Raw genomic sequence first — 115,343 nt, 5'->3', positions numbered from 1 at the left:
CCGGTGGTGTCGTCCCCCGCCGAGCGGAGAGCGACCGTGCGGTCCGCGGAGATGTGCAGCGGCGGGTGGTCGGTGGCGGTGACGGTCCCAGGAGTCTGCTGGGGCAGAACCAGCGCGGATCCCCCGGCATCCCGCTCCGTACGGACTCCGCCCACGGTCACCGGGCCGACGGTCCGGGGTCCGGGCTCGGTGAACAGCACTCCGGTGCCGCTGTCGTCGATGACCCGGTAGGCGCGGGAGACCAGGGGGCGGGGGCGCAGGGCGTCGGTACGGCGTTCCCACTGCGACTGGTCGGCCAGCCGGTCGAACTCCGCGTCACCGTCGCTGGTGGAGCCGCTGTCGCTACCGGCGTCGCTGCCACGGCCGTCGTCGCTGTCGCTGTCGTCGCTGTCGTCGCGGGCACCGGGCAGGCCGGGCTCCCGCGGCGGCGGAGGCGTGGTCCAGTCCGGCCCGGTCTCCCCGGCCCGCCGGTGCACGACGAGGTGGGCGGCTCCGGTGGTGGGGTGGGTGGCGACCTCGGCCGGGCCCAGCGGGTACCAGACCGGGCGGGCCGTCGTACCGGCGACCAGGTCGGCGACCTGAGCCGCGAACGCCGAGGGCAGGGCGAGGACGATGTCCGCGCCGGCCGGCCGCCGGGAGTCGTACGAGATGATCCGGGCCATCTCCTCGGCCTCGCGGACCACGAAGGTGCGCCACGGCGTGACGATCTCGACGCCGCCGCCCTCCGCCTCCTCGGCCACGAACAGGTAAGGGTTGCGCCAGGCCGCGTTCTGCCCGGCCGCGCGCCCGGACCGCTCGGCGAGGTAGGACTCCGGAGCGGGCAGACCCTGGCCCGACATGGTGAAGTCCCGCCCCGCCGGGGTCCGGTCCGCCGTGCGCAGCAGGGTCTCCTCGGCGAGGGCGTCGCGCCGGGTCTCGATCTGCCGGTCGACGAAGTACAGGGCGAGGTCCTCGGCGCTCGCCAGGTCGTCCGAGGACGCCTCCAGCACCAGCGCCCCCAGGTCCAGGACGTCCTGGTTGTTCACCCGGGCCCGGGTCGGCAGGTGCAGGACGTGCCGGACGAGGTCGGCCAGACCGTCGCGGGTCGTACGGCCGCCCGCCGCCTCCTCGACCAACTCGTAGAGGGCCTGGGAGCTCTCCTGGAGCCGGGCGCGAGGAGCCCTGCTCCATTGCGGGCCGAACACCGCGGTCAGCCATTCGGGGTCGGCCCAGATCGGGGTGCTGTCCTCGTCCTGCCCGTCGCTGTCGGCCTCGGTGTCGGGACCGGTGCTGTGGTGCGGCTGCGGCTCCGCGCCGGACAGCGTGCTCAGTTCGTACGCCTCTTCCTCGCCCGGCAGCCCGGGGCCCTCGCCGGTGACGGTCGTCTCCGGCTTCTTCGGAGGCGGCGCCGGGCTCCGCAGCAGCAGCGGTACGAAGTCCCCGCCCCGGCGCCGGAGCCGGAGGACGGGCGCATCGGCCGAGGGGCCCGCGTAGGTGTGGACGGTCCCGTTCTCCTCGATCAGGGTGACCGTGGCGCCGGTCGCCTTCGCCGCCCACTCGGCCACCGCGCGGTCGGCGTCCGGGCCCCAGGGGGCGTTGGCCAGGTGGCGGCGCAGCCGGCCGTCGAGGGCGTCCCGGCTCAGGGCCGGGGTGTTCTTCCGCTCGACGGGCGCCGGGGGCGAGAACAGCGTGTCGCGTTCGGCCCGTTCGCCGGGAAGGCCGTTCAGCCGCATCAGCTGGGCGGGCGAGGCTCCGGCGCGGGTCCGGAGCCGGGCCGCCGCCTGTGGGTCGCGGCCGGGCTGCTCGGCCGCGTGGCGCAGGGCCGTGGAGAGCGCGCCGAAGAAGCCGTTGCCCCGGCCCGCCGGGGTGCCCTGGGTGTAGGTCGCGCCGTCGGGGGCGGTGAGGACGCCGTCGCGGGCCAGGCGGTAGCGCGGGCCGGTGGCGTCGGCGGGCGGCAGCCAGGGCGGGGTGGGGTGGCTGCGGTGGGCGGGCGGCTCAGGGGTGGTCTCCGTGCTGCCCGAAGACGTGACCGTGGTCGGCGGGGCGGGCAGCGCCGTGGTGGCAGGGGGCACCGTGCCGGGGGTCAGCGCGGCGGAGAAGAAGCCGTCCGCGGCGAAGAGGACCGGGCCCGAGGCCGGATCGGTCGTCGCCGGGTCGGCGCCGCGCGGGAGGAACGTCTGCGGCCGCCCCTCCCCCGTCACCACCGTCACCGGGGCGCCCAGGATCCGGGCCGCGAGGGCGGGCAGCACGTCGGCGCCGCCGTGGTCGGCCGCCCGGCGCTCGGGCGGGGCCGAACCGCCGGCGCCCGGGTTCGCCGTGGGCTCGGCGGTGAACGGGCGGTACAGGGCAGCCGTGGCCAGCGCCACCCGTTGCTCCGGGGTCGGCCAGACGGTCTGCGGGAGCCGGCCGAACGCGTCGAACTCCGCCTGCTGAGCAGGGGTCAGATCGATTTCGGCGTAGTCCAGTTCGACCTGGGTGAAGGTGTCCGCGGCGTCCAGGGCCAGGCCGTCGAGCAGATCCTCGTTGCCGTCGTCGCCCAGCGCCCAGGCGAGCCGGTCGCGCACGGCGCCGACGGCCTCGGCGGTGACCGCCGGGTCACCGGGGGCCGCCGCGAACCGGTCGGCGAGGCCCGCGTCGAGCAGGAAGGGCAGCTTGCCCTGGTCCTGGGCCGTCGCGAGCAGCGCGTGGAAGAACGAGGCCCCGTCGTGCGGCACTTCGTGGACCTCGCGCACCGTGCGCCCGTCCGGCGAGGTGAGGGTACGCGGGAGGGAGCCGGTGGCGTCGGTGACCTGGTACGGCTCCGGTGCCTCGGAGCGCCAGTCGGGCGCGGTGTACTGCTGCGGCACGTCCTTCACCGGCACCGAGCCGGAACCCTGGTGGTGGGCGGTGAGACGGGCGGCGGCCAGGTGGAGGCGGTGGTGGTCCCGCGCGGCGGCGTCCAGGCGCTGCTGCCAGCGGCGTACGTCTTCGCGGGCCGTCTGCCAGGCGGTGACGGCCGGGGAGGCGGAGAGTGCCGGGGACGGTGTCGTGGCTCCGGCGCCGTCGCCGAGCGCGGTCTGCTCCTCGGGGCTCAGGTCGAGCCAGGTCTCCCGGGTCTTCGCGCGCGCGTCGTAGTAGTTCTTCTCGGCGGTGGCGAGGTCGGCCGCCGCCTTGGCCTGGTCGTCCCAGGCCGTGCGGGCCTCGTCGGGGAAGGTCGTGTCGTCCAGGAGGCCGTAGTCGCGGGCGATGTCCTCGCGGAGCCAGACCAGGGCGGTGGTCTCGGCCTCGACGGCGCGCGGGCCGCGCTGGGGCTTGCCGAGAGCCTGCATCGGGCGGCTGTCGGTGACCCGGTGGTCGACCTCGGCCACCGAGAGCCAGCTGACGGGGACCGCGAAGAGCATGCTGCGGTCGGTGACGACCTTGACGTGGGTGCCGAGGGTGGTGTCGGTGGCGCTTCTGAGGGCGGTCGCGTCGTTGGCACCGCCGATCGGGACCGTGGCGCCGGGGTTGGTCACGCCCGCGTTGCTGTTGCCCGCCAGCGGCGACGTGCTGACCGCGCCCTCGACGTTGTCGGTGATGCCCGCCTCCAGCGCGTCGCCGGTCTTGCGCCGCTGCATGGCCTCCATACGGGGCTTGTTCTCCACGGCGAGCAGCCGGGCGCCGGTGCGGTGCATCTTGGCGTAGAGGCGGGAGTCGGCGGTGTGGGACTGGCCGAGGAGACGGGCGGAGGACTGGGTGGGCAGCGGCGAGCCGTCGGGGCCGAGCGCCTCCCGGAAGCCCGCCGTCAGGCCGACCTGGGAGGTGGCCTCCTGCTGGGCCTGGGCCGGGGCGGTGCCGAGGGCGGTGAGCGGGGTGTGACGGGCCATCCGTACGCGTTCGGTGAGCGAGGTGCCCGTATGGCGCTTGCCGAGGTCCGTGTCACCGGGGAAGCCGTCGGCGCGGGCGGTGGCGAGGGTGAGGGCGTCCTGCACATTGGCGGAGCCGAGGATGTCGACGGCGAGGATGCCGGAGCCGATGACGTCGTCGAAGGGCAGGATGTCCGGGTCCGCCTCGCCGCTCTCCCCGTCCGTGGTCCGCCACCGGGCGACACCTTCGGCTCGTGCCTGATCAGCCGTCAGAACCTTGACCGAGCGCTCGGGTTCGGGAACGTCCTGTTCGGTGAGCGCGCCGTCGGTGCCGTCCCCGTCCGGGGTGAGCAGGCTCGCCGGCAGGATCTCGTTGAGGGAGCCGACGGGGGCGGTTGCGGTGGGGCCGAGCAGCTTCCCGGAGCCGTCCACCAGGGTGGCCGTCAGGGTGTACGTGGTCACGATCTCGGCGTGCGCCTGGGTGGTGGCGATGTTGGGCATCGCGGTGCTGCCCACCGCCTCGGTCACGTTGCTCGACCGCTGCTTGGCCGCCGTGCCCTGGAGCGCCGGGTTGGCGACCAGCACGCCGCTGCCGGCCGCGCGTTCGCTCGCGCTGAGCGTCACGTCGGCGCCGCGGTCCTGGGACCGGCCCTCGACGTCGTCGCGGGCGGTGGTGCGGTAGTCCTCCAGCTCGTAGCCGGTGCGCAGCCGCTGCACGGTGGTGGTGACCGGCGTCAGGGTCAGCTTGAGCTGCCCGGGGCTGCCGCCGACCGGCAGGTGGTGCGGGCTGGTCCAGGTGCGGTAGCGGACCGGCAGGGCCATGCCGTCGGTGGTCAGCTCGTGCACATGGGAGCGGAGGAAGTCCGGCGAGAGGCGCTGGAGCACCTGCTCCCGGTCGTGCGAGGGCACGCCCATCCGCTCCAGCTGCCCCATCAGCTGCTGCGCCGCCCGGCTCGCGTCGAGCTGGCCGCTGGGGTGGGAGGGGAAGTGGCGGCGGCGGAGGAAGGGGGGCAGTTTGTAGCCGCCGCCGAGGTTGGCCGGTGTGGTGGTGCCGAGACCGTCGGGGGCGAGGCCGGCCTCGATCGCGTCCTGCATCGGCAGGTGGAACATCACCGCGTCGCGGACGCGCTGGAGCGCGGCGGCCGCCCGGCGCGGGGCGAGGCCGCGCCCGAGCCGCTCGGAGATCCGCCCGGCGGCGGAGCTGATCCCGCCCCCGGCCCGGGTGCCGACCGCCCCCATCGCGGCCGTCCAGCGGTCCCGTACGGCCACGGTCTCGGTGGCGTCGGCGACCACCAGGTACATCCGCCCGGCGTAGCTGAGGGTGGTGTTGCGGCCCCGGGTGAGGGTCTGGGAGATGCTGCGGCCCTTGCCCCAGGCGTACTGGAGGGCGTTCGAGTACGCGCCCACCACGGCCGGTTGGCCCGGCGCCTGCTGCAGCGGCGTGACGGCGCCCTGGAGTCCGAGCGTGGTCCGCGTCCCGGTGCCGGACGTCCCGGCGACACGGTGCTCGTTGCCGATCGTCGCTTCGAGGCTGCCCGGCTTCGGGTCGCTCTTGACGCGTACGTTGTCGAGTTCGCCCCGGACCGCCGCCTTGAGGTAGTGGGTCGAGAAGGGGCCCGCACCGGTGAGCCCGGTGATACGGGAGCCGAACGGGCCGAGGTACTGGCCCAGTTGCCCGGCCACGCCGAGGTTGGCCATGGCCCGGCGCAGGGCGGTGCGGATCGGGGTGCCGGGCGCGCTGACGTGCCAGGAGGTGCCGGTGGCGCGGTCGGCGGTGTCCTGGACGAGCCGCTGGCGCTGCTCGCCGCCCTCGGTGCTGAGGACCACGTGCGGGGCGCTGAGCAGCTTGTCGACGAGCTGCCGGTCGGATGCGCTGGTCCGGGGCAACGGCCTCGTGCCGTCGAGGAGCTGGTCCGCCTCGGTGGCGGCGAGAGGACGCGGCACGGGGGCGGCTGCGGGCGCCGGGGCGGGGCCGGTGGCCGGAGGGTCGGCGGGGGCGTGGCGGTCGGAGCCGTGGGCGGCGGGAACGGCGAGCTCCACCCGGCCCACGGTCTCGGTCCCCCGGGTGAACAGCGGCCGCTCCGTGACCTTGCTGACGAAGACGCCCGCGCCGAGCAGCCCCACCGTGGCGAGCCGGGTCCAGCCGCGCGGCCTGCGGTGGCCCTCGAAGGTGGCGCCCAACTCCACCTGGTAGCTGTAGAGATCGGCGCCGTTCTGGAAGGTGAGCTGGTCGTGGGCGACCGCGACGGTGTTCTTGGTGGCGCGGCTCCGCGTCTGCGCGTAGCGGGCGCCCAGGGAGACGTTGCCGGCCTGGCGGGGCAGCCCGGCTTCGGGGTCCTTGTCGTGGTCGCGCGGCGAGATGCCCAGCTCGACGCCGGCGGAGAGCGTGGTGGACTCCTGCTGCCCCTGGCCGGAGATCTCCGTGCCGATCACGGCGTTGCGCAGCGAGCGTTCGCTCAGGGTGGTCTCGAACTGCCGGTCGGTGAGGCGGGCGCGCAGGATGAGCGTGTGGTGGCCCCGGCGGACCTTGCCGTCCTCGGTGAGGGTGACCGGCACTCCGGTGGTGGTGAGGTCGTCCAGGCTCTGCGCGAGGCTCGGCCGGTTCAGCGCCTCGCGCACCTGGCGCTCGTTGTGCAGGGCGGTCCGCATGCGCCCGTCCCCGTACCAGAGCTTGGCCAGATGGGGGTGGCGCAGCATGAACGGCGGGACGAAGAGCGACGGGTAGGCGCGGGTGAGGGTGTCCAGGACCGTGTCGGTGAAGGCCTTCAGGGGGTCCTGAGGAGCCGGGGCAGGGGCGGGCGCGGGGGTGGCGGCCGTCGCCGGAGTGGCGGCCGTCGCCGGGGCGGGGGCTGTCGTCGTGGCGGGCGGGGCAGGCGGGGCGGGCACCCGCCGGTCCGGTACGAAGCCCTCGGCGCGGACCTGGCCGCCCAGGTGCACCGGGTCCTGCCGGGTCAGGTACCACGGCACCGGCGGCTCGGCGTCCGGGTTCGGGCCGGCCGCTCCGGGCGTGCGGCTGTCCCAGCCCGCGAGGCGGCGGGCGTCCTGGGTGGAGTACCAGTCGAGGCTGACCACCCGGACCGGCCGCGCGGCGGAGGCCGGCTGGCCGGCCTTGCGCACCATCAAGGTGCGCTCCACCCGGTACAGCGCCATCGGGTGGTTGCGGACGCGGCCGGTCACCTTGCGGGCGGCGTCGGAGCCGAGGTAGTGGCCCCGCCCGGCGCTGAGGTCGGTGCGGACCAACGGGCCGCCCTGGAGGCGTACGTCGGTCTCGGGGCCGACGAGGGTGTAGTTCGGCCCGGCGGTGACCTGGACGCCGAGGCGGGTGTCGCGGACGTGGGCGCGCTGGTTCTGGTACGTGGTCTGGGCGAGGTCGCGGACCTCCGCCTTGACCGACTCCGTGACCAGGGTGGCCCGGTGCGGGATCGACCGCTCGACGATCAGGTGGCCCAACGGGTGCTGGCCACTGCCCCGGGTCAGCTCGGGTCCGCTGACGGGTCCGGTGAACCGCCCGAAGAGGCCGAGCAGCCGCCCGGGCCGTACGTACGAGATCAGTGTGCGGTGGGCCGAACTGCCGGGCCGGGCACCGGAGATGGCGAGCGCCACGTCCTCCGGCGGGTCCGTCAGGTGCAGCGCGGTCGTGTCGGTGATCCGGGGTTCGGTCCCGTCCGGGAAGGTGAGCGTCTCCGGCGCCCTCTTCGGCCCCTTGAAGGGCACGGTGAGGTCGTCCGGCAGCCGCCAGCTCAGCCCGTCCCGCATGGCGAAGGCGGCGGAGTGCACCTGGCTGCGCTGCCAACGGGGAGCGGTGGCGGGCGGGGTGCCGGGCCCGGGAGCCGTCGGCGCGGGCGCCTTCGGGGCCTCGGTGACCCGCTCCACGCGCACCCGGTAGTGGACGTCGTCCAGATGCAGGTGGGACCCCTCCCAGGCCCGGTACTCGCTCTGGTGGTACGCCTGGGTGCCCTGCGTGTAGTCGGTCTTCCGGGTCCAGCCCAGCGAGACACCGATCTTCAGCATCCAGTTGAGCGGCGGTCCCATGCCGAGCGCGGCGGCGACCCGGCGGCCGACACCGACACTGCGCCCGCCGCCCGTACCGGCCTGGCCGCGCCGCATGGTGTCCAGCCGTACGGTCGCGCCGCCGACCTCGCCGAAACGCTCCCAGCGGTGGTACGGGACGGCCTCGACGACCATCTCGTGGCCGACGCCGGATTTCTCCCGGCCCACGAAGCGCGCGCCGCGCGGGGCGGTGAACGCGCCGGGCTGGTCCTTCAGCAGGCGCAGCAGCTCCGCCTCGTCGAACTGGGACCGGAGCTTCCTGGGCAGCTGGTCGAAGACCTCCTTGGCCACCTGCTCGGGTGAACGCAGGGTGAGGACACCCAGGCCGTTGAGGAGCCCGGTCCTGGGGGTGCGGCCGGGCCGGGCTCCCGGGCCGGCGGAGCCGTCGTCCGGGTCGGCGTCGGGGCTGATCAGCACGGTGGGCAGTCGGCTGCCGTCGTCGAAGGTGACGGTGCGCGGGGCGGGACCCGGCGGCCGGGCGTCCTCGCCGGTCAGCAGCCGGGCCGGGCGGTGCCGCTCCAGCTGGGTCTCCAGCGGTACGGGGTCGCCCCGGTCCGGGGTCTCCTCGGCCGGAGTGTAGAGGTCGGGGGCGCCGCCCATGCTCCGCAGCCACTCGCCGAAGACGTCGGTGCCGGCCGGGGTCCCGGTGGCCGGGGCAGTGGTCGTCGGGGCGGGGGCGGGCAGGGCGGTGGCCGGGACGAGGGCGTCGTAGTGGTCGGCGCCGTTGTAGGCCACGTGCAGAGTGCCGCTCCGGCCGCCGGTGTTGAGCGAGGTGACGGAGGTGCCCGTCGCCGCCGACGCGTCGGGGCGGACGAGCCGCAGCTCGATGTCGAGGGTGTGCGCCAGCGCGAGCGGCAGGGCGTCGGCGAAGGGCGAGGACCACAGGGCCGGGAGTTCGGCCGCCGCGAGGATCAGCCCGTCGGTGCCGAGCCTCCGCGCGTCGGCGGGGGTGGGCGCCACGTCGGCGAGGTGCGGGTAGCCGCCTTCCTTCAGGATCTGCCGCCACCGGCGTCCGTCGCCGTTCGTGACGACCACCTGCTCGATCCGGTCCCAGCGCTGCCTGATGCGCTCCCGCGCCTCCGCGTCCCGTACCCCGGCCAGGGCGGTCATCCGCAGGTCGTCGACGACGGCGAGCACCGGGTCCGGGGTGGCCTCGACGTCCGGGGCCAGCAGTTCGGAGCCGGTGAGCCGGTCGCGGAGCAGGCCGCGGAGGCCGACGACGTTCCGCGCGGCCCAGGCGGGGGGAACGTCGTGGCTGCGCGCGGTGTTGAGGAGCGACCGGAAGAGGCAGTCCCCGTCGGCCCGCGCGGGCATCCTGCGGAAGGCCCGGCCGTCCGCGTGGACGGTGTCCGCGAGGCCGGGTGTCCCGGTGTCCTTGCCGGACAGCTGCATGTCCTCGGCGATGCTCTCCGGGCGGTCGGGCGGCGGCGAGGCAGGGCGGGGCTCGGGGTGGACGAGGACGGCGTGGTCGTTGCCGGGGCTGAAGCGGAGCAGCGGCTCGCCGGACGCGCCCTCGTGGGAGCTGACGATCTTGTCGAAGACCGACTTGTCGAAGGGCGTCGGCGGATTCCAGAACATGTGCGCGCCGTGCGCCACGGCCATGTCCTTGGCCCGCATCTCGTCGATCAGCGCGTCGTGGTACACGGGCGAGATCCGGGAACCGTCCGGCGAGGACACGTCGAACAGGTCGTGGTCGCCGGTGATCGGGCGGCGGCCGCCCGCGTCGTCGACACCGAACACGATCCCCTGGTGCACGGTGAACGTGCCTTCGGCCTCGTACTCGGCCATCTTTCCGGCCAGTTCGTGGAACTCCGTGGACCGCTGGTTGAACCGTGAGACCACCCGGTCCCACGCGTCCACCGGGACCGAACCCTGATCCGGCAGCACCGGCCGGAAGTACCCGACCAGTCCGACGGTGGCGGGATCGGCCCCCAGCAGGACATCGGCCTCGTCGACCGTCTTCGCCTTGATCTCCTGCGGCTTGGGCATCGCCCCCGCGTCCAGCCACTTCGGCGCCGACGGATTCGTCGGCCGCACGTCCACGACCACGTTCCGGTCCCGCGCCACATCACGGAACTTGGTGAAGTTCTTCTCCGGGATGCCGTACGTGTGCCGGGCCGTGTAGGAGTCGACCTGTCCGGGCTTGAGCTTCTGCGTCCAGGTGAGGACGGCGTGGTCGCTGTTGGGGGTGAAGCGGAGCAGCGGTTCGCCGGATGGGCCCTGGTGGGAGCCGACGATCTTGTCGAAGACCGACTTGTCGAACGTGGTCGGCGGATTCCAGAACATGTGCGCGCCGTGCACGACGGCCATGTCCTTGGCCCGCATCTCGTCGATCAGCGCGTCGTGGTCGGGATGCGAGAGCCGTGAGCCGTCCGGGGACGAGACGTCGTACACATCATGGTCACCCGTGATCGGGCGCCGGTCACCGGCGTCGTCAACACCGTGGACGACGCCGTCCTGGACGAGGAAGCGGCCTTCGGCCTCGTACTGGGCCATCTTTCCGGCCAGTTCACGGAACTCGGTGGACCGCTGGTTGAACCGTGAGACCACCCGGTCCCAGGCACCGTGCGGAACGGAGCCCTCGGCCGGCAGCACCGGCTGGAAATAGCCCACCAGGCCGATCGTGTCCGCATCCGCCCCCAGCAGGACATCGACCTCGTTGACGGTCTTCGCCTTGATTTCCTGCGGCTTGGGCATCGCCCCCGCGTCCAGCCACTTCGGCGCCGACGGATTCGTCGGCCGCACGTCCACCACGACGTTCCGCTCCCGCGCCAGGTCACGGAACTTGGTGAAGTTCTTCTCCGGGATGCCGTACGTGTGCCGGGCCGTGTAGGCATTGACGGTGCGGGAGTTGACCGGGAGCGTCGGCGGAGGCGGGCCGGCTTCGGGCCCCGAGGCGTCCTGCGGGCCGGGCGCGGCCGTGGGCTCCGGGTGGTGCAGGCGGCGGGCCAGTTCGGCGGTGTCGGCGGGGCCGAGGCCCAGTTCGGACAGCGGCAGCGGGGCGTTCGACAGGGACCAGGTGATCTGCGCGGAGCGTGCGTAGGAGAGGCCGAGCACGTCCGGCTGCGAGACCAGGGTGTCCGGCGCCAGTTCGGGCGGCGGGGGCGGCAGCAGCACGTCGAGCGTGGTCTCGGGAGTCGCGCCGGCCCGCAGTCCGGCTGCGGCTTCCAGGAAGGCGGTGTACTGCCGCGGGGTGGGACCGGTGGCCGGGTCGACGTTCGTCCCGTTGGTGGCGGTGTGCCAGTCGGTGACCATCCGGTCGAGCAGGTCCGGGGTCATCCGGCCGTCGCCGTACCGCGCGGCGGTGCCCGGATCGCGCCAGCGCAGACCGTCCACGTAGGCGAGCGCCGCCAGCAACTCCCTTTTGCCCGGCTGCTGTTCGGCGTCAGGTCCGAGGACCTCGCGCAGGGTGCGGAGCTGCTGGAGGGTGCGGGCGCGGGCGAAGGCGTCAGCCGGGTCCGGGCCCGTGTGCAGTCCGGCGTCGCGGGCCAGGTCGTCCAGTTCGGTTCCGGCGGGCTCGGGGATGAACAGCCGCCACCGGCCGGGCCCGTCCGGACCTTCGCCGAGGACGGCGCGGACGTTGCCGTCCCGGTCCTTGGCCGTGCCCGCCTCGGTGGTCGGCGCGTACACCGGGCGCCCGGTCCGGTTCGCCACGTGCTGGGCGACCGGGAGGCCCGCGATCTTCGGCTGCTGCCCGGTCTCGCAGGAGAACAGCACCAGCGGCCGGTCCCGGTCCCCGTCCTGGGCCCAGGACTTGAGCACCTCGCCGAGCTGGACACCACTGACCTTGACCGTGGGGTACGCGGGGTTGTCCGTCCCGAGGGTGACGGTACGGGGCGTGCCGTGGCCCACGAAGTAGTCGGCGCCCCGCTCGGTGCCCGAGCCCGGGAGCGAGGCCGGCGGGCCGGTGAAGACCGTGCGGGGAGCGGGCGGGGCCTCGGAGGTTCCCGGGGACGGCGGCTCGGCCGTGGTGGTGCGCACCCCGCGGAAGGTGTCCTGGCCGAGCAGCGCCTCACGGCCCGCGCTCCGCCCCGTACCGTCCTCGGCCGGGCTCTGCGAGATGGTCACCGTCCGCACGGCCACGCCGGGTTGCGGAGCGGTCGTCGTCTGCGGCACGAAGCGCCGGAGCTCGCTGAAGGGCACCGTCTTCCGGTCGAGCGTGGTGACGGAGGGTCCGGTGGTGGGGGGCGGCGGCGTGCTGCTGTCGCCGTCGGAGCTGCTGGTGGCGATCGGGGTGGCCGGGGCGTCGCCGGTGTCCATGACGCTGTCCCGCCGTGACTCCAGGTTCACGTCGGCGGCGGTCTCCCCCTGAGACGGGCGCGGCCTCCCGGTGTCCAGGGCGCCGTTGCGGATCAGGGAGTCGACCATCTGCGGTACGGAGCGGCCGCCCTGGAACAGGCTGTACATGTTGTCCGGCACGACCGGGCGCAGGCCCTGCTCCAGGAGGAGTTTCGGCAGCAGGATCTGCACGTTGGACCGGAGGTTGCCGTCCTGGAACGGGTGGACGACGTGCAGCGCCCGGATGGTGCGGACGATGGAGGCGAGCTTGGCCGTGTCGTCGGCGTCGGGGTCCGACACCCGGGCGTAGTGCTGCTGGAACAGCGTGTCGACGAGGGCGGGGGCCGCGTTCTTGCCGTAGTTGGTCGCCAGCGAAGGGTTGTTGTGCATGAACCGGGTCAGGATGGTGACCGGCCGGGGCTTGGGCAGGGGCGTGGACCAGTCACGGCTGGTCGTGTCGTAGACCAGCAGCTGCTCGCCGATGCGCTCGTCGAAGATGTCGTCGGCCAGGCTCTCGCCCCGCAGCGGGAACTGCGTGGCGCCGCCGCCGGACCAGCCGATCGTCCGGCCGAGGTGGCCGGTGGCCAGGCCGTGCATCGTCCGGTACGAGGTCGAGTCCATGGGCGTGGCGACGGTGGCGGGGTCGCCGAGGAACTGCGTGTACGCCGACACCATCCCCTGCTGGAACCCCGGTGAGCGGTCGTGGTCGTAGTAGGACCCGGGGTCGTCCGGGAAGGCTTCGAGCGCGGCTTGGTGGTTCTTGGGGTCGATGTAGAAGGTCCACCACCGGTCCTCCGGCAGGAAGTCCCGCAGTGTTGGCGGTGGTTGGTCCTGTGCCGGGTCTGCGGGGCGGATGGTGATCTGCCCGGGCGGCGGCGTCGGGTCCGCGTCGCCACGGCCGGACTCCAGGTGCAGGTCGGTGGCCGTCTCGGTCCAGGGGCGGGCGTCGGTGGCGAGCTTGGAGGCTGCGGGTGGGGCGGTGGGGGTGATCGTGGGGGCCGAGGAGGACGGGATGACCGTCGGCTTGATGTCCGGGGCGGCCTCGGGGGCGGTGTCGGTGAGCGGAGCCTTGACGTCCGGTCCGGGCGTGGAGCTGGTGGTGATCACCGACGGCTTGGCTTCGGGGACCGGCAGGTCACCGGTGGTGGGGGAAGGCTCGCCCGACAGCACCTTGGCCGAGGACGGGTCGATGTCCCGGTACTCGGACTCGGTGCGGGGAGGCGCGGTGGTGGCGTCGGTGTCGGGGTCCGCCGGACCGGACTCGGTGTCGGTGGACGTCTCCGGCGTCCGCGGTGCTCCCGTCGTCTCCTGCGCCTGCTCGCTCGACGGGGTCTCGACCGTCGCGGCGGTGTCGCCGGATGGGACGCCCTGCGCGACGGAACGCGGCGGCGAGGCCGCCGGCGCGGGGGCCGGATTGGCCGACGTGGCGGTCGAGGCGGCGGGCGGCGGAGCGGCCGGCATGGCGGGCGGCACACCCAGGGCATCGGCGAGCGGCAGCAGCACGTTCGCGCCCGGGAAGGCCGTGTTCGCCCCGCCGTCGGGCATCGCGGCGGACCCGGGTCCGGTGAGCGGGCGGACCTCCACCGGCGCCTCGGGGCCTTCGCGGGTCAGCTCGACCGCCTCGCGCACCGGCTGCCCCGTCGCGTCGGAGCCGGTCGGCGGACCGAGCACCACGGCCCGGTCGACCCCGGCGCCGTCCAGCAGCTCGGCCGCCTCCGGCGATCCGGCGACCGGCGGCGGCCCTTCGGAGACGACGACGGTCAGCGGGGACTCAACCGTGCCGGGGCCGTCGATGGTGGTCGAGGTGTCGCCCTCGGCTCCGCGCGTCCCGGGGCCGCCACCGACCTCTCCGGGAGCGCGCGTATCGCCGTACGAACCGCTGGTGTTCACCTCGGGAGGGGCGGTGGTGCGGCCGTCCGGGCCAGGCTGGTCGCGCCGGCCGGGCTGCTCGGCGGGGCCGGAGGAGGTCTCCGTACCCGGTGATTCCCCAATGTCCACGCCACCGGACATTCCGGTGCCGCTGCCGGCCGATCCTCCTGGCCTCTCCCCCAGGACCGGCGTGTCCACCGTCACCGGCGTGCCGAAGCTCTCCAGGGCCCGGCGTACCTCGTCGGTGTCCACCTGACCGGCCGTGCTGTTGCCGGAGGGCACCACCCGCACCTCGGGCAGCTGCGAGAGCCGCTCGTGCACCCCGTCGCGTACGCCGATCTCGGCGGGGCCCGGCGGCTGGGAGCCCCGGAGCGCGGCGAGGTCCCGCAGAGCCTGCTCGCGTACCTCGGCGGGGCCCTGGTGGACCTGCTGCCACAGCGCGTTCTCCGCCGCGGTCACCGGCAGCGGGCCCGGCGTGTACGGGGGCGGATCGGCGGAGACGTAAGGCGGCGGGTCCTGCGACACATAGGGCGGCGGCGACTGGCTGCCGGTGAAGTCACCCTGACTCGTGGTCTGTTGGACGGTCGGTGGCGGCGAGGAGACACCGGGGCCGGGGCCGCCCGTGCGGTCCGTGCGGGAGGGGCCCTCGGTGCGGTCCGAGCCACCCGTCTCCGAGCCGTTGCCGTTGCCACTGGAAATGGTCGGCGGTGGCTGGTTGCGCAACTTGTCGATGGCGTGGCGGAGTTCGGCGCCGCTGTTGAGTGCGGCACTCATGAGGGTGGACTCGACCCGGCTGCTCACACCCGCGCCGACGAACGTGGTCCAGCTGGAGGACCAGTCCCCCTCGAAAGCTCCCTTGATCAGGATCTCCGCGACCACCTCGCCGGCTCCCGCGGCGATGAAGTCCGCCGTGCCCTTGAGGGCGTAGTGCGCGGTCAGCGCGCCCGGCCGGTCGAGGTTGAGGCGCAGGATCTGGCTGTTGCGCCACAGCTCGGGGTTGTTCCGGAAGGAGAGCGGACCGTCTCGGAAGGTGACGGGCACCGGGCCGGGCGAAGGGGTGGGGCCAGGAGTGTTGCCGTACGGATTCGGGTCGGGGCGATCCTTCGGGAGGTCGGGAAGGTCGGGGTCCGGCTTGGGGTTGGGGGTGGGGCCGCCTGTCTTGATGTCGACGTTCGGGGTGTCCCGCAGGTTGGGAGGGTTCTTGAAGTCGAGATCCGGGCCGCCCTTGAGGAAGTTGCCGTCGAAGCTCTTGACGATGTCCTTGGCGAACTTCTCGAAGACGCTGGTGAAGAACCCCGCCGCCGCACCGAACGCGGCGGCCTTGCCGATGTCGCCCCAGTCGATGGAGTCCGGGCGACGGCCGTCCGGGGCGAAGTTCATCATCGCCAGCCGCACGGCGAAGGTGGTGAACGCCTCGGCGAACGCCTCGGTCAGCGAGGGCGCCAGGTGCAGCCGCTGGAGCAGATGGCTGAGCGTGGTGAGGATGAAGAAGCGGCTGCGCAGCTTCGCCATCATGATCTGACTGGCCGAGGCGCCACCGGTGAAGAAGGACATCGCCAGGTAGATGGCGATCTCGATGAGCAGCCGGATGATCTCGGCGATGACCTGCCACTTGGACTCCATGATGTCCATGGAGGTCTTGCGGCGGCCCTCGGCGATCTTGTCGAGCTGGTCGGAGAAGTCGCGCAGGTAGTTCTTGCCGCCGTCGTCGATGAGCATGCCCATCGCCTTGGCGTACGACGAGGCGAGGTCGTCCGGCATGGACTCGCCGATGTCGTGGATCGACTTGTCGATCAGTGAGGAGAGCCGGTCCAGTTTGCGCCCGAGGCCGGAGTAGGGCCGTCGGCTCTCGAAGGCGAGGTCCTCGTCGGCGTCCATGAGCTTCTCCCCGGTGAGGATGAAGATCATGGCGTTGACCTCGGGCGATACCTGGATGCTCACCGACGGCCGTCCCGGGGGCCGTGCGGGCAGGACGGAGCGGCCGCTCCCGGTCGTGTACGGGAGCGGCCCGCGGTGCGGAGGTCAGCGCCGGCCATGCCCGCCCGGGCCGTCGAATCCGTCCGCTTCGAGGCGGCTGTTGCCGTGCTCGATCTCGTCGAGGTTGCGGTCGCGGGTGTCCTTCATCATCCGGACGTTGCCGATCGTGGCGTCGGTGATGCCCACCAGCGCGTCCCGGATGGAGAGCATGGTGTCCTTGGTGGTCTGCCGCTCCTTCTGCTCCTGCGGCTTGGCCTTCTCGGAGAACTCGCTGTTGGTGCCGGGCCAGCTGACCGTGGGCGCCAGTTCGTCGAGGAACTCCTCGGTCATGGTCCGGGTGAGCGTGCCGATCTCCTCCAACTGCCGCGCCAGGGCCTCGATGCGCTCGGGGTCGACGTAGTAGCGCTGTCCCATCCCGTCAGTCCTCTCCCTCGTCGCCGAGCGCGTCCCGCCAGGCGGGGGTGGCCGGGCCCCGGTCGGTGTCCTCGTCGTCCTCGCGCAGCACCTCCGGGCCGAAGATGCGCTCCCAGTCCAGTTCGAAGCCCTTCAACTCCGGGACGTCGCTGCTGGGCTCGGCGAAGGGGGCCATCGCCTTCATCACGTGCCGGTTCATCTTCAGCCGGGCCGCGCTCGCCGCTTCCAGCACGCTGGCGGCCAGCTCCTGCGGGGACATGTCGCGGTACTTGTTCTCCAGGAACTCGATCCCGGTCAGCTCACCCTGCGGGCCCGCGGTGGCGCGCACCGCGCGGTCGGAGGAGAGCACGGAGAACGACGCCGACCGCAGCTCACGCTCGGTGCGCGCCACCGCCTCCTGGGCCGCCTGCAGTTCGGCCATGGCCTTCTCCAGGCGCTTCTCCATCGGTTCGGTCACTGCCCGCTCCCCTCCTTCTGCCTCGGTCCTCACGTACGGACGTCTGTACGGGCGTGGTGCCCGGCCCGCTCATCCTGCCTGGTGACAGGCGTCCGAGCGAACGTCACCTGCCGATGACGGCCGGGGTGCCGCCCTCCTCCGTGCCCCACACGTCCGCGTCCTCCTCCAGATAGTCGGCGGAAGTGGCGGGCCTGCGGCTGCCCTGCTCCGGCTCCTCCTCCGAGGAACCACCGCCGGTGGTCGCCACCCGGGAGGCGGGGGTGAGGAAGGTGTCGCTGTCCTCCTGGCGGTTCCACGGGCTGCGCTTACGGCGGTTGCGGCGCTCGCTCTCCTCGGCGGCATCGACCAGGACGGCCCGTACGCGCTCGCCGTTGCCCTTCTCGCCGCCCCCGCCCATACCGCCCATACCGCCGCCCATCGGCATGCCGGGGGTGCCGGGCATGCCCGGGGCACCGGGGGCTCCCGGGCCCCCGCCGGTGCCGGAGCCGGGGGTGGTCGCGTTGTTCGTGGCGCTGTCGGAGAGCGGGGACACCTGGCCGAGGGTCTCCGAGGACGGGAGGTTCGCACCGGGGAGGCCGCTGCCGCCACCGCCCGCTCCGGCCTGGGCGCTCAGCCCCAGCTCCGAGAGGGAGACATCGCGGGTGGTTCCGTCGCCTCCTCCTCCACCGCCACCACCGGAGCTGCCGCTGCTGCCGTTGGCGAGGTCCTTGAGCCCGTCGAGATCGAGGTCCCGGTTCCCGTTCAAGCCGTCCAGGTCCCGGCTCCCGTTGAGGTCGCCGAGGTTGCCGAGGTCGCGGTCCCGGTCGAGGTCCCGTTCGAGGTCCCGCAGGTCGTCGAGGAAGTCCGGCCTGTTGTTGTCGCTCCCACGCGAGTTGAGCTCGTCGAGGGTGACCGTCTCGGTCCTGCCCTGAGGATCGGTGACGGTGGCGATGCCGGTGTCCGGGTCGATGGAGTGGCTGGAGCCGTCCGGGAAGGAGTTGAGGAACCGGCCGTTGTCCAGCGAGGAGACCGAGCCGTCCGGGTTGGTGACCTCGGCCCCGTGGGTGAGGTCGGTGGTGGTCTTCGAACCGTCCGGGGCGATGCTGGTGAGCTGCCCGGTGTCCGGGTCGAAGACGGACTTGGCGCCGTCCGGGAACGTGGTGGCGAAGTCGCCGTTCTCCAGCCCGGTGAGACTGCCGGTCGAGGACTTCAGACCCGTGTCGCCGGTGTTGAGGTTCCCCAGGTCACCCAGGTCGTTGATGGTCTCCCGGTCACCGAGGTCGCCCAGGTCCCCACGTGACTCGGTCGGCAGGTCGGCGTTGATGTTGCCCAGGTCGCCGAGGTTCCCCAGGTCGCCGATGTTGTTCCGGCCGTTGAGGCCGCCGAGATTGCCCAGGTTCTCCGTGGTGACGGTGCCGTCGGGTGCCGTGGAGGTGGCCTGGCCGGTCGCCGGGTCGATCTCCTGCTTCGAACCGTCGGGGAACGTCGTCGTCAGCTTGCCGTCGTCGCCGAGGGAGGTGACCGAACCGTCCGGGTTGGTCACCCGGGCGCCGTCGCCCAGATCCTGCGTGGTGACGCTGCCGTCCGGGTGGGTGGTCGTGAGGATCCCGGTGTCCTTGTCGAAGGAGGTGCTGCTGCCGTCCGGGAAGTCCGTGGTGAGGCCGGAGCCGTCGAGCTGGGTCTTGCCGCCGGTCGGGGTGTCGAGGGAGCCGCCCGCGCCGCTGTTGAGGTCGCCGAGACTGCCCAGGTTCTCGGAGATCGCCTGGTTGGCCGCGTCGTTGGGGTTCCGGGTGGAGCCGGGGCCGCCGTTGAGCCCGCCGAGGTTGCCGAGGTTCGAGGTCACCGGCATCGGGCCGCCGGGGTTGTTCGCGTCGCCCGGGTTGTTCACGTCTCCGAGGTTGCCGAGCTTCTCGGTGACCGCGTTGTTCACATCGTCGAGGCTGGGCGTGTCGGAGTCGCCGGCTCCGGGGCTGTTGATGCCGCCGAGGTCACCGATGCTCTCGGTCACCGGGATGTCCGACTTGAGGTTCAGCAGGTCGTCAAGGTTGCCGAGGTTCTCACCGCCGCCACCGGGGCCGTTGATGTTGCCGAGGCTCTCCTCCATCTGCTTGGCCTGCTCCTCGGCCTCGCGCTTGGCCTCCTCCTGCTCCTGCCGCTGCTCCTCGCGGAGCTCCTCCTGGTACCTCCGGTCCTCCTCGCGCTGCTCCTCCTGCTCCTTGCGCAGCTCGTCCTGGAGCTTCTTGTCCTCCTCGCGCTGGAGGCGCTGCTCCTCGCGCAGCTCGTCCTGGTACCTCCGGTCCTCCTCGCGCTGCTCCTCCTGCTCCTTGCGCAGTTCCTCCTGGAGCTTCTTGTCCTCCTCGCGCTGGAGGCGCTGCTCCTCGCGCAGCTCGTCCTGGTAGCGGCGGTTCTCCTCGTTCTCCTCGTTGATCTTGTCCTTCTCCTCCTCCAGCTTCTTCTTCTCGTACTCCTCGCTCGCCGTACTGGTCGACTTGGGCTCGGGCACGTTCTCGGAGAAGTCCTTGGAGAGGTCCAGGAACTGGTTGTTGAGCCGCGACTGCACGATGCGGGCGTTCTTGACGAGCATGTCGTCCACGGCCCGGCTCCAGATGTCCACCGCCTTGTCGCCGACCTTCGCCCAGTTGGCGATGTCGGTGAGGTCGCCGTAGTCGGGGTGGACCTGCGAGAACCCGGCCTGCGGGCTGTGCCTGACGGTCGAGCCGTAGCGGGTCGTGGTGGACGTGATGTCCGTCTTGGCCACGTTCTCCCGGTCCACCCACTGGGCCAGGTCGTCCAGGACGTAGCGCAGCACCCGGTGCGGGTCGTAGTAGTCGGACTGGGCCCAGGCGAGCCAGTAACCGAGCAGGTCCCGGGCGGCCTGCTCCAGGTGGGAGCGGCCCAGGGAGAGCGCCCGGGAGTAGACGGTGCTGCCGGTGCCGGTGGCGTCCCCGCTGCCCGCCGTCTCGTTGAAGGTCTCCACGTAGGCGTCGTAGTTCTCGCGGATCTTCTTGATGAGGCTGCGGAAGACCTCCGCGGCCTCACCCTTCCAGCTCGCGTCGTCCCGGCCGAAGCGGTCCTCCCAGTCCTTCAGCACCGGGGCGTGGTACTTGAAGAACTGGGCCGCGTAGTCGAAGGACTCGCCGGCCCTGGTGAAGGAATTCAGGTCGACGGCGTCGCCCTCCTTGGCGACCTGACCGCTGAAGCGGCCGTTGGCGCTGTTGCCGTCCAGCAGGGACATGAGCGCCGCCCGGGGCCCGTTCATGTAACGGGCCAGCGGGATGGTGCTGAACTTGTCCTTGTTGTAGTCCGTGAACTCGTTGCCCTCGCGGACGTTCACGTTGTTGACGTCGGTGGAGTCGGTGCCGGCGAAGATGATCTCGTCGCCGGACTTCACCCGCCCCTCGAAGACGATGCGCGCCTGCATGATGGAGCGCTTCTTCCCGCTGTCGAAGAACCAGATGTCGTAGTCCTGGCCCTTGTTCTGCAGGAAGCCGGAGTCCTTGACGAGGAGGCTGAGGCTGCGCTCCTTGATGTCCATGCGGAAGAGCTTGCCGCCGTGGTCGGAGCGGAGGGTGTCGAAGATCTCGCTGCGCTTGGGCACGGGGTAACCGGTGATGTGGTGGACGAGGTCGGCCCAGTTGTCGGACGATGCCGCGTCCGTGTCCTCGTACTTGTCGACGTTCTCCACGGATGATTCGTCGTACCGGTCGGCCACCGCGCGCCCTCTCTCGTCTCTCGCCGTCCGTCCCGTGCGCGGGGGCGGCTAGTTCTCTTCTGTGCCCGAGGAACCGCTGGTCAGCGTGTCGACCTCTTCGAACGTCTGGAGCAGCGTCTGGGCGTCGATCGCGTCCAGGTTCTTGTTCTTGGTCTTGTTCGCCTCTTCGATGGTGTCGGTGAGAGCTTCCTTGAGCTCCTTGAAGAGTTCCATCTGGTCACCGAGCAGCTTGTCCAGGGAGGTCGCGACCGACTTCACGCTCTCGACCAGCGTCGGACCGGAGATCATCTTCTCCCGGCCGATCAGTCCGATGCGCAGGATCTGCGACTCCTGGTCGAGGTTGTCGGGCGTGGTGTAGCCGCCGATCAGCTCGCTGAGGGGGCGGATGCGGGCCTCGCCTGTGCCCTCGCCCTCCTCCTTGTGCTTCTTGGCTTTGGTGTAGACCGGGTGGACCTCGTTGTCGCGGAAGTTCTCCATCTGCTTGAGGTCGAAATGCTTGACGTCGGCGTGCTCACCGGCCATGGGACGTCCTCCTGCGATCGGGCCCGGATCGGGTCACTGGAACGGAGCTGGGGGAAGCCGGGGCCGCCGCCACCGCCTACGGCGCGGAGGCGGCCCGCGACCGGAAGGCTAACGAGCCCGCACGCCACCCCAGTTGTCGGCGCTCCTGCGCTCGTCGCGGGAGTGGTTGTCGTGGATGCTCTGGACCAGCTCACCGCTGTCGCCGAGGAGCAGGGCCATGTTCTTGGTCGCCTGGTCCCACTCGGCCTGGACACCGCGGTACATCGCCTGGTCGTCACCCTCCCAGGAGGTGACGAGCGGCTTCAGCTCGTCCTCCAGGTTGTTGAGGGTGGTGATGATCTGCTGGGTCTGCTGCTTCAGCTCCTCGATCGCGTTGCGGACCGTGGAGTACTGCACATCGATGATGCCGTCGGCCATGACATCTCCTCTCGGGTGGGGGGCGGATCAGCGCAGTGCTTCGAAGACGCCTTGGCTGGTCTTGCTGTTGAGCACCTCGGTCAGGTCCTGGTTCTCCTTCGCCAGCCGGTCGGCCGACGTCACGTTCTCCTGGAGCGCGTCCACCATCTTGCTGATCTGGACGACGACCTTCTGGGCCTCGCCGTTCCAGCTGCGGAACAGCTTCAGCAGGGCCTGGCCCTCGTCGCCGCCGACACCCGAACGAGCGGCGATCTCCGCGACGTTGTTCTGGATCTTCTCGACCGCGGCCCGGGCCGACTCCAGAGAGGAGACACCTCCCAAGCCCTTGGCATAGTCCGCCCGCCTCTGGCCACTGTCAGCCATGTCGCGCTCCCTTCGTTGAGTGACTCACATCGCACCGTTGCCCGCTGAGGCTAAAGAGAACTCGCCGCGCGGCGCAACGTATGTAGGGAAGATTTGAGCATGAATCTGCCCGTCAGAATCCTTGCACACCAACGAAGTTGTCCGAAGGTTTCGGTGAAATGAACGCGCCTCGCATGCGGTTGGCTGTTGCGGTCCATACGGACGGGAAACGGGCAGCCAAACAATTCGAACGGTCATCGCGGCAGCCCACTCTCTGAGCTTTTCCTGAGGTTTCTCTCCGGCGAGTTATGTTGGAAGCCTCACATTCCCGCCCCCTTTTTCCTTTCTTCGGCACCGTATGAGGGGGTATGCCTGGATCACGGCCGGAAGTCGACTGTGTCGCCCTTGCCGGAAGGGCACTTGGGGGCCGTGACCCTGGGCTCCGCGGCGCCCGAGGCGGCGGCCGGGTCCAGGTCCGCGCCGGTCGGCAGCGCCGCGAGGAGCGGTGCCGGCACCGAGGCGATGTCCCCTTCCCCGTACCCGAGCGCGCCCAGGGAGCCCTTGGCCGGGACGCGGTACTTCACCCCGTTCTCCGCCACCAGGTAGGTCGTCCCCGCGTGTGCCGCACCGCTGGCGTGCAGGGCCCGCACCAGGGCGCCGCGTCCGGGGCGTACGACGGTGGCGTCCGTCCGGGCGCAGGCGTCGGCCACCGGCTGGGCGGCCCCCTGCGAGACCGCGACGGGGGCGAGCCCGGTGAGCGGCACCAGCACCGACCGGATCCGGGCGCCGCCGTTCCCGCCGTCCACCTGGGCGCAGAGCGCGGTGCCCCGAGGCGCGGGCTGCGGGACCGGCGGCGTGCGGGGCAGCTCCGCGGCGGCTCCGGCGGGGGCCGTCTCCTTCGCCCGGTGCGTACGGAGTGCGTCGGCGCCGACCTCGCGGGCCTCGGGCGAGCGCCCCTCGTAGGCGTCCTTCTGGGTGGCCGGGTCGCCCAGCACGAGGGCGGCCTCCAGCCGGGACAGCGGCACCAGGCCGTCCTTGCGCAGCAGGTGGTACGTGGAGCCGCCGCCGGGCACGCTCACCTCGAAGAGCTGGCCGATCCGGCTCGGTTCGCCGCCGAGCACCGGGCCTTTCTCGCCGCGCCCCGGGGCCGCCGGCGGCTTCAGCGCGGGGCCCGGGGCGAGGGCGTCGAGGAAGGCGGCGGAGACGGGCATGGCCCGCTCGGAGCCGAAACCGAGGGCGTTGCGGGCGTCGGAGGGGCCGTCCAGGGGCAGTCGGCTGCCCCGCCACACCAGGTACTCGGTGCGGTCCGGGCCGCTCACCAGCACCCCCCGGTCGGCGCCGATGTCCTGGGTCTCCAGCGGCGCCCCGGCGACCAGGGTGGTGGCCCCCGCCCGGTCGACGCCGATGCCCGTGAGGCCGCCCGCGGTGCTGGGCAGCGCCCCGTCCGGGCCGGTCACGCACATGTGCCAGGCCCCGGCGTCCAACTGGGCGGGGCCCGGCAGGGTGTCGGGGGCGCCGGGGATGCCGGCCGGGGACCCGATGGGCACGTCCCGCAGCGAGGCGGTGGAGACGTCCACGGCCTTGAGCTGCGCGCCTCCGATCAGCCGGGCCGAGGCGTAGTTGCGCACCGGGTGGAGTACGCCGTCGGTGCCGGTCCACAGATAGCGGGCGCCGGTCTCCCGGTTGACCACCAGGTTCTCGCCCTTGCGCCAGGTCTCGTTGCCGCCGGGTCGCAGCAGGCCGTAGACGGTGGCGCCGGCGCCGATCAGGACGGTCACCAGCAGGCCGAAGACCACTCCCCGGGTGGTTCGGCCCAGCGGGCTCTCCGGGGCGTCCGGGTCGGCCGTCAGCAGGCCCGAACTGAGCCTGCCCATCATGAAACCGTGGGCCTGCACCTGGTCGCGCTTGGACTGCACAGCCTCTCCTCAACTCTTCTTCGATGGGCCGGCGTACGGGGTGTTCCGGCCGGGTGGGCCGTACGGGGAGCAGCTCAGCCGAACAGGCCGCGCAGCCAGCCGAAGAGGCCCGCCACCCACAGGGTGAACGGCAGCAGGGCGACCGCGAGGCCGGTATGGGCCAGCTCCGCCGCCCGGCCCCAGTAGGGCAGCATCCGGCGGCCGGGCACGATCCACGACGCGGTCACCAGGGCGGCCGCCACGGCGAGCAGCACCGCGAAGACGACCACCCTTCCGTCGGCGTCGCTGTCCACCGCCCAGGCGCGGGCGAGCAGCAGGAGCCCCCAGATCCCGGGCACCGCCAGGGTGAGCCGCTGGCCGATGTGGACCAGGCCCCGGGAGTGCAGGAGCAGCAGCAGGGCCAGCGCGAGCGCGGTGAGCGTCTCGGGGAGGTCCGGGGTGTGGGCGAGGACGGCCAGGGCGGCGGCGGCGATGGTGCCGGTGGCGGCGAAGAGCGCGGTGACCCAGCGCCCGGCCAGTTCGGTGCGCTCGGCGACCTCGTCGCCCGCGTACGGGTCGATGCCTTCCTGGAGCTGTCCGGCGGAGGACGGCAGGGAGGGCATCCGCATTCCGGCCAGTTTGAAGGCGAACGGGGCGACCGCCCCGGCGGCCAGCGCGACGATCGTGGCGACCAGCGCCACGGCGGCGGGCACGTCCAGGCCGGTGTAGCCCATCAGGGCGCCGGAGATCGCGGTGGCGACCGCGACCACCGCGGTGGCCAGCAGAGCCGGCGCGCCGACGGCGGTGGCGGCGAGCGCGAGGACCGCGCCGCCCGCCGCCGCGGCACCGGCGGCGAGGAGCCGGGCACCGACGACCCGGGCCGCGTCCGGTCCGGTCACGTCACCGCCGGGCAGCACCCAGCCGACCAGGGCGAAGCAGGGGGCGACCAGCAGGCCCAGCGCGGTCGCGGAGAGGCGGTCACCGACCGCGCGGCTGGCGGAGCCGGCCCCCGCGAGGAGCAGCACTCCGGCCACGGCCGCGCAGGCGGCCCGGATGGCGGTGGAGTCGGCCACTCCGGGCCAGAAGACCAGCACCAGGGCGGCCGTCACGGTCGCCACGGCGGTGCCCACCAGCAGGCCCCGGGCGGCACCGGCGTGCCAGGTGTGCAGCCGGCGGCCCACCGTCTCGGCGATCCCGTCGACCAGGTCGTCCAGCCGCGCCTCGGGCAACGCCTCGGTGTGCGGGCGCAGATGGAGCACGGCTCCGTCGGCGAGACCGGCCTGGGCCAGGGTGGTCTCCTCGTCGAGCGGGGCGTCGCCGAGCCGCTGGAGCACCCAGCCGGCGTGGTCGAGCCCGGCCTCCTCCGCCTCCTCACCGACGTACCGCAGGAGGGTGGGGAGCAGGTCGGCGACCGGCACGTCGGCGGGCACGGCCAGATCGATGGTGACGCTCGGCGCACGTACGGTCAGGCGGCACGATTCGGCCACCGCACTGTCGGTCATCAGCAGAACTCTCGTCTTCCGTGCGGGCTTTGAGGAAGCTTCCCCGGGGAGAAGTAATGTGCGAACAGTACGGATAAGTCCGCTTGGCTGTGAACCGGGGTGCCGGGAGGGGGAATTGCGCCCGCACACCCGGCGCCCGCCACTCCCGCGTGGACAGGGCGCGTTCCGTGAATGCAGACTACTGCCTGCGGCCACCGGCCGTACTGCGGGCCGGGGTGAGCAATCCGGCAAACGGGCGGCCATCAAGGAAGTTGGCCGTCCCCGCTATCCGCTCGAAACATTCACGCGGCGTTCATCGGGGCACCCGCGCCCGATGAATCCGACGGGTGCGGCCTTTCCTCCTCGCGGCGGGGCCGGTATTCGGGGCGGACCCTCCGCGAGGAGGAAAGGCCGCAAGCCAGTGACCGGAGGTTCTCTTCCTTGAGTGTCGTGCTGTTTCGCCGCCCGGCCCGCAGGCGCGGGCCGGAGATGCCCGAGGGGCAGTTGACCCTCCAGGAGCCCCCGGTCCTCGCCGAGACGGTGCCCGACACCTCGGCGGTGTGGACCTATCTGCCGATGGCCCTGATGTCGGTGTCGATGATGCTGATGTTCCTGCGCCCCGGCGGCGGGAACGGCGTCTTCATGTATCTGGCGATGGGCGTCATGGCGCTCTCGGCCGGTGCCATGCTGCTGGGTCAGCTCATGCGCCGCTCCAGCGAGCGCAAGCAGCGCCTGAAGGGTGAGCGCCGTGACTACCTGCGCTACCTGGCGCAGACCCGCAAGCGGGTGCGGACCACGATCGCGGAGCAGCAGCGGGCGCTCGCCTGGCGCCATCCGGAGCCCGCCTCGCTCCGCTCGCTGGCCCGCACCTCCCGGCTGTGGGAGCGCCGCCCGGCCGACGAGGACTTCGGCGAGGTCCGGCTCGCGGTCGGCGAGCAGCAGCTCGCCCTCACCCTGAACCCGGTCTCCACCCGCCCGGTGGAGGACCTCGAACCGCTCTGCGCGCACGCGCTGCGTCGCTTCATCCGCGCCTACTCCACCATCCCCGAGCAGCCGCTGGGCCTCTACCTGCGCTCCTCGGCGCGGATCCTGCTGCGCCCGGAGGAGGCGCCGGACGAGGAGACACCTGGTGCGAAGACCCTGGAGCACGATGCCGTACGGGCCCTGGCGCGGGCCATGCTCGGCCAGCTCGCGGTGTTCCACGCGCCGGAGGAGCTGTGGATCGCGTTCTGTGTCAGCGACGAGCGGCGGCCCGACTGGGAGTGGGTCAAGTGGCTTCCGCACGTGCTGGATCCGCACGAGGAGGACGGGGCGGGCCAGGCGCGCCGGATCACCGCCGACCTCACCGAACTGGACGATCTGCTCGGCGCCGAGTTCGCCGAGCGGCCCGGCTTCGACCCGGACGCCCGCCCCGGCCGCGACGAGCCGTACACGGTGATCGTGCTGGACGGCGTCAGCGTGCCGGAGGGCCACCGCTGGGAGGGCCACGGCTACCGCAACGCCCTGATCCTGGACGTGTCCGGGGCGCTGCGCTGGCGGCCCGGCCGCAACACGCTGCGGCTGACCGTCGGGCCGGACCAGGTGAGCCTGGTGCGCACCGACCGCAGCCGCAAGGAGCGCTCGGTGGAGCTCGGCCGGCCCGACCGCCTCGGGCCGCTCGGCGCGGAGTCGCTGGCCCGGCTGCTGACCCCGCGGCGGATGAGCCTCGGCAGCGACATCGCGCAACCGCTCGACACCGACGTCGAGCTGACCACCCTGCTCGGCATCCCCGACCTCCACCGGCACGATCCGCAGACCCTCTTCGACCGGCACACCGGCTCCGGCCGGCTGCGGGTGCCGATCGCGGTCGGCGTGGACGGCCGCCCGGTCGAGCTGGACATCAAGGAGTCCGCGCAGGGCGGCATGGGCCCGCACGGCATGCTCATCGGCGCCACCGGCTCCGGCAAGAGCGAGCTGCTGCGCACCCTGGTCCTCGGCCTCGCGCTCACCAACTCCTCCGAGACCCTCAACTTCGTCCTGGTCGACTTCAAGGGCGGCGCCACCTTCCTCGGTCTGGAGGAACTCCCCCACACTTCCGCCGTCATCACCAACCTGGCCGACGAAGTCGCCCTGGTGGAGCGCATGCAGGACGCACTCCACGGTGAACTCATCCGCCGCCAGGAGCTTCTCCGGTCGGCGGGCAACTACACGTCGGCCCTGGAGTACGAGCGGGCCCGCGCCTCCGGGGCGGACCTCGCGCCGCTGCCGAGCCTCTTCGTGGTGGTCGACGAGTTCAGCGAACTGCTCTCCACGCACCGGGAGTTCATGGAGCTGTTCGTGATGATCGGGCGCCTCGGCCGCTCGCTCGGCGTGCATCTGCTGCTCGCCTCGCAGCGGCTGGACGAGGGCCGGATGCACCAGCTGGAGAGCCACCTCTCGTACCGCATAGGGCTGCGCACCTTCTCCGCGATGGAGAGCCGCGGGGTGCTCGGCGTACCGGATGCCTACGAGCTTCCGGCCGCGCCCGGCAGCGGCTATCTGAAGTCCGGGGTGGAGGCGCTGACCCGGTTCCGGGCCGCGTACTCCTCGGGGACGTACCGACGTCGTACGGGGGCCGTCGTGCAGGCCCGGGTGGCCAGCCAGGTGGTGCCGTGGACCAGCGGCTGGGTGGTGCCGCGCACGCTGGAGGCGGCGCCCGAGCCGGAGCCGGAGACGGAGGAGGCCGAGGACGAGGAGGCGCTGCTGGAGGTGGCGCTGGAGCGGCTCCAGGGCTCCGGTCCCGCCGCGCACCAGGTGTGGCTGCCGCCGCTGGACGAGCCGTCACCGCTGGACAGCCTGCTGCCCGGCATCGAGCCGGACAAGGTACGCGGCCTGACCGCCGCGCGGTGGCCGGGCACCGGGAAGCTGCGGGTCCCGGTCGGGCTGGTGGACAAGCCGTTCGAGCAGCGCCGCGACCCGCTGATCGTGGACCTGTCCGGGGCGGGCGGCCATGTCGCCGTCGCGGGCGGTTCGCAGAGCGGCAAGTCGACGCTCGCCCGGACGCTCATCGCGGCCCTGGCGCTGACCCACACCCCGGCCGAAGTCCAGTTCTACTGCCTGGACTTCGGCGGCGGCGGCCTCTCCCAGCTCGCCGCGCTCCCGCACGTCGGCGGCGTCGCCGCGCGGCTCAACCCGGAGCGGGTGCACCGGGCGGTCGCCGAGGTGATGACGCTCCTCGCCCGCCGCGAGCAGTTCTTCGTGGACCACACGCTCGACTCCATGCAGTCCTACCGGCGCCGCCGGGCGGCCGGGGAGTTCCCCGACGAGCCGTTCGGCGATGTGTTCCTGGTCGTCGACGGCTGGTCCACGGTCCGCCAGGACTACGACGACCTCATCCCGAAGTTCAACGAACTCGCCGCCCGGGGTCTCAACTACGGCATCCACCTGATCATCACCACCACCCGCTGGGTGGAGCTGTCCGCGCAGGTCCGCGACCAGGCCGCGACCCGGCTGGAGCTGCGCATGGGTGACCCGATGGACTCCGAGATCGACACCCGTAAGGCCCGTACGGTGCCGCGTACCGGCGGCCGGGGCATCACCTCCGACAGCAAGATGCACTTCCTCGCCGGCCTGCCCCGGCTGGACGGCAGCGGCTCCCTGGAGGACCTCGGTGAGGGCGTCGCCCACCTGGTCGCGGAGATCGGCCGGCACTGGTCCGGTCCGTCCGCCCCGCAGGTGCGGATGCTCCCCCACCGCCTCCCGGTCTCCGAACTGCCCGCGCCCGAGGCCACCGAGGGCGGCGGCATGCGCCTGGCTCTCGGGCTCGACCAGGACGCGCTGGAGCCGGTCTGGCACGACTTCAGCCGCACACCGCACCTGATCGCGGTCGGTGACACCGAGAGCGGCAAGACCAACCTGCTGCGGCTGATCACCCAGGGCATCACCGCGCGTTACGCCCCCGAGGAGGCGAAGATCATCGCGGTGGACTACCGCCGTACGCTGGTCGACGCCATTCCCGAGGAGTACCGCATCGGCCACGTCATCTCGCTGGACAACCTCAACGAGACCATCGAGGGCGCGGCCCGCGCGATGAAGACCCGCCTCCCCGGCGCCGACATCTCACCGGCCCGGATGCGCGCCTGCGACTGGTGGACCGGTCCCCGCCTCTTCATCCTGGTCGACGACTACGACATGGTCTCCGGCAACTCCTTCCAGAGCCCCTTCGAGCCGCTCTTCGAGAACCTGACGCTCGGCTTCGAGATGGGCCTGCACCTGGTCGTCGCCCGGAGCGCGATGGGCGCGGGACGCGGACTGAGCGACGGCCTGATCCGCCGCCTGGACGAGGCCAACAACCCGGCCGTCCTGCTCTCCTGCCCGCCCACGGAGGGCCGCCTCTTCGGCAACGCGAAGCCGCTCAACCTGCCGCCGGGCCGGGCCCTGCACATCCAGCGCCGCAAGCCACGACTGGTGCAGACGGCGCTGGTGGAGTAGCGCGGAGAAAGTTACGCGGACGAGGCGCCCTCCCCCGCCGGGAGGGCGCCTCCCTCGTTCAGTCCCTGGTCAGCCCTTGGCCGGGCCGGTACCCGCCGGGCGCCAGCCCCGGGCACGGGCCCGGCTGAGCGCGAAACCGGCCCAGAGGAGGGAGAGGACGCCGGCCGACCCGAGGAGCACGAAGAGAGTGGCCCGCCCGGTGGCCCGGTCGGTGTCGGAGGTGTCGCGTACGGCCACGGGCTCGGCGGCCCGCTCCGGACCGGCGGCGGGCGCTCCGGCGGCGCCGAGCACCGTGGTGACGGCGGCGTAGGCGTCCAGCTGCGGGATGTCGGCCGGGTACGCGGTGGCGGTCAGCCGACGGGTGACCGCGTCGGCCGGGTCGTCGGGGTGGGCGGCGCGGACGGCAGCGGCGGCCCCGGCCGCGTACGCGGTCGCCACGGCGACGCCGCCCCCGAGGTAGTGGCCCTTCCCACGCGGCCCGCCGGAGACCACTCCGGCGCCGGGGGCGGCCAGGTCGACGGCCGCTGTGGGCAGCGCGCCGTCCGGGCGGGCGCCGGCGGGCAGCATGTCGGCGACGGCGAGGACACCGGGTTCGCCGGCGGGCCAGTAGGTACGGGAGGGAATGTCGTCGCCCGAGACCCGGGTCGGCGGCTCCGGGGTGGCGGCGGCGATCACCACCGCGCCGGCCTCGCGGGCCTCGGCGACGGCTCGGGTGAGCTCGGTGTCCTTGCGCGGGAGGGCCACCGCGACCGCGATGACGTCGGCCTTCGCCGTGGTCGCGGCCCGCACCGCCGCCGTGACGAGCGCCTCGTCCGGCTGCCCGCGCCGGTCGGTGCCGCGCAGGGCCAGGACCTTCGCGTCCGGGGCGACCCCGGCCAGCCTCGGGGTGGGCCCGCCGGACCCGGCGATCAGCCCGGCCAGGAACGTACCGTGTCCGACGCAGTCGTCGGCCGCCTCGCCCTCGGCGGTGACGCGGCCCTTGAGCCCGGCCGCCTCGGGGTCGACCCCGGTGGAGATCAGCGCGACGGTGACGCCCGCGCCGGTGGAGTGCCGGTGGAGCCGGTCCAGGTCGAGGCGCTGGCGGGACCAGTCCTGCTTCTTGGCCTCCTCCTTGGAGGCGGGCGTGCAGGCGACGGCGTCGGCCCGGGGATCGAGCGCGGTGGGCATTCCGGGCAGCTCCTGGCCCTTCTCCCCGTCCTTGTCGCCTTCCTTCCCGCCGTCCTTCTCGCCGTCGGCGGCGGGGAAGGCGATGGGCGTACGGGGATGGGGCGCGGCCTGGGCGGGTACGGCCAGGGGCAGCACCAGGGCGGCGGTGAGCCCGGCACCGTACAGCAGGCGGGTCGTCCCTCGCACCGGCGGCCTCACTGCGGGACCGCCTTCGTCGCGGCGGCCGTGACGTCGGCCGGGAGCAGGATACGGAGGTCGTCCAGGGTGGGCGCGGCCAGTGAACTGAGCCTGCCCGCCTGGCGGGTGACCATCGACTCGACCACCTGGCGGGCCAGGCGCGCGTTGCCGAAGGAGCGGTCGCGGGGCAGCGCGTCGAAGTGCTCCTTGAGCAGCGGCCCGGTGCCGGGACCGCACTCGTACCCCATGGCGGCCGCCTGGGCGCGCACGATGGTGACCAGCTCCTCGGAGGAGTAGTCGGCGAAGGCGATCCGGCGCGGGAAGCGGGAGGAGAGGCCGGGGTTGGAGGCGAGGAAGCGTTCCATCTCGTCGGTGTAGCCGGCCACGATGACGACGACCTCGTCGCGGTGGTCCTCCATGAGCTTCAGCAGGGTGTCCACCGCCTCCTGGCCGAAGTCGGCGCCGCCGCCGCGCGGGGTGAGGGTGTACGCCTCGTCGATGAACAGCACGCCGCCACGGGCCTTCTCGAAGACCTCACGGGTCAACTGGGCGGTGTGGCCGATGTACCGGCCGACCAGGTCGGCGCGGGCCGCCTCGATCAGCTGACCGCGTTCCAGGACCCCGAGCTGGGTGAGCACCTCCCCGTAGAGGCGGGCGACGGTGGTCTTGCCGGTGCCGGGCGGGCCCGTGAAGACCAGGTGGTTGCTGAGCGAGGGGACGGGGAGGCCGGCGGCGGCGCGGTGGCGGGCGGTGGTGATGAGGTTGACCAGGTCGGCGACCTCGCGCTTCACCTCGGCCAGGCCGATCATGTCGCCGAGGCGGGTGAGCGGGTCGTCGGCCGGTGCGGCGGGCCCGGTGGCCGTCGCGGCGGCGGTGGCGGAGACGTCGTCGGGCAGGAGCAGCCGCAGATCGTGCTCGGTGACCTGCGGCTGGGCGGAGAGGCGGACGGCCTGCCGGTCCACCATCTCCTCGAACACCCCGCGCGCGGCACGGCCGTTGCCGAATCCGGCGTCGCGGTCCATCGCCCCGAAGTGCGCGGCGAGCGCCTCCGCCGTGCCGTCACCCAGCTCGTACTGGTGCTGGGCGCACATGCTCTCCATGATCGCGACCAGGTCCGGGACCGAGTAGTTCTCGAACTCCACGGTCCGCGAGAAGCGGGACGCCAGACCGGGGTTGGAGCTGAGGAAGGAGTCCATCTCACGGGAGTAGCCGGCCGCGACGACCACCACGTCGTCGCGGTGGTCCTCCATGAGCTTGAGCAGCGTGTCCACGGCCTCGCGGCCGAAGTCGGCCCCGCCGCTGCCGCTGTCGGCGGTGAGGGTGTAGGCCTCGTCGATGAAGAGCACGCCGCCTAGGGCCCGTTGGAAGGTCTCGGAGGTCTTGATGGCGGTGCCGCCGACGACCTGGGCGACCAGGTCGGCGCGGGAGACCTCCACCAGGTGGCCGCTGCGCAGCGAACCCAGCTCGGCGAGGATCGCGCCGTAGAGGCGGGCGACGGTGGTCTTGCCGGTGCCGGGCGGGCCCGCGAAGACCAGGTGGCGGCTCATCGGCGGTGCGGGCATGCCGAGTTGTTCGCGGCGCTGGGCGAGCTGGGTCAGGTTGACCAGGGTACGGACCTGCTGCTTGACGTTCTCCAGGCCGATCAGCGCGTTGAGGGCGCCGAGCGGGCCGTCCGCGCGGTCCGGCGGAGGCGCGTCGGCGGCACCGGACCCGGCCGGGTCGGTGTTCTCCGCGCTGCCGCTGCCCCAGGCATCCCGCTTGCCGTTGGAGACGCTGTTCAGGCCGTCCACGGCGAGCCGTTCGCCGGGGGCCGTCTGCACCAGGCCGCCGCCCTCGTTCTCGCGGGCGGTGCAGTTGACGAGCGAGACGGGTGCGGTGGACTCGACGCGGAACCCGTCCTGGGCACCGCCGTTGGCCTCGCAGCCGCTGAGCGAGGCGAGCGCGCCTTCGCGCAGCAGGAAGCCGTGGCCCTTGGGGGCGTGGACGGTGGTGCGGTTGGCGGTCAGCTCACCGCCGGAGGCGACGACCACGCCCTCCTCGCCGGAGATCTCGACGCGGAAGTCGCGGACGGTGACGTTGCCGCCGTCCTCCACGATCAGGCCGCTGGTGGCGGTGTCGGAGACCCCGCCACCGGCCAGGTAGAGGGTGGAGCCGGAGGCCACCCGGACACCGGCGCCCTGCGGCCGGACGATCTCGCAGTCCTCGACGCGGCCGCGGGCGTCCCGGGTGGCCGCGATGCCGTCGCCGGTGGGCTCGACCAGGCGGGCCCGGCGCAGCAGCGGGTTGGCGCCGCCCTGCAGCGCGACGGCGGGCGAGGAGCCGATGACCTCCAGGCGGTCCAGCTCGGGCGCCGCGTCCTCCTCCAGGAGCAGGCCGGCCCCTTCGCAGTCGCGGACGGTCAGCCCGGTCAGCGCCGGCGAGGAGGCCCCGGCCACGCGCAGCGCCGCGCCCTGCGCCCCGTCGACCCAGCAGTCCTCGAAGGTGCCGCGCGCCCGGTCGGTGACGACGACGCCGTGGCCGCGTACGCGCGAGACACGGCAGCGGCGCAGGACCGGGTCGGTGCCGCCGGCCAGCGCGATCCCGTTGCCGGAGGCGCCGGTGACGCGGACGTCCTCCAGGGTGGTGCGGCCCGAACTGCTCAGGTGGACACCGGTGCTGGTGTCGTGCACGACGGTCCGCACGACGGAGACGGCGGAGTTCTCCTCCAGCGCGATGGAGGGCTTGTCGGTGGAGGAGATGTCGCAGTCCTCGACGGTGCCCCGGGTCTCGCCGTTGGCGAGCAGACCGTTGCCGCGGGCGCCGCGTACCGTGCAGTCGCGGATCCGCGCCTCGCCCTGCTCGGCGAGGACCAGGCCGCTGGTGCCGAGGTGTTCGAGCGTGCAGGACTCGACGGTGGTGGGCGTGGTGGAGGTGACGACGATGCCCGCGCCCTGCGGGTTGCTCACCCGGCAGTCCCGCAGCGCGAGGGAGCCGGTGCCGCCGGCCAACATGGCGGTCCAGGCCGCGCCGACGATCTCACACCCGTCGAACGCGGCCTGCCCGCGCCGCACATCGACGGCGGGCAGCTCGGAGTCCCCGCCGCGCAAGGTGAGTTCGGAGAGCATCACGGCGTCGGCGCGCAGCGCGATCACGCTGCCCGAACGCGGCCGGATCTCCACCGTGCCACGGCCTTCGGCGGCGGTGAGGGTGACCCGGGTGTGGATCACCAGGTTCTCCGCGTACGTTCCGGGCCGGACGCTGATGAGCGCACCGGTACGGGCGGCGGCGAGCGCCTCACCGATCGTCGCGAAGCGGCCCCCGGGGCCGACCGACAGTACCTGGCGCGACACGCACCAACCTCCTTGCTACGGCGGCGCCCTCGGTGGACGCCCCTCTTCTCCGGGGACACGGTCCCAGCGGCCCGGCGATGCCATCATGCCCCGTCACGGGCGGACGGCTGCCGGGGGGCGGGCTCCCGGCGGCCGGATACCCGGGTCAGGAGCTCCACTTCTGGTTGGGGTTGCCCGTGCACTCCCACAGGATCAGATACGTGGACGGGCCCCGGCTCTTGCTGTGGTTCGGGATGTCGACGCACATGCCGACGACCGTGTTGACCAGGTCGTGGGCGGGGTTCAGGTCGAACTTCTGGGCGGCGGACCCGTTGCACCAGGCGAGCTGGATGGGGGTGCCGTTGCGGAAGACCGCGCCTGCCACGTCCAGGCACTTGTCCCGGGCGCGGATGGTGCCGTCGGAGCCGATGCGCCATTTCTGGGCGTCGGCGCCGTTGCAGTCCCACATGAAGAGCCGCTGGCCGTCGTTGAAGTTGTGGCCGGGGACGTCGACGCAGCGGCCGGAGAGGTGGCTGCGGAAGGAGAAGGGGCCCCGGAAGGTGACGGCGGGCTGGGCCTTGGCGGGCTGGTTCTTGGCCTTGGGCTGAGCCTTGGGCTCCGCTTTGGGCTGCGCCTTGGGTTCCGCCTTGGGTGGATTAGCCTTCTTCGGCGGGTCGTCGGGAGAGGCGCCCTTCTTCTCGGCCTCGCTCTCGCCGCTGCCGGTCGGTGGCGCGGCGGGGGGAGCGACCTGCCGTACGGGCTGATCGGCCTTCGCCGCCTTGCCGGCGTCCTTGTCCTCGGCCGGGGAGCTGGTCTCGGGTGCGGTGACGGCGAACTCTCCGGGCGCTTCCGGTCCGCTCCCGTCGAGCACGGTCCCGGCCGCCGCCGTGGACGGCTGCTCGGGCCCCTTGTCGTCGTTCCCGGCGAGTACGAGGAAGGGCACGGACACGAGGAGCGCCCCCGCCACCGCGGCCCCGGCGAGCATGGCCTTACCGGGCCGCCCGACGGGCCCGGCCTCCTCCTGCGGCTTGCCGATGGCGGTGGCGGTCATGGTCCGTACGAGGGCGGGGAGCCGGCTCTGAGCGGCGGCGGAGGCACCGGGATCGGGATCGGTGTCGGCCTCGGGAGCGGCGGCGCGGGGTTCGGAGCCCTGGCCCTCGGGAGCGGCGGCCGCTTCGGGCTTGACCGGCGCGGGAGCGGAGCCGGGCTCAGCGGTCGCATCGGGCTGAGCTGTCTCGCCGGGCGCGGCTGCCGCACCGGGCGCGACGGAAGAAGCGGGAGCAACGGGACCCGCGCCGGCAGAAGAGCGCTCGGCTGCTGCCCCCTCGCTCTCGGCTCCGGACTCCGCGCGAGCCTCTGGGGCGGCGGGGGCCTGCTGGGAGGCGGAGGCCTCCTGGGACGAACGCGTCATGGGGTGCTCCCTGTGGTGTGGGGCCAGGGTTCGGTGGAGCTGGGGCCGTCCGCCGCGCTCATGGCGCCGGGAAGGCTGTCGGCCGGAACGAGCAGCGGAGCGGCGGCCCCGGCGTTGACCATCAACAGGGCGCCGGAGGCGCTCACCGCCCTGGCCAGCTCCGTGGCGGGCAGGCTGTCATGGTGAAGTGCCGAGGACATGAACGCATGAGTGGGCGATGTGAACAGAAGTGCCACCGGCACCCCGTCCCGCCCGGCGGCCATCAGCGGCCCGCCGTCCGGCCCGCGCACCACGGAGACGTCCGCCCCGGCGAGTTCCGCGAGGGCTTCCCCGACCGTGCCGTAGCCGGTGGCAGCCCGCTGGGCCGCCGCGTCCACGGGATCGGTGGGCTCCGGCCACCCGAGGACCCGGGCCGAGGGCCGGTACGCCGCATTGGGGCGGTACTCCCACACGCCTCCGTCCGCGTCCGACCGCCACTCGCCCAGCACGGCCCACTCCGGCGGCGTCCGGTCGGCGTCCCACTCCGGATCGACGACTCCGACCCAGTGCCCAGGCGCCCGGCGGGCGGCTTCCCGTACGGCTTCGGGCACCATCGGGGCATCAGGAACGGCCAACAGGTCGTCCTGCCCGCCCTCTTGTCGCTCTTCGGCCCGTATCTCCACCTGAACTCTTGACTCCGTACACATTGCTCGAGCGCCGAACGGCCTGCCTGAACCGCCGACAGTGATCAGATCGGGAAGCCAACAGAATGTCATACGACTCCTGCTGACGGGGTCTCGCCGCAGCTCCGTATCGGTCGCCGACATGCCCGTTTGCTGCCCGAACAGGGAACGTTCCGGGACCAGTGAGGCGCGGAAGGACAAAGCGACGGGGACGTTCTCGGGGAGACACCGCTCACCTTCCGCGCGACGGGCTACGTTGAGCACGCCACCGAGGAGGAGTCACCGCATGCCCCCCGAGCACACCGACACCGCGGCAGCCAAAGCCCAAGCGGAGAAGGCCGCCACCACACCGACCGAGGAGACGAAGACCTCGGCGACCAGCCCCGAGGCGGCCCAGACACCGGCTCCCACACCGGAGTCGGAGACATCGCCTCCGACCTCCGAGGCGGAGGCCTCGCCACCCACCGCCGAGGCGGAGCCCGCCACCACGCCCGGCGAGACCACCACGGCGGCGCAGACGGCCGAGGAACCCGAGTCACGCACAGCGGGCCTGGCCGTGGCGACGGCCATCGGCACGACGCCGGCCGCCAAGACCCTCACCGCCACCGACAAGGGACGCCCTCGCACGCCGATCCTGGCGGGAGCCGCGTTCGTGGGCGCCGCGCTGGTGGCGATACCCGTGCTCCTGATGGGCAGCGCGAACGACGAGGAGCCCCGTAACACCGGCACAGCGCCGGTGGCCGGAAGCGCCGACACGGTCCTCAATCCGGAACCGGCCCCGGCGGCCCTGGACGACTACGTGGCGGTGAAGCCCACGCCGTCCCCGACGGTACAGAAGAAGATCGCCCCACCGCCGGCCCCGGTCGCCCCCGCACCCGCCGCGCCCGCACCGCAGCCCAGCAAGAGCCCGCCACCCGAGAAGAAGTCCGAACCCACCCCCACCCCGAAGCCCAAGCCGAAACCCAAGCCCAAGGCGGCGCCCCAGCCCAACTGGGGCACCCAGACGGTCTCCGCGACCAGCTCGATCGGCGTCGGTCAGTCCTGGGCCACCAACCGCATCCGTATGACGATGCAGCAGGACGGCAACCTGGTCGTCTACAACGAGCAGAACAAGCCCATCTGGGCCGCGATGACCTTCGGCGAGAACCATCGCGCGATCTTCCAGCCCGACGGCAACCTGGTCATCCACAACGGCGAGGACCGCGCCATCTGGGCCTCCAAGACCCACGACTTCGGCGGCGCGCAGATGGTACTGCGCCCCGACGCCAAGGTGGTCATCGTGCACAACGGCCGGGTGGTCTGGTCGACCTGACCGCTGTGGACGCAATACCGCGGTCCACGCACCGCACCTGATCCGGTACCGCTGACGCCTCCCGGAGAGGGGCGGATCGGCCCGGCCGTCACCGCCGCGCTGCGGTGGCACCGGCCGGGCGTCCTCGCTACGGCACGGGCTGCTGCTGCGTGACGCAGTGGATGCCGCCGCCCCCCGCGCCGAGGCGGTCGATGTCCAGCTGCTCGACGGCGCGGCCGGGGTAGAGGCGGGTCAGGGTGGCCTTCGCGGCCGCGTCGGCGCGGGAGTCGCCGAAGTGGGCGCAGATGACGGCACCGTTGCACAGGTAGTAGTTGGCGTACGAGGCGAGGAAGTCCGGGTTGCCGGAGCGGATCCGGTCGTAGTCCGGGCCCTGGAGCCGGGTCACCTCCATCCGCCCGCCCGCGGCGGTCGTCGACCCGGTGAGGATGCGGTGCTGCAGGCGCGCGTCCTTGGCGTAGGCGTCGTCGTCCGTCGCGAGGGGCATCTGGACGAGGGCTTCGCCGGGGGCGAGGAAGCGTGAGGTGGCGTCGACGTGGTTGTCGGTGATGTCCTGCCCGTAGACGCCGTCGAACCAGATGACCTTGGACGCGCCGTACGCCTCGCACATCTCGGCCGTCAGCGTGCGCTCCGGCATTCCGGGGTTGCGGTTGCGGTTGCGGTTGAGCAGGCTGCTGCGGGTCGCCATCAGGGTCCCCGCGCCGTCCTGTTCGATGGCGCCGCCCTCGCCGACGAACTCGGCGTAGGTGAAAGGCACTCCGGTGTACGCGGCGATCCGTTCGGCGACCAGGGCGTCCTTGGCGTGGGCCTGCTTCCGGCCCCAGCCGTTGAAGTTGAGGCCCACCGCGTCCAGGCCGCCGGCTCCGTCGGTGCGGAACACCGGGCCGGTGTCCCGCATCCAGCAGTCGTCGACGGGGATGGAGGTGATGACGGTGACCGATGTGCCGCACTGGGAGCGCGCCTTGGCCGCGCTGGCGGAGTTGGCCAGCATGATGACCGGCTCGTACCGGGCGATCGTACGGGCGATCAGCGCGATGTCGGCCTGGATGCCGGCGAGTGCTCCCCGGCCCCAGATCGCCGTGCTGTCGGGCCAGGCCATCCACGTACGGGTGTGGCGGACGTCCTCGATGGGGACGCGGTAGGTGCCGGCGGCGGGCCGGCGGACCGGTGCGGCGCCCGCGCTGCCCTGGACGGCCGCCAGGGCAGCGCCGGCGGCGGTGAGCCCGGCGGCCGCCAGGAATCTGCGCCTGTTCGGCCGGGGTCCTGAGGAGGTGCGGGGGGTGCTGCTGCTCATGTGATGCCTCCTGTTGTCTGCCCGCGAAGAGGTACGGGCCTTACGGGGAGCACCCGGTGACGTGGGGTCACAGGGCGCGTCGGGCGGCGGCGATCTGGTCCGGGTCCCAGCCGGGGTGCGGCACGGAGTCCAGGAGCAGACGTGTGTAGGGGTGCCGGGGGGCGGCGAGGACGTCGGCGGTGGCACCGGCCTCGATGACCCGGCCGTGGCGCATGACGATGAGGTCGTCGGTGACGCAGCGGACGACGCCGAGGTCGTGGGTGATGAAGAGGTAGCCGACAGCGGTCTGTTCGCGGATGTCGGCGAGCAGGTTGAGGATCTGCGCCTGGACGGACACGTCGAGAGCGGCGACGGCCTCGTCCAGGACCAGGACGGCCGGCTCGACGGCGAGGGCGCGGGCGATCGCGACGCGCTGGCGCTGGCCGCCGGAGAGCTGTCCGGGCCGGGCGTCGGCGGCGCGGGTGGCGAGGCCCACCTGGCCGAGGAGTTCGCGCACCCGGCGCGGGTGGTCCCGGCCGGGGAAGTGCAGGCGCAGGGTCTCGTGGAGGACCGCGGCGACGGACGTCCTCGGGTCGAGCGAGAGGTAGGGGTCCTGGAAGACCATCTGCACCTCGCGGGCGCGGGCCAGGCGCCGGGCCCGCCCCCGTACGGTCGCGGGCCGCGTCCGGCCGCCCGCGACGACCTCGCCGGAGTCGGCCTGTTCGAGGCCCACGACGATCCGGGCGGTGGTGGTCTTCCCGGAGCCGGACTCGCCGACGATGCCGAGGGACCCGCCGCGCGGCAGGGTGAAGGAGACGCCGTCCACGGCGCGTACGGCTCCGTAGGTACGGGTGAGGCCGACGGCCTGGAGGGCGGGTTTCGGTGTCGCGGACCGGCGGGCGTGCTCGGGCGTCACCGCCCGGCCGGCGGGGCCGGCCATCGGCGCCGGCTCTCCTTCCGAAACGTCAGGCATCCGCGGTTCTCCTTCCGAGGCGGTCGCTGTGGTGGCAGGCGGCCTGCTGTCCGGGCCGGTCCGGGACCGGCCGGGGCTCCGGTTCCCGCTGGTCGCAGAGTTCCGTGGCGAGCGGGCAGCGCGGGGCGAAGAGGCAGCCGGTCACCTCCGTACGCAGGTCCGGGGGCTGCCCCTCGATGGCGGGGAGCCGCCCGGAGGGGGCGTCCAGACGAGGCGTGGAGGCGAGGAGCGCCGCGGTGTAGGGGTGGTGGGGGCGGGTGAACAGGGCGTGGGCGGGGCCGCTCTCGACGATCCGGCCCGCGTACATGACGTACACGCGGTCGCTGAGCGCGGCGGCCAGGCCGAGGTCGTGCGTCACGAACAGCAGGCCGGTGCCGAAGCGCTGCTGGAGCCGGCCGAGGAGGGCGACGACCTCGGCCTGGGTGGTGACGTCGAGGGCGGTGGTCGGCTCGTCCGCGAGCAGGAGCGCGGGGTCGCCCATGAGGGACGCGGCGATCATGACGCGCTGGAGCATGCCGCCGGAGACCTGTCCCGGGTACTTACCGAGCACGGAGGCGTCGACGCCCACCGCTCGCAGGAGTTCGGTCGCGCGGGCGGTCGCGGCGGTCCTGCTCGTCGTCCCGGTCAGGACGGAGCCCTCGGTGAGGAAGTCGCCGATGCGGCGCAGCGGGTTGATGGCCGCTCTCGGGTCCTGGAAGATCATCGCGACGGTGCCGGTGCGCAGGGCCCGTACCTGCTCGGCGCTCATGGTGAGGACGTCGTCCCCGGCGACGGCGACCGTGCCCTCGGCGAGGGCCCCGGGCGGGAGCAGGGAGAGGGCGCTGCATGAGGTGAGGGTCTTCCCGGAGCCCGACTCGCCGACGAGCGCGACGGTCTCGCCCGCGGCGACGGTCAGATCGACGCCGTCGAGGACGCGCCGCGCGGTTCCGGGGAGCGTGATCCGCAGCCCTTGGATGTCGAGTACGTTCGGCGGTGTCATGGGGTCCTCCTGGCGACCCGGTCGGCCCAGCGTTCGCCGACGACGTTGAAGGCGACGACGGTCAGCACGATGAGGACGCACGGGACCACCGCGGACAGCGGGTATCCGTGCTGGATGGCCGTCTGTCCGTCGAAGACCATGCGGCCCCAGTCGGGGGTGAGCGGAGGGACGCCGAGCCCGAGGAAGGAGAGGCCGGCGAGGTCCATGAGCGCGTAGCCGAAGTTGATGGTGGCCTGGGCGAGGACGACCGGGGCGATGTTGGGCAGGATGTGGCGCAGGCAGATGGCGAACGGGGAGTGGCCCTGCACCTGGTAGGCGCTGACGTAGGGGCGCGTACGTTCGGCCAGGACGAGGGAGCGGGTGAGCCGGCTCACGTACGGCAGGTAGGCCACCGCGAGGGCGATGACGGGGGCGAGCAGGCCCTCCCCGTGGACGGAGATGACGATGATCGCCAGCAGCATGCCGGGGAACGCGAAGACGAGTTCCGTACTGCGGGAGAGTACGGAGTCGAGCCAGCCGCCCCGCCAGGCGGCGGCCATGCCGACGGCGACGCCGAGGACGGTGGAGAAGGCGACGACGCCGAGCGGGCCCAGCAGGGAGGCGCGGGCTCCGACGAGGAGCCGGGAGAGGGTGTCGCGGCCCGCGGAGTCGGCACCCAGGGGATGGTCGGCGGTGGTTCCGGCGAGGGCTTGGGAGAGACCGACCGCGTTCGGGTCGTAGGGGGCCAGCCAGGGCGCGAACAGCGCGGCGAGGACGATGAGAGCGACGAAGGCCAGGCAGAACGCGTGGAGCGGGGCCCCGGCCGAGCGGGCCTTGATCCGGGCGAGGCCGGGTCTGCGGGTGAGGACGGCGGTCATGCGGCGGCCCCCCTCGTACCGAGGGTGATCCGAGGGTCGACCACCGGGAGCAGCAGGTCGACGAGGAGGTTCACCGCCATGAACAGGGCCACGATGATCAGGGAGATGGCCTGTACGGTGGGGAAGTCCTTGGTGCTGGTGGCGAGTTCGAGGAGCTGGCCGATCCCGCCGACGCTGAACGCGCTCTCCACGAGGATCGTGCAGACGAGCAAGGTCGAGACGATCAGACCGCCGGTGGTGAGCACGGTGCCGAGGGCGTTGCGCATCACATGGCGGCGGATCACGTGCCGTTCGGGCACTCCGCGGCTGCGGGCGACGGTGACGTGTTCGCTGCCGAGGGCATCGAGCATGGCCGAGCGGGTGACCCGGGCGAGCATGCCGATCAGGTAGAGCGCGAGGGCGACGGCGGGGAGGGCGAGGTGCCACAGGGTGTCGAGGAGGCCGTCGCCGGAGCCGCTGCTGGGGAACCAGCCGAGTCGGACGGCGAACAGCCCCTGGAGCAGGACGGCCGCGACGAACGACGGTGTGCCGACGGCGATCGTGGTGCTGATCAGGACGGCCGCGTCGGTGGCACCGCCCCGTACGGCCGCGATCCGGCCGAGGAACAGGCCGGCGGCGACGACCACGGTCAGCGCCATGGCGATCAGCAGCAGGGTGGTGGGCAGGCGGTCCGCGAGGAGGCCGGAGACGTCCGTACGGTAGGTGAAGGAGCGCCCGAAGTCGCCCTGGACCATGTCGCCGAGCCAGCGGAGGTAGCGGACGGCGAAGGGGGCGTCCAGGTGGTACTGCGCGTTGATCGCGGCGACGGCTTCCGGTGAGGCGGACCGGCCGGAGAGCAGGAAGCTCGCCGGGGAGCCGGGGGCCAGGTACATGGCGCCGAACACGACGAACGAGGCGATGAGCAGGGTGGCGGCCATCTCCGCCACGCGCCGCGCGGCGAATCTCAGGAGGTTCATGGCGCGGCCCCGACATCGGCGGCCCACGGGTGGTAGAGGTAGGCGATGGTGGTGGGGGCGCCGGTGATCCTCTTGTTGAGGAACACGGAGGTCGGCCACTCCGCGACCGGGATCCACAGCAGGCGGTCGGCGGCGTGCCGCTGGAGCTTCGCCACGATCCCGGCGCGCCGCCCGGGGTGATAGGCGGCGGTGGCCTGTTCGACGCCCCGGTCGTAGCTCTTGTCGCTGTATCCGGCGAAGTTGAGGTAGGCGCCGGTCTTGAAGTTGGCCAGCAGGTCCAGCGGATCGGTGATGGAGTGGTAGTAGGTGAGCGGGAACATGTCGATGCCCTCGCGCGCGCCCGGATCGGTGAACAGTGCGGTGAAGGCGTTGGGCGCGATGGACTTGAGCCGGATGTCGAGGCCGATCTGGGTGCCTGCCGCCTGGACCGCGGTGGCCAGGAGCGAGACGTCCTGGCCTATGGAGCTGGTCGCGACGGTGAGCTTGGCGCCGGTGGCGCCGGCCTCCTCGATCAGCTTCCGGGCCTTGGTGAGGTCGGGTTCCGTCGGCGGCAGGCCGTCGAAGGCGGCGTTCCGCGTGCGCTCCGGCGCACCGGCCCAGGCGGCGCGCGCGGTGAGCGAGCCGGTGGCTCTGCCCGCGTTCCCGAGCCCGGCCTTCACGAACCCGGTGCGGTCCAGCGCCAGCGAGAGCGCGCGGCGGACGCGGAGGTCGCCGAGCGGGCCGTCGAGGTCGGTGATGCTGACGTTGACCGTGCTGAGGCCCTCGCCGAAGTAGAGGGTGCCCGCGCCGCTCTCCCGGAGCCGGGCGTAGCTCTCGGTGGGGATCAGGTAGCCGCCGTCGACCTCGCCGCTGAGCAGGGCGTTGGTCCGGGCGGACGGATCGGTCAGGAAGCGGAAGACGACTTCGGCGGCCTTCGCCGGGGCGCCCCGGTAGCCGTCGAACCTCGCGAGTTCGATGGACCGGCCCTTGTGCCAGGCGCGGAGCTGATACGGCCCGGTGCAGGCGAGGCCGCCGGTGGTCCCGTACTCCCGTCCCGCCTTCTCGACGCCCGCCCGTGAGGCCACGACGCCCGCGGCCGTCGCCATGTACTGCGGGAACTGGGAGTCGGGCCGCTTCAGCTTGACGGTGACCTGGAGCGGGCCGGTCCTGGTGACGGAGGTGACGTTCTGGAACATCTGGGCCCACGCCGCGGCGTTGTCCGGGTCGCGCTGGCGGCCGAGGCTGAACACCACGTCGTCGGCGGTCATCGTCCGGCCGTCGTGGAACCGGACGCCCGCGCGGAGGTCGTAGACCCAGGTGGTGGGGTCGGGGTTGGACGCCTTGCGGGCCAGGCCCGGTTCGACGGTGAGGCCCGGGGTCCAGCGCATCAGGCTCTCGCAGACGTTGGACAGGATCGTGTTCTGCGGGTAGTCGAAGGCCACGGTGTAGTCCAGCGTCGGCGGCTCCGCGTACACGGCCCAGGAGAACGAGTCGATCGCGCCGGCCGGCCGGGGAGTGCCGGCCGACAGGGCGAAGGAGCCGCCGGAACCCGCTCCACCGGTCGGCGGCCCGGCGCAGGCCGCGAGCACCGCGAGGCCGGTCAGGGCGCCCGTCACCGCGGTGAACCGGCCGCGCGGGCGGCATACGCCGGTGCCGGACCGGGAACGGCCGCGCGGAGGGCGTCCGCCGGTGCCCGGCCGGGGTGGCATCGTCATCGTGGCTCTCTTTCCGTACGGCACGGCGGAGGGACGGGGACCTGCCCCTCCGCCGGCCGGCTGGGGGGACGGGGTCATGCGGTGCGGGGCGCGGCGGGGATCTGCTGGGTGATGCAGTGGACGCCGCCACCGCCGTACGCGATCGCCGGAGCCCGCACGCCGACGACCTTGCGGCCGGGGTAGGCGGCGGCGATCGTCGCCAGGGCCGCCTCGTCCTGCGGGGCTCCGGCCACGGGGACGACGACGCCGCCGTTGGCGAGGTAGAAGTTCAGGTACGACACCTCGACCTGGCCGCCGGCGATGTGGGCGAAGGAGGTCTGCGGGATGTCGATGATCTTCAGCGACCGCCCTTGGGCGTCGCTCGTGGCCTCCAGCACCGCCCGGTTGGCCCGCATGCGGGCGTGATCGGGGTGTGCGGGGTCCTCGGGGAGCGAGACGACGACCGTGCCGGGGGCCGCGAAGGCGCACACGCCGTCGACGTGGCCGTCGGTCTCGGTGTCGAGCAGTCCTCCGTACGGAAGCCAGATCACCTTGGTGACGCCGAGCCGGGCCTTCAGTTCGGTCTCGATGTCCTCCCGGCTCATGCCGGGGTTCCGGTTCGGGTGGAGCAGGCACTGCTCGGTGGTGATCAGCGTCCCCTCGCCGTCCACGGTGATCGCTCCGCCTTCGAGGACCATGGCGGAGGGGATGCGCTCGACCGCCAGGCGTTCGAGGAGCAGGGCGCTGACGCGGTCGTCGGAGTCGAAGGGCGCGTGCTTGCCTCCCCAGGCGTTGAACCGGAAGTCCACGCCGGCGCGGCGGCCGCTTCCGTCGAGGACGAAGAGCGGGGCGCTGTCGCGGAACCACGAGTCGTCGAGGGGCAGTTCGATGACGGTGACGTCGTCACCGCACCAGGAACGGGCGTCCTCGCCGCTGCCGGGGGGAGCGACCATGGTGACGGGCTCGAACTCGGCGACCGCCCGGGCGACCTCCGCGTACTCGCCCTTCGCCGGCGGGAGGACCTCGCCCCAGAGGTCGGCTCGGGTGGGCCAGGCCATCAGGCACCCTTCGTGCTCGGACCACTCGGCGGGCATACGGAACGACGAGGTCATGACGGAACTCATTTCTGTAGTGCTCAGCGCAGCCGTTTCGACTGAAAGTTCAGTCAGTTGAGAAGCTATGAGTACGGGCCGGAAAGGACCCGGAGGAGATGGAGCGGGAAAAGGCTGAAGGTCAGAGGAAGTAGAGGCGGTTGAGGGAGACGTTCTGGGCAGGCTCCGAACGCAGGGGCCGCCCGTCCAGGCTGACCAGGCCGTCCCGCGCGTCCACCTGCACCTCTCCCGTACGGCTGTTGGCGACCATGTCCGCCGGGCCGATGCCGCGCGTGCCGCGCACGGCCGCCCGCCGACGGCGCGTCATGAGCGGATCGCGCGGCCCGCCGAACGATTCCGCTTCGGCGGCGGCGCGGCTCACGAAGGCGACCGAGAGATCCGCGGGCGCGGCTCCGTGCGCGCCGAACAGCGGTCCGAGGACGAGCGGTTCGCAGGCGTCCGTGGCGGCGTTGGGGTCGCCGGTGACTCCGTAGGCGGGGAAGCCGTTCTTCAGGACCAGCTGCGGTTTCGCGCCGAAGAAGGGCGGGCGCCAGAGCACGATGTCGGCCATCTTGCCGACCTCGATGGAGCCGATCTCGTGGGCGAGCCCGTGGGCGATGGCCGGGTTGATGGTCAGCTTGGCGATGTAGCGGAGCACCCGGGCGTTGTCGTCGTGCGGGCCGTCACCGTCCATCGGGCCGAGTTCGGCCTTCATCTTGCCCGCCATGGCGAAGGTGCGCCGGATGGTCTCCCCGGCCCGGCCCATGCCCTGCGCGTCGGAGGAGGTGATGGCGATGGCGCCGAGGTCGTGCAGGACGTCCTCCGCACCCATGGTCCCGGCCCGGATCCGGTCACGGGCCAGGGCCGCGTCACCGGGCAGGTCCGTCTTGAGCGCGTGGACGGAGACGATCATGCCGTAGTGCTCGTCGATCGCGTCCCGCCCGAACGGCAGCGTCGGGTTGGTGGAGGAGCCGATGACGTTCGGCACGCCGGCCATCTTGAGGACGTTCGGTACGTGTCCGCCGCCGCAGCCCTCGATGTGGAAGGCGTGGATCGTCCGGCCGTCCAGGACGCTGAGGGTGTCCTCCACGGTGAGGCACTCGTTGAGGCCGTCGCTGTGCAGGGCGACCTGGACGTCGTGTTCGTCGGCGACGCGCAGGGCGGTGTCCAGCGCGCGGGTGTGGGCGCCCATGTCCTCATGGACCTTGAAGCCGCAGGCCCCGCCCTCGGCCAGTGCCTCCACCAGCGGGGCGGGGTCGGAGGACGAACCACGGGCCAGGAAGCCGATGTTGACGGGCCAGGCGTCGAAGGCGTTGAAGGCGTGCCCCAGCGCCCAGGGCGAGTTGACGCCGACGCCCCAGGCCGGGCCGATCTCCTGACCGATGATCGTGGTCACGCCGGACGCCAGGGACGCCTCCATGATCCGCGGCGAGAGCAGGTGCACATGGGTGTCGACACCACCAGCGGTCGCGATCAGCCCCTCCCCCGAAACGATGGTCGTACCGGTGCCGACGACGACGTCCACGCCGTCGAGCGTGTCCGGGTTCCCGGCGCGGCCGATCGCGTGGATACGGCCGCGCCGGATGCCGATGGACACCTTGCGTACGCCTTGGACGGCGTCGACGACCAGGACGTTGCTGATCACCACGTCACAGGTCTCGGAGACGGCGGCGGCCTTGAGGTGCAGGCCGTCGCGCGCGGTCTTCCCGAATCCGGCGAGGAACTCGTCGCCCGGCCGCTGGCTGTCGGACTCCACGCGCACCACGAGCCCGGAGTCGCCGAGCCTCACCCGGTCGCCGGCCCGGGGGCCGTGGACGGCGGCGTACTCGCGCGGGTCGATGTGCCGGCTGCCGGGCGCACAGTGGTCGCCGTGCCGGGAAGACCTGCTCATGCGCCCGCCCCTGACGATCCGTGCGGTGCGGGCGGCGCGGCTTGCGGGGGTGGTCCTTGCGGTACGGGCGGCCCTTGCGGTGCGGGCGCGCCGAGGTATCCGCGGGCGGAGGCGCGGCGCAGGGCCTCCTTCTTGGAGCCGGGGGCGTCGAGGGGACCGTCGACCAGGCCGGCGAAGCCGATGGCCGTCCGCGCGCCGCCGATCGGGACGAGGCCGACCTCGGTGGCACACCCCGGGTCGAACCGGGCCGAGGAGCCGGCCGGGGCGGCCAGCCGCATGCCGTAGGCGGCGGCCCGGTCGAAGCTGAGCCGCGGGTTCGCCTCGAAGAAGTGGAAGTGGGACGTCACGCTGATCGGCACGGAAGCGGTGTTGCGTACGGTGAGCAGCAGATCCGGCTCGCGGGCGGCCTCGGCCGGACCGGGCAGGACGGCTCCCGGGGCCAGGCCGCCCAGATGGCCCCCGCCGAACGGGTCGCTGACGACGGCGAGCCGTGAGCCGTCCTCGAAGACGGCTTCGACATGGATCTCGGTGACCACGTCGGCGACCCCGGGCAGCAGGTCGTCGGGGGCCAGGGCGGAACGGCCGCGTTCCAGCGCCTCGGCCAGCCGGTGCCCGTCACGGGCCGCCTCGCAGACCGTGTCGGCGATCAGCGCGGTCGCCTCGGGGACGTTGAGGCGGAGCCCTCGCGCCCGGCGGGCGCGGGCCAGCTCCGCCGCGGTGAACAGCAGCAGCCGGTCCCGCTCCGTGGGTGTCAGCGGCATGACCGCCCCTGACTGGCGGCGTGGGCCCGCACCCGGATCACAGCTATGAGAAGCACGCTCTTCCTCCGAAACGTCGTTCAAGGTGGCTGAGGGGAGGAGATCCGTCGGACCCTCAGGGGCATCACTGTGGCACTGCCTGAAAATTCAGTCAAGAGTTGGAGTGTGCAAACAATGTGCCGGTGAACAGCCGAGGAAGAAGAGGAGGAAGAGGTCCGCTACCGCGGTTCCAGGCCGGACAGCTCCGCTTCGATGCCGCCCGCCATGAGGGTCCTGGCGTGGTCGACCGCGAGCCCGCCGCTGAGCCAGCGCATGCTCAGCCCCTCCAGCAGCGCGGTGAGCCGTTCGGCGGCGGCCGCGAGCTTCGCGGCGGGAGCCATCGGCCGCACCTGGCCCAGTAGGGCGGCCACTTCCTGCACCCACACCAGGGTCGCCCGGGCGAGATCCTCACGGAGAGCCGGATCGAAGACGGCGCTCGCCCGCAGCTCTCCCCACGCCGCGCTGTTCTCCCGGACCTCGGCGGTGTCCTGCAGTTCCAGCAGCAGGATCTGTTCGAGCTCCTCGCGCGGTCCGAGACGCGGTGCGTCGGGGCCCCGGGCCGTGGTGTAGCGCTCCGCCCGGTCGTTGATGAACTCCAGGGTGTGGCGGAGGATCCCGGTCCGGTCCTTGAAGTGGTAGTAGATCAGCCCGGTGGAGACGCCTGCCTCGGCGGCGAGTTCCTCCACGCGCAGGCCACGGACGCCGCGCCGGGCGATCACCCGTGCGGCCGCTTCGAGAATCCGGGTATTACGGGACGCCATGGCGACCAACCTACCGGGCCGGCCCCCACCTCCCGCACCCGGCCGCCGCCCTGCCGAAGGGCCTGCGGGAGGTCGGCCTCCACGGTCCGCACCGGTGGAAGGAGCCGCCAGGAGAAGCCGAGGGAAGAAGCCGAGGGACCCCACCCCGGACGGCGGGGTCACCCCGCCCTGGTGTAGCGGCTCAGCACCACCGTGACCGGCCCGTCCTCCGCCTCCGCGTGGACGAGCCGGACGACCGCGATCTCCCGCCGGTCGGGGCTGCGCACGCAGAACGGGCGCTCATCGGCGAGCTCCTCGAAGAGCAGGTCGGTCACCGGCTCCGTCGCGAGCCCCCGCTCGCAGTCCGCCGGGCTGAGGACGTACCCGGCCGCGACGAAGGCGTCGGCGTCCTCCGGCGGCACGAACGCACTCCCGCCCCACGCCAGATACCAGGACGAGCTGTCGGCCGGAACCACTTCCCCGGCCCGGAGATCGAACTCGTAGCTCTCGTCGGGTGCGGTCAGCTCGGCCTCCGCGTAGGCCGGTGCGTACGGGGCGGGGGCCGGCTCCACCGACGCGGCGGCGGAGGTCGGCGGATCCGGTACGGGGGCCGGCGGGTCCGGCCGCCGGGGAGCGTCCGGGCCGTGCGCACCGGCCGCACCGCCCTTGACCGGACGGTCCGAGAAGTGCGGCACCGCGGCGGCCGCGGCCAGGACGAGAGCACCGGCCACCGCCACCACCACGACAGCCCTCCCCCGTCGCCGCTCACGGCCACGCCGCCGGCCGGGAGCGGCACCGGTGCTCCGGCCGCCTCCACCGTGTTCGGCCCCATCTCCCGTACCGCCGGGAAAGCCGCGGTCGCGCGCCGGGTCCGTGCCGGGGGCGGTCTGCGCCCGGGTGGGCGTGGGCCGGGCCCGGGTGGGCGCCAGGTGCACCGGGTCGAGCGCCGCGTAGCCGCCGGTCAGGGCAGCGGCCTCGCCACCAACCGGCCCGTACTCACCACCCTCACCACCCGGCCCGATCTCGCCGCGCAGCCCGGCAGGGAGCCAGCCGTGGGTGAATTCGAGCGAGGGGGCCACGCCCGGGTGCGCGTGCACGGCCGCGATGATGTCGTCCGGTGCCGGGCGGAGTTCCGGCTGCTTGGCCAGGCAGCGCCCCAGCAGTCCGCGCAGGTCGTACGGCACGTGGGAGAGGTCGGGCGGCTCGTGCACCACCCGGTACAGCGTGGCCGGCTCGGGCCCAGGTCCGAAGGGCGGCACACCTCCGGCCACGTACGCGGCGAGTGCGCCGAGCGCGAAGACGTCGGCGGCGGGGGTGACGGGCAGGCCCAGGGCCTGTTCCGGTGCCATGTACGCGGCGGTCCCGATGCGCAGCCCGGTACCGGTGAGGCCGGTGGCGTCGGCCGCGCGGGCGATCCCGAAGTCGATGACGCGCGGACCGTCCCCGGCGATCAGGACGTTGGCGGGCTTGAGATCCCGGTGGACGACCCCCGCGCGGTGGATGGCCTGGAGCGCCTCGGCGATCCCGGCGACCAGCAGCAGCACCGTACGCGGCGGGAGCGGACCGTGGCGCTGGACCGCCTGGGCGAGGGAGGGTCCGGGAACGTAGGCGGTGGCGAGCCACGGCACCGGATCGTCCACCCCGGAATCGACCACCTGGGCGGTGAACAGTCCGTGGATACGCCGGGCGCTGGCGACCTCGTCGGCGAACCGCAGCCGGAATCCGGGGTCCGCCGCGAAGTCCTCCCGCACCGCCTTGAGCGCGATGGGCCGCCCGCCCCTGGTGTGGGCGAGGTACACCACGCCCATGCCCCCGGAGCCCAGCCGGGCGTGGAGGCGGTAGCCGCCGATCTCCCGCGGATCGCCGGCCGACAGCGGCGCGTGAAAGGGGTGTGCCCCGGGGGACGGAGTGGACATGCGCTGACTCTTTCGGCGGTATGGAAGGGGCGGACGGGACGGGCCCGAGGCGTCCGGCGGGAGCCCTGGGCGCACCTGACCGGTGGGACGATCGTGCACTTGACTAAAGTTTCAGTCAACATGCCGTCGATGCCCTTCCGGCATTCCGGGAGGGCGCCCCATGAGGAGGAGGACGCGGTGAGCGACCGCAGAACGGCCATTCTCGAAGCAGCGGCCACCGTCATCGCACGCCGTGGCGTACGGGGGCTGCGGGTGGAGGAGCTGGCGGCGGAGGCGGGCGTCTCCAAGGCCCTGATCTACTACCACTTCGAGGACCGCACCGGCCTGCTCCGGCGCACCCTGGCCTTCGTCAACAACCGCGCCGAGCGGTACACCGCCGAGCAGGCGGCAGCGGGGCGGCCGGCCACCGAGGCGCCGGCCGGGCCGCTCCGCCGACTGGAACAGGCGCTCCTGCTGGAGCTCCAGGACCTCCCCCACGTACGGGAGAACAGCACGGCCTGGGGCGAGCTCCGGGCCAGCGCCGTGTTCGACCCCGAGCTGCGCGGCGAACTGGCCCTGGCGAGCGTGATCTGGGTCCGGGAGGTGGCCGACCAACTCGGCGAGGTCCGGCCGACGGCACCGGAATCCGCGCTCACCGCCTCGGCCGAACGGCTGACCGCACTGCTGGAGGGGCTCAGCGCCCGGTGGCTCAGCGGCATCCTCACCCTGGCGGACGCCCGCACCAGGATGCGCGAGGCGATCGGGGTGGAGGTGGCCCATCTCGCTCAGCTTGACTGAATTTTCAGTCAGTGTCAGAGTACGGTCAGTGCCGGACCGACGCCAGGTACGGCCCCGGCGCTCAGAACCGGCCCCCCGCCGGCTTGAGCGCAGACCGCAGACCGCAGACGGGCAGGACGACCGGCCGAGCGGCCGCAGACCGCCGCGCCGTATCCCGCGCCCGCGGCTAGCCTTTTCGACATCCACGATCGGAGCCCATCGTGTCTCACCGTCCCCCCACCCGTCGTACGGTCCTCCGCACCCTCTCCGGGCTGGGCGCGCTCGCCTTCGGGGCCGTGGCCTGCGGCCCGGACGACTCCGCCTCCGGGGCCGTCGGCACCGGCTCCGACCGCGTCCCCGAGGGGGAACGCCGCTTCGGGGCGGAGTGGGACAGCCACGCGCGCACCTTCATGTCGTGGCCCGCCCTGGAGTCGGTGTGGGAGGAGGACCTCCCGTACGTACGCGAGGACATCGCCCGTATCGCCCGGGCCATCGCCGAGTACGAGTACGTCGTCATGATGGCCAGGCCCGACCAGCAGAAGGCGGCCCAGCGGGCCTGCGGCTCACAGGTCGAGGTCATCCCTCTCGCGGTGGACGACATGTGGGCGCGCGATACGGTCCCGGTCTTCGTCGAGGAGGCCGGAGAGGTCATCGGGGTCGACTTCAACTTCAACGGCTGGGGCGAGAAGCAGGAGCACACGAACGACGCCCGCGTCGGCCGCACCCTCCTGTCGAAGTACGGGATTCCGCGGGTCGAGGCCCCTCTCATCGCCGAAGGCGGCTCCTTCGAGACCGACGGCGAGGGCACCCTGCTCATCACCGAGAGCTCGATCGTCAACGAGAACCGCAACCCGGGCATGAGCCGGGACGACATCGAGGCCGACCTCGTCGAGACCCTGGGCGTCGAGAAGGTGGTGTGGCTGAAGGGCGTACGCGGCCAGGACATCACCGACGCGCATGTGGACAGCCTCGTCCGCTTCACGGCGCCGGGCGTGGTGCTGCTGGACCAGGCGTTCCCCGGCACTCCCCCGGACTCCTGGTCGCGCGCGGCGGACCAGGCCAGGGAGGTGCTGAGCAAGGCGACCGACGCCCGGGGCCGGCGCTTCGACGTGATCGACCTGCCGCAGCCCGACCTGGACAGGATCACCGGCGAGGGCGACGACTTCGTGTCGACCTACGCCAACTTCTACGTGGCCAACGACTCGGTCTTCATGCCCCGGTTCGGCGACCGGAAGGCCGACGACCGGGCCCGGGGAATTCTCCAGGAGCAGTTCCCCGACCGCGACATCGTGCCGGTCGTGATCGACACCGTCGCCTCCGGAGGCGGTGGCATCCACTGCGCCACACACGACCAGCCCGGCAAGCCGGTCAGCTGACCCCATCCACGGCACGGAACGCTCGCGCCCACGTCGAGACGCCTGCCTCTCGCCCACGGCAAAGCGGTGCACACCGTCGCCCTTGGGGCGGCAGTCGCGCGGGATCCTCCAGTCCTCCATTCGGGTGAACACGCGCTCGACGCGGGCCCGGACTCGCCTGTGGGATTGGTTGTTCTCCCGCTTCCACTCCGGAAGTCCGCTCTGCCCCATCGGCCGGCGGTGCGGCAGGAGGGTTCCGGCTTTCGCGGCACCGTCGAGCACCTGGACCGGGGACCGCTGACCACCGACGAGATCGCCGCCCGGCTGGCCGCCGATATCCCCGACGGGGCGTACGTCAGCCTCGGCATCGGCAAGCCCACGCGGGTCGCCGACCATCTGCCTGCGCACCGGGTGTTGTCCTGCACACCGAGAACGGCATGCTGGGCATGGGACCGGCCGCGCAGGGGGACGACATCGACCCCGACCTCACGAACGCGGGAAAGATCCCCGTCACGGAACTGCCCGGAGCCTCCTACTTCCACCACGCGGACTCCTTCGCCATGATGCGCGGCGGGCATCTGGACGTCTGCGTCCTCGGCGCGTTCCAGGTGTCCGAGCACGGTGATCTCGCCAACTGGCACACCGGCGCACCCGACGCCATCCCCGCCGTCGGCGGAGCGATGGACCTGGCCACCGGCGCCAAGGAGGCCTTCGTCATGATGAACCTCTTCACGAAGGAGGGCGCACCCAAGATCGTCGACCGCTGCACCTACCCCCTGACCGGTGCGGCCTGTGTCACCCGCGTCTACTCGGAACACGCTCTCCTGCTCACCGGGCCGCACGGCGTCACCGCGGTGGAGACCTACGGCATCGGGACCGCGGAACTCGGCGAACGGCTGGGGCTGTCGGCGTCGATGACGACCTGGTGATTGGTGGAGTACCGGTAGTTCTTGGACCGCTCGGTCACCGTGTGGTCGCGGGTGGGACCAGAGTTCCATCCGCGATGAGCACGGTGTCCTTGTGGAACCGTCTGCGGGGCTTGAGCGCGAGCCGGGGGCCGACGTGGCCGACGATGCGGCCGGCCGCGGACTTCGAGACGCCGAAGAGCGGTGCGAGCCGGCGCAGTGTCAGGTTGGTGCGCCAGTACGCGGCCACCAGGAGCAACCGGTCCTCCAGCGGAATCCCCCACGGCCGGCCGCGCCGAGCGATGTCGGCACCTTCGCGCCGCAGCGCACGCACCACCCGGTTGAACTGGCGCGGAGCCACACCGGTGAACGGGACTGTCCAGGACGGCTCCGAGGCCGTGATCACACCAGGCACAACAGAGATCATTTACATCGGCATCAGCCGGGGCAATCTCAGCCGAGGAAGTCCTTCCAGAGCGGGACGGATACCTGCGGATTCCAGGGCGCGTCCTCGTCGATCTCGCCGAACTCACGGTCGATGTAGTCAGCCAGATCGTGGCCGTAGCAGATGATGTCGGTTCCCCACACCGATAGAACCGGATGTTCCGGAGTGTCACGACCTGCGGGTATGAAGCGGTGCGCGTAGACGGGAACGAGTCGTGGCGCTCGTGCAAGTACCGCTCGAGCTACCTCCAGAGCCTCTTCCTTGGAGGCGGGACGTACTCCCAGGACCGGATGCCAGCTGCCATGAACGACATCGCCCAGCACTTCTCGGACCGGCCACTCCAGCCGATGGCGCAGGTCGTCTTCATCAGCGTGACGCCAGTCGGGCCAGGGCTGCTGCCACGTCGCGCCTTCCTCGGGAGGTGAAGCGACCGGCAGCCCTGCCGCTAGAAAAGCACGATGCTCCGGGGAAAAGTCGAGCTCATAGGTCGCCCCGATCCGGCTGAACTCTTCCTCTGTGAGACCTGGAGCTATCTCACAGCAGTCCGCCTCCGCCAACCGCCGCGCGGCCTCCGCACCCAACCGAGCGCCATCAAAGTCGATCACTCCGGCACCGTACACACGCTGCGTGCACGGCATCACATCTTTTCGAGCCTCGACTCGGGCCTCAGGTCATTACGGGACAGCCCTTAAGCGAGTCATGGAAAAGCCCAGGTCAGACACCCATTTTTCAACTCGCCATCCTGCGTGGGAGATCTGGAGACCAATATTCCGGTGAGGTGTTCGGCATGCCCTGGAGTGCACAGGTCCATCTGCAAGCGCTGGGGGTGTCTTGTCGATCATGTGTCGAGCCGGATGAGTGTGCTGGCGAGGGTGACGGCGGCGAGATAGCGGTCGGAGCGTCTGTCGTAGCGGGCGGCGAGGCAGCGCCATTGTTCGAGGCGGTGGAAGCAGCGTTCGACGACGTTGCGTCGCCGCCAGGAGACTCGCGACTTCGGAATCTCCGCCGACCGGTTGTGCCTGGAGATCCAGCACATCTGCGGCGCCGACGAAGCCCTGCGGTACACGGTCACCGTCGACTACAGCGGCCAACTCCAGGTCACCCGGCACTTGCCCACTCCGGAGGAAATCGCGAGCCGCGAGTATCCGTCCCTGAGAAGATCGTCAGGCGAGCCGCTGGCCTCAGATGCCGGGCCAGCGTTCCTGCCGGGTGATCCATTCCCGGCGTGCGTAGACGCGAACCGCGTCGCGGTCGCTGTCGGTGCAGCCGTCCTCCAGCGGGGCCGGGATGTCACCGGTCGTGCTGGTCCCGTACCGCAGGTCGTGGCGGGCGAGTTCATCGGCCACATCCGAGGCGTCGGTGCGCAACTCCACGTCCCTCGGGGTGGGGATGGCGGCCTCCTGGTAGGGGCGGGGCAGGTAGCTGCCGTGCCCTTGGCACAGGGCCAAGGCGTCCAGGACGACCGCCGCCTCCAGGAGGTCGTCGCGGCACTCCCTCGCAATGCTGACAACCTGGGCATCGACCACGTCCTGGCGGCCGGCGTTGTGTGCGGCCGCGAGGCCCTGGCGGTCCATCACATACATGTACAGTACAGCTGGAATGAGGTGCCCGATACGCGCCAGGTGCTCCCCGTAGACGGCCCGCGCCGCCTCACTGGCCGTCCACCCGGGCCGGAGCTCAGCGGGTGTGGGCTGCTGACTGCTCATATCTGCTCGCTCTCCGATCCGGGGCTCAGGCGTCTTTCCACGCCTTGAGGCACTCCTGCTGCTCCTCCCACGAACCGCTGTCGTAAGGAGCTGCCAGGCGGCGCTCTCGCCTCGCGCAGCCACAACTCGCCCGACATGGCCGGTCTCGAAGCCGCGCAGGCAATCCGTGCTGATCACCTCACCGATGACTCAGCAACGTCTTCACCCTCTCCCTCGCGGACGCCTCCGCCATTCCTGATCATCGCAGTTGGTGATCGCGCCACGCCGTATGCCCGCGGGAGTTGGCCGGATCAGCCACACCCGGCCGGGAAACCACCAGCGACGTGCGCCCGGATGCGCGTGTCCAGATGGGCGAGAGCGTGGATGTAGGGGACGCGGGTGTCGGGATGCGCCAGGGCATAGGCGTGTTCGTCGGGGCCCCGCAGTCTGGGCTCCCATGCGGCCGGAGCGAGCGGATACAGCCGGCCCTCGGAGGCGGCGGACGGCCGGCAGGCGAGTAACTCGATGGTGGCGGCCGCCACATCGTGCCGGATGCCGACAGCACGTACCGGTAGCCACCGGCGACGCAGGTCGTGGATCTGGAGCGTTTCGACCTGGTCCGATCCGACCCCATAGGCCCTCCCGCACAGATTGCGCTGCGGGAGGCCGGGCCGCCTACGGCTTGGGCGGCCCGGCACCGGATCACGGAGCGACCACCGAGGGCAGCGGCAGGAAGCCTGTGCCGTGGAAGTACGTCAGGTAGCGGTTCAGGACCTCGTCGGTCAGCTGGGGCAGGTGCACCCCCAGGTCGGCCGCCGCCTTGGCCGTCCGGGTGGAGTCGAAGCGCCGATGCCCGGTCGTCGGTTGCCGGGCCTGGTCCTGGCCGCCGAGGAAGAGCTGCGCCGCGTTGTCGTGCTGTGCTGCCACCCGGGCCTGCCAGTCGGCCGCGGTGACGGTACGCAGCTCGTGGCCGAGACGAGCGGCCGTCTCGAAGACACGGTCCAGGGCCGGCGCGTCCGGATTGGTGAAGTGCCAGGTCTCCGCGCCCGTCCGGCCGGAGGTGGAGAAGGCCACGATCGCCGCGCTGACGTAGTCCACGGGCACCCAGTCGGTGGACCCGGGCGGCAGGTCGGGTATCGCCTTGGCCTGGAGGCAGCCCTTGATGAGCTGCCACAGCAGGTCGCGGTCCTGGCAGGCCCCCGTGGCGGTGTCCCCGCTGATACGGCCGGGCCGGTGGACGGTCACCGGCAAGCCGCGCTCGCGGGCCAGAGCGATGAGGCCCTCCGCGACCCACTTGCTCTGCGCGTACCCGTCGGGGAGTGCGGACGCGGGACCCGTCGGGGTGGTCTCCGTGACGGCGGCCGGGCCGGCGTCCGGTGTGGGGGCGTAGACGCTGGTCGTGGAGATGTAGTGCATGCCGGGTGAGTTGGATTCGGCGAGCAGGCGCAGCAGTTCCTCGGTGCCGGCCACGTTGGGGGCGCGCAGATCGCCGTAGGTGGCGGCGAAGTTGACGCGGGCGCCGTTGTGCAGGACCGGGCCGAGCCGGCGGGCCAGGGCGGACCGGACATCGGGGGAGAGTCCGAGGCCGGGGGTTGCCAGGTCGCCGGGGACGGGGCGGATCAGTTCCGCGTACCGGGGGTGCCAGAGGCCGTAGTGCTCCAGGTTGGCCCGCAGCCGGTGCGCCGCCCTGCGCTCGTCCTCGGCTCGTACGAGGCAGTCGACCGGACCGCCGGTGGCCTCGATCAGGTCGCGCAGGAGGAAGGCGCCGAGGAAGCCGGAGGCTCCGGTGAGCAGAGGCCGTTGGGACGGGCGGAGAGGCCGGCTGCGGGTGGGTGCGGGCAGCGGGGTCGCACTGCCCGCCGGGATGTCCCGGTCGGCGCCCCTGATGTCCGCGGCCAGGTGGACCTCGGCGGCGAGGTCGGGGGTGGCGGTGTGCTCCGCGTCCCGCTCGCCCGCGCTGCGTCCCAGGAGGTGGTCCATGCCCTCCACGGTGGGCGCCGCGAACAGATCCCGCAGAGAGGGGCGTCGGCCGCACCGCTCCCCGATCCGCTGGGCGAGGGTGACGGCGAGCAGCGAGTGGCCGCCCAGGGCGAAGAAGTCGTCCGAGACCCCGACCCGGGGCACACCGAGCGTCTCGGCGAACACCTCGCACAGCGCGCGTTCCCGGTCGGTGCGGGGCGGACGGCTCCCGGTCGGCGCGGTCACCTCGGGTGCGGGCAGGGCGCGCCGGTCGGTCTTGCCGTTGGGGGTGATGGGCAGGGCGGCGAGCCGTACGAAGGCGGCGGGGATCATATGGCTGGGCAGGGTGGCGGCGAGGTGGGCGCGCAGCTCCGCCTCTTCCGGGGCCGCCGCCCCGTCCGCGGGCACGGTGTACGCCACCAGCCGCCGGTCGCCCGGCCGGTCCTCGCGGACGACGGCGCAGGCCGCCCCCAGGCCGGGGAGGGCGGTGAGGGCGGCCTCGATCTCGCCGAGCTCGATGCGGAAGCCGCGCAGTTTGACCTGGTCGTCGACGCGGGAGACGTAGACGAGCTCCCCCTCGGCCGTCCAGCGCACCAGGTCGCCGGTGCGGTACATGCGGCCTCCCGTGCGGTCGGACGGGTCGGCGACGAACCGCGTCGCGGTCAGGGCGGCGCGGCCGTGGTAGCCGCGGGCCACTCCCGCACCGGAGACGTACAGCTCGCCGACGACGCCGGGCGGCACGGGCGCCAGCCGGTCGTCCAGGACGTGGACGCGGGTGCCGTCGACGGGGACGCCGATGGGTACGGTGCGGTCGGGGGCGAGGGGCCCCTCCGCGTACTGGAATGTGCTCATGGTGGCGCAGACGGTGGTCTCCGTGGGGCCGTAGGCGTTCACAAGGAACCGGTCCCGCGCCCAGGAGCGCACCAGGGCCGGTGTGCAGGCCTCACCGGCGAGGACGATCGTGGTGCCGGTGGGCAGGGAGCCGGGCGGCATCACGGCGAGAGCGGCGGGCGGCAGGGTCAGGTGGGTGATGCCGCGCTCGCGGACCAGGGCGGCGAGGGCCGGGCCGGGGTGCAGGGCGTCGCGTTCGTCGATCTCCAGGCAGGCCCCGGAGAGCAACCCCATGCAGAGCTCCCAGAACGCCGCGTCGAAGCTGACGGAGGCCATGTGCAGGACCCGGCTGCCCGGGGCGACGCGCAGCCGCTCGCTCTGGCTCCTGGCCATGGCTCCGGCGCCCTGGTGGGTGACCACGACGCCCTTGGGGCGGCCGGTGGAGCCGGAGGTGTAGATGACGTACGCCGGATGCGCCGGGCGCGGGGACCGGGCAGGGGCGGTGGGGGCGGCGCTGTCCGCGAGGCCGTCGAGGTGCAGGTGCGGCACCGGCGAGGCGGGGAGACCGCGGTGGATGGCGGGGGTGGTGAGGAGCAGGCGCGGCCGGGCGTCGTCAAGCATGTAGGACAGGCGCTGGGCCGGGTAGTCGGGGTCGAGCGGCACGTAGGCCGCTCCGCTCCGGAGGATGGCGAGGAGGGCCACGACGAGTTCGTGGGTGCGGGGCAGGGCGACCGCCACCCGGTCCTCGGGACCGATGCCCCGGGCGGTGAGGTGGCGGGCGAGGGCGTCGGCGCGGGCGTCGAGTTCGGCGTAGGTGAGGGTGGTCTCCGCGTCGCGGACCGCCGGGGCGTCGGGGGTTCGCCGGACCCACTGGTCGAAGAGTTCGGGGACCGTGGAGCCGGGGGTGTCCTGGCCGGGGCCGGTTCCCCAGGTGGTCAGCCGGGTGCGCTCGGCGGTGGTGAGCACGTCGTAGTCGCGCAGCGGGCGGTCGGGGTCGGCGGAGACGGCGCCGAGCAGCAGGGTGAGCCGTTCGGCGAGGTCGCGGACCGTGGCGGGATCGAAGAGTTCCGTCGCGTAGTCGACCGCTCCCCGCATCCCGCTCGGGGTGTCGCTGCCCTCGTCGGGTGTCTCGGTGAAGGTGAACGACAGGTCGAACTTGGCCACCCCGGGGTCGGCCGCCACCCCGGTGACGGTGAGGCCGGGCAGGTCGAGGGGGGCGGCGGGGGTGTGGTTCTGGAGGATGAGCATGGTCTGGAAGAGCGGGTGGTGGTTCTGCGAGCGCGTGGGGTTGAGCAGCTCGACCAGGCGCTCGAAGGGGACGTCCTGGTTGGCGTAGGCGGAGAGGTCGAACTCCTTCACCCGGTCCAGGAGTTCGAGGAAGGTCGGGTCGCCGGTCAGGTCCGTGCGCAGCACGAGCGTGTTGACGAAGAAGCCGACGAGGTCGGAGGCGGCCTCGTCGGTGCGTCCGGCGACGGCCGTGCCCAGCGGGATGTCGTCGCCGGCGCCGTGCCGGGAGAGGACGAGCGACAGGGCGGCCTGGAGCACCATGAAGACGCTGCATCCGGTGGCCCGGGCGAGGTGGGTGATCTGTCGGGCGGTGGTGGGATCGAGGGTGAAGTCGTGGGTGGCGCCGGTGTGCCGGGGTACGGCGGGTCGTGGCCGGTCCCACGGCAGCTCGATCATTTCCGGCAGCCCGCCCAGCGCGCCCCTCCAGTGGGCGAGTTGGCGGGAGACGACGCTTTCGGGGTCGTGTTCGTCGCCGAGGAGACCGCGCTGCCAGAGGGTGTGGTCGGCGTAGTCGACGGGGAGTTCGCTCCAGGCCGGCGGTTCGGCGCGGACGCGGGCCCGGTAGGCGGTGGAGAGGTCTCGGGTGAGGGGTGCCAGGGACGAGCCGTCGGCGGCGATGTGGTGGACCACCAGGACCAGGATGTGGGCGTCGTCGGCCAGGCGCAGCAGGGTCGCCCGGAGGGGAAGGTCCCGCTCGATGTCGATCGGTTCGGTCGCGGCGGCCTTGATCCGGTCGGCGGCCTCGTTCGCCTCGACGGCTTCGAGGACGAACGGCAGGCGGACGTCTTCGGGCGCGGTGATGTGCTGGCGCGGTCCCCGGCCGTCCTCGGGGAACGAGGTGCGCAGGGCGGCGTGGCGGGTGATGACGTCGGACAGGGCTCGGCGCAGGGCCTCGGTGTCGAGCGGGCCGTCGATGCGGGCGGCGAAGGGGATGTTGTAGGTGGCGGAAGGCCCTTCGAGCCGGTGGAGGAACCACAGACGCTGCTGGGCGTACGAGAGCGGGAGCGCGGTGGGGCGCTGTTGCGGGACGAGGGCGGGGCGCGCCGGGCGGTCCGCCTCCTCCAGGGCGGCGGCGAGCGTGGCGACGGTGGGGTTCTCGAAGAGGGTACGGATCTCGGTCTCGGTGTTCAGGGCGGTGCGCACGCGGCCGACGAGGCGGGTGGCGAGCAGGGAGTGGCCGCCCTGGGCGAAGAAGTTGTCGTCGGCGAGGACGCGGTCCACGCCGAGCACGTCGGCGAAGAGCCCGGCGAGGATCTCCTCGCGGGCGCCGCGCGGCGCCCGGCCCCCCGTGCCGCGCGAGGTGGTGGGCGCGGGCAGGGCCGCCCGGTCGAGTTTGCCGTTGGGGGTCATCGGCAGGGCGTCGAGCGGCTGGATGGCGGCCGGCACCGAGAAGGCGGGCAGGTGGCGGCCGAGGTGCGCGGTGAGCCGGTCCGGGTCGGGGGTGTGCCCGGGTGCGGGGACGACGTAGGCGGTGAGGGTGCGGTCGCCGGGCAGGTCCTCGCGGACCAGGACGCACGCGGCGCGCACGGAGGGGTCGGTGAGGAGGGCCGCCTCGATCTCCGCGGGTTCGATGCGGTGGCCGCGGAGTTTGATCTGCTGGTCGGCCCGGGCCACGTAGTGCAGGGTCCCGTCGGCGCTCCGGCGCACGAGGTCGCCGGTGCGGTACATGCGCTCCCCGCTCCCGGCGAACGGGTCGGCGACGAACCGGGTGGCGGTGAGGCCGGGGCGTCCCAGGTAGCCGCGCGCGACCCCGGCCCCCGCGACGTACAGCTCCCCCTCGGCGCCGGGCGGTACGGGCCGCATGCCGGCGTCCAGGACATAGGCGCGCATGCCGTCGAGCGGTCGGCCGATCGGGGGCACACCCTCGGACGGGCGCTCGGGGCGGACGCGGTGGAGGGTGGCGAAGGTGGTGGTCTCGGTGGGCCCGTAGACGTTGAGGACGCTGGTGGCGGGGTGGGCGGCGGCGAGCCGCTGGAGGACTCCGGGTGCGGCGGCCTCTCCCCCGGCCGCTGCCAGGCGCAGCAGGCCGAGGGCGCCGGGGTCGGTCTCGGCGATCACGTTGAACAGGGCCGTCGTCAGGAACGCCGCCGTCACCCCGTGCTCGGCGACGAGGTCCCGGATCACGGCGGGTTGCAGGACTCCGGAGGGGGCCACGACCACCCGGCCGCCGTTCAGAAGGGGCGCCCAGATCTCGAAGGTGGAGGCGTCGAACACATACGCGGAGTGCAGCAGCACCGCGTCGGCCACCCCGTCGCCCCAGGTCCGGTCCGCGGCCAGGGCGGTGATGTCGGCGTGGGTGACGCCGACGCCCTTGGGGAGTCCGGTGGAGCCGGAGGTGAACATCACGTACGCGAGCCGGGCGGCGCCCACGGCAACCGGGAGGGGGCCGGGGGTGTCCGGTCCGCCCTGCCGGAGCCGGCCGGCGGCGTCGACGGTCAGCACGGCCACCTCGGGGCCCAGTCGCCGCACCCAGGGGTGGTCGCGGGTGGTCTCGTCGACGATCAGGGCGCTCACGGCGGCCACTTGGGCGACCCGGGTGAGCCGGTCGGCGGGCCAGGCAGGATCGAGAGGCACGTAGGCGGCTCCCGCGCGCAGAGCCGCGAGGGAGGCGGTGACCAGGGCGGCCGAACGGCCCAGGAGAATGCCGACGCCCTCCTCTGCGCCGGTTCCATGGCCCGTCAGGGCACTGGCCAACTCATCGGAAAGTAAATGCAGTTGCTGGTACGTCAGGGACTCTCCGGCGCCGGAGACCGCCACCACGTCCGGGCGGGCGGCGGCATGCCGGGCGAAGGCGTCCGGAACGCTCAGCTCCGTCGTCCCGTCGGCGAGTCCGGCACCACGCCCCTGGGCGAGCAGCGCGTCGCGTTCACCGTCCAGGAGTACGGGGACGGTATCGGCGCGGAGGTCCAGCCCCTGCGCCATCGTGGTCAGCAGGCGCCGCAGACGGGCGACCGTGCGGGCCACCTCGTCCCGGTCCAGGGCGGCGGCCCGGTATCCGAAGGTGATCCTCAGCGCGTCGCCCGGGGCGACGGTGAGGGTGAGGGGGTAGTGGGCCGCGTCCGTACCGCTGAACCCGGTGACGCTGAGACCGGGCAGCTGTCGCTGCGCGGTGCGCAGGGCCTCGGCGTCCATCGGATAGTTCTCGAACACGACCAGGGTGTCGAAGAGTTCGTCGAGTCCGGTGACGCCGCGTATCTCGGTCAGGCCGACGTGCTGGCTGCCGAGCAGGCGGCCCTGCCCCTCCTGGAGCCGGGTCAGCAGCGCGGCCAGGGTCTCGCCGGGCTCCGGGCGGAGCCGTACGGGCACGGTGTTGATGAACAGCCCGACCATCGACTCGATGCCGGGCACCTCCGGCGGGCGGCCGGAGACGGTGGTGCCGAAGACGACGTCGGAGCGTCCGGTGAGACGGGCGAGCAGCAGGCCCCAGGCGCCTTGGACCAGGGTGTTGAGGGTGAGCCGGTGAGCGCGGGCCGTTTCGCGGAGGAGCTGCGTCGTGGCCGCGTCCAGGTCGAGGACGAGGGTCTGCGGCAGGTCGCCGGTCCCCGACGCGTCGGGGGTGGAGCGCCCGGCCAGCAGCGTGGGCGCCTCGATGCCGTCCAGGGCGGTGCGCCAGGCGTCCAGGGCGGCTTCGCGGTCCTGCTGGGCCAGCCAGGCGAGGTAGGTGCGGTAGGGGGCGACGCGGGGCAGGGAACTGTCGTCGCCGCCGCGTGCGTACAGCTCGAAGAGTTCGGTGACGAGCAGGGGCATCGACCAGCCGTCGAGCAGGATGTGGTGGCTCGTCATGACCAGCCGGTGCTGCTGCGGCCCGGTGTGCACGAGGGTGAACCGCATCAGTGGCGGGGTGGTGAGGTCGAAGCGGCGGGTGCGGTCGGCGGCCAGGAACGCGGCGAGCCGCTCCGCCGCCGTACCGGTGCTGTCGGCCACGGTCAGGTCGAGCTCTTCGAGCGGCACCGGCACCTCGGCGGCGACGGCCTGCACGGGCTCGTCGAGGTCCTCGTGGAGAAAGCCGGCCCGCAGGTTGGGGTGGCGTCGGAGCAGGGTGCCGACGGCGGCATGCAGCGCCGGGACGCTGACGGGGCCTTCGAGGTCGAAGACGAACTGCGCGGTGTAGACGTCCACGGCGTCGGAGTCGTACAGCGCGTGGAAGAGCATGCCCGCCTGCAACGGCGTCAGCGGTAGGACGTCTTCCAGTTGGAACCCAATCACTTGCGTCCACCCCACTTGTTCTGAAGTCGGTCGATCTGGGCCTGGTTGAGCGAGACCAGGGGAAGGTCGGACGGCGTGTAACCGCCCGCTTCGGGTCGTTCGGCGTGTTCGGCGATGGCCCGCAGGGCGCGGACGAAGGTGTCGGACAGGATCTCCACGTCCTCCTCCTTGAGGAGGTCGACGGGCCAGGTCCAGCGGATCACCAGGCGGGGGCCCTCCGGCAGGTCCTCGGTGTGCGCGTTGATGTCGAGGACGTGGTGGACGGGCATGTCCGGGTCCTGGCTGGGTGGCCCGCCACCGTCGAGCAGGACCTCCCAGTCGGTGCCCGGGTCCCCGTCTCCTCCCGCCGCCCCGGACACAGCGGCGTACCGGCCCAGGTAGTTGAAGCCGATCTGCGGCTGCGGCGCGGCGGCGAGCCGGGGGCGGGTGGTCGGGTTGAGGTGGCGGAGCATGCCGTAGCCGACGCCGTGGTCGGGGACGGTCCGCAGCTGTTCCTTGACGCGTTTGAGGGCGCGTTCCACCAGTGCGGCGTCGAAGTTCCCCGGCCGGCGGGCGTCGACGGGCCCGGGGTCGAGCCGGACCGGGTAGAGGCTGGTGAACCAGCCGACGGTGCGGGACAGGTCGATGTGGTCGGCGATCTGCTCGCGGCCGTGCCCTTCCAGGTCGAGCAGCAGGCCGCTCTCCCCCGTCCGGTCGCCGGCCCGCTGCGCCCGCCAGGAGCTGACGGCGAGGGCGAGGCCGGTGAGCAGGACGTCGTCCACCCCGGCGTGGAAGGCGGTGGGGACGGTGGTGAGCAGGGGCCTGGTCCAGGTGGCGGGCAGGCGGGCGGTCAGGGTGCGGGTGCGGTCGGCGGTGTCCCTGCGCGGGTCGAGCGCGCGGTACCCGAGCTGCGGGTCGGGGGTGCCCAGCGCCGTTTCCCACAGCGGGAGTTCGGTCGCGCGGGCGGTTCCGCGCGCCTGCGAGGCGAGGAGGTGCGCCCAGCTCCGGTAGGGCGTGGCCACGGCGGGCAGCGCCGCGGCCGTCCCCTCGGTGACGCCCTGCCAGGCGGTGGCGAGGTCGGCGGCGAGGATGCGCCAGGAGACGGCGTCGACGGCCAGGTGGTGCACGATGAGCAGCAGCCGTCCGCGTGTGTGCGGCCCGGCGTCGCACCACACGGCCTCGATCACCTCCCCGTGCGCGGGCCGCAGCCGCCCGCGGGCCGCTTCGCCCGCCTCGGTGAGCGCGGCGCGGACGGCGTCGGACCCGAGACCCGCGACGTCGACACGGGTGAAGCAGCGGCGGGCCGGTACGGCGCCGGGCGGCAGGGCTTCGAGTACAGGCTCTCCCCCGGCCGGCCGGGTGACCTTCAGGCGGAGCATGTCGTGGTGGTCGATGAGGAGTTGGAGAGTGGCGACGAGCGCGCCCTCGTCCGCGCCCGCGGGTGTGCGCAGCACCCCGGACTGGTTGTAGCCGTCCGTGGGGCCGGGCCGCTCCAGCAGCCAGGCGACGATGGGGGTCGGCGGCATCTCGCCGGTGCCCGGTTCGGCCGGAAGGGCGGTCTCCTGGTCGAGCGCGGTGGCCGTGGCCGCGATGGCCTCGGGCGTGCGGTGGACGAAGACGTCGCGCGGGGTGATGCCGAGGCCGGCCGCGCGGGCCCGGCTGACCAGTTGGATGGAGAGGATGCTGTCGCCGCCGAGCGCGAAGAAGTCGTCGTCGGTACGGACGCCGGGGGTGCCCAGGACCGAGGCGAACACCTCGCACAGGACGCGTTCCCGCGGCGTGCGCGGCTGCCCGCCCGGCCGGGTGGCGGCCGGGCGCGCCGGGGCGGGCAGGGCGCGCCGGTCGGTCTTGCCGTTGGGCAGCAGCGGCAGCGCGTCCAGGGTGACGAGGACGGCCGGCACCATGTACGGCGGCAGGGCCGATGTCAGGAGGGCCCGCAGTCCGGCGTCGGTGAGGGGTTCGGTGCCCTCGCTCCGGGCGGGGACGGTGTAGGCGACCAGGCGCCGTTCGCCCGGCCGGTCCTCGCGGACGACGGCGCAGGCGGCGGTGATGCCGTCGAGCGCGGTGAGCGCGGCCTCGATCTCGCCGAGCTCGATGCGGAAGCCGTGCAGCTTGACCTGGTCGTCGGCGCGGGAGACGTAGCTGAGCAGGCCGTCGGCGTCCTGGCGGACGAGGTCGCCCGTGCGGTACATGCGGCTGCCGGCGGGGCCGAACGGGTCGGCGACGAACCGGGCGGCGGTCAGACCGGGGCGGCCCAGGTAGCCGCGGGCCAGGCCGTCGCCCGCGAGGTGGAGCTCGCCGGTGACGCCCGGTGGAACCGGCTGAAGGCGTGCGTCGAGGACGTAGGCGCGGGTGTTGTCGACAGGGCGGCCGAGCGGCACGGTCCCCTCCCCCGCCGGGGTCTCCGCCTCCTCGCCGCGGTGGTGGTGGTGGTGGGCGGTGGCGTCGATGGTCGTCTCGGTGGGCCCGTAGAGGTTGTGCACCTCGGTGCCCCAGTCCGCTCCGACCCGCTCCGCCAGCGACCGGGCCAGGGGCTCGCCGCCGCACAGGACGGCCCGCAAGGTGGCGGGCGCCTGGTCGGGGCGGGTCTCGGCGAGGACGACCGCGAGGTGCGAGGGCACGAACTGGGCGACGGTCACGCCCGCTTCCCGCATCCGGGCCAGCAGCGCGGCCGGGTCGTGATTGACGGCGGGCTCCACCGGGCAGGTGGAGCCGCCGTGCAGGAGCGGCAGCCAGGTCTCCCAGACCGACGCGTCGAAGCTCGGCGAGGTGCGGGCGAGGATCCGGTCGTCGGCGGTGAGTCCGAGGTGTCCGGCCATCCAGGCCATGTGGTTGGTCAGCGAGGCATGGGGGACGAGGACGCCCTTGGGGCGGCCGGTGGAGCCCGAGGTGTAGATGACGTACGCGGTGTCGCGCGGGTCCGGCGCGACGCCGGGCGGCGCGGCGCTACCGGTGGACCAGGCTGCCCGGTCGTCCAGTGCGAGGCAGGGGACGGATGAGGCGAACCGCGCGGTACGGGCGGTGCCGTGGGTCAGGAGCAGCGCCGGGCGGGCGTCCTGGAGCATGTGGGCGACGCGCGCCTCGGGGTATTCCAGGTCGACGGGGAGGTAGGCGGCTCCGGCCTTGGCCACCGCGAGCATCGCGACGACCTGGTCGGCGGTTCCTTCCAGGGCGAGGGCGACGAGGTCGCCGTGGCCGATGGACCGGCTGTGCAGATGGTGGGCCAGGTCGTCGGAGAGTGCGTCGAGTTCGCCGAAGGTGAGGCGGTGCGCGCCGTCCCGTACGGCCACCGCGTCGGGCGTCCGGGCGCGCTGCGCGCGGAACGCCTCGGGTACCGTGCGCGCGGCGACCGGCCGGACCGGGCCGTGGGCGGCCCGCTCCAGGCTCCGGCGCTCGGCCTCATCCAGGATGTCGACGGCGTGGACCGGGAGTTCGGGGTCGGCGGCGAGGGTGGCGAGCAGACGCGTCAGCCGGGCGGCCAGGGTGTGCGCGGTGGTGTGGGTGAAGAGGTCGGTGGAGAACTCCAGATGGCCGTCCAGCCCGGCGGGGCGGCCCGCTTCGTCGTGGGTCTCGCTGAAGGTGAAGGTCAGGTCGAACTTGCTGATGCCGGTGTGCACGGGCTGTCCGGTCACCGTGAGGCCGGGCAGGTGGACGGCGACGTCCTCCTGGTTCTGGAGGACAAGCATGGTCTGGAAGAGCGGGTGGTGGTTCTGGGCGCGGGTCGGGTCGAGCGAGTCCACCAGCCGCTCGAACGGCACATCCTGGTGGGCGTAGGCCGACAGGTCGAACTCCCTTACTCGGTCCAGGACTTCACCGAAGGTAGGGTCTCCGCTCAGGTCGGTGCGCAGGACGAGCGTGTTGACGAAGAAGCCCACCAGGTCGTCCAGCGCCTCGTCGGTGCGTCCGGCCACGGCGGTGCCGAGCGGGATGTCCTCCCCGGCGCCGTGCCGGGCCAGCAGCACCGACAAGGCCGCTTGGAGCACCATGAACAGGCTGCATCCACGGGCCCGCGCGAGAGCGGCCAGGGCCCGGTGGGTCTCCGCGTCCACGGGGAAGGTGAACGCGTCGCCCCGATAGGCGGGGACCGCGGGGCGCGGGTGGTCCAGGGGCAGGTCGAGCAGTTCCGGGGCGTCGGCGAGCGCGGTGCGCCAGAAGTCCAGCTGGCGGGCCGCCTGGCTGTCCGGGTCGTTCTCGTCGCCGAGCAGGGCGCGCTGCCACAGGGTGTAGTCGGCGTACTGGACGGCGGGCTCCGTCCAGGCAGGTTCCTCGCCCTGGGTTCGCGCCCGGTAGGCCTCGCCCAGGTCGCGGGCGAGCGGAGCGAGGGACCAGCCGTCGCCCGCGATGTGGTGGATGACCAGCACCAGGACGTGGGCCTCGGCGCCGAGCCGCACCAGCCGGGCCCGTACGGGTATTTCGGCGGCCACGTCGAAGGGGTGCGCCACTTCGACGGTCAGGAGCTCGTCCAGGTGGGCGGGGTCGGTGTCGAGGGGGGTCAGGTCGAGGTCGGCGCCGGCGGCGTCCATGACGAGCTGACGGGCCAGTCCGTCGGTCTCGGGGAAGACGGTGCGCAGGCTCTCGTGCCGCTCCACGACGTCCGCGAGGGCGCTCTCCAGCGCCTCCGCGTCGAGCGGCCCGTCCAGCCGCAGCACGAGGGGCACGTTGTACGTGGCGCTGGGCCCCTCCAGGCGGTTGAGGAACCACAGGCGCTGCTGCGCGAAGGACAGCGGCAGCGGATCGGGACGGGACCCTGTCCGCTCCAGAGGGCTCCTGGCCTCCTCGGCTCCCTCCAGTGCGGCGGCGAGCGCGGCTGGGGTGGGGTGCTCGAAGAGGGCCTTGACCTGGATCTCCACGCCGAGCGTGGTGCGGATGCGTGCGGCGAGGCGGGTGGCGAGCAGGGAGTGGCCGCCCAGGGCGAAGAAGTCGTCGTCCACGCCGGCCCCGTCCAGGCCGAGGATGTCGGCGTAGAGCCCGCACAGGATCTCCTCGCGGGCGGTGCGAGCGGCGCGTCCGCGGACCGGGGCCTGGTGGTCGGGCTCCGGGAGCGCGCGGTGGTCCACCTTGCCGTTGAGGGTCAGCGGCAACGCGTCGAGCAGGACGAACGCCGAGGGCACCATGTAGGCGGGCAGGGACCGGCCGACAACCCGCGCGAGGTCGCCCGGTTCGAGGTGGGCGCCGGCGGCCGGCACCACGTACGCGACGAGGCGCCGGTCGCCGGGGATGTCCTCGCGTACGACGGCGAAGGAGTCGGCGACCCCCTCGCAGAGGGCCAGCACGCCTTCCACCTCGCCCAGTTCGATGCGGTAGCCGCGCAGCTTGACCTGGCCGTCGGCGCGGGTGACGTAGGCGATGTGGCCCTCGCGGGTCCACCGGACGAGGTCGCCGGTCCGGTACATCCGCCCGCCGACGGGGTCGAACGGGTCGGCGACGAAGCGGGTGGCGGTCAGCCCCGGGAGACCGGTGTACCCGCGTGCCACGCCGCGTCCGGCGAGGTACAGCTCGCCCACGACACCCGGCGGGACCGGGACCAGGGAGCCGTCCAGGACGTAGCAGCGCATGCCGTCCAGGGGGCGCCCGATGGGCGGTGGCCCGGACGGCAGCCCGGCCGTCACATGGTGGCGGGTGGCGAAGGTGGTGGTCTCGGTGGGTCCGTACACGTGCAGGACGCGCGTGCCGGGCGCGGAGTGGGCGACCCGCTGCATCGCGTCCGGGGAGGCCAGCTCTCCCCCGGCGCAGAGCAGGCGCAGGCCGGTGAAGGCGCCCGGATCGGTCTCGGCGATCACGTTGAACAGGGCGGTCGTCATGAAGACGGCGCTCACCCCGTGCTCCTGGACGGCCTCTCCGAGAGTGCGGGCCTCCAGGACGCCGTCCGGGGCGACGACGATCCGGCCGCCGTTCAGGAGCGGGGCCCAGATCTCGAACGTGGAGGCGTCGAAGACGTACGCCGAGTGCATCAGCACCGCGTCGGCGGCGCCGTCCTGCCAGGCGGAGTCGGCGGTGAGCGCGACCACGTCGGCGTGCGTGACGCCGACCCCCTTGGGCAGGCCGGTCGAGCCGGAGGTGAACATCACGTAGGCGAGGGACGCGGTGCCCGGCACCGCGGCCGGGAGGCCGGGGCGCTCGGGTGCGCCCCGCAGGATCCGGCCGAGCCGGTCCACGACGAGGACCGGAATCCGCGCGGCGGTCGCGGCCACCCAGGGCGAGGTGAGGGCCTCTTCGTCGACGACGAGGACTCGTAGGTCCGCCACGCCGGCGACCTGGTCGAGCCGTTCGGCGGGCCAGCGCGCGTCCAGCGGGACGTAGGCACCGGCGGTACGGACGGTGCCGAGGGAGACCGACACTACCGCCGGCGAGCGGCCGAGCAGCACGCCGATCCCGCGCTCGGGGCCGGCCCCGAGCCCGGCCAGCGCACGGGCGAGGCCGTCGGAGATCTCGTCGAGCTCGGCGTACGTCAGAGTGCCGCCGTCGCCGGTGACGGCCACGGCGTCCGGGGTGCGGCGCGCCTGGTCCGCGAAGAGCGCGGGCAGGGTGGCGTCCGGCTCCGCGGGCAGGGCGCGGCCGCTGCCCCAGCGCGTGACCCGGGTGTGCTCTTCGGCGTCCATCAGGTCGTAGGCCGCCAGGGGCCGGGAGGGGTCGGCGGCCACCTGCTCCAGGAGGCGGACCAGTCGGGTCGCGAGGGTCTGGACGGTGGTCCGGTCGAAGAGGGCCGTGGCGTACTCGATCCCGGCGGTGAGGGTGCCCGCCCCCTCCCTCTCGGCGGACTCCTCGGTGGACTCCTCGGTGGACTCCTCGGTGAAGGCGAAGGTGAGGTCGAACTTGCTCAGGCCGTTGTGGACCAGCCGGCCTTCGACCGTGAGACCCGGCAGGTCGGGCCGGGCGGTCTCCTGGTTCTGCAGGACCAGCATGGTCTGGAAAAGCGGGTGGTGGTTGCGCGCCCGGACCGGGTTGAGGCTCTCCACCAGGCGTTCGAAGGGCACGTCCTGGTGCGCGTAGGCGGAGAGGTCGAACTCGCGTACCCGGTCGAGCAGTTCGCGGAAGGTCGGCGCGCCGGACAGGTCCGTGCGCAGCACGAGGGTGTTGACGAAGAAGCCGACCAGCTCCTCCAGCGCCTCATCCGTGCGGCCGGCGACGGGCGATCCGAGCGGGATGTCGTCGCCCGCGCCGTGCCGGTGCAGCACCGTGGCCACGGCGGCCTGGAGCACCATGAACAGGCTGCTCCCCGACTCACGCGCCAGGAGCAGGAGCCGGCCGTGGAGGGCCGGCGGCAGTTCGAAGGTGTGGACGGCGCCCCGGGGGTCGGTGGTGATCGGTCGCGGCCGGTCCAGCGGCAGGTCGATCAGGCCGGGCAGCCCGGCGAGGGCGGTGTGCCAGTGGTCGAGCTGCTGCTTCAGGACGCTCTCGGGTGCGGTGCCGTCGCCGAGGGCGGCGTGCTGCCAGAGGGTGTAGTCGGCGTACTGGAGCGCGGCGCCGGACCTCAACTCGGTTCTGTCTCCCGCCAGTCGGGCCCGGTAGGCCTGGCCGAGGTGACGGGCGAGCGGGGCGAGGGACCAGCCGTCGCCCGCTATGTGGTGCAGGACGAGCACCAGGACGTGGTGGTTGGGCGCGGAGCGCAGGAGCAGGGCGCGCAGCGGGAGGTCCGTGGTGATGTCGAACGGCTCGCGCACCGCCTCCAGGACGGCCGCCTCCAGCTCGGCGGGGGACGTGGACACGACCGGCAGCGCGGGCGTGGCGGCGGCGGGGAGGATCAGCTGGTGCGGGGATCCGTCCTGTTCGGGGAAGAGGGTGCGGAGCGCCTCGTGCCGCTCCACGACGTCGGCCAGGGCGGCGCGCAGGGCGTCCGGGTCGAGGGAGCCGTCGAGTTCGAGGACGAGCGGGATGTTGTAGGTGGAGCTGGGCCCTTCGAGCCGGCCGAGGAACCACAGGCGCTGCTGGGCGAAGGAGAGCGGCAGCGGGTCGGGCCGTCCGTCCGCAGGCACCAGGGCGGGACGCTCCCGGCCCGGTGCACCGAGGGCGCGGGCCAGCGCGGCGACGGTCGGGTGCTCGAAGAGCGTGCGTACGGCGATCTCGGCGCCGAGGACGGTACGGACGCGGCTGACGACGCGCATGGCGAGGAGCGAGTGGCCGCCGAGGTCGAAGAAGCTGTCGTCCGGGCCCACGTGGGACCGGTGCAGGACGTCGGCGAAGATCCCCGCGAGCAGGTCCTCCCGCAGGGTGCGCCGACCGGTCCCGGAGACGGCGTCGGCACCGGAGTCCGGATCCGGTTCGGGCAGGGCCCGGCGGTCCACCTTGCCGTTGGGAAGGAGCGGGAGGCCGTCCAGGACGACGACGGTGCCGGGCACCATGTAGTGCGGCAGGGTCTCGGCCAAGGCGTCACGCAGGGCCGTCGGGCGCGCCCCGGGGTCCGCGGTGACGGCGTAGGCGACGAGGCGGGCCCGGCCGGGTTCGTCCTCGCGGATCACCGCGCAGGCGGCCGTGATGCCGGGGCGGGCCAGGAGCGCGGCCTCAACCTCGCCCAGTTCGATGCGGAAGCCGCGGAGTTTGACCTGGTCGTCGGCGCGGGAGACGTAGGCGAGCAGCCCGTCGGCGTTCCACCGTACGAGGTCGCCCGTCCGGTACATCCGGGCGCCGGCGGGGCCGAACGGGTCGGCGACGAAACGGCCGGCGGTCAGGCTCCGCTGCTCCAGGTAGCCGTGGGCGAGGTTGGGCCCCGCGAGGTAGAGCTCCCCGGTGACGCCCGGCGGTACGGGCCGCAGCCGGCCGTCGAGGACATAGGTGCGCATGGTGTCGACCGGAAGGCCGATCGGGACGGTCTCGGAGGGCGTACCGGCGGTGTGTCCGGTGGTCACGGGGTGTTCGGAGGCCGACGGGCCACTCGGCGGCCCGTCCGCACGATGGGCGGTCGCGTCGATGGTCGCCTCGGTGGGCCCGTAGAGGTTGTGGACCTCGGCCCGCCACAGCCGGGTCACGTCGTCGGTGAGGGTGCGTGGCAGCGGCTCGCCACCGCACAGGACGGCACGCAGGCCGGGAAGCGGTGCGGCGTGCGCCGCCTCGGCGAGGACGAGCGTCAGGTGCGAGGGGACGAACTGCGCGACGGTGACATCGAACCGGCTCATCCAGACGACCAGGTCGTGGGGCTCCCGGTTGGCCTCGTGCGGCAGCACACAGGCTTCGCCGCCGTACATGAGCGGGAGCCACAGCTCCCACACGGAGGCGTCGAAGCTGGTGGAGGTGCGGGCGAGGATCCGGTCCTGAGGGGTGATGGCCAGGTACCGCGCCATCCAGGCCATGTGGTTCGCCAGCGCGCCGTGCGGCACGACGACACCCTTGGGGCGGCCGGTGGAGCCCGAGGTGTAGATGATGTACGCGGGCTCGTCCGGCCGGGGTGGGGCCGGGGTGTGCCCCGTGGGGCCCGCGCCCCGGGCGGCCGGGTCGTCCAGGGCGAGCCAGGGGACGTCACCGGCGGGCAGGCGGCGGTGGACGTCCGTGGTGGTGAGCAGCAGCACGGGCCGGGCGTCCTCGAGCATGTGGCGGACGCGGGCCTCGGGGTACTCCGGGTCGACGGGCAGGTAGGCGGCGCCGGCCCGCAGGACGGCCAGCAGGGCGACGACGCTGTCCACGGACGGCGGTGCCGCGAGGGCCACCCGGTCCCCGCGCCCCGCGCCCCGTTCCCGCAGGAGTTGGGCGAGGCCGTCGGCGCGGGCGTCCAGTTCGGCGTAGGTGAGGCTCGTGTGCGCGTCGCGTACGGCGACCGCGTGCGGGGTGCGCCCGGCCCATTCCCGGACCGCTTCGGGGGCGGTCCGCAGGGGCAAGGGCCGCTCCTCGCCGTGTCCCCGGCGCAGGAGAAGCTCCCGCTCGCCCGGTGCGAGCGGGTCGAGGTCGCCGATGTTCCGGTCGGGGTCGGTCACGGCCTGGGTGAGGACGCGGGCGAACCGGGCGCAGAGGGCGTGGGCGGTGGCGGCGTCGAAGAGGTCGGTGGCGAACTCCAGATAGCCGCCGATCCCGCCGGCGGACCCCTGCTCCGCCGGATCGGTGACCTCGGTGAGCGAGAACGTGAGGTCGAACTTGCTGATGCCGGTGTGCCGGGACCGGTCGTGGACGGTGACGCCGGGCAGGTCGAGCGTCGCTCGCTCCTGGCTCTGGAGGACCAGCATGGTCTGGAAGAGCGGGTGGTGGTCGCCGGACCGCTCGGGGTTGATCGCCTCCACCAGCCGTTCGAAGGGGAGGTCGCCATGGCTGAAGGCCGCTATGTCGAACTCGGCTGTCCGGGCCAGAAGTTCACGGAAGGTCGGATCACCGGAGAGGTCCGCGCGCAGGACGACGGTGTTGACGAAGAACCCGACGAGATCGTCCAGGGCCTCGTCGGTGCGTCCGGCCACCGCGGTGCCCAGCGGGATGTCGGTACCGGCGCCGTGGGCGTGCAGCGTCACGGCGAGAGCCGCCTGGAGCACCATGAACGGGGTGCAGCCGGCTGTGCGGGCCAGCCTGATGAGCGCGGCGTGCGCGGGGGCGGGCAGTTCGAAGGCGACGGCGTCGCCCCGGTGGCTGGGCACGGCCGGGCGCGGCCGGTCGAGAGGCAGGTCGAGCAGATCGGGGGCGCCGTGCAGCGCCTCGCGCCAGAAGGCGAGCTGGCGGGCGGCGAGGCTGTCCGGTTCGCCGCCGTCGCCGAGCAGGCGGCGCTGCCAGAGGGCGTAGTCGGCGTACTGCACGTGCAGCGCGGGCCAGTCGGGGGTGGCCGCATCCCCGGTCCGGGCACGGTAGGCGGCGCCGAGGTCCCGGCTGAGCGGGGCGAGGGACCAGCCGTCGGCGACGACGTGGTGCAGGACGAGGGCCAGGACATGGCGGTCCTGCTCCAGGCGGAGCAGATGGGCCCGGAAGCCGAGGTCACCGTCGAGGTCGAAGGGCAGGGCGGTCAGCCGGTGCACCGCCTCCTCGGCCCAGGCGTCGGGGACCGCACCGTCCGGGGGCAGCTCGACGACGAGGGGGACGAGCGAAGCGGCGTCGGCCGCGTCGAGGACTTCCTGCCGGGCGATGCCGTCCTGTTCGGCGAAGACCGTGCGCAGGCTCTCGTGCCGGGCGACCACGTCGGCCAGCGCGGCGCGCAGCGCGTCCGGGTCGAGGGGCCCGTCCAGTTCGAGGACGAGCGGGATGTTGTAGGTGGAGTTGGGGCCTTCGAGGCCGCCCAGGAACCACAGCCGCTGCTGCGCGAAGGAGAGCGGCACGGCGGTGGGCCGCTGCTGCCGGGTGAGGGCGGGGCGGGCCGCGCCGGAGGTGTCGAGGGCGGCGGCAAGGGAGGCGACCGTGGGGTGGTCGAAGAGGGTACGCAGGTCCAGTTCGGCGCCCAGGGCTGCCCGCGCCCGGCCGATGAGGCGGGTGGCGAGCAGGGAGTGGCCGCCCAGGGCGAAGAAGTTGTCGTCGACGCCGACGGCCACGCCCAGGACGTCGGTGAACAGGCCTGCCAGGACCTCCTCGTAGGCGGTACGCGGGGCACGGTCCTGGGTGGCGGCGACGCGGGGCGCGGGCAGGGCGCGGCGGTCGACCTTGCCGTTGGGGGTCAGCGGCAGCTCGTCGAGGGAGACGAACGCCGAGGGCACCATGTAGGCGGGCAGGGTACGTCCGAGGCGGACGGCCAGGGCCGTGTCGTCCGGCCGGGAGCCGGGGGCCGGTACGACGTAGGCGACCAGCCGGCGGTCGCCGGAGGTGTCCTCCCTGACCAGCACGCGGGCGGCCCGTACATCCGGATCGGCGAGCAGGGCGTTCTCGATCTCGGCGGGTTCGATGCGGAAGCCGCGGAGTTTGACCTGTCCGTCGGCCCGTCCGACGTACTCGATATCACCGCGCGCGGTCCAGCGCACCAGGTCACCGGTGCGGTACATCCGGCCGCCGCCCGTCTCGTACGGGTCGGCGACGAACCGGGTCGCGGTGAGCGCAGGGCGGCCCTGGTAGCCACGGGCGACACCGCGGCCGCCGACGTACAGCTCGCCCACGATGCCGGGCGGCACCAGGGCGAGGCCGGCGTCGAGTACGTACAGGCGCGTCCCGTCCAGGGCCCGGCCGATCGGCGGCGTGCCCGCCGTACCGGCGTCGACCTGATGGCGGGTGGCGAAGGTCGTGGTCTCGGTGGGGCCGTACACGTGCAGGACGCGGGTGGCGGGTGCGGCAGCGGCCACGCGCTGCATCATGCCGGGGGTGGCGGCCTCGCCCCCGGCAGCGACCAGGCGCAGCCCGGCGAAGGAGGTGGGGTCCGCCTCGGCCACCACGTCGAACAGGGCCGTCGTCAAGAAGGCCGCGGTCACCCCGTACCGGGTCACCAGGTCCGCGAGGGTCCGCGCCTCCAGGACGCCGCCGGGCGCGACGACCACCCGGCCGCCGTTGAGGAGCGGGACCCAGATCTCGAAGGTCGAGGCGTCGAACACGTACGCCGAGTGCATCAGCACCGCGTCGGACACGCCGTCCGCCCAGGCGGTGTCGGCGGCCAGCGCGAGGACGTCGGAGTGGGTGACCGCGACGCCCTTGGGCAGGCCGGTGGAGCCGGAGGTGAACATCACGTAGGCCAGCCGGTCGGTACGCTCCACCGTCGGCAGGGGTCCCGGCCGCGCCGGGGCGCCGCGCACGATCGAACCGGCCCGGTCGACGACGATCACCGGCAGGTCGGCGGCCCGGTCCCTCACCCACGGTTGGGCTGCGGCAGCCTCGTCCACCACCAGAGCGCGCAGGCGGGAGACCTCCGCGGCCCGGTCCAACCGCTCGTCGGGCCAGGCCGGGTCCAACGGTACGTACGCGGCGCCCGCGCCCACCACGCCGAGCGTGGCCGTGACGACGGCGGCCGAGCGCCCGAGGAGGACCCCGACGCCGTCCTCGGCGCCCATGCCCAGACCGGTCAGTGCTCCGGACAGCTCCTGCGCCGCCGCCGCCAGTTCCCGGTAGGAGAAGGTGAGGGCTCCGTCCACCACCGCCGGGGCGTGCGGGGTCCGGCGGGCCTGCGCGCCGAACGCCTCCGGCAGACCCGTAGCCGCCGTTCCGGCCGGGAGGGCGGTGCCGCTCCCCTGCCCGAGCAACTGCTCGGCCGAGTTGTCGTCGAGGAGCGGCAGGTCGCCGAGGGGGGTGTCGGCGTCCGCGCCGGCCAGAGCCGCCAGGAAGGCGACGGTGGCCCGCTGATGCAGCTGTACGTCCTCGGGGTGGTACAGGTCGGGGTTGGTGTCGAAGCCGATCAGCGGCCCCTTGCCCTCGGACCGTTCGGAGATGAAGAAGGACACGTCGTCGACCGGGCCGATGGAGAGTAGCCGGGAGGTGGCAGGGCTGCCCGCGAAGTCGAGGTCGTAGTCGTAGCCCATCACGTTGACCACAACGCCGGTCAGGCGCGCCGCCTCGTCCGCCATGTTCAGCTCGCGGGCGAGTTGTTCGCGGGAGAAGCGGCGGTGCCGCAGGGCTCCACGCATCTCGGCGGTGACGGCGCGCACCAGGGCGCCGACCGTCAGGCCCGGGGTGAGGGTCAGGCGGAGCGGCAGGATGTTGGAGGTCATACCGACGATGTGCCGCAGCCCGCCGTGGCGGCCGTTGGAGGCGAGACCGATGGTGACGTCCCGGTCTCCGGTGACCCGGCTGACGTAGGCCGCGACCGCGCTCACGAGGACGGCGCTCCAGTTGGTGCGGTTCTCGGCGGCGAGCCGGCGCAGGCCGTCCAGAACGGAGACGGGCAGGGTGTCGCCGGTGTGCAGCGAGACATCGGTTGCGGCAGTCGCGGCCGATGCCGGGACGTCGGTGCGCTTGGAGATGAGCGGCGTGCCGCCGTGCGCGTCCGGGTAAGGCCCGTCAGGGGCGGTCGCGCCGTCGGCCCGGTGGGCGAACTTGCCGCTCCAGTAGGCACGGTCCGCCTCGTACCGGTCCGAGCCGAGGTACTCCGCCTCGTCGGTGAGCAGATCACGCAGAGGTGCGGCGGGCAGTTCGGCCGCGGCGAGGTCCTCACCGCGTGCGGCACGGGTGTACAGGTCGGCCACCGTGCGAGCGAAAACAGCACCGCCGAGGCCGTCGACGGCTATGTGGTGGTAGCGGATGTACCAGTAGTGCAGCCGCGGGCCGAGGCGTAACAGCGCGAAGTGGTGGTGCGGGGCGTTGAGCCTGTCCACGGTGGCCATGTCGTCGGCCATGTAGCGCTCGGCGGCGGCGACGGCATCGGCATCGGCATCGGTGGAGAGGTCGGAGAGGTCGACCACGCGGAGCCGGTCGCTCTGGTCCGCCGGGCGATCGACCACCCGCTGACGGACCGTTTCGCCATCGGTGACGAACTCGAGGTTGAGACCGTCGCAGAGGGCGACCGCCCGGCCGAGCGCGCGGGCGAACAGCCCTTGGTCGAGCTCGCCCTCGATCTCGAAACACTCCCCGATGTTGTACTTCGGGGAGTGCTGGTCGATGAGTTGCCCGTACCACACCCCCTGCTGGGCGGCGGTCAGTTCGAAGGACTCCTCGGACGCCACTTCTGATGGAAGAGAACGATTTTCGCGCATGCCTGACGACACCTTTGGGGAGAGTTTTGGGGACGGCAGAGAAGGCGCACGGGGCGATCACGGAATTCACCGCCATCAAGGAGCAACGGGACCGCGAAACCGGATCGGAACACCCATGCACCGGGCGCCGGGGATGCACCTGAGCCATTAGGGATGGCGGGGCCTCACACCGGGGGCAACGCCCCGGCATGAAACCGTTTCACCGTTGCATCAGGCGCGGAGTATTCACCTGTGCCACATAAGTGTCACAGGTGAAGGGAAAAAGATCATCGCCTGTCACAGATTGACTGATGCGCGATCACGTTTGATCGTTTTTGATCGAAACGAGGTCCCATGACAGGAAAGGCTCGGGGCGCCGTCGAACCTGAGCGGAGCTGCGACGGCGGGGAACCGGCCTAGCCGGCGTCAGCCTCCATCGCCTGCACCAGGCTGGCGGGACGCATGTCGCGCCAGGCCGCTTCGATCACGTCAAGACATTCCTGGCGCGACCCCTCCGGGCAGGCAACACCCCAGCCGCCCGGGATATCAATACCCGCAGGCCACAGCGAGTATTGCCCCTCGTCGTTAACCAGCGCCACGAACCGCTCCGACTCGTCGTCGAAAGGATTAGCCATGACTCCCCCCATTCTTTTCGCAGTACCTTCACAGCGTACTCGCCGAACGCTTCCAGACATACCGATTCAGCATTTTCCGTCTGCGAAGCAGAAATCCAGCCACTCGACACGATACCGATCACGCGGGGTGGCGACAGATGTACCGGCAAGTAACAGGAACTTCCAGAGCGGGGCAGCCGGTATCCCCATGAGGCCACTCGCGCCAGACGGTCACACTAGAGGACCAACGTCTACCCGGAGGCAAACCAACCGCACACGATCGAGGGAGTTTATTTAAATGACACAAATCACATGCTTCAGGCATATGCCTTCTGCATTCTTCCAGAGATATTCAGCCGCTCCAGCGACTCCGTGTGCAAATGTGGCCGGTTTCGGCCGCATGGATGCGACGCAGCACCAGAGGCATATTCGCCTGACACTTCTTGACAGGTAGGCACGCACAACTATGCCGCGCTTCCGCGCCGCGCGAATGCACCCCCACGGGGGCGTACTCGGCCCGGTGCCCAGGACGTGCTGAACCCGACCGTCCCCCTCTCATCCACCAGGTCACTGGACCAGGCGCCGAACTCACAGAAGCCGCACCCGCGGCACACGCGGTAGCGGCTGCCGGCGCCACGTCTCGTCGCGGACGACTGAGGCGGCGTCTGCCGGCGTCGGCAGAACTGCTGTCGCGACGAGGCGGCTGTGAGCTATGACCGTGCTGTGCGGGACGGCCACCGTCCGCTCGGCAACCACCGAGCGGGCTCGACCCAGGACGTGCTCCACGGGTGCCGCCTGGAGTCGGCCGGTGCCTTCGCGCCTCCGGCGCCGCGCGTCACGGCGTACGAGGAAGCCCTCGTCGCGCGACACCCGGACGACATCGACCGCAGTTGGGTGCACTGCGCGCCGACCAAGATCCGGTCCATGCGCGGACCACCCGCCTACAGCTTGGCCGAATCGTGGCCGTTTCCGCTGGTCAACGGCCATGCGAGGCATGTACCACCAGCAGACGAAGAACCTACTGGCACTCTGCGCAGGTGGCTGAGTGGGATCGCCCAGCACCACGAAATTCCCGGCGCCTTGCCACACCCGCGCAGTCAGGAGGCCGCCTGATCAGCGGGACAACGCGCCTGACGGCCCATCAGAACGGGCGTCAAATGAGCGTCAAGATGCCTCGGAGAGCGTCATTTCAGCATCAAGATATCGCCCGTAAAGCCCATAACACACATGGCACACACCACTCAAACCCGCAGGTCAGGCGCCCTTTGCGACAGGCTCAAGAATCGCCACGCACTCCACATGGTGCGTCATCGGAAACAGATCGAACGCCCGCAGCGTCCGCACCCGGTACCCGCCCTCCGCGAAGTACGCCAGGTCCCGTGCCAGTGCCGCCGGGTCGCAGGCGACGTACGCGACACGGCGTGCACCCAGCGACACCAGGTGCTTCACCACCTGCTTGCCGGCGCCCGCGCGGGGCGGGTCCAGGACGATCAGGTCGCATTCCGTGATGCCCGTGCGGGGCAGGACCTGGTCGACCTTGCCCTGCTCGATGCGGACGCGGTCCAGGTCCTTGAGGTTGTGGCGGGCGTCCTCGACCGCGCGCTTGCCGGACTCGATGCCGAGCACCGCGCCCTTCTCGCCGATGCGCTGGCCGATGGCGCCGGCGAAGAGGCCGACGCCGCAGTAGAGGTCGAGGGCCGTGTCGTTCTTGCGGGGCAGCAGGCCCTGCATGACCGCGCGGACCAGGGTGTTGGCCGCCTGCGGGTGTACCTGCCAGAAGCCGCCGGAACCGACCCGGTAGGTGCGGTCGTCGGCGCGTTCGCGGACGAAGGCGCGGCCGTGGACACGGTGGACGCCGCCGTCGTGCTCCTCCACGCGGAGTACGGAGACCGGCTTGTCCAGCTCCACCAGGGGGAGCCGGCCGCCGGGCTTCGGGGTGAGGATGACCTGGCGGTCGTTGGAGCCGGTGGCGGTGATGGCCTCGACCGCGGCGATCTGCGGCCATGTGCGCTTCTCGACGCCGAGTTCGCAGACGCCGGGTGCCGCGATCAGGCAGCGGTCGATCGGCTGGACGTCGTGCGAGCGGTGCTTGCGCAGGCCCGCCCGGCCCTCCGCGTCCACCGTGTACTGGACGCGGGTGCGCCAGGCCGGGACCTCGCCCGGCGGGAGCTTGTCGCCCTCGGCGGGCATCACCGTGCCGTCCCAGCCGGCCTCCTCGGGCGTCAGGCCCGCCAGGCGCTTCAGCTGCTCGGCGATCACCTCGCCCTTGAGGCGGCGCTGCGCGCCGGGCTTGGCGTGCTGCCAGTCGCAGCCGCCGCACATGCCGGGGCCCGCGTACGGGCACGGGGCCTCGACGCGGTCCTTGGACGGCTCCAGGACACGTACGGCGTCGGCCCGCAGGAAGCGGGAGTCCGTGTCGCCGTCGGTGACCTTGGCGATGATCTTCTCACCGGGGAGTGTGTGGCGGACGAAGAGGACCTGGTTCTCGGCCGTACGGGCGATGCAGTGGCCGCCGTGCGCGACGGGCCCGACCTCGACCTCGTACTCCTCCCCGACCAGCGACGACGTGGGTTCGTTCTGCATGAGGGGAGGCTCCAGAAAGGGGAAGGGGAAGGCGGGTTCGCGCGGCCGGACAACAGCCCACCAGTCTACGTGGGTACCGCCAGGGTGCTTACCACGCGAGCCTCGCCGCCCCACTCAGCCCTTCCGGCCCGGCTCCTTGTGGTGCCGGCGTTCCACCGGGCCCCGCCGTACCGAACCCGGAGCGCTCCAGTTCGCACGCCTGCGCGCCCGCTTCTTCGCCGCCTCGGAGGACTGGAGCTGGTAGGGGACGGAGGTGACCATCACACCCGGGGTGAACAGCAGGCGGCCCTTGAGGCGCAGGGCGCTCTGGTTGTGCAGCAGGTGCTCGTACCAGTGGCCGACCACGTACTCCGGGATGTAGACACTGACCACATCGCGCGGGCTCTGCCGGCGCAGGCCCTTCACGTACTCGATGACCGGGCGGGTCACCTCGCGGTACGGCGAGTCCAGGATCTTGAGCGGTACGTCGATGTTGCGCCGCTCCCAGTCCTGGCGCAGCGCCTTCGTCTCGTCCGGGTCGACGCTGATGGAGAGCGCCTCCATGTGGTCGGCGCGGATCAGCTTGGCGTAGGCGAGGGCGCGCAGGGTCGGGCGGTGGAGCTTGGAGACCAGGACGATCGCGTGGACGCGGGAGGGGCGCATGGTCGCGTCGGGGGCGGCGTCGTCCGCGGCGATCTCGGCGGCCACCCGGTCGTAGTGCTTCCGGATCGCGGTCATCGTGCCGTAGAAGATCACCATGCCGAGCAGTGCGACCCAGGCGCCGTGCGTGAACTTGGTGGCCAGGACCACGACCAGGACCAGACCGGTGAAGAAGGCCCCGAAGGCGTTGATGGCCCGGGAGCGGATCATGTGGCGGCGCTTGGCCTGGTCGCGCTCGTCGGCGAGCAGGCGGTTCCAGTGCCGCACCATGCCGATCTGACTGAAGGTGAAGGCGACGAACACCCCGACGATGTAGAGCTGGATGAGGTGGGTGGAGTCGGCGTCGTAGATCCAGACCAGCGCGATGGCGGCCCCGGCCAGCAGCAGGATGCCGTTGGAGAAGGCGAGGCGGTCGCCGCGGGTGTGCAGTTGGCGCGGCAGGTAGCGGTCCTGGGCGAGGATCGATCCGAGCAGCGGGAAGCCGTTGTACGCGGTGTTCGCGGCCAGGAAGAGGACCAGCGCGGTGGCCGCGGCGAGGATCATGAAGAGGAACGAGCCGTGGCCGAAGACGGCCTCCGCGACCTGCGCGATGACCGGGTCCTGGGTGTAGGCCGGGCCTACCGGCACCCCGTCGCGGATCAGGTCGACGGCCGGGTTCTCGGCCATCTTGACGTTGGTGGCCATGGCCAGGCCGATGATCCCGCAGAACATGGTGACCGCCAGGAGGCCCATCAGGGCGAGGGTGGTCGCGGCGTTCTTGCTCTTCGGCTTCCGGAAGGCCGGCACACCGTTGCTGATCGCCTCGACGCCGGTCAGGGCCGCGCAGCCGGAGGAGAAGGCGCGCAGCAGGAGGAAGACGAGGGCGAATCCGGCGAGGCCCGGGTGCTCGGGCTTGATCTCGAAGTCGGCGGTGGGGGCGTTCATGGTGTCGCCGAGGATCAGCCCGCGGAACGCGCCCCAGAGGATCATCAGGAAGACACCCACCACGAAGAGGTAGGTGGGGATGGCGAAGAGCTTCCCGGACTCCTTGACTCCTCGCAGGTTCATCAGGGTGAGCAGGACGATGGCGCCGATGGCCATGGGGATCTTGTGCTCGATGACGAACGGGATCGCGGAGCCGAGGTTCTCGATGCCCGAGGAGATCGACACGGCGACGGTGAGGACGTAGTCGACGAGCAGGGCGCTCGCGACGGTCAGTCCGGCCTTGGGGCCGAGGTTGGTCGCCGTGACCTCGTAGTCACCGCCACCGCTCGGGTAGGCACGGACGTTCTGCCGGTTGGAGGCGACCACCGTGAACATGAGGATGGCGACGGCGAGCGCGATCCACGGGCTGAAGTGGTACGCCGACACGCCCGCGATGGACAGGACCAGGAGGACTTCTCCAGGTGCGTACGCCACCGAGGACAGCGGGTCGGATGCGAAGACGGGGAGCGCGATGCGCTTGGGGAGGAGCGTCTCCCCCAGCTTGTCGCTGCGCAGCGCCCGGCCGATCAGAATCCTTTTGGGCACGTCGGTCAGTTTGGACACGTCGAGGATCGTAAGCGGCCACCGTGCCGGTCACGCGCGCCTGATCGGCGTGACACCCCTGTTCTCCTGCGGTAGGAGCAGAATCCGACCGTAATCCTTAACGCAATCCTTGCGAGTGGCGCAGCACTTTTACTCCCCCTTTGCCCATGTGTCCGGGGCAACGCACACTCGGAGGAATCAGCGGCCCCTCAGCGGCATAAGCTCATCCCCGGGCAGCGCCGAAGTCGTTGCCCCGTTGTTTGCCCGGCAAGCTGAGAGAGAAGTGTGAGCAGCGTGTTTTCGCAGGTCAGCCGGTTGACCAGGACGGCGAGGTAGGCGAACGGTGCACATCGTCATCATGGGCTGCGGGCGCGTCGGAGCCGCTCTCGCACAGACCCTGGAGCAGCAGGGCCACACGGTCGCGGTGATCGACCAGGACCCCACGGCCTTCCGCCGCCTCGGGTCCGGATTCGGCGGTCGCCGGGTCACCGGGGTCGGCTTCGATCAGGACACCCTCCGCGAGGCAGGCATTGAGGAGGCCGGGGCGTTCGCCGCGGTCAGCAGCGGCGACAACTCCAACATCATCGCGGCCCGCGTGGCCCGCGAGATGTTCTCCATCGAGAACGTCGCGGCCCGTATCTACGACCCGAAGCGGGCCGAGGTGTACCAGCGGATCGGGATCCCCACCGTGGCCACGGTCCGCTGGACGGCGGACCAGATGCTGCGGCGGCTGCTGCCGTCCGGCGCGGAGCCGCTGTGGCGCGATCCGAGCGGGGGGGTGCAGCTCGCCGAGGTGCACACGACGCCGTCGTGGATCGGCCACCGGATCAGCACCCTCCAGGAGCAGACCGGCGTCCGCGTCGCCTTCCTCACCCGGTTGGGCGAGGCCATCCTGCCGACGTCGCAGACCGTCCTCCAGGACGGCGACCTGGTGCACGTGATGATGCGTACCGACGAGATCGCCAAGGTCGAAGAGGCCTTCGCCGAGGGTCCCGAGGAGGGCGGTCACTGATGCGTGTGTCGATTGCCGGAGCGGGCGCGGTGGGCCGTTCCATCGCCGCCGAACTCCTGGAGAACGGGCACGAGGTACTGCTCATCGACAAGGCGCCCAGCGCCATCTCGGTGGAGCGGGTCCCGTCGGCCGAGTGGCTGCTCGCGGACGCCTGCGAGATCACCTCGCTGGACGAGGCGGCCCTCCAGCGCTGCAACGTGGTGATCGCGGCGACGGGCGACGACAAGGTGAACCTGGTCGTCTCGCTGCTCGCGAAGACCGAGTACGGCGTGCCGCGCGTGGTGGCGCGGGTCAACCACCCGAAGAACGAGTGGCTCTTCAACGAGTCCTGGGGCGTCGATGTCGCGGTCTCCACCCCGCGGCTGATGTCGGCCCTGGTCGAGGAGGCGGTGAGCGTCGGCGATCTGGTCCGGCTGCTGCGCTTCAGCCACGGCGACGCCAACCTGGTGGAGCTGACGCTGCCGCCGGAGTCGGCGCTGGCCGGGACCCGGGTCGGCGATGTGGCCTGGCCCGAGGACACCTCGCTGGTCACCATCATCCGCGGGACGCGGGTGCTGACGCCGAGCCCCGATGAGTCCCTGGAGGCCGGTGACGAGCTGCTGTTCGTGGCGGCCCAGGCGCGCGAGGAGCAGTTGGAGGACCTGTTGTCGGTCCGCCGCGATCTGTCGTCCGACGACTGACACACCGCCGTAGAGCTGACGCGTGAGCATAAGAGGGGCCCGTAACCGCACAACAGCGGTAACGGGCCCTTCCTTTTACGTCTTCACGCCTTACGTCTTCACGCCTCCGGGGTGCGGAGAGCCGCCGCGGCCTGCTCGGCCTTGCGGTCCTTCTCGGCCTGCTCCGCCGCCTTCTCCTCGGCCTCCATCTCGGCGAAGACGTCGATGGGCGGCGGCGCCTTCGCGAGGAAGACCCAGGTCAGGTAGACCGCGAGGAGGAACGGCGGGATCTTCAGCGCGATCAGCACCCAGCCGAACTGGGTGGTGTCGGCCCACCAGTAGAGCGGGAAGAGGATCGCGCACTTGGTGAGCAGGATGAGGCCCCAGGCGTAACTCGCCTTGGTGTACGCCTTCTTCCGGCCCGGGTTACGCGTCCGCCAGGAGAGGTTCTCCTTGAAGACCGGGCCCAGGATGAGACCGATCAGCGGCACGCCCGCGGCGGCGGTGCCGAGATAGGCGACGGCCAGCCCCAGGGTGTAGAGCATGCCCGGCAGGTAGAAGTCCTTGGCGTTGCCCGTCATCATCGCGAAGACGACACCGAAGGCCACACCGAAGACGCCGCTGAAGGCGTGCTTCACGGTGTCCCGGCGGATCAGCCGTACGGCGACCAGGGCCAGGGAGACGGCCAGGGCCGCGATGGCCGAGATGTGCAGGTCCTTGTTGATGGTGAAGATCGTGACGAAGAGCAGCCCGGGCAGGACCGTCTCCACCATTCCGCGCACGCCGCCGAAGGCCTCGAAGAGGGCGGCTTCGGTGACCGCCTTCGACTCGGCGTCCTGCTGGGCGGCGTGCCTTCCGCCGGTGTTCTCCCGGTCGGTGGGGTGGGGCTGGTCCGTTTCGGACGTCGGCTTGTCGAGAGACGTCACCGGCTACTCCTTGCCGAGCGGTCGGAGTTCGTATGTGGGGTTGAACAGCACCCGGCGCCCGTGACTCATGGCGACCCGGCCCGAGGCGATGATCCGGCGGCCGGGCTCTATGCCGACGATGGAGCGCCGGCCCAACCAGACCACGTCCAGCGGCTCGGTGCCGTCGAAGAGCTCCGCCTCCAGGGCGGGCACTCCGGCACGGGGTCGGAGGGTGACGGTCCGCAACGTACCAGCCACCTTCACGATCTGGCGGTCGGAGCACTCCGATATCCGGGTGCATCCGGTGGCCTGGGTGTCCTCCCGCAGCTCCTGGGACTCCAGGTCCTCCTGGGAGCTGGAGAGCCGGTCGAGCATACGGCGGAAGCGGCCGGACGGCCTCTCCGCCCTGCCGGCCTTCTCGTGTCGGGGAACAGCGCTCATACCCGAAGGGTACCGGTCCCCCGTGCCCCGGGCCGAGGCCCGGGTGAACCACTCGAAAGGGTGACGCGGCGGGCGTCAGTCGCGCTCGAAGCGGTAGCCCATGCCCGGCTCGGTGACGAAGTGGCGGGGGTGCGAGGGGTCCGCCTCCAGCTTGCGGCGCAGCTGGGCCATGTAGACCCGCAGATAGTTGGTCTCGGTGCCGTAGGAGGGCCCCCAGACCTCCTGGAGGAGCTGTTTCTGGCCGACCAGGCGGCCGTCGTTGCGGACGAGGACCTCAAGGAGGTGCCACTCGGTGGGAGTGAGCCGTACGTCGCGGCCGGCGCGGTGCACCTTCTTCGCGGCCAGGTCGACGGTGAAGCCGGCCGTCTCCACGATCGCGAGGTCCTCGGTGACGTCCTGGCCGACCGGTTCCGAGCGGCGCACGGAGGCGCGCAGCCGGGCCAGCAGCTCATCCATGCCGAAGGGCTTGGTGACGTAGTCGTCGGCGCCCGCGTCCAGCGCCTCGACCTTCTCGTCGGAGGTGTGGCGTGCGGAGAGGACGAGGATCGGGACCCGGGTCCAGCCGCGCAGGCTCCGGATCACCTCGACCCCGTCCATGTCGGGCAGCCCGAGGTCGAGCACCACGACGTCCGGGTGGAGGGCGGCGGCGAGCTGGAGGGCGGTCGCCCCGTCGGGGGCTGCGTCGACCTCGTACTGCCGGGCCTTCAGGTTGAGCACGAGGGCGCGGACGATCTGCGGCTCGTCGTCGACCACAAGGACCCGGGTCATCGCGGACCTGCCTTTCTGCTGAGCTGGCTGTGCGGGGAGGAGGGGGCGTGCTTCACGTGGGGCGGGTCCGCCATGGGGCGGCGGGATCGTGCGCGGCGGGTCCGTCATGGGGTGGCCTCGGCCGGGAGGGCCGCGCGGCCCTCGGCCTGGTCCCGGCCCGGTGCCGCGGTGAGCGTGAGGACCATGGTGAGCCCGCCACCGGGCGTGTCCTCGGCGTCCAGCGTGCCGCCCATCGCCTCGGCGAAGCCCCGGGAGACCGCGAGGCCGAGGCCCACTCCGGCGCCGCGCGGCGCGTCACCGTACCGCTGGAAGGGCTCGAAGATCCGCTCCTTGGCCTCGTCGGGGACGCCGCGCCCCCGGTCGACGACCCGGAGCTCGACGCGTTCGCCGAGCGCGCTGGCGGCCACCGCGACCCGCGAACCGCCGGGGCTGTACTTGACGGCGTTCTCCACGACATTGGCGACGACCCGCTCCAGCAGCCCCGGGTCGACGGCGACCATGGGCAGCGTCTCGGGGATGTCCAGGTCGACGCTGTCCTCCGGGACGCCGCCGAGCGCCATCGGGACGACCTCGTCGAGGTCGATCTCGCGGATCAGCGGCGTCACGGTGCCGGTCTGGAGGCGGGACATGTCCAGCAGGTTGCCCACCAGGTGGTCGAGCCGGTCGGCGCCGTCCTCGATGCCTTCGAGGAGCTCCGCCTCGTCCTCCGGCGACCAGGCGACGTCGTCGGACCGGAGCGAGCTGACGGCGGCCTTGATCCCGGCGAGCGGGGTGCGCAGGTCGTGGCTGACGGCGGCGAGCAGCGCGGTCCTGATCCGGTTGCCCTCGGCGAGCCTGCGGGCCTGCTCGGCCTCCCAGACCAGGCGCTGGCGGTCCAGGACGACGGCCGCCTGGGCGGCGAAGGCGCCGAGCACCCGGCGGTCCTCGGCCGGCAGCACCCGGCCCGAGAGCGCGAGCGCCATGTTGTCACCGACCGGCATGTCCACGTCCGCGTCGTCGGGCCGGGCGACCGGGGCGGGCCCGACGAACCCGGCGCAGGTCCACGGGTCGACGTCGCTGGCCCGCTCCAGCAGCGCGACCGACTCCATCGCGAAGGTCTCACGGACCCGCTCCAGCAGCGCGTCCAGCGCGGTCTCGCCGCGCAGCACGCTGCCCGCCAGGAAGGAGAGGATCTCCGACTCGGCGCGCAGCCGGGCCGCCTGGTGGGTGCGGCGGGCCGCCAGGTCCACCACCGAGGAGACCGCCACGGCGACCGCGAAGAAGATCACGATGGCGACGAAGTTCTCCGGGTCCTGGACGGTCAGGGTCTGGGTCGGCGGGGTGAACCAGTAGTTCAGGAGCATCACGCCGACGGCGGCCGAGGCGAGGGCGGGCCGCAGTCCGCCGAGCAGGGCGGCGGCGACGGTCAGGAAGAGGAAGAGCAGGACGTCGTTGGCGAGGCCTGGGCCGTTCTCCAGGCTTCGCAGCAGCAGCGAGAGGAGGACCGGGCCGGCGACACCGACGAGCCAGCCCGAGATGATCCGGGCCCGCCCGAGCCGGGCACCGCGCGCGATGGGCAGGCCGCGCCCCTTGGCCACCTCTTCGTGGGTGACGATGTGGACGTCCAGGTCGGGTCCGGACTCCCGGGCGACGGTGGCGCCGACCCCGGGGCCGTAGATGTACTGCCAGGTCTTGCGGCGGCTGGAGCCCAGCACGATCTGGGTGGCGTTGACGCCTCGGGCGAACTCCAGGAGGGCGGCGGGGATGTCGTCGCCGATGACGTGGTGGAACGTTCCGCCGACGTCCTCGACCAGGGTGCGCTGGACGGCGAGCTCCTTGGGCGATGCGGAGGTCAGTCCGTCGCTGCGCGCGATGTAGACGGCGAGGATCTCGCTGCCGGAGCCCTTGGCGGCCATCCGGGAGGCGCGGCGGATGAGGGTGCGCCCCTCGGGCCCGCCGGTGAGGCCGACGACGATGCGTTCGCGGGCCTGCCAGGTGGTACGGATGTTGTGCTCGCCCCGGTACTGCTGGAGGTACTCGTCCACCCGGTCCGCCGTCCACAGCAGGGCCAGCTCGCGCAGCGCGGTCAGATTGCCGGGCCGGAAGTAGTTCGAGAGCGCCGCGTCCATCTTGTCGGGCTGATAGATGTTGCCGTGCGCCATCCGGCGGCGTAGCGCCTGGGGCGACATGTCGACCAGCTCGATCTGGTCGGCCCGGCGCACCACCTCGTCCGGGACGGTCTCCTGGCGGCGTACGCCGGTGATCGACTCGACGACGTCGCCGAGCGACTCGATGTGCTGGATGTTGACCGTGGATATGACGTCGATGCCGGCGCGCAGGAGTTCCTCGACGTCCTGCCAGCGCTTGGCGTTGCGGGAGCCGGGCAGGTTGGTGTGGGCCAGCTCGTCGACCAGGGCGACGGCCGGGGCGCGCTCCAGGACGGCGTCGACGTCCATCTCGGTCTCGGCGGGGTGGGCCGGGTGGTGGGTGATCTCGCGGCGCCGGACCTGCTCCAGGCCGTGCAGCAGCGCCTCGGTGCGCGGCCGGCCGTGGTGGTTCACGTAGGCCACCACGCAGTCGGTGCCGCGCTCGACCCTGCGGTGGGCCTCGGAGAGCATCGCGTACGTCTTGCCGACGCCCGGTGCCGCGCCCAGGTAGATCCGGAGTGTGCCGCGTCCCATGACCCCATTGTCTTCTTTCGTCGGCCGTCGTCCGTCCACGGCCGGTGGCGCCCGGTGCGGCTGCCACCTTGGACGCTACTCCGCGCGCGGACGCCATCCGGGGCCGGGAGTGGCGGCGCGGGCCGTATTGACGGAACTCTGATGCGCGGCGTGCAGGTGAAAAGCCGGTGGGCCGCACCCCGCAGGAGGGTGCGGCCCACCGGCCGCGATGCTGTGGTGACGTACTACCGCTAGCGGACCTCGGTGATCTCCGGTCCGCGCTGGAGCTGGCCCATGCCGCCGGAGAACTTCGAGCCCTCCTGCTCCTCCTGCTGGACGCCCTCGGGCACCATCTGGGCGTCGTTGGGGAGCTTCAGGACGATCGGGTCGCGCGGGGCCATCGGGGCGTCCCCACGGACCACCACGGTGTCCCGGAAGATCGTCTCCAGCAGGCCCGCGGCCTCCGGCTGGACGGCGCCCTGGCCGGAGATGACTCCGCGCAGGAACCAGCGGGGGCCGTCGACACCGACGAAGCGCACCAGCTGGACACCGTTGGTGCCGTCCGGGAGCTGTACGGGGACCTGCGCGCGCAGCTCCCAGCCCAGCGGGCCCTCGACCTCGTCGATGACGCCGCCCTGCTGCGTGATGCCGGAGGCGATCTCCTCGCGGACCTCGCCCCAGATGCCCTCGCGCTTGGGAGCGGCGAAGGCCTGCAGCTGGACCGCGCTGTCGCGGAGCACGACGGTGGCGGCGACGATCGCGTCCCCGGCCACCTCTACGCGCAGCTCCATGCCCTCGACCCCGGGCACGAAGATGCCGCCCAGGTCGACCCGGCCCTCGCCGGGCTGGGAGACCTCGGTGCTGTCCCAGGGTCCGTCGGGCCGGGGAGCCGGCGGAAGATTCGCCCGGCGGGCGCTCGGCGCGGCCCCGTCGGCGCTCTCGTCGGCGACCTGCTCGGCCTCGCGCACCTCGTCCGCCGCGTCCTCGGCGGAACCACTCTTCTTGCGACGTCCGAACACGTCACTGTCCTTCCCGGTCGGATACGACCGAAGCGTAGCTGTTCCCACCGTGGGTGATCCCGCCCTCGGCGACGTCCACCGACGCATGGCCGCCGGTGGACCCGAAGCCCCCTTCGGCCCGCGCCGAGCCGGGAAGTTCCGCCACCTCGTGGAAGCGCACCTTCTCGACCTGCTGGACAACCAATTGGGCAATCCGGTCGAACCGTTCGAACCGGACGCTCTCGCGCGGATCGAGGTTGACCACGATCACCTTGATCTCCCCACGGTACCCGGCATCCACCGTCCCTGGGGCATTCACGAGGGCCACTCCGCAGCGGGCCGCGAGGCCGGAGCGCGGGTGCACGAAGGCGGCGTACCCGTCGGGCAGGGCGATCGAGACCCCGGTGGGCAGCACCGCGCGCTCGCCGGGGGCGAGTTCGGCGGCCTCGGTGGTCACCAGGTCGGCCCCGGCGTCGCCCGGGTGTCCGTACGCCGGAATCGGTACGTCCGGGTCGAGCAGGCGGATGAGTACGTCGACGGGGTTGCGGGTCACGGGTTCACCTCGAAGGCGCGGGCGCGCCTGACCTGGTCGGGGTCGGACATGGCGGCCTGGATCTCGGCGGGCCGCCCGTTCTCGATGAAGTGGTCCACCTTGACCTCGATGAACAGCGCGTCGGCCCGGACCGCGACGGGCCCCTCGGGACCGCCGATCCGGCCGGTGGCCGTGGAGTAGATCTTCCGGCCGTGTACGGCGGTGATGCGGGCGTCCAGGTGCAGCACGGTGTCCACCGGGACGGGCCGCACGAAGTCGGTCTCCAGCCGTCCGGTCACCGCGATCGTGCGCAGCAGCCAGTTCAGCGAGCCGAGCGTCTCGTCCAGCGCGGTGGCGAGCACGCCGCCGTGGGCGAGGCCCGGGGCGCCCTGGTGGGCGGGCTTGACGGTGAACTCGGCGGTCACGCTCACGCCCTCGCCGGCCCGTGCCATCAGGTGCAGGCCGTGCGGCTGTCCGTCGCCGCAGCCGAAACAGTGCTCGTAGTGCGCGCCGAGAAGCTCCCCGGGAGGCGGGGCGTCCGGGTGCCGGACCGGGGCGACGGCGTCGGCCGGAGGTGTCAGAGCTGCTGATGTTCCACTCACAGCCGCAGACCTTACCCGCGCGGCGGCACGCCGGTCGCGCCGTGCCAAGCTTGGTTCCATGCAGCCTTCCGCACCGCCCTTCGACGAACGTCTCACCGCGCCCCGTTCCTGGTGGTTCATCGCCTTCGGGATCGGTGTCGCCTGTGCGCTGATGCTTCTGCCGCTCGGCGCCCTGCCGATGCTGGCCGGACTGGTCGGCGGTACGGCGGCGGCCGCGGCGGCGGTGAGCAGTTACGGCTCCGCCCGGATCCGGGTGGTCGGCGGGGCCCTGGTGGCGGGTGACGCGCGTATTCCGCTCTCGGCGCTCGGGGAGCCCGAGGTGCTGGACGCCGAGGAGGCGCGCGCCTGGCGCACGCACAAGGCGGACGCGCGCGCCTTCATGCTGCTGCGCAGCTATGTGGGGACGGCGGTGCGGGTGGAGGTGACGGATCCGCAGGACCCGACTCCGTACGTCTTCCTCTCCACCCGGGACCCGGAAGGGCTGGCGGCGGCGCTGACGGCCGTACCGGCGGCCTGAGAGCCGGTCCCGGCGCGGCGCCGGTCAGGCGCCGTCGATCTCCTTGGGCAGGACGACCGGCACGGCGGGACGCTCCAGCGGGGGCAGTTCGGTGAGCCGGTCCCAGGGGATCTGCCGCTTGCGCAGGTCGTTCCTGATCCGGTCGGCGAGCTTGCGGGTGTCTCGGCGGTTCATCGTGGCGCCGACGGCCGCGCCGATCATGAACGGGATCAGGTTGGGCAGGTTGCGGGCCATGCGCTTGGTGATCTGCTGACGCAGCTCGCGCTTCATCTGGCCGCCCAGGGCCGCGTTGAGCGTGGTGGGGCGGGTGACGTCGATGCCGCGCTCCTCCGTCCACGACGTCAGATACGCGGTGGAGCGCTGGGCGAGGTTGCCCGGCGGGCGGTGGCCGTAGACCTCGTGGAGCTCGGCGACGAGCTTCATCTCGACCGCGGCGACGCCGGTGACCTCGGCCGCCAGCTCGGCGAGCATGGCGGGTGGCACGGGCAGCATGGCGGCCGCTCCGATGCCCGCGCCGACGGTGGCGCTGGCCCGGCTCGCGCCCGCCACCAGCTTGTCGGCGAGCTCCTCGGGCCCCAGCCCGGGGAACTGCTTGCGCAGGGTGGCGAGATCGCGCACCGGGACGCGGGGAGCCGTTTCGATGATCCGGTCGGCCAGCTGGCCGGCCAGGACACGGGCGCTCTCCCCGCCCTTGCGTACCCCCCGTTTCACTGCGTTCAGGCGGCCTGCCCCGGTCGTGGGCTCCGCCTGGTCCTGCTCTCCGCTCCGGTCCGGCAGGTCCGCCGCGCCCGCCACTTCGAGCGAGGCCGAACGGCCCCGCTCGTCGTCGGAGGTGCCGGAATCACCGGGACCGGGAACACCGGAGGAATCCGGCAGGGCGGCGGACCGCTCGGCAGACGGGCTGACGCCTGCTGCCGGGCCTGTGCCGCCCTGATTCGCCTCCGGTCCGTGCCGGCGCCAGGGGCGCCGCTTCCGGAACGGTGTGTCGCCTGCCACGGCCGACCCTGCCTCAGTCGCAGTCGCGGCAGATGGGCTGACCGTTCTTCTCGCGGGCCAGCTGGCTGCGGTGGTGCACCAGGAAGCAGCTCATGCAGGTGAACTCGTCGGCCTGCTTGGGCAGGACCCGGACGGCCAGCTCCTCGTTGGAGAGGTCCGCGCCGGGCAGCTCGAGGCCTTCGGCCGCGTCGAATTCGTCGACGTCGACGGCGGATGCCGTCTTGTCGCTCCGACGAGCCTTGAGCTCTTCGAGGCTGTCCTGGTCCACATCGTCGTCGGTCTTGCGTGGGGTGTCGTAATCCGTTGCCATGTCGCTCTCCCCCTCTTGGGTTTCTGCGGGTGTCTCAGCGCACGTAACGCGTGAGAGGCCGGACTTGTGCCCGACCTGAGGCGGAGATTTTGCCTCACATCAAGGTCTGTTACTCAATCGACACCCAACCGGCCGCCTCGGCGAGGCTCGGCTTGGGTGGCGATGGGGACCGTACACGGTCCCGACTGTGCAGTTCACAGGCGCCACCCCGTGTACTTCCCGTGATAGCACCCCCCGAAAACCCGGACGATTACCGGCTTTCCGAACAGGATGTGATCACGGAGCGTAGATGACCCGAAAACGTGCTCTGTGATCGATCACACACGGCTCGCCCGGGAACGGGTCCTGAAAATTCCGCCCAAAGCGAACGTGGAGATTCGGTGCAGAGTCACACCGTGCAGCCTCTCAGACCGGCAGGGTGACGCGCATCACGAGACCGCCGCCCTCGCGGGGCTCCGCGATGATACGGCCTCCGTGGGCCCGCGCGACGGACCGGGCGATCGACAGGCCGAGTCCGACCCCCTTGTCGCTGCCCGTGCGCTCGGTACGCAGCCGCCGGAAGGGCTCGAAAAGGTTGTCGATCTCGTACGCCGGCACCACAGGACCGGTGTTCGAGACGGTCAGCAGAGCCTGTCCGGGCTGCACGGAGGTGTCGACCTCCACCCAGCCGTCCTCGGCCACGTTGTAGCGCACGGCGTTCTGTACGAGGTTCAGCGCGATCCGCTCCAGCAGGACGCCGTTGCCCTGGACGACGGCGGCGGAGCGCTCACCGTGGATCTCGACCTTCCTCGCCACCGCCTCCGAGCGGGCCTGGTCGATGGCACGGTCGGCGACCTCGGCGAGGTCGACCGGTTTGCGTTCGATGATCTGGTTGTCGCTGCGGGCCAGCAGCAGCAGCCCCTCGACCAGCTGTTCACTGCGTTCGTTGGTGGCCAGCAGCGTCTTCCCGAGCTGCTGGAGCTCGGGCGGGGCCTCCGGATCGGAGAGGTGGACCTCCAGCAGCGTGCGGTTGATCGCCAGCGGCGTGCGCAGCTCGTGCGAGGCGTTGCCGACGAACCGCTGCTGCGCGGTGAACGCCCGCTCCAGCCGGTCCAGCATGTCGTCGAAGGTGTCCGCGAGCTCCTTGAGCTCGTCGTCCGGGCCGTCCAGCTCGATCCGCCGGGTCAGGTCGGTGCCCGCCACCCTGCGCGCGGTCCGGGTGATCCGGCCGAGCGGGGACAGGACGCGGCCGGCCATGGCGTAACCGAAGGCGAAGGCGATCACACTGAGGCCGACGAGGGCGAGGAGCGACCGGTTGAGCAGGGTGTCGAGGGCCGCCTTGCGCTGGTTGTTCACGCAGGCGTTCACCGCGGCGTTGAAGGCGTCGGGGCTGGCGTTCGGGGGCAGGTCGCAGATCTCGCTGGTGACCTTGCCGCTGACGATCTCGAAGGGCAGCTCGCTGCCGACGTGCAGGGCCTGCGCGGCCAGCATGTAGATGATCGAGAGCAGCAGGATGCCCGCGATCAGGAACATCCCGCCGTACAGCAGCGTGAGTCGTATCCGGATGGTCGGGCGCAGCCAGGGGTACGGGGGGTCCTGCTGCTTGGGCTCCCAGGTGGGCTTCGGAGGTGCCGTGGGGGGCGGCGGGGTGGCTGCCATGGTCCTCAGATCCGGTATCCGGAGCCCGGCACGGTGACGATGACGGGCGGTTCGCCGAGCTTGCGGCGGAGCGTCATGACCGTGACCCGCACCACGTTGGTGAAGGGGTCGGTGTTCTCGTCCCAGGCCTTCTCCAGGAGCTGCTCCGCCGAGACGACGGCGCCCTCGCTGCGCATCAGGACCTCCAGCACCGCGAACTCCTTCGGGGCGAGCTGGATCTCCACCTCGTCGCGGAAGACCTCGCGCCGGTTCGGGTCGAGCTTGATGCCGGCGCGCTCCAGGACGGGCGGCAGCGCCACCGTCGTACGGCGGCCGAGCGCGCGCACCCGGGCGGTCAGCTCGCTGAAGGCGAAGGGCTTGGGCAGGTAGTCGTCGGCGCCCAGCTCCAGGCCCTCGACCCGGTCGCTGACGTCGCCGGAGGCGGTGAGCATGAGGACCCGGGTGGGCATGCCGAGCTCGACGATCTTGCGGCAGACGTCGTCACCGTGCACCACCGGGAGGTCCCGGTCCAGCACGACGACGTCGTAGTCGTTGACCCCGATGCGCTCCAGGGCCGCGGCACCGTCGTAGACGACGTCGACGGCCATGGCCTCCCGGCGCAGTCCGGTGGCCACCGCATCGGCGAGCAGCTGCTCGTCCTCGACGACGAGTACGCGCACAGCGCAGTCCTTCCTTAGGTCCTTCTACGGGTTCACACAGCGAACGGCCCCGAGAGGGGCCGACTGTGTGCGTCCATCCTGCCCGCAACGCGTATAAACCGGCGGTAAGACGGCGCTGGGCCGCCCTCGACCGGAGAAGGGCGCGGAATTACCGGTCAGTTGAGGTTTCCTTGAGTCTGCGCATGGGGAAGAGGGGTTCACACCCGCGATCACGCCCCGGCCCGTGGCATCCCACGGCCCCGTCTCCGTTCCCGGAGAGCGGCGAGATCACCCGCTCCTCCGGCTCCCCGGCCGGAGGCATTCCGGGCACACCCCCGTGCCACCGACCCACGATGAGGGGGCGCATCATGGACGCTTTCACCGCAGGTCTGCTGCACCGCATCAAGACCACCGAGTCCGACCTCACGAGGGCTCGCGAGGACGGCGACGACTTCCTGGCGGATGTCGAGCAGGGCGAGCTGGACGACCTGCACCGCCTCGCGGCCGAGCACGGCGTGCACATCGGCGCCACAAGCGTCTGAGCCGCACAGCAGAGGGCCCCGGATGCCGTCACGGCATCCGGGGCCCTCTGCTGTGCCGCGCGGCCCTCACACCCCTCACCAGGGCTTCGGCGGGTCAGTCGTGCCAGGCGCCCAGCTCGTCGAGCGCGGCCTGCAGCGGCTCGAAGACACCAGGGGTGGCGGCCACCGTGAGGTCGCCATCGGCCGGGAGCCCGGGACGGCCGCCGGTCAGCGCGCCCGCCTCCCGCGCGATGAGGTCGCCGGCCGCGAGATCCCAGGGGTGCAGTCCGCGCTCGTAGTAGCCGTCCAGCCGGCCCGCCGCCACATCGCAGAGGTCCACGGCCGCCGAGCCGCCGCGCCGGATGTCGCGGAGCCTCGGGATCAGCTGCTGGGCGACGTCCGCCTGGTGGGCGCGGACGTCGCTGACGTAGTTGAAGCCGGTCGAGACGAGGGCCTGGTCCAGCGGCGGGGCCGGGCGGCAGCGCAGGGCGTTGCCGTTCGCGTACGCACCGCCGCCCAGGACGGCCTGGTACGTCTCGCCGCGCATCGGGGCCGCGACGACGCCGACGACCCGCTCACCGTCGCGCTCGGCGGCGATGGAGACGGCCCAGGTGGGGAGGCCGTACAGATAGTTCACGGTGCCGTCCAGCGGGTCGATGACCCAGCGGATGCCGGTGGAGCCCGGCGAGCTGGCACCCTCCTCACCGAGGAAGCCGTCGTCGGGGCGGAAGTCGGAGAGGTAGCCGGTGATCAGCTTCTCGGCGGCGATGTCCATCTCGGTGACCACGTCGATGGGGCTGGACTTGGTGGCGGCCACCCCGAGGTCGGCGGGACGGCCGTCCCGCAGCAGGGCTCCGGCGCGGCGGGCCGCCTCCAGGGCGAGGTCGAGCAGTTCGGACAGGGCGGGGTCGGTCACGGGGGCTCCCAGGGGCTCGACGAGAACAGGGGCTTGCGCGTGCGCGTACGAGGAGACTCTTCGCCCGTACGGAAGGCTCCTCGCGCGTACGGGGACGCCAGGGGTCACACGTACGGCAGGGGCTTCACGCGTACGGGCTGTCGGCGCCCGCAGCGGCCGGTTTCGGCGCCCTGGCCGGGCAGCAGCCGACCGGGCAGAGGTCGTGGGACGAGCCGAGGGAGCCCAGCGCGCACGGCTTCACCTCACGCCCCCGCTCACGCGCCGCGCGCTCCAGGAGGAGATCCCGTACGGCGGCGGCGAAGCGCGGATCGTCGCCCACCGTCGCGGACCGGCGGACCGGAAGACCCAGCTCGGCGGCCTTGGCGGTGGCCTCGGTGTCCAGGTCGTACAGGACCTCCATGTGGTCCGAGACGAAGCCGATGGGCGCCATCACGACGGCGGGGACGCCTTCGCCGTGCAGGGTCTCCAAGTGGTCGCAGATGTCGGGTTCCAGCCACGGGGTGTGCGGGGCGCCGCTGCGGGACTGGTAGACGAGCCGCCACGGGTGCTCGACGCCGGTCCGCTCGCGCACCGCTTCCACGATCAGCCGGGCCACGTCCAGGTGCTCCGCGACGTACGCACCGCCCTCGCCGTGCGCCTCCTCCGGCCCTGAGGCGTCGGCGGCGGAGGCCGGGATGGAGTGCGTGGTGAAGGCCAGGTGAGCGCCCGTACGGACGTCCTCGGGCAGGTCGGCGAGGGAGGCGAGCAGGCCGTCGGTCATCGGCTCCACGAAGCCGGGGTGGTTGAAGTAGTGGCGCAGTTTGTCCACGCGCGGCACGTCGAGGCCCTCCGCCTCCAGGGCGGCCAGCGACTCCGCGAGGTTCTCGCGGTACTGGCGGCAGCCCGAGTACGAGGCGTACGCGCTGGTCGCGAGGACGGCGATCCGGCGGTGCCCGTCGGCGGTCATCTCGCGCAGGGTGTCGGTGAGGTAGGGCGCCCAGTTGCGGTTGCCCCAGTAGACCGGCAGGTCCAGGCCGTGGTCGGCGAAGTCCTTGCGCAGCGCCTCCAGCAGCGCACGGTTCTGGGCGTTGATCGGGCTGACCCCGCCGAAGAGGAAGTAGTGCTGCCCGACCTCCTTGAGCCGTTCCTCGGGGATGCCCCGGCCACGGGTCACGTTCGCCAGGAACGGAACCACGTCGTCCGGGCCCTCGGGACCGCCGAAGGAGAGCAGCAGCAGGGCGTCGTAGGGAGCGGGATCGCGCAGATCGGACATGACACCGATCCTGCCACCCGCCGCTGACAGCGCGGCAACCGACATCCGACGGTCCGTCGGGAAGGGCCGGAACCCTTGACGGCAGCACGCCCCTTCCGCGCCTCCGCACGCTTCGCGATCCGGTGTCCGGCACCTCTGCCCGGCCGTAAGCTGTATCAGCCAGCTACACGCATGACAGGCACGACCGGAGTACCTCCTTGCCCAGCCCCTACCGCGCCATCTTCGCCGCCCCCGGATCCAAGGGGTTCTCCGCCGCAGGCTTCTTCGGGCGGATGCCGTTGTCCATGATGGGCATCGGCGTCGTGACCATGATCTCCCAGCTCACCGGCCGTTACGGGCTGGCCGGTGCGCTCACGGCGACGCTCGCCATGGCGGCCGCGGTCTTCGGTCCGCAGGTCTCACGCCTGGTCGACCGGTACGGCCAGCGGCGGGTGCTGCGCCCCACCACGCTGGTCGCGGTGGCGGCGGTGGCTGGGCTGCTGATCTGCGCGCAGCAGGGAGCGCCGGACTGGACGCTGTTCGTCTTCGCGGCGGGCGCGGGCTGTGTGCCGAGCGTCGGGTCGATGGTCCGGGCCCGCTGGGCGGCGATCTACCGGGGTTCCAGCCGCGAGCTGCACACGGCGTACTCCTGGGAGTCGATCGTCGACGAGGTGTGCTTCATCTTCGGCCCGATCATCTCGATCGGGCTCTCCACCGCCTGGTTCCCGGAGGCCGGCCCGCTGATCGCCGCCGCGTTCCTCCTCGTCGGCGTCTTCTGGCTGACCGCCCAGCGCGCCACCGAGCCGATCCCGCACCCGAAGTCGCTCCACACCGGCGGCTCGGCGCTGCGCTCCCCCGGTCTCCAGGTCCTGGTGATCACCTTCGTGGCGACGGGCGCGATCTTCGGGGCCGTCGACGTGGTGACCGTGGCCTTCGCCGAGGAGAGCGGCCACAAGGCGGCGGCCTCCCTCGTGCTGGCCGTCTACGCGCTCGGCTCCTGCCTGGCCGGGGCCGTCTTCGGACTGCTGCACCTGAAGGGGAGGCCCGCGACCAGGTGGCTGGTGGGGGTCTGCGCGATGGCCGTGAGTATGATCCCCCTCCAACTGGCCGGGAACCTTACGTTGCTGGCCGTGGCGCTCTTTGTCGCGGGCCTCGCCATCGCACCGACGATGGTCACGACCATGGCCCTCGTCGAAGCGCACGTACCGCGCACCAAGCTGACCGAGGGCATGACCTGGACCAGTACCGGGCTCGCGGTCGGAGTGGCGCTCGGCTCCTCGGCCGCCGGCTGGGTGGTCGACGCCGCCGGGGCGAAGGCGGGGTACGCGGTGCCCGCCGTGGCGGGAGCGCTCGCGGCGGCGGTGGCGTTCCTGGGGTACCGCCGGCTGGCGAAGCCGGCTCCTACCGGAGGGCGCGGGGAAGATGACCGACACCTACGCACGGACGACGACGAGCGCGTGGCGTAACTGGGCGGGGACCGTCACCGCCCGGCCCGCCAGGGCCGAGTCGCCCGCGTCAGTGGACGAGCTGGTGGACGTGGTGCGCCGGGCGCACGCGGAGGGGCTCACGGTGAAGCCGGTCGGCACCGGCCACTCCTTCACGGCGACGGCCGCCACCGACGGCGTGCTGATACGCCCGGACCTGCTCACCGGCATCCGCGACATCGACCGCACGACCATGACCGTCACCGTGGAGGCGGGCACTCCGCTCAAGCGCCTCAACACCGCGCTCGCCCGTGAGGGCCTCTCGCTCACCAACATGGGCGACATCATGGAGCAGACGATCGCCGGCGCGACCTCCACCGGGACGCACGGCACCGGCCGTGACTCGGCGTCGATATCCGCCCAGATCCGCGCCTTGGAGCTGGTCACCGCCGACGGCACGGTGCTGGTCTGCTCGGCCGACGAGAACCCGGAGATCTTCGCCGCCGCCCGGGTCGGGCTCGGCGCGCTCGGTGTGATCACCGCCGTCACCCTCGCCGTGGAGCCGGTCTTCCTGCTGACCGCCCGCGAGGAGCCGATGGCCTTCGAGCGGGTCACGGCCGAGTTCGACCAGCTGGTCGCCGAGAACGAGCACTTCGAGTTCTACTGGTTCCCGCACACCGGCAACTGCAACACCAAGCGCAACAACCGCAGCGCCGGCCCGGCCGCCCCGCCCAACAAGGTGAGCAGCTGGATCGACGACGAGCTGCTCTCCAACGGCGTCTTCCAGGTGGCCTGTTCGGTCGGCAGGGCGATCCCGCCGGCCATCCCGTCGATCGCCAAGCTCTCCAGCCGCGCGCTGTCCGCCCGGACCTACACCGACATCCCGTACAAGGTGTTCACCAGCCCGCGCCGGGTGAAGTTCGTGGAGATGGAGTACGCCGTTCCGCGCGAGCAGGCCGTGGCGGCGCTTCGCGAGGTGAAGGCGATGGTCGAGCGCTCACCGCTGAAGATCAGCTTCCCGGTCGAGGTGCGCACCGCGCCGGCCGACGACATGGCCCTCTCGACGGCCTCTGGCCGCGACAGCGCGTACATCGCCGTCCACCTCTACAAGGGCACGCCCCACCGCTCGTACTTCACGGCGGTCGAGCGGATCATGACCGCGCACTCCGGCCGCCCGCACTGGGGGAAGATCCACACCCGGGACGCGGCCTATCTGGCGGAGGTCTACCCGCGCTTCGGCGAGTTCACCGCGCTGCGCGACCGGCTCGACCCGGACCGCATGTTCGGCAACGACTACCTGCGGCGCGTGCTCGGCGAGTGACCTCCCGGTACGCCTCGGCCCCCCTTGAAGCGTCTCAAGGGGGGGCCGAGGCGTCTCCTGCGGTACGTCGTCACTCGCCGGTGCCGTCGGCGGGCGGGGCCTGCTCGCCCTGGCCGGGTGCGCCGCCGGGGCCCGTACCGGTCGTCGGGTCCGGGGCGCCGGTCCCGCCGTCGCCGGGGACGGACGGGGTCGGCGTCGGGGCGGGCGTGGGCCGGCCGTCGCCGGAGCCCGAAGGCGTCGGCGTGGGCGTGGACCCGGTGTCCGGCTTCTCGCCGCCCGTTCCCGTCCCGGGGTCCGGGCTCCTGCTGCTGCCGTCGCCCGGATCGGTGGCAGGTGCGGAACCGGTGCCGCTGCCGTCCTCGTCGCCGTCTCCGGGCGTCGGCCGCTGGTCCTCTCCGCCGTCCTGACCGGTCTCGCCGGAGGGCGTGGGGTCGGCCGGGCCGGAGTCGCGGTCGCCGCCACCGCGTACGACCGAGCCGAGCGTGGTGCCCTTGCCGCCGCTGAGGTCGTTGCCCGAGAACACCTCGAAGGCGGTGATCCCTGCCATGGAGACGGCGAAGACCGCGGCGGCCGCGAGCGCGGGCCGCTTCCAGCCGCGCAGCCGGGTGCCGTGGGTGGTGCCTTCGGTGAACGCGTCGTCAGGGGACGCGCCGCCGGTGGCGGCCTGTGGCAGCACCTGCGTCCGGTCTCCGACCTGCGGCAGCATCTGCGTACGGTCCGGGTCCGGCCGAAGCATCCGCGTACGGTCCGGGTCGGCGACCGGCCTCAGCAGCTGCGTGCTCTCCACGTCTGAGGCGGCGTCCGGGGCGGCGTCCGGGACCACCTCGGGAACCGCGCCCGGGTCGACCGTGGGCAGCACCGTGGTGGCGTCGTCCGTCGGAGCCGACGCGGGCTCCGGTCGCGGCCGCCGCTCGGCGGCTCTGTGCGCCGAGGGAGTCGTCTCCTTGGTGTGCACCGTCACCTGGCGGCCCTCCGGGTGGGTCACCTGGACCGTCACCTCGCGGATCTGCTCGCCGGTGCGGCGGAAGAAGTGCTGGAAGACGGAGCCGCCGCAGGTGGCGACGACGCTCATCACGCCGGCCCCGGCGATGGTGCCGTACACGCCCAGCTGCGAGGCCGCCACGGCTGCCGCGACGGCTGCCACGGCACTCCCGGCGACCTGCGGCAGACTCAGATCGATGCGCCTTTCCTTGGGTTCTATGTCACTTTCCGGCTTCTGAACCATTACCAGCCCCTGCTTGACATCTCTCCCACCATGCAACAAGAAGGGACAAATGAGCGAAGTGGATAGTTCCGCTTCCGGCGATTGTGTGAAGCACAACACGCATCAAGGGCATTTCGCGGGGAAGTGGGTAACTCAACTCCCGCACCACCCGAGAAGTTCGGCGGCGCGCCGGTCCACCCAAGTGGCCCGAATGGAGTACCGTACGAGCCCTGGGGCGGACTCCCACGTGGGGATCCGCAGCTACGGGAGAGGGGCCGGCAGCGGCACTCGAACAGGCGGCGCCGACATAGTGCGCGGGTGCTTGCTGAACAGAGCGGCCAAATCGGCCACTTTGGGACGCAAGAGGCAACCGTGTCATGGTGGCGTTCCAGGGTGAGCGCCCGACACGCCGGGCAACTTGGCAAGGTTGTGGCAGGCTGCACCCGGGCAGGCCACACTCGACTAGCGGAAGCAGCGACGCACGTGACGTCGGCAGGCACCACCCGGGAGGTCCCCATGCCCGAACTGCGTGTCGTGGCCGTCTCCAACGACGGCACACGACTGGTGCTCAAGGCTGCGGACAGCACGGAATACACGCTTCCGATCGACGAGCGGCTGCGCGCCGCCGTGCGCAACGACCGCGCGCGGCTGGGCCAGATCGAGATCGAGGTGGAGAGCCACCTCCGCCCCCGCGACATCCAGGCCCGCATACGGGCCGGTGCCTCCGCGGAGGAGGTCGCCCAGTTCGCCGGTATCCCGGTCGACCGGGTCCGCCGCTTCGAGGGCCCCGTGCTCGCGGAGCGCGCCTTCATGGCCGAGCGGGCCCGGAAGACTCCCGTGCGCCGTCCCGGCGAGAACACCGGCCCCCAGCTCGGCGAGGCGGTGCAGGAGCGGCTGCTGCTGCGCGGCGCCGACAAGGAGACCGTCCAGTGGGACTCCTGGCGCCGTGACGACGGGACCTGGGAGGTCCTGCTCGTCTACCGGGTGGCGGGCGAACCGCACTCGGCGAGCTGGTCCTACGATCCGCCGCGCAGGCTGGTCCAGGCCCTGGACGACGAGGCGCGCTCGCTGATCGGCGAGAGCGACGGGGCCGCGCCGGAGCCGAGCTTCCCGTTCGTGCCCCGGATCGCCCGGCTACCGCGCGACCGGCCGCTGGACCGCACGCTGGACCGGCAGATCGAGCGCCACACCGAGCGGCCCGCACCGGCTCCCGAGCCGGAGGAGTACGTGAGCAGCGCCTCGGCCGGTGAGCGTGACTCGCTGACCAGCCTGCTGGAGGCGGTGCCGAGCTTCCGGGGCGACATGGTCGTGCCGGAGCGGCCCACGCAGCCCGAGCCGCCCGCGCTGGAGCCTGCGGCCGAGGAGGCAGAGGCGGACGAACCGCCCGCCGCCGCGGCCTCGGCCGGTGCCGGGTCGGCGTACGCGGATGTGCTGATGCCGAGGGCGGTGGCCGGTCACCGCGACCGGCTGACCGGGACGACGGACCGCCAGGCCGAGGCGGACGGGGTCCGGCCGGGACGCCGGGCGGCCGTGCCGAGCTGGGACGAGATCGTCTTCGGCACCCGCCGCAAGAAGCAGGACTGACCGGGAGTGCCGGTCAGCGGGAGAGGGGCCCGTACGCCATGGCGTACGGGCCCCTCTCCGTGCTCCCGCCTATCAGGTCGGCTCGGGGCCGGTGGCGACCGGGCGGGCGGGGTCGGCGGACCACTCGGACCAGGAGCCGGGGTAGAGCGCGGCGGGGATGCCGGCGATCTCCAGGGCGAGCACCTCATGGGCTCCGGAGACACCCGATCCGCAGTACACGCCGACCGGATCGCCGTTTTTCCCCGCTCCGAGCGCGGTGAACCGCTCGGCGAGCTGCTCGGCCGGAAGGTAGCGGCCGTCCTCGGCCACGTTCGCCGTGGTGGGAGCGGAGACGGCGCCGGGGATGTGGCCGCCGACGCGGTCGATCGGCTCGACGTCGCCCCGGTAGCGCTCGGCCGCCCGTGCGTCCAGGAGCAGTCCCGTACGGGCGAGAGCGGCGGCCGCATCCGCGTCCAGAGTGGGCAGGGCGCCGGGGATCGGCCGGAAATCGCCCTCGGCGGGGTTCGGGATCTCGGTGGTGAGTTCGCCGGTCCAGGTGGCGAGCCCGCCGTCCAGGACCCGTACGTCCGGATGCCCCGTCCAGCGCAGCAGCCACCAGGCGCGGGCGGCGGCCCAGCCCTGGCCGCCGTCGTAGACCACGACGGGGGTGTCCTGGCCGACCCCGGCGCGGCGCATCACGGCACCGAAGGCCTCCGGGTCCGGAAGCGGGTGGCGGCCACCGCTGCCCGCCGGTCCGGCCAGCTCCGTGTCGAGGTCGACGAAGACGGCACCGGGCAGGTGGCCGGCCTCGTAGTCGGGACGGCCGTGCGGACCACCCAGCTGCCAGCGGACGTCCAGGAGCACCGGCGGCCGCGGTCCCGCCGACTCGCTCGCGTATGCGGATGCGGTGATGATGGGGTTCATGGGTGCCATCCTCGCGCAGAGGCCGTGGCGCCCGTACCCATACCTGGGCGGACGTATCGCAACAAAGCGGTCTCCACTCGTCGAGAAGCCGGAGTGCGCGGCGCGGCCGGAGCCGCACCGGCGCCGGGTGGTGCGAGCATCTCCACGGGATACGCGGACCGCGTCCTGACCCGGGAGCGCCGTACGCACCCTGTTCCCCCGTCCGGCCCCACAACGGTCCGAGGAGAGAGAAGACGATGACCGAGGCTGCCGCCCGGCGCACACCCGGAACACCTTGCTGGGTGAGTCTGATCGTGCACGGCCTGAGCGCGACCCAGGAGTTCTACGGGGCGCTGTTCGGCTGGGAGTTCCGACCGGGACCCGACCAGTTGGGCCCCTACGTCCGCGGGCTGCTCGACGGGAAGGAGGTCGCGGGCATCGGCCAGCTGCCGCCCGACCGCCACCTCCCGATCGCCTGGACCACCTACCTGGCCACGGACGACGCGGACCTGACGGCCGAGGCGATCCGCTCCTGCGGCGGTACGGTCGCGGTCGGACCGATCGACGCGGGCGAGGCGGGCCGGCTCGCCATCGCCTCGGACCCGGGCGGGGCCGTGTTCGGCGTCTGGCAGGGCTCGGAGCACATCGGGACCATGACGGCCGGCGTGCCCGGCACCCCGGTCTGGAACGAGCTGGTGACCCGGGAGACGTCGATGGTCGCGAAGTTCTACCAGACGGTCTTCGGTTACGAGACCGAGGCGGTGGTCTCCGCCGACTTCGACTACCAGACCCTGCACCTGGCCGGCGTCCCGGTGGCCGCGCTGCACGGCGTCGGCCAGTCGCTGCCGCGCGACCGCGGCCCGCACTGGATGACGTACTTCGAGGTCGCCGACGTGGACGAGTCGGCCGCCCGGGTGGTGGAGCTGGGCGGGCACATCCTGCAGCCGCCGCGCGAAGGGGCGAGCGGCAGGCTGGCTACGGTGGCGGATCCGGAGGGCGCCGCCTTCACGATCGTACGGTCGTCCGAAGGCTGAACCACCAGCTCTCGTACGGTCGTCCGGTGGCCGAAGCCCTTTCGGGGCGGCTAGCTTTCGGCGGCGACCGGCAGCACGTCCGGTGAGAGCGTACCCGCGCGGGCCGTCTCCGCGGTGAGCCGGCGGCGGTGGTGGCGGCGGCAGAGCACCTCGTAACCGACCTCGCCCGCCTGTCGGTTGACGTCCCCGACGACGACCTGGGCGCCCTCGACGACCATCTCGCCGTCCACCGTGCGGGCGTTGTGCGTGGCGCGGGCGCCGCACCAGCAGAGCGCCTCGACCTGGAGGGCCTCTATCCGGTCGGCCAGTTCGATCAGGCGCTGGGAGCCGGGGAAGAGCTTGGTGCGGAAGTCCGTGGTGATGCCGAACGCGAAGACGTCCAGGCCCAGATCGTCGACGACCCGGGCCAACTGGTCGATCTGGGCCGGGGCGAGGAACTGCGCCTCGTCCACGATCACGTAGTCGACGCGGCCGCCGCGGCTGATCCGGTCGACGATGTGCGCGTACACGTCCATGCCTTCGTCCGCCTCGACGGCGTCCGTCACCAGGCCGAGCCGGGAGGAGAGCTTGCCCTCGCCCGCCCGGTCGTCGCGGGTGAAGATCACGCCCTGGAGGCCGCGCGCGGAGCGGTTGTGACCGATCTGCAGGGCCAGCGTGCTCTTTCCGCAGTCCATGGTTCCGGAGAAGAACACCAGCTCGGGCATGAGGGGTCGAGCACCTTTCAGAACAGCGGAGGGGGAGAAACGCGGTTACGAGCGTACTTCGAGCAGCGGGACGAGCTGTTCGACGGGGGTCAGGGAGCCGTGCATGCCGACCATGGCCGACTCGTGCGGCTCGTTGACCGACGCCGTGATGACGACGTCGTCGTGGGCGGCGGCGACCACATCGCCGATCCGGCCGTACACCCGCTCGTCGATCACCGGCCCGAACCAGCCCGCCGCGATCGCCTCGTCCCGGCTCGCCACCCAGAACTGCTCGCCGAGCACCTCGCGCCAGACGGCCAGGACGTCGCCCTGGGCGCCGGGCACCGCGTAGACGTGGCGGGCGCGGCCCTCGCCGCCGAGCAGCGCGACGCCGGCGCGCAGCTCCCAGTCCTCGTCGAAGTCGATCCGGGACTGCTCGTCGAACGGGATGTCGATCATGCCGTGGTCGGCGGTGATGTAGAGCGCCGAGCGCGGAGGCAGCTGTTCCGCGAGGCGTTGGGCGAGGCCGTCGACGTACATCAACTGGCCGCGCCAGGCGTCGGAGTCGACGCCGAAGCGGTGGCCCTTGCCGTCGACCTCGCTGTAGTACGTGTAGACGAGCGAGCGGTCGCCGGCGGCGAGGCGCTGGGCGGCGGTGTCCATCCGGTCCTCGCCGGAGAGCCGGCCGAGGAAGGAGCCGCCGCTGAGCGCGACCTTGGTGAGCGGGGTCTGCTCGAAGTCCGGGGAGGAGACCTGCGCGGTGCGCACGCCCGCCGCGTCGGCCAGCTGGAAGACCGTGGGGTAGGGCTGCCAGACCTTCGGCGCGGTGAACGGCTTCCAGCGGAGCTGGTTCATCAGCGCGCCGGTCTCCGGGTTGCGCACGGTGTAGCCGGGCAGGCCGTGTTCGCCGGGCGGCAGCCCCGTACCGACCGAGGCGAGCGAGGTCGCGGTGGTGGAGGGGAAGCCTGCGGTGATGGGGCGGCCGGTGTTGCCGAGCGAGGTGGGGAGCAGGGAGTGGAGGAAGGGCGCCTCGCCGGGGTGGGCCTTGATCTGCTCCCAGCCGAGGCCGTCGATCAGGAAGACGCAGTTCCGGTCTGCGGGCGTCAGCTCGGAGATGGTGGCGGTGAGGCCCTCCACCTCCTGCCCTGCCGCGAGCGTCGGCAGCAGGTCGGCGAGCGAGCCGCTGCCGTACGCCGGGACGGGAGCGGTGTCGAGCGCGAGCGGGACCGGGTCCTGCCAGGCGGCCTGGGCCATCACCGGCCGGTCGCCGCGGTGGCGGCCGTGGCCTCGGAGAGGGACTGGGCGAAGGCGAGGGTCTGGCGGACGGCGTCGGGGCCGTCACCGGCCTCGCTGACGCGCAGGCTCAGGTCGTCGGCGGTGGAGCTGCCCGTGTAGCCGTGGTCGGCCTCGCAGTTGCTGTCGCCGCAGGCGGCGGGCTCCAGGTCGATCCGGGAGACCGCGCCCCAGCCGATGGTGAGGACGACCTCGCGCGGCAGCGTGCCCGCGACGTACTTCTCCGGGTTGGCCACCACGCGGCTGACCACGACGGAGGAGATCCGGTCGAGCTTGACCGACTCCGTGGAGGTGGTGGCGTACGGCGTCGGGGAGCTGGTGTCGGCGGCCTGCTCGTCGGTGTGGCTGACGATGAAGCGGTTCTCGGTCAGCACCAGGACCGTGGCATGGCGGCGGACCTCGTTGGAGTCGAACGTGGTCTCCTGGTGGACCAGGTACGAGGCGACCGGCTCCCCGCCGACGGCGGCCTCGACCGCCTCGGCCACGAGGGCCGGGTAGTAGCCGCTGCGCTCGATCGCCGCGCGCAGCCCCTGGGTCGTCGTACCGGTCTTTGCCATGTGCACCATCCTACGGTGGGCCGGTGGCTGCCTGGGACCTGTCAGTAGTTCGGGAGGCGGCGCGGGCCGAGGTCGCCGCGCGGGGGCGGCGGGGCGAGGCGGACGCCTGCGCCGAGGACGGTGAGGCCGTGAGGCGCCACGACCACCGGTTCCAGTGCCACGGAGACCACTTCGGGATGGTCGTCGACCAGCCGGGAGAGCCTCAGCAGCAGCTCCTCCAGGGCCGGGGTGTCGACGGGGGCCGAGCCGCGCCAGCCGAAGAGGACCGGGGCCGCCTTGATGGACCGGATCAGCTCGGCGGCGTCGCGGTCGGTGGCCGGGACCAGCCGGTGCGCGGTGTCGCCGAGGAGCTCGGAGGGGGCGCCCGCGAGGCCGAAGGAGAGGATCGCCCCGGCGGCGGCGTCGATGGAGGCCCGTACGACGGTGTCCACGCCGCGCGGGGCCATGGACTGGACGACCGGGAGGAGTTCGGCGGGCTTGCCGAGGAGCTCGGTGAACTCTCCGTACGCCCGGCGCAGCGCGTCCTCGTCGGCGAGGTCGAGCCGGACGCCGCCGAGGTCGGCGCGGTGGCGCAGGTGCGGCGCGGTGGTCTTGAGTGCCACCGGGTAGCCGAGGCGGGCGGCTGCCGCCACCGCCGCATCGGGGTCCGGGGCGGGGAGGGTGGGGCGTACGGGGATGCCGTAGCGGCCGAGCAGCTCGCGGGCCTCGTCGTGGGTGAGGGGGCGGCCGCGCGGGTCGGGGGTGGCGCCGAGGAGGGTGTCGATCAGGGCGGCGGCGCCGGGCTCGTCGGTGGTCTCGTCCAGGAACTCGGGCACCTTGCCGGGGGTGGCCGCCTGGCGCCGCCACTGCGCGTACTTCACGGCTTCGGCCATCGCGCGTACGGCACGTTCGGCGGCGGGATAGGCGGGGATGCGGCCGGCTGGGGCGGGGGGCTCGGCTTCTTCGGCTCCTGCGGTTCGTTCGGCTCCTGCGGCTTCTGCGGCTTCTTGAGGTGCGTTCTCCGTGGGAGCGGGCGGGCCGGAGGGCTGGGCGGCGAGCGTGGTGGGCCGGGTACGGGGTGCGGCCGTACTGCTCGCGGCGGCGAGGGCTTCGGCGAGGCCGCCGATCTCCACGTGGACGACGGCGACGGGCTTGGCCGGTCCGCCGGCGGCCGCGCCGCGCAGCGCTGCGGCCAGCACCTCGCCGTCGCCGGTCTCGGCCTCGCCGTTCTCGCCGACCCACGGGATGGCGGTGACGATCACGGCGTCGCAGGTCCCGTCGGCCAGCGCCTCGGCCAGCGCGTCCCGGAAGTCCTGCGGCGAGGCGCCCGTGGTGAGGTCCACCGGCGGGCGCGGGCGGAGCCCTTCGGCGAGGCAGGCGTCGTACGTGAGGAGGCCGAGCGATTCGGAGTTGCCGAGGATCGCGACCCGGGGTCCGGCCGGGAGCGGCTGGCCGGCCAGGAGGAGCCCGGCGTCGACCATCTCGGTCACCGTGTCGACCCGGATGACGCCCGCCTGCCGCATCAGGGCGGAGACGGTGGCGTCGGGGATGCGGCTGACGGGGACGGCGTGGCCGGGCGGGTTGGTGCCGCTGTGCCGGGCGCCCTTCACGACGACGACGGGCTTGACGGCGCCGGTGCGGCGGGCGAGGCGGGTGAACTTGCGCGGGTTGCCGAGCGATTCGAGGTAGAGGAGGGCGACGTCGGTGTCCTGGTCCTCGAAGGAGTACTGGAGGAAGTCGTTGCCGGAGACGTCGGCCCGGTTACCGGCCGAGATGAACGAGGAGAGGCCCGCGCCCCGGCGGTGGAGGCCGGAGAGGAGGGCGATGCCGATGGCGCCGGACTGGGTGAAGAGGCCGATCGAGCCGCGGGCGGGCGACTCGGGGGCGAGGGAGGCGTTCAGCCGGACGGACTCGGCGGTGTTGATGATGCCGAAGGCGTTGGGGCCGATGATCCGCATTCCGTACGAGCGGGCCTGGCGGACCAGTTCGCGCTGGAGCTCACGGCCGGCGGAGCCCTGTTCGGCGTAGCCGGCGGAGAGGACGACGAGTCCTTGGACGCCGTGCTCGCCGCAGTCGGCGACGGCCTCGGGGACGCGGTGGGCGGGGACGGCGATGACGGCGAGGTCGACCTGCTCGTCGATCTCGCCGAGCGAGCGGTGCGCGGGGACGCCGTCGAGCGTGGTGAGGCCCTCGTCGAAGGCGCGGTTCACGGCGTACGTACGGCCGGTGAAGCCGGCGGCGAGGAGGTTGCGGAGGACCGTGCGGCCCACTCCCCCGGGTGTGCGGCCGGTGCCGATGACCGCGACGGAGCCGGGCGCGAGGAGGCGCTGGACCGAGCGGGCCTCGGCGCGCTGTTCGCGGCCGCGCTGGACGGCGAGGGACTTCTCGGTGGGTTCGAGGTCGAGGGTGAGGTGGACGGAGCCGTCCTCGAAGCTGCGCTGCTGGGTGTAGCCGGCGTCCCGGAACACCTTGATCATCTTGTTGTTGGCGGGCAGCACCTCGGCGGCGAAGCGCCGGATACCGCGCTCGCGGGCGACGGCGGCGATGTGTTCGAGCAGCGCCGAAGCGACTCCGCGGCCCTGGTGGGCGTCCTGGACGAGGAAGGCGACCTCGGCCTCGTCGGCGGGCGCGGAGGCGGGGCGGCCCTGGTCGTTGATGCGGTCGTAGCGGACGGTTCCGATGAACTCGCCGCCGGTCGTGACGGCCAGCCCCACCCGGTCGACGTAGTCGTGATGGGTGAAGCGGTGCACGTCCCGGTCGGAAAGGCGCGGGTACGGGGCGAAGAACCGGTAGTACTTCGACTCGTCGGACACCTGCTCGTAGAAGCTGACCAGCCGTTCGGCGTCGTCCGTGGTGATCGGCCTGATGCGCGCGGTGCCACCGTCACGGAGCACCACGTCCGCTTCCCAGTGGTCGGGGTACGCGTGATGCGGACTCTGTTCCGGCGTGGGCTCCATGGGCAAAGCCTACGGCCGGTCTCCCGGTCGCGGAGGGATCGGTACCGGGGCAGTCTGAGGACGGCCGGGGCCTGCCGGTGGGAGGAGAGGCCGGGCACAGCAGTACGCACCGCATGAGAGACTGGTCTAGACAACCGTTGATATGTGAAGGGCAGAACCATGGCTGAGCGCCGCGTAAACGTCGGTTGGGCCGAGGGCCTGCACGCCCGCCCCGCTTCCATCTTCGTCCGTGCCGCCACGGCTTCCGGCGTCCCGGTGACGATCGCCAAGGCCGACGGCGACCCGGTCAACGCCGCCTCGATGCTCGCGGTGCTGGGTCTGGGTGCGCAGGGTGGCGAGGAGATCGTGCTCGCGTCCGACGCGGACGACGCCGAGGCCGCCCTGGACCGTCTGGCGAAGCTGGTCGCCGAGGGGCTCGAAGAGCTTCCCGAGACCGTCTGACCCATTCCGGGACCGTTCGACGGTAACGGACCTGAGCCGTGGTTTCTCCCTCCGGGAGAACCACGGCTCTTTCGTTGTCCCGAGGCGATGAAAAACGATTTCGGGCAGCGTGAATAGAGCCCTCGGAAATTGCTTCTCTTTGTATACGGCGCGCTTGTTAATGACGGGCACCCGCGATGTTTACGCCGTGTTGCGAAGAACTCACGCGTGGCGGTGGCGCCGCCCGACGGCCGGGCCTGTCCGGTCGGCGCAGCCGGTGCGCGCCGGCGGCCCGCTCCGCGTGCAGGGCGGTGAGCGCCCTGGCCCGTTCCGCGTCGCCGCGCGCCACCGCGTCCACGATGGCTCCGTGCTCGGCCCAGGAGTCGACCGGGCGGGCCGGCTGCTCGACGGCGTACATCCAGGCGATCTTGTACCGGAGCTGGGTGAGCAGGGCGATCAGGCCGGGGCTGCCGGAGGCCTGGGCCAGGGTCTCGTGGAACCAGCCGCCCAGTGACCGCAGATCCTCGCCCTCACCGCGGCGGGCCCGCTCCTGGCCCAGCCTGACCAGGCCGCGGAGCACCTTGAGGTGGGCCTCCGTGCGGCGCTGGGCCGCGCGGGCGGCGCCGAGCGGCTCCAGGAGCATCCGCACCTCCAGCAGGTCGGCGGCCTCCTGCTCGGTGGGCTCGGCGACACAGGCCCCGGCGTGCCTGCGGGTGGTGACGAAGCCTTCGGACTCCAGGGTGCGCAGCGCCTCGCGGACCGGGACGCGGGAGACCCCGTACCGGCGGGCCAGCAGCTCCTCGGTGAGGCGGCTGCCGCGCTCGTAGACACCGGAGACGATGTCGTCACGGATTGCCGTGCATACCGAATGCGCGGGAATGCGCATGTCCGAACCTCCGCCTTCATCCCCGCGAAACGCGGCCGGCCGACGCCTGTTCCGTGACTCTAAGGCAATCTTCCGCAATTTCCGATGGCAGGCCCGAATTGATGGATATCTTCTGGCCAAAGGTCGGGGGCGGAGGGGATCGGTCCGGGCATTCCCGGCGCACGGCCGAAGGCCCCGGCGGGAAGCCGGGGCCTTCGGGAGGAGCGGTGGTACGCGGTCGGGTCAGACGTTGACGCCGTGCGAGCGCAGGTAGCCGACCGGGTCCATGTCGGAGCCGTACTCCGCGGTGGTGCGGGCCTCGAAGTGGAGGTGCGGCCCGGTGGAGTTGCCGGTGGAGCCGGAGAGGCCGATCTGCTGGCCGGAGGTGACCGACTGGCCGACGGAGACGCCGATCGAGGAGAGGTGACCGTACTGGGTGTACGTGCCGTCGGTCATCCGGAGCACGATGTTGTTGCCGTACGCGCCGCCCCAGCCGGCCTCGACGACCGTGCCGGCGCCGACCGCGACGACGGAGCTGCCCGAGGCGGCGCGGAAGTCCACGCCGGAGTGGCTGCCGGAGGACCAGAGCGCACCGCCGGACTTGTAGCCGGTGGTGACGTAGGAGCCGGCGACCGGGAGGTGGAAGGCGTTGAGGCGGGCACGCTCGGCGGCGCGGGCCGCGCGGGCCTCCTCCTCTCGGATCTCCTCGGCGCGGGCCTCGGCCTTGCGCTGGGCCTCCGCCTTGGCCTTGGCCTTCTCGGCCTTCGCCTTGGCCTTCGCCGCCTTGGCCTTGGCTTCGGCGGCCGCCTTGGCCTTCGCCTTCGCGACGGCTTCGGCCTGCCGGTGCTGCGCCTGCGCCTGGGCCTCGATCTGCTCGGCGATCGTGGCGTCGAGGGCGATGGCCTGGGTGAGTCCGGTCTCGGCGGCCTTCGGGGTCTCGGAGTCGGCTGCGGCGGCCGGGGAGGCCAGGGCGCCGAGGACACCGGTCGTGGTCAGGGCCGCGACGCCGGCGACATGAGCGCCGCGGCGCTTCAGGCGGCTCGGGGCACGGTGCTTCCCGGTGGCACGGGTGAACGCCATGGAGGTGCTTGATCCTTTCCTTCCTTCTCGCCTACCGGGTTAGCTGACGGGTTCGGAGCAGGAAGGTCTCCTACGGAGCTCCGCGCCGGTTCGCGGCACGGGGTTCCGATTCACCCCAGGGACTGCGTGTGGGTCCCCGGCTCCCCAGGCTCGCGCCTGACGGGGACTCGGCGATGGCTGCCCGGCGCCGCGGATGCGGCATACGGGTGACGGACAGCCGGGCCGACGCTAGACAAGGCGGCCGTCCGTCACCAAACGGACAGGGGGATTTGTCGCGCATCCCACAGGGCGTAGAGGGATTTACTTCAGCAAGACATGAAGAAAGGAACCAAGCGGACAAAAGGGAGAACCCCGGCGAATTACTCCTCGCTGGGGTTCTCTCCGTCCTGGTGTGTGCCGACGGTGTGTCAGCCGCTGACGACGGTCACCTCTCCGATGCCGAGCGCCTTCACCGGCTCCGCGATCTGTGCCGCGTCGCCGACGAGGACCGTGACCAGCCGGTCCACCGGGAAGGCGTTGACCACGGCAGCGGTCGCCTCCACGGTGCCCGTCTCGGCGAGGCGGGCGTACAGCTGGGCCTGGTAGTCGTCGGGCAGGTGCTGCTCGACCTGGTCGGCCAGCGTGCTCGCGACCGAGGCGGCCGTCTCGAACTTCAGCGGGGCGACGCCCACCAGGTTCTGCACGG

Annotated in this window: 67 protein-coding genes, 2 pseudogenes and 1 riboswitch (2 of these 70 running past the window's edge); of the genes and pseudogenes, 14 read left to right on the top strand and 55 right to left on the bottom strand. The window is 72.4% G+C overall.

The features are described 5' to 3' along the window. From ACIRR8_RS27330 to eccD, 9 genes are all read right to left on the bottom strand, one after another. Window positions 1-15,908: the 5' portion of a hypothetical protein gene (locus tag ACIRR8_RS27330; RefSeq protein ID WP_404069752.1), read on the bottom strand. 2,866 nt of this gene lie to the left of the window's left edge; only the first 15,908 of its 18,774 coding nucleotides appear in the window; it begins with the start codon at window positions 15,906-15,908; the stop codon falls past the left edge of the window. A gap of 114 nt (window positions 15,909-16,022) precedes the next feature. Then, window positions 16,023-16,391 (bottom strand): hypothetical protein, encoded by a 369-nt coding sequence (locus ACIRR8_RS27325; RefSeq protein ID WP_404069724.1) that lies wholly within the window; start codon window positions 16,389-16,391, stop codon window positions 16,023-16,025. Between the two features lie 4 nt (window positions 16,392-16,395). Next, entirely contained in the window at window positions 16,396-16,848 is a 453-nt protein-coding gene (locus ACIRR8_RS27320) for a YbaB/EbfC family nucleoid-associated protein (RefSeq protein WP_404069722.1), read from the bottom strand. A 103-nt stretch (window positions 16,849-16,951) separates the two neighbouring features. Further along, window positions 16,952-20,539: an AAWKG family protein gene (locus ACIRR8_RS27315; RefSeq protein ID WP_404069720.1), complete on the bottom strand. Its 3,588-nt coding sequence runs from the start codon at window positions 20,537-20,539 to the stop codon at window positions 16,952-16,954. Window positions 20,540-20,587: 48 nt separating this feature from the next. Continuing rightward, window positions 20,588-21,061 carry a type VII secretion system-associated protein gene (locus ACIRR8_RS27310; RefSeq protein ID WP_404069718.1) on the bottom strand — a complete coding sequence of 158 codons (474 nt, stop codon included), beginning with the start codon at window positions 21,059-21,061 and terminating at the stop codon, window positions 20,588-20,590. Window positions 21,062-21,169: 108 nt separating this feature from the next. Then, window positions 21,170-21,478 carry a WXG100 family type VII secretion target gene (locus ACIRR8_RS27305; protein WP_327221020.1) on the bottom strand — a complete coding sequence of 103 codons (309 nt, stop codon included), beginning with the start codon at window positions 21,476-21,478 and terminating at the stop codon, window positions 21,170-21,172. Between the two features lie 27 nt (window positions 21,479-21,505). Next, entirely contained in the window at window positions 21,506-21,841 is a 336-nt protein-coding gene (locus tag ACIRR8_RS27300; protein WP_003970669.1) for a hypothetical protein, read from the bottom strand. A gap of 356 nt (window positions 21,842-22,197) precedes the next feature. Next, complete coding sequence (gene eccB, locus ACIRR8_RS27295; RefSeq protein WP_404069715.1) at window positions 22,198-23,736, bottom strand: type VII secretion protein EccB; 1,539 nt, start codon at window positions 23,734-23,736, stop codon at window positions 22,198-22,200. Between the two features lie 74 nt (window positions 23,737-23,810). Then, entirely contained in the window at window positions 23,811-25,217 is a 1,407-nt protein-coding gene (gene eccD, locus ACIRR8_RS27290; RefSeq protein WP_404069713.1) for a type VII secretion integral membrane protein EccD, read from the bottom strand. Window positions 25,218-25,637: 420 nt separating this feature from the next. Here eccD and eccCa point away from each other — a divergent pair, with 420 nt between their 5' ends. Further along, window positions 25,638-29,645, top strand: a complete 4,008-nt coding sequence (gene eccCa / locus ACIRR8_RS27285) for a type VII secretion protein EccCa (protein ID WP_404069711.1) — start codon at window positions 25,638-25,640, stop codon at window positions 29,643-29,645. A gap of 69 nt (window positions 29,646-29,714) precedes the next feature. On the opposite strand, the gene ACIRR8_RS27280 is transcribed toward eccCa, so the two are convergent. The 4 genes from ACIRR8_RS27280 to ACIRR8_RS27265 all read right to left on the bottom strand — a co-directional run bounded on the left by ACIRR8_RS27280 (window position 29,715) and on the right by ACIRR8_RS27265 (window position 36,370). Next, window positions 29,715-31,010 (bottom strand): S8 family serine peptidase, encoded by a 1,296-nt coding sequence (locus ACIRR8_RS27280; protein WP_404069709.1) that lies wholly within the window; start codon window positions 31,008-31,010, stop codon window positions 29,715-29,717. Further along, complete coding sequence (locus ACIRR8_RS27275) at window positions 31,007-34,318, bottom strand: right-handed parallel beta-helix repeat-containing protein (RefSeq protein ID WP_404069707.1); 3,312 nt, start codon at window positions 34,316-34,318, stop codon at window positions 31,007-31,009. The genes ACIRR8_RS27280 and ACIRR8_RS27275 overlap by 4 nt, the downstream gene beginning before the upstream one ends. A 145-nt stretch (window positions 34,319-34,463) precedes the next feature. Continuing rightward, complete coding sequence (locus ACIRR8_RS27270) at window positions 34,464-35,708, bottom strand: ricin-type beta-trefoil lectin domain protein (protein ID WP_404069705.1); 1,245 nt, start codon at window positions 35,706-35,708, stop codon at window positions 34,464-34,466. Further along, the gene (locus ACIRR8_RS27265; RefSeq protein WP_404069703.1) at window positions 35,705-36,370 is read right to left on the bottom strand and encodes a type VII secretion system-associated protein; all 666 of its coding nucleotides are present in this window, start codon (window positions 36,368-36,370) and stop codon (window positions 35,705-35,707) included. The genes ACIRR8_RS27270 and ACIRR8_RS27265 overlap by 4 nt, the downstream gene beginning before the upstream one ends. 286 nt (window positions 36,371-36,656) lie before the next feature. Between ACIRR8_RS27265 and ACIRR8_RS27260 the strand changes: the two genes are divergently transcribed. Then, entirely contained in the window at window positions 36,657-37,682 is a 1,026-nt protein-coding gene (locus ACIRR8_RS27260; protein WP_404069701.1) for a mannose-binding protein, read from the top strand. Between the two features lie 127 nt (window positions 37,683-37,809). Here ACIRR8_RS27260 and ACIRR8_RS27255 read toward each other — a convergent pair whose 3' ends face one another. From ACIRR8_RS27255 to ACIRR8_RS27205, 11 genes are all read right to left on the bottom strand, one after another. Beyond that, window positions 37,810-38,973 carry an agmatine/peptidylarginine deiminase gene (locus ACIRR8_RS27255; protein WP_404069699.1) on the bottom strand — a complete coding sequence of 388 codons (1,164 nt, stop codon included), beginning with the start codon at window positions 38,971-38,973 and terminating at the stop codon, window positions 37,810-37,812. Window positions 38,974-39,040: 67 nt separating this feature from the next. Beyond that, window positions 39,041-39,892 (bottom strand): ABC transporter ATP-binding protein, encoded by an 852-nt coding sequence (locus tag ACIRR8_RS27250; protein WP_404069750.1) that lies wholly within the window; start codon window positions 39,890-39,892, stop codon window positions 39,041-39,043. Window positions 39,893-39,917: 25 nt separating this feature from the next. Continuing rightward, window positions 39,918-40,904: an ABC transporter ATP-binding protein gene (locus tag ACIRR8_RS27245; protein ID WP_404069697.1), complete on the bottom strand. Its 987-nt coding sequence runs from the start codon at window positions 40,902-40,904 to the stop codon at window positions 39,918-39,920. Next, complete coding sequence (locus ACIRR8_RS27240; protein WP_404069695.1) at window positions 40,901-41,761, bottom strand: ABC transporter permease; 861 nt, start codon at window positions 41,759-41,761, stop codon at window positions 40,901-40,903. Before ACIRR8_RS27240 ends, ACIRR8_RS27245 begins: the two co-directional genes overlap by 4 nt. Next, window positions 41,758-42,717, bottom strand: a complete 960-nt coding sequence (locus tag ACIRR8_RS27235) for an ABC transporter permease (RefSeq protein ID WP_404069693.1) — start codon at window positions 42,715-42,717, stop codon at window positions 41,758-41,760. The genes ACIRR8_RS27240 and ACIRR8_RS27235 overlap by 4 nt, the downstream gene beginning before the upstream one ends. After that, window positions 42,714-44,411 (bottom strand): ABC transporter substrate-binding protein, encoded by a 1,698-nt coding sequence (locus tag ACIRR8_RS27230; protein ID WP_404069691.1) that lies wholly within the window; start codon window positions 44,409-44,411, stop codon window positions 42,714-42,716. Before ACIRR8_RS27230 ends, ACIRR8_RS27235 begins: the two co-directional genes overlap by 4 nt. A gap of 74 nt (window positions 44,412-44,485) precedes the next feature. After that, a complete protein-coding gene (locus ACIRR8_RS27225; protein WP_404069689.1) occupies window positions 44,486-45,502 on the bottom strand; it encodes an agmatine/peptidylarginine deiminase in 1,017 nt (338 codons plus the stop codon). A gap of 121 nt (window positions 45,503-45,623) precedes the next feature. Next, window positions 45,624-47,372, bottom strand: coding sequence for an urease subunit alpha (locus ACIRR8_RS27220; protein WP_404069687.1), 1,749 nt, complete (start codon window positions 47,370-47,372; stop codon window positions 45,624-45,626). Then, window positions 47,369-48,133: an urease subunit gamma gene (ureA, locus tag ACIRR8_RS27215; RefSeq protein ID WP_404069685.1), complete on the bottom strand. Its 765-nt coding sequence runs from the start codon at window positions 48,131-48,133 to the stop codon at window positions 47,369-47,371. Before ureA ends, ACIRR8_RS27220 begins: the two co-directional genes overlap by 4 nt. A 215-nt stretch (window positions 48,134-48,348) precedes the next feature. Next, window positions 48,349-48,930, bottom strand: coding sequence for a TetR/AcrR family transcriptional regulator (locus ACIRR8_RS27210; protein ID WP_404069683.1), 582 nt, complete (start codon window positions 48,928-48,930; stop codon window positions 48,349-48,351). Between the two features lie 158 nt (window positions 48,931-49,088). Then, window positions 49,089-50,825: a serine/threonine-protein kinase gene (locus ACIRR8_RS27205; protein ID WP_404069681.1), complete on the bottom strand. Its 1,737-nt coding sequence runs from the start codon at window positions 50,823-50,825 to the stop codon at window positions 49,089-49,091. A 177-nt stretch (window positions 50,826-51,002) separates the two neighbouring features. On the opposite strand from ACIRR8_RS27205, the gene ACIRR8_RS27200 reads away from it, so the two are divergent. From ACIRR8_RS27200 to ACIRR8_RS27190, 3 genes and pseudogenes are all read left to right on the top strand, one after another. After that, window positions 51,003-51,602 (top strand): TetR/AcrR family transcriptional regulator, encoded by a 600-nt coding sequence (locus ACIRR8_RS27200; protein ID WP_404069679.1) that lies wholly within the window; start codon window positions 51,003-51,005, stop codon window positions 51,600-51,602. 200 nt (window positions 51,603-51,802) lie between these two features. After that, window positions 51,803-52,957, top strand: a complete 1,155-nt coding sequence (locus ACIRR8_RS27195) for an agmatine/peptidylarginine deiminase (protein WP_404069677.1) — start codon at window positions 51,803-51,805, stop codon at window positions 52,955-52,957. 261 nt (window positions 52,958-53,218) lie between these two features. Then, window positions 53,219-53,865: pseudogene (locus ACIRR8_RS27190) on the top strand (3-oxoacid CoA-transferase subunit B). Here the strand turns inward: ACIRR8_RS27190 and ACIRR8_RS27185 are convergent. The 9 genes and pseudogenes from ACIRR8_RS27185 to ACIRR8_RS27145 form a co-directional block, all read right to left on the bottom strand. Continuing rightward, window positions 53,838-54,256, bottom strand: a pseudogene (locus ACIRR8_RS27185) (transposase family protein); the annotation flags it as partial. The pseudogenes ACIRR8_RS27190 and ACIRR8_RS27185 sit on opposite strands and share 28 nt — an antisense overlap. A 38-nt stretch (window positions 54,257-54,294) precedes the next feature. Further along, window positions 54,295-54,891, bottom strand: coding sequence for a hypothetical protein (locus ACIRR8_RS27180; protein WP_404069675.1), 597 nt, complete (start codon window positions 54,889-54,891; stop codon window positions 54,295-54,297). A gap of 233 nt (window positions 54,892-55,124) precedes the next feature. Further along, entirely contained in the window at window positions 55,125-55,352 is a 228-nt protein-coding gene (locus ACIRR8_RS27175; RefSeq protein ID WP_404069673.1) for a hypothetical protein, read from the bottom strand. A gap of 115 nt (window positions 55,353-55,467) precedes the next feature. Next, entirely contained in the window at window positions 55,468-55,860 is a 393-nt protein-coding gene (locus tag ACIRR8_RS27170) for a hypothetical protein (RefSeq protein WP_404069671.1), read from the bottom strand. 813 nt (window positions 55,861-56,673) lie between these two features. Beyond that, window positions 56,674-64,254: an amino acid adenylation domain-containing protein gene (locus ACIRR8_RS27165; protein ID WP_404069669.1), complete on the bottom strand. Its 7,581-nt coding sequence runs from the start codon at window positions 64,252-64,254 to the stop codon at window positions 56,674-56,676. Then, window positions 64,251-78,731: an amino acid adenylation domain-containing protein gene (locus ACIRR8_RS27160; protein WP_404069667.1), complete on the bottom strand. Its 14,481-nt coding sequence runs from the start codon at window positions 78,729-78,731 to the stop codon at window positions 64,251-64,253. Before ACIRR8_RS27160 ends, ACIRR8_RS27165 begins: the two co-directional genes overlap by 4 nt. Window positions 78,732-79,126: 395 nt before the next feature. After that, window positions 79,127-79,345: an MbtH family protein gene (locus tag ACIRR8_RS27155; protein ID WP_404069665.1), complete on the bottom strand. Its 219-nt coding sequence runs from the start codon at window positions 79,343-79,345 to the stop codon at window positions 79,127-79,129. A 1,233-nt stretch (window positions 79,346-80,578) separates the two neighbouring features. Further along, the gene (locus ACIRR8_RS27150; protein ID WP_404069663.1) at window positions 80,579-81,907 is read right to left on the bottom strand and encodes a class I SAM-dependent RNA methyltransferase; all 1,329 of its coding nucleotides are present in this window, start codon (window positions 81,905-81,907) and stop codon (window positions 80,579-80,581) included. A 114-nt stretch (window positions 81,908-82,021) separates the two neighbouring features. Beyond that, a complete protein-coding gene (locus ACIRR8_RS27145; RefSeq protein ID WP_404069661.1) occupies window positions 82,022-84,073 on the bottom strand; it encodes an APC family permease in 2,052 nt (683 codons plus the stop codon). 322 nt (window positions 84,074-84,395) lie between these two features. Here ACIRR8_RS27145 and ACIRR8_RS27140 point away from each other — a divergent pair, with 322 nt between their 5' ends. Both ACIRR8_RS27140 and ACIRR8_RS27135 read left to right on the top strand, forming a co-directional pair. Further along, window positions 84,396-85,064 (top strand): potassium channel family protein, encoded by a 669-nt coding sequence (locus tag ACIRR8_RS27140; protein WP_404069659.1) that lies wholly within the window; start codon window positions 84,396-84,398, stop codon window positions 85,062-85,064. Beyond that, complete coding sequence (locus tag ACIRR8_RS27135; RefSeq protein ID WP_404069657.1) at window positions 85,064-85,744, top strand: potassium channel family protein; 681 nt, start codon at window positions 85,064-85,066, stop codon at window positions 85,742-85,744. Before ACIRR8_RS27140 ends, ACIRR8_RS27135 begins: the two co-directional genes overlap by 1 nt. Window positions 85,745-85,842: 98 nt before the next feature. Here ACIRR8_RS27135 and ACIRR8_RS27130 read toward each other — a convergent pair whose 3' ends face one another. The 7 genes from ACIRR8_RS27130 to ACIRR8_RS27100 all read right to left on the bottom strand — a co-directional run bounded on the left by ACIRR8_RS27130 (window position 85,843) and on the right by ACIRR8_RS27100 (window position 92,608). Then, window positions 85,843-86,649, bottom strand: coding sequence for a DUF3159 domain-containing protein (locus ACIRR8_RS27130; RefSeq protein ID WP_404069655.1), 807 nt, complete (start codon window positions 86,647-86,649; stop codon window positions 85,843-85,845). A gap of 3 nt (window positions 86,650-86,652) precedes the next feature. Beyond that, complete coding sequence (locus ACIRR8_RS27125; RefSeq protein WP_078533286.1) at window positions 86,653-87,069, bottom strand: OB-fold nucleic acid binding domain-containing protein; 417 nt, start codon at window positions 87,067-87,069, stop codon at window positions 86,653-86,655. Between the two features lie 75 nt (window positions 87,070-87,144). Further along, window positions 87,145-87,837: a response regulator gene (locus tag ACIRR8_RS27120; RefSeq protein ID WP_404069653.1), complete on the bottom strand. Its 693-nt coding sequence runs from the start codon at window positions 87,835-87,837 to the stop codon at window positions 87,145-87,147. Window positions 87,838-87,941: 104 nt separating this feature from the next. Next, on the bottom strand, window positions 87,942-90,497 hold the full coding sequence (locus ACIRR8_RS27115) for an ATP-binding protein (RefSeq protein ID WP_404069651.1): 2,556 nt from the start codon (window positions 90,495-90,497) through the stop codon (window positions 87,942-87,944). 230 nt (window positions 90,498-90,727) lie between these two features. Next, window positions 90,728-91,495 (bottom strand): DUF3710 domain-containing protein, encoded by a 768-nt coding sequence (locus ACIRR8_RS27110; protein ID WP_404069649.1) that lies wholly within the window; start codon window positions 91,493-91,495, stop codon window positions 90,728-90,730. 1 nt (window position 91,496) lies between these two features. After that, window positions 91,497-92,027 carry a dUTP diphosphatase gene (dut, locus tag ACIRR8_RS27105; RefSeq protein WP_356749056.1) on the bottom strand — a complete coding sequence of 177 codons (531 nt, stop codon included), beginning with the start codon at window positions 92,025-92,027 and terminating at the stop codon, window positions 91,497-91,499. Further along, window positions 92,024-92,608, bottom strand: coding sequence for a PaaI family thioesterase (locus tag ACIRR8_RS27100; RefSeq protein WP_404069647.1), 585 nt, complete (start codon window positions 92,606-92,608; stop codon window positions 92,024-92,026). Before ACIRR8_RS27100 ends, dut begins: the two co-directional genes overlap by 4 nt. A 58-nt stretch (window positions 92,609-92,666) precedes the next feature. On the opposite strand from ACIRR8_RS27100, the gene ACIRR8_RS27095 reads away from it, so the two are divergent. Beyond that, a complete protein-coding gene (locus tag ACIRR8_RS27095; protein WP_404069645.1) occupies window positions 92,667-93,125 on the top strand; it encodes a DUF3093 domain-containing protein in 459 nt (152 codons plus the stop codon). 24 nt (window positions 93,126-93,149) lie between these two features. Here the strand turns inward: ACIRR8_RS27095 and ACIRR8_RS27090 are convergent, their stop codons facing one another. From ACIRR8_RS27090 to ACIRR8_RS27075, 4 genes are all read right to left on the bottom strand, one after another. Further along, window positions 93,150-94,121 carry a hypothetical protein gene (locus tag ACIRR8_RS27090; RefSeq protein ID WP_404069643.1) on the bottom strand — a complete coding sequence of 324 codons (972 nt, stop codon included), beginning with the start codon at window positions 94,119-94,121 and terminating at the stop codon, window positions 93,150-93,152. 13 nt (window positions 94,122-94,134) lie between these two features. Continuing rightward, on the bottom strand, window positions 94,135-94,431 hold the full coding sequence (locus tag ACIRR8_RS27085; RefSeq protein WP_003965732.1) for a DUF4193 domain-containing protein: 297 nt from the start codon (window positions 94,429-94,431) through the stop codon (window positions 94,135-94,137). 405 nt (window positions 94,432-94,836) lie between these two features. Continuing rightward, on the bottom strand, window positions 94,837-96,069 hold the full coding sequence (locus ACIRR8_RS27080; RefSeq protein WP_404069642.1) for a sensor histidine kinase: 1,233 nt from the start codon (window positions 96,067-96,069) through the stop codon (window positions 94,837-94,839). A gap of 5 nt (window positions 96,070-96,074) precedes the next feature. After that, the gene (locus ACIRR8_RS27075; protein ID WP_006128158.1) at window positions 96,075-96,728 is read right to left on the bottom strand and encodes a response regulator transcription factor; all 654 of its coding nucleotides are present in this window, start codon (window positions 96,726-96,728) and stop codon (window positions 96,075-96,077) included. Between the two features lie 347 nt (window positions 96,729-97,075). On the opposite strand from ACIRR8_RS27075, the gene ACIRR8_RS27070 reads away from it, so the two are divergent. After that, entirely contained in the window at window positions 97,076-97,249 is a 174-nt protein-coding gene (locus ACIRR8_RS27070) for a hypothetical protein (protein WP_356749066.1), read from the top strand. 94 nt (window positions 97,250-97,343) lie between these two features. On the opposite strand, the gene ACIRR8_RS27065 is transcribed toward ACIRR8_RS27070, so the two are convergent. Continuing rightward, window positions 97,344-98,144: an inositol monophosphatase family protein gene (locus tag ACIRR8_RS27065; protein ID WP_404069639.1), complete on the bottom strand. Its 801-nt coding sequence runs from the start codon at window positions 98,142-98,144 to the stop codon at window positions 97,344-97,346. 124 nt (window positions 98,145-98,268) lie between these two features. Continuing rightward, complete coding sequence (locus ACIRR8_RS27060; RefSeq protein WP_404069637.1) at window positions 98,269-99,396, bottom strand: ferrochelatase; 1,128 nt, start codon at window positions 99,394-99,396, stop codon at window positions 98,269-98,271. Window positions 99,397-99,593: 197 nt separating this feature from the next. Between ACIRR8_RS27060 and ACIRR8_RS27055 the strand changes: the two genes are divergently transcribed. Together ACIRR8_RS27055 and ACIRR8_RS27050 are read left to right on the top strand one after the other, a co-directional pair. Beyond that, window positions 99,594-100,841 carry an MFS transporter gene (locus tag ACIRR8_RS27055; RefSeq protein WP_404069635.1) on the top strand — a complete coding sequence of 416 codons (1,248 nt, stop codon included), beginning with the start codon at window positions 99,594-99,596 and terminating at the stop codon, window positions 100,839-100,841. After that, on the top strand, window positions 100,798-102,120 hold the full coding sequence (locus tag ACIRR8_RS27050) for a D-arabinono-1,4-lactone oxidase (RefSeq protein WP_404069633.1): 1,323 nt from the start codon (window positions 100,798-100,800) through the stop codon (window positions 102,118-102,120). Before ACIRR8_RS27055 ends, ACIRR8_RS27050 begins: the two co-directional genes overlap by 44 nt. A 70-nt stretch (window positions 102,121-102,190) precedes the next feature. On the opposite strand, the gene ACIRR8_RS27045 is transcribed toward ACIRR8_RS27050, so the two are convergent. Continuing rightward, window positions 102,191-103,264 (bottom strand): hypothetical protein, encoded by a 1,074-nt coding sequence (locus ACIRR8_RS27045; protein ID WP_404069631.1) that lies wholly within the window; start codon window positions 103,262-103,264, stop codon window positions 102,191-102,193. A gap of 576 nt (window positions 103,265-103,840) precedes the next feature. On the opposite strand from ACIRR8_RS27045, the gene sepH reads away from it, so the two are divergent. Beyond that, the gene (sepH, locus tag ACIRR8_RS27040; RefSeq protein ID WP_404069629.1) at window positions 103,841-104,908 is read left to right on the top strand and encodes a septation protein SepH; all 1,068 of its coding nucleotides are present in this window, start codon (window positions 103,841-103,843) and stop codon (window positions 104,906-104,908) included. 72 nt (window positions 104,909-104,980) lie between these two features. On the opposite strand, the gene ACIRR8_RS27035 is transcribed toward sepH, so the two are convergent. After that, window positions 104,981-105,811, bottom strand: coding sequence for a sulfurtransferase (locus ACIRR8_RS27035; RefSeq protein ID WP_404069627.1), 831 nt, complete (start codon window positions 105,809-105,811; stop codon window positions 104,981-104,983). Between the two features lie 236 nt (window positions 105,812-106,047). Between ACIRR8_RS27035 and ACIRR8_RS27030 the strand changes: the two genes are divergently transcribed. Next, window positions 106,048-106,824, top strand: a complete 777-nt coding sequence (locus tag ACIRR8_RS27030; RefSeq protein WP_404069625.1) for a VOC family protein — start codon at window positions 106,048-106,050, stop codon at window positions 106,822-106,824. Window positions 106,825-106,874: 50 nt separating this feature from the next. On the opposite strand, the gene ACIRR8_RS27025 is transcribed toward ACIRR8_RS27030, so the two are convergent. Genes ACIRR8_RS27025 through ACIRR8_RS27010 form a run of 4 tightly spaced genes read right to left on the bottom strand, consistent with a single transcriptional unit; the run spans window position 106,875 to window position 112,293 of the window. Beyond that, entirely contained in the window at window positions 106,875-107,528 is a 654-nt protein-coding gene (locus ACIRR8_RS27025) for a thymidine kinase (protein ID WP_356749081.1), read from the bottom strand. Between the two features lie 45 nt (window positions 107,529-107,573). Next, window positions 107,574-108,761, bottom strand: a complete 1,188-nt coding sequence (locus tag ACIRR8_RS27020; protein ID WP_404069623.1) for an alkaline phosphatase family protein — start codon at window positions 108,759-108,761, stop codon at window positions 107,574-107,576. Further along, window positions 108,761-109,357, bottom strand: a complete 597-nt coding sequence (locus ACIRR8_RS27015) for a DUF5998 family protein (protein WP_380949842.1) — start codon at window positions 109,355-109,357, stop codon at window positions 108,761-108,763. Before ACIRR8_RS27015 ends, ACIRR8_RS27020 begins: the two co-directional genes overlap by 1 nt. Before the next feature lie 41 nt (window positions 109,358-109,398). Next, entirely contained in the window at window positions 109,399-112,293 is a 2,895-nt protein-coding gene (locus ACIRR8_RS27010; protein WP_404069620.1) for a GNAT family N-acetyltransferase, read from the bottom strand. Between the two features lie 159 nt (window positions 112,294-112,452). Here ACIRR8_RS27010 and ACIRR8_RS27005 point away from each other — a divergent pair, with 159 nt between their 5' ends. Continuing rightward, the gene (locus tag ACIRR8_RS27005) at window positions 112,453-112,734 is read left to right on the top strand and encodes an HPr family phosphocarrier protein (protein ID WP_274034029.1); all 282 of its coding nucleotides are present in this window, start codon (window positions 112,453-112,455) and stop codon (window positions 112,732-112,734) included. 157 nt (window positions 112,735-112,891) lie between these two features. Here ACIRR8_RS27005 and ACIRR8_RS27000 read toward each other — a convergent pair whose 3' ends face one another. The 3 genes from ACIRR8_RS27000 to ACIRR8_RS26990 form a co-directional block, all read right to left on the bottom strand. Continuing rightward, window positions 112,892-113,599 (bottom strand): GntR family transcriptional regulator, encoded by a 708-nt coding sequence (locus ACIRR8_RS27000; protein ID WP_404069618.1) that lies wholly within the window; start codon window positions 113,597-113,599, stop codon window positions 112,892-112,894. A 222-nt stretch (window positions 113,600-113,821) separates the two neighbouring features. Next, on the bottom strand, window positions 113,822-114,658 hold the full coding sequence (locus tag ACIRR8_RS26995) for a M23 family metallopeptidase (RefSeq protein WP_404069616.1): 837 nt from the start codon (window positions 114,656-114,658) through the stop codon (window positions 113,822-113,824). A gap of 14 nt (window positions 114,659-114,672) precedes the next feature. Continuing rightward, window positions 114,673-114,841, bottom strand: a riboswitch (cyclic di-AMP (ydaO/yuaA leader). Window positions 114,842-115,065: 224 nt separating this feature from the next. Next, a protein-coding gene (locus ACIRR8_RS26990) for a M16 family metallopeptidase (protein ID WP_404069614.1) crosses the window boundary here: on the bottom strand, window positions 115,066-115,343 show its 3' portion. The gene runs 1,093 nt beyond the window's last position; the window shows 278 of its 1,371 coding nt (coding positions 1,094-1,371); its start codon lies beyond the right edge, outside the window — the gene reads right to left on this strand; the stop codon is at window positions 115,066-115,068.

Origin of the sequence: Streptomyces sp. NPDC101178, from assembly GCF_044767965.1 — a bacterium.
Taxonomy (GTDB): domain Bacteria; phylum Actinomycetota; class Actinomycetes; order Streptomycetales; family Streptomycetaceae; genus Streptomyces.
The sequence above is the reverse complement of the archived record's forward strand: the minus strand, read 5'-3'. Positions and strand labels throughout refer to the sequence as shown.

Excerpts from the sequence above, each read along its gene's own strand:
- ACIRR8_RS27250 (WP_404069750.1), bottom strand. The coding sequence starts at position 39,892 with ATGGCCGGCCCCGCCGGCCGGGCGGTGACGCCCGAGCACGCCCGCCGG.
- ACIRR8_RS27135 (WP_404069657.1), top strand. The coding sequence starts at position 85,064 with ATGCGTGTGTCGATTGCCGGAGCGGGCGCGGTGGGCCGTTCCATCGCC.
- ACIRR8_RS26995 (WP_404069616.1), bottom strand. The coding sequence starts at position 114,658 with ATGGCGTTCACCCGTGCCACCGGGAAGCACCGTGCCCCGAGCCGCCTG.
- ACIRR8_RS27230 (WP_404069691.1), bottom strand. The coding sequence starts at position 44,411 with ATGACGATGCCACCCCGGCCGGGCACCGGCGGACGCCCTCCGCGCGGC.
- ACIRR8_RS27155 (WP_404069665.1), bottom strand. The coding sequence starts at position 79,345 with ATGGCTAATCCTTTCGACGACGAGTCGGAGCGGTTCGTGGCGCTGGTT.
- ACIRR8_RS27070 (WP_356749066.1), top strand. The coding sequence starts at position 97,076 with ATGGACGCTTTCACCGCAGGTCTGCTGCACCGCATCAAGACCACCGAG.
- ACIRR8_RS27255 (WP_404069699.1), bottom strand. The coding sequence starts at position 38,973 with ATGAGCAGCAGCACCCCCCGCACCTCCTCAGGACCCCGGCCGAACAGG.
- ACIRR8_RS27310 (WP_404069718.1), bottom strand. The coding sequence starts at position 21,061 with ATGGCCGGTGAGCACGCCGACGTCAAGCATTTCGACCTCAAGCAGATG.
- ACIRR8_RS27160 (WP_404069667.1), bottom strand. The coding sequence starts at position 78,731 with ATGCGCGAAAATCGTTCTCTTCCATCAGAAGTGGCGTCCGAGGAGTCC.
- ACIRR8_RS27060 (WP_404069637.1), bottom strand. The coding sequence starts at position 99,396 with ATGTCCGATCTGCGCGATCCCGCTCCCTACGACGCCCTGCTGCTGCTC.
- ACIRR8_RS27235 (WP_404069693.1), bottom strand. The coding sequence starts at position 42,717 with ATGAACCTCCTGAGATTCGCCGCGCGGCGCGTGGCGGAGATGGCCGCC.
- ACIRR8_RS27000 (WP_404069618.1), bottom strand. The coding sequence starts at position 113,599 with ATGCGCATTCCCGCGCATTCGGTATGCACGGCAATCCGTGACGACATC.
- ACIRR8_RS27210 (WP_404069683.1), bottom strand. The coding sequence starts at position 48,930 with ATGGCGTCCCGTAATACCCGGATTCTCGAAGCGGCCGCACGGGTGATC.
- ACIRR8_RS27120 (WP_404069653.1), bottom strand. The coding sequence starts at position 87,837 with ATGACCCGGGTCCTTGTGGTCGACGACGAGCCGCAGATCGTCCGCGCC.
- ACIRR8_RS27240 (WP_404069695.1), bottom strand. The coding sequence starts at position 41,761 with ATGACCGCCGTCCTCACCCGCAGACCCGGCCTCGCCCGGATCAAGGCC.
- sepH (WP_404069629.1), top strand. The coding sequence starts at position 103,841 with ATGCCCGAACTGCGTGTCGTGGCCGTCTCCAACGACGGCACACGACTG.
- ACIRR8_RS27325 (WP_404069724.1), bottom strand. The coding sequence starts at position 16,391 with ATGGGACAGCGCTACTACGTCGACCCCGAGCGCATCGAGGCCCTGGCG.
- ACIRR8_RS27205 (WP_404069681.1), bottom strand. The coding sequence starts at position 50,825 with ATGTCCACTCCGTCCCCCGGGGCACACCCCTTTCACGCGCCGCTGTCG.
- ACIRR8_RS27305 (WP_327221020.1), bottom strand. The coding sequence starts at position 21,478 with ATGGCCGACGGCATCATCGATGTGCAGTACTCCACGGTCCGCAACGCG.
- ACIRR8_RS27125 (WP_078533286.1), bottom strand. The coding sequence starts at position 87,069 with ATGAGCGCTGTTCCCCGACACGAGAAGGCCGGCAGGGCGGAGAGGCCG.
- ACIRR8_RS27035 (WP_404069627.1), bottom strand. The coding sequence starts at position 105,811 with ATGAACCCCATCATCACCGCATCCGCATACGCGAGCGAGTCGGCGGGA.
- ACIRR8_RS27025 (WP_356749081.1), bottom strand. The coding sequence starts at position 107,528 with ATGCCCGAGCTGGTGTTCTTCTCCGGAACCATGGACTGCGGAAAGAGC.
- ACIRR8_RS27030 (WP_404069625.1), top strand. The coding sequence starts at position 106,048 with ATGACCGAGGCTGCCGCCCGGCGCACACCCGGAACACCTTGCTGGGTG.
- ACIRR8_RS27010 (WP_404069620.1), bottom strand. The coding sequence starts at position 112,293 with ATGGAGCCCACGCCGGAACAGAGTCCGCATCACGCGTACCCCGACCAC.
- ACIRR8_RS27150 (WP_404069663.1), bottom strand. The coding sequence starts at position 81,907 with ATGCAGAACGAACCCACGTCGTCGCTGGTCGGGGAGGAGTACGAGGTC.
- ACIRR8_RS27015 (WP_380949842.1), bottom strand. The coding sequence starts at position 109,357 with ATGGCAAAGACCGGTACGACGACCCAGGGGCTGCGCGCGGCGATCGAG.
- ACIRR8_RS27115 (WP_404069651.1), bottom strand. The coding sequence starts at position 90,497 with ATGGGACGCGGCACACTCCGGATCTACCTGGGCGCGGCACCGGGCGTC.
- ACIRR8_RS27220 (WP_404069687.1), bottom strand. The coding sequence starts at position 47,372 with ATGAGCAGGTCTTCCCGGCACGGCGACCACTGTGCGCCCGGCAGCCGG.
- ACIRR8_RS27080 (WP_404069642.1), bottom strand. The coding sequence starts at position 96,069 with ATGGCAGCCACCCCGCCGCCCCCCACGGCACCTCCGAAGCCCACCTGG.
- ACIRR8_RS27005 (WP_274034029.1), top strand. The coding sequence starts at position 112,453 with ATGGCTGAGCGCCGCGTAAACGTCGGTTGGGCCGAGGGCCTGCACGCC.
- ureA (WP_404069685.1), bottom strand. The coding sequence starts at position 48,133 with ATGCCGCTGACACCCACGGAGCGGGACCGGCTGCTGCTGTTCACCGCG.
- ACIRR8_RS27270 (WP_404069705.1), bottom strand. The coding sequence starts at position 35,708 with ATGACGCGTTCGTCCCAGGAGGCCTCCGCCTCCCAGCAGGCCCCCGCC.
- ACIRR8_RS27050 (WP_404069633.1), top strand. The coding sequence starts at position 100,798 with ATGACCGACACCTACGCACGGACGACGACGAGCGCGTGGCGTAACTGG.
- ACIRR8_RS27095 (WP_404069645.1), top strand. The coding sequence starts at position 92,667 with ATGCAGCCTTCCGCACCGCCCTTCGACGAACGTCTCACCGCGCCCCGT.
- ACIRR8_RS27225 (WP_404069689.1), bottom strand. The coding sequence starts at position 45,502 with ATGACCTCGTCGTTCCGTATGCCCGCCGAGTGGTCCGAGCACGAAGGG.
- ACIRR8_RS27020 (WP_404069623.1), bottom strand. The coding sequence starts at position 108,761 with ATGGCCCAGGCCGCCTGGCAGGACCCGGTCCCGCTCGCGCTCGACACC.
- eccD (WP_404069713.1), bottom strand. The coding sequence starts at position 25,217 with ATGACCGACAGTGCGGTGGCCGAATCGTGCCGCCTGACCGTACGTGCG.
- ACIRR8_RS27260 (WP_404069701.1), top strand. The coding sequence starts at position 36,657 with ATGCCCCCCGAGCACACCGACACCGCGGCAGCCAAAGCCCAAGCGGAG.
- ACIRR8_RS27300 (WP_003970669.1), bottom strand. The coding sequence starts at position 21,841 with ATGGCTGACAGTGGCCAGAGGCGGGCGGACTATGCCAAGGGCTTGGGA.
- ACIRR8_RS27170 (WP_404069671.1), bottom strand. The coding sequence starts at position 55,860 with ATGGACCGCCAGGGCCTCGCGGCCGCACACAACGCCGGCCGCCAGGAC.
- ACIRR8_RS27085 (WP_003965732.1), bottom strand. The coding sequence starts at position 94,431 with ATGGCAACGGATTACGACACCCCACGCAAGACCGACGACGATGTGGAC.
- ACIRR8_RS27245 (WP_404069697.1), bottom strand. The coding sequence starts at position 40,904 with ATGACACCGCCGAACGTACTCGACATCCAAGGGCTGCGGATCACGCTC.